The 114,828-nt window shown below is 57.9% G+C and carries 104 protein-coding genes, 2 tRNA genes and 1 pseudogene (2 of these 107 cut by a window edge); 57 read left to right on the top strand and 50 right to left on the bottom strand.

Annotated elements, in window-relative coordinates:
* Positions 1–1,156, top strand: the 3' portion of a protein-coding gene (locus tag GRI43_RS04580; protein WP_160729878.1) for an acyl-CoA dehydrogenase C-terminal domain-containing protein. Its footprint begins 650 nt before the window's first position; the window shows 1,156 of its 1,806 coding nt (coding positions 651–1,806); its start codon lies off the left edge, out of view; its stop codon occupies positions 1,154–1,156.
* A gap of 50 nt (positions 1,157–1,206) precedes the next feature.
* On the opposite strand, the gene GRI43_RS04575 is transcribed toward GRI43_RS04580, so the two are convergent.
* The 5 genes from GRI43_RS04575 to tyrS all read right to left on the bottom strand — a co-directional run bounded on the left by GRI43_RS04575 (position 1,207) and on the right by tyrS (position 5,839).
* Positions 1,207–1,791, bottom strand: coding sequence for a hypothetical protein (locus tag GRI43_RS04575; RefSeq protein ID WP_160729877.1), 585 nt, complete (start codon positions 1,789–1,791; stop codon positions 1,207–1,209).
* A gap of 78 nt (positions 1,792–1,869) precedes the next feature.
* Positions 1,870–2,787 (bottom strand): cysteine synthase A, encoded by a 918-nt coding sequence (gene cysK, locus GRI43_RS04570; RefSeq protein ID WP_160729876.1) that lies wholly within the window; start codon positions 2,785–2,787, stop codon positions 1,870–1,872.
* Positions 2,784–4,010 carry an MFS transporter gene (locus GRI43_RS04565; protein WP_235903673.1) on the bottom strand — a complete coding sequence of 409 codons (1,227 nt, stop codon included), beginning with the start codon at positions 4,008–4,010 and terminating at the stop codon, positions 2,784–2,786. The genes cysK and GRI43_RS04565 overlap by 4 nt, the downstream gene beginning before the upstream one ends.
* 149 nt (positions 4,011–4,159) lie before the next feature.
* Positions 4,160–4,498, bottom strand: coding sequence for a PilZ domain-containing protein (locus tag GRI43_RS04560; RefSeq protein WP_160729874.1), 339 nt, complete (start codon positions 4,496–4,498; stop codon positions 4,160–4,162).
* A 111-nt stretch (positions 4,499–4,609) separates the two neighbouring features.
* Positions 4,610–5,839 (bottom strand): tyrosine--tRNA ligase, encoded by a 1,230-nt coding sequence (tyrS, locus tag GRI43_RS04555; RefSeq protein WP_160729873.1) that lies wholly within the window; start codon positions 5,837–5,839, stop codon positions 4,610–4,612.
* A 60-nt stretch (positions 5,840–5,899) separates the two neighbouring features.
* On the opposite strand from tyrS, the gene GRI43_RS04550 reads away from it, so the two are divergent.
* Both GRI43_RS04550 and GRI43_RS04545 read left to right on the top strand, forming a co-directional pair.
* On the top strand, positions 5,900–6,442 hold the full coding sequence (locus GRI43_RS04550; RefSeq protein ID WP_338090007.1) for a DOMON domain-containing protein: 543 nt from the start codon (positions 5,900–5,902) through the stop codon (positions 6,440–6,442).
* Positions 6,442–7,644: an exo-beta-N-acetylmuramidase NamZ family protein gene (locus GRI43_RS04545; protein WP_160730638.1), complete on the top strand. Its 1,203-nt coding sequence runs from the start codon at positions 6,442–6,444 to the stop codon at positions 7,642–7,644. The genes GRI43_RS04550 and GRI43_RS04545 overlap by 1 nt, the downstream gene beginning before the upstream one ends.
* A gap of 25 nt (positions 7,645–7,669) precedes the next feature.
* On the opposite strand, the gene GRI43_RS04540 is transcribed toward GRI43_RS04545, so the two are convergent.
* Positions 7,670–8,854, bottom strand: coding sequence for a vWA domain-containing protein (locus GRI43_RS04540; RefSeq protein ID WP_160729872.1), 1,185 nt, complete (start codon positions 8,852–8,854; stop codon positions 7,670–7,672).
* Positions 8,855–9,009: 155 nt separating this feature from the next.
* Here GRI43_RS04540 and GRI43_RS04535 point away from each other — a divergent pair, with 155 nt between their 5' ends.
* Positions 9,010–10,407 carry a methyl-accepting chemotaxis protein gene (locus GRI43_RS04535; RefSeq protein ID WP_160729871.1) on the top strand — a complete coding sequence of 466 codons (1,398 nt, stop codon included), beginning with the start codon at positions 9,010–9,012 and terminating at the stop codon, positions 10,405–10,407.
* A gap of 78 nt (positions 10,408–10,485) precedes the next feature.
* On the top strand, positions 10,486–11,892 hold the full coding sequence (locus tag GRI43_RS04530) for a methyl-accepting chemotaxis protein (RefSeq protein WP_160729870.1): 1,407 nt from the start codon (positions 10,486–10,488) through the stop codon (positions 11,890–11,892).
* A 27-nt stretch (positions 11,893–11,919) separates the two neighbouring features.
* On the opposite strand, the gene GRI43_RS04525 is transcribed toward GRI43_RS04530, so the two are convergent.
* Positions 11,920–12,780, bottom strand: a complete 861-nt coding sequence (locus GRI43_RS04525) for an AAA family ATPase (RefSeq protein ID WP_160729869.1) — start codon at positions 12,778–12,780, stop codon at positions 11,920–11,922.
* A 104-nt stretch (positions 12,781–12,884) separates the two neighbouring features.
* Positions 12,885–14,162, bottom strand: coding sequence for a serine hydrolase (locus GRI43_RS04520; RefSeq protein WP_160729868.1), 1,278 nt, complete (start codon positions 14,160–14,162; stop codon positions 12,885–12,887).
* Between the two features lie 167 nt (positions 14,163–14,329).
* Here GRI43_RS04520 and GRI43_RS04515 point away from each other — a divergent pair, with 167 nt between their 5' ends.
* The gene (locus GRI43_RS04515) at positions 14,330–15,550 is read left to right on the top strand and encodes a bifunctional alpha/beta hydrolase/OsmC family protein (protein ID WP_160729867.1); all 1,221 of its coding nucleotides are present in this window, start codon (positions 14,330–14,332) and stop codon (positions 15,548–15,550) included.
* Between the two features lie 3 nt (positions 15,551–15,553).
* Here GRI43_RS04515 and GRI43_RS04510 read toward each other — a convergent pair whose 3' ends face one another.
* From GRI43_RS04510 to GRI43_RS04500, 3 genes are read right to left on the bottom strand one after another with little or no spacing between them, the layout of a single operon-like run.
* Positions 15,554–15,913, bottom strand: a complete 360-nt coding sequence (locus tag GRI43_RS04510) for a hypothetical protein (protein WP_160729866.1) — start codon at positions 15,911–15,913, stop codon at positions 15,554–15,556.
* Positions 15,906–17,897: a DNA topoisomerase IV subunit B gene (parE, locus tag GRI43_RS04505; protein ID WP_160729865.1), complete on the bottom strand. Its 1,992-nt coding sequence runs from the start codon at positions 17,895–17,897 to the stop codon at positions 15,906–15,908. The genes GRI43_RS04510 and parE overlap by 8 nt, the downstream gene beginning before the upstream one ends.
* Positions 17,898–17,953: 56 nt before the next feature.
* Positions 17,954–19,138: a penicillin-binding protein activator gene (locus tag GRI43_RS04500; RefSeq protein WP_202391589.1), complete on the bottom strand. Its 1,185-nt coding sequence runs from the start codon at positions 19,136–19,138 to the stop codon at positions 17,954–17,956.
* 38 nt (positions 19,139–19,176) lie between these two features.
* On the opposite strand from GRI43_RS04500, the gene rsmI reads away from it, so the two are divergent.
* The 3 genes from rsmI to gshB are packed head-to-tail and all read left to right on the top strand — an operon-like array spanning position 19,177 to position 21,370.
* Positions 19,177–20,037, top strand: coding sequence for a 16S rRNA (cytidine(1402)-2'-O)-methyltransferase (gene rsmI, locus GRI43_RS04495; protein WP_160729864.1), 861 nt, complete (start codon positions 19,177–19,179; stop codon positions 20,035–20,037).
* The gene (locus tag GRI43_RS04490; protein ID WP_160729863.1) at positions 20,034–20,384 is read left to right on the top strand and encodes a YraN family protein; all 351 of its coding nucleotides are present in this window, start codon (positions 20,034–20,036) and stop codon (positions 20,382–20,384) included. The genes rsmI and GRI43_RS04490 overlap by 4 nt, the downstream gene beginning before the upstream one ends.
* A 26-nt stretch (positions 20,385–20,410) precedes the next feature.
* The gene (gshB, locus tag GRI43_RS04485) at positions 20,411–21,370 is read left to right on the top strand and encodes a glutathione synthase (RefSeq protein ID WP_160729862.1); all 960 of its coding nucleotides are present in this window, start codon (positions 20,411–20,413) and stop codon (positions 21,368–21,370) included.
* On the opposite strand, the gene GRI43_RS04480 is transcribed toward gshB, so the two are convergent.
* From GRI43_RS04480 to rph, 4 genes are read right to left on the bottom strand one after another with little or no spacing between them, the layout of a single operon-like run.
* The gene (locus GRI43_RS04480; protein ID WP_160729861.1) at positions 21,367–22,266 is read right to left on the bottom strand and encodes a tyrosine recombinase XerC; all 900 of its coding nucleotides are present in this window, start codon (positions 22,264–22,266) and stop codon (positions 21,367–21,369) included. The genes gshB and GRI43_RS04480 overlap by 4 nt on opposite strands.
* Entirely contained in the window at positions 22,263–23,414 is a 1,152-nt protein-coding gene (hemW, locus tag GRI43_RS04475) for a radical SAM family heme chaperone HemW (RefSeq protein ID WP_160729860.1), read from the bottom strand. The genes GRI43_RS04480 and hemW overlap by 4 nt, the downstream gene beginning before the upstream one ends.
* 28 nt (positions 23,415–23,442) lie before the next feature.
* Complete coding sequence (rdgB, locus tag GRI43_RS04470) at positions 23,443–24,069, bottom strand: RdgB/HAM1 family non-canonical purine NTP pyrophosphatase (protein ID WP_160729859.1); 627 nt, start codon at positions 24,067–24,069, stop codon at positions 23,443–23,445.
* Positions 24,066–24,779, bottom strand: a complete 714-nt coding sequence (gene rph, locus GRI43_RS04465; protein WP_160729858.1) for a ribonuclease PH — start codon at positions 24,777–24,779, stop codon at positions 24,066–24,068. Before rph ends, rdgB begins: the two co-directional genes overlap by 4 nt.
* An 84-nt stretch (positions 24,780–24,863) precedes the next feature.
* Between rph and hrcA the strand changes: the two genes are divergently transcribed.
* Positions 24,864–25,907, top strand: coding sequence for a heat-inducible transcriptional repressor HrcA (gene hrcA / locus GRI43_RS04460; protein WP_160729857.1), 1,044 nt, complete (start codon positions 24,864–24,866; stop codon positions 25,905–25,907).
* A 34-nt stretch (positions 25,908–25,941) separates the two neighbouring features.
* Complete coding sequence (grpE, locus tag GRI43_RS04455; RefSeq protein WP_160729856.1) at positions 25,942–26,544, top strand: nucleotide exchange factor GrpE; 603 nt, start codon at positions 25,942–25,944, stop codon at positions 26,542–26,544.
* 67 nt (positions 26,545–26,611) lie between these two features.
* On the opposite strand, the gene GRI43_RS04450 is transcribed toward grpE, so the two are convergent.
* The 3 genes from GRI43_RS04450 to GRI43_RS04440 form a co-directional block, all read right to left on the bottom strand.
* Positions 26,612–27,772 carry a PrnB family protein gene (locus tag GRI43_RS04450; protein ID WP_160729855.1) on the bottom strand — a complete coding sequence of 387 codons (1,161 nt, stop codon included), beginning with the start codon at positions 27,770–27,772 and terminating at the stop codon, positions 26,612–26,614.
* Between the two features lie 118 nt (positions 27,773–27,890).
* Positions 27,891–28,238: a vgr related protein gene (locus tag GRI43_RS04445; protein ID WP_338090006.1), complete on the bottom strand. Its 348-nt coding sequence runs from the start codon at positions 28,236–28,238 to the stop codon at positions 27,891–27,893.
* Between the two features lie 170 nt (positions 28,239–28,408).
* On the bottom strand, positions 28,409–28,885 hold the full coding sequence (locus tag GRI43_RS04440) for a copper chaperone PCu(A)C (RefSeq protein ID WP_160730635.1): 477 nt from the start codon (positions 28,883–28,885) through the stop codon (positions 28,409–28,411).
* A gap of 169 nt (positions 28,886–29,054) precedes the next feature.
* On the opposite strand from GRI43_RS04440, the gene dnaK reads away from it, so the two are divergent.
* The 4 genes from dnaK to GRI43_RS04420 all read left to right on the top strand — a co-directional run bounded on the left by dnaK (position 29,055) and on the right by GRI43_RS04420 (position 33,943).
* On the top strand, positions 29,055–30,986 hold the full coding sequence (gene dnaK, locus GRI43_RS04435; RefSeq protein ID WP_160729854.1) for a molecular chaperone DnaK: 1,932 nt from the start codon (positions 29,055–29,057) through the stop codon (positions 30,984–30,986).
* Between the two features lie 70 nt (positions 30,987–31,056).
* The gene (gene dnaJ / locus GRI43_RS04430; protein ID WP_160730634.1) at positions 31,057–32,178 is read left to right on the top strand and encodes a molecular chaperone DnaJ; all 1,122 of its coding nucleotides are present in this window, start codon (positions 31,057–31,059) and stop codon (positions 32,176–32,178) included.
* A gap of 197 nt (positions 32,179–32,375) precedes the next feature.
* Entirely contained in the window at positions 32,376–32,993 is a 618-nt protein-coding gene (locus GRI43_RS04425; RefSeq protein WP_160729853.1) for a DUF6445 family protein, read from the top strand.
* Between the two features lie 62 nt (positions 32,994–33,055).
* Complete coding sequence (locus GRI43_RS04420) at positions 33,056–33,943, top strand: MBL fold metallo-hydrolase (protein WP_160729852.1); 888 nt, start codon at positions 33,056–33,058, stop codon at positions 33,941–33,943.
* On the opposite strand, the gene GRI43_RS04415 is transcribed toward GRI43_RS04420, so the two are convergent.
* Entirely contained in the window at positions 33,940–36,261 is a 2,322-nt protein-coding gene (locus GRI43_RS04415; protein ID WP_160729851.1) for a patatin-like protein, read from the bottom strand. The two genes, GRI43_RS04420 and GRI43_RS04415, sit on opposite strands and share 4 nt — an antisense overlap.
* 70 nt (positions 36,262–36,331) lie before the next feature.
* On the opposite strand from GRI43_RS04415, the gene radA reads away from it, so the two are divergent.
* The 10 genes from radA (at position 36,332) to rnr (ending at position 47,973) form a co-directional block, all read left to right on the top strand.
* Positions 36,332–37,696, top strand: coding sequence for a DNA repair protein RadA (gene radA, locus GRI43_RS04410; RefSeq protein ID WP_160729850.1), 1,365 nt, complete (start codon positions 36,332–36,334; stop codon positions 37,694–37,696).
* Positions 37,697–37,710: 14 nt separating this feature from the next.
* The gene (locus GRI43_RS04405) at positions 37,711–38,229 is read left to right on the top strand and encodes a CvpA family protein (RefSeq protein WP_160729849.1); all 519 of its coding nucleotides are present in this window, start codon (positions 37,711–37,713) and stop codon (positions 38,227–38,229) included.
* Entirely contained in the window at positions 38,229–38,684 is a 456-nt protein-coding gene (locus GRI43_RS04400; RefSeq protein WP_160729848.1) for an iron-sulfur cluster assembly scaffold protein, read from the top strand. The genes GRI43_RS04405 and GRI43_RS04400 overlap by 1 nt, the downstream gene beginning before the upstream one ends.
* A gap of 38 nt (positions 38,685–38,722) precedes the next feature.
* The gene (locus tag GRI43_RS04395; RefSeq protein WP_160729847.1) at positions 38,723–40,357 is read left to right on the top strand and encodes an MFS transporter; all 1,635 of its coding nucleotides are present in this window, start codon (positions 38,723–38,725) and stop codon (positions 40,355–40,357) included.
* Positions 40,350–41,405, top strand: a complete 1,056-nt coding sequence (alr, locus tag GRI43_RS04390) for an alanine racemase (protein WP_160729846.1) — start codon at positions 40,350–40,352, stop codon at positions 41,403–41,405. The genes GRI43_RS04395 and alr overlap by 8 nt, the downstream gene beginning before the upstream one ends.
* 65 nt (positions 41,406–41,470) lie before the next feature.
* Positions 41,471–42,037: a polyhydroxyalkanoate synthesis repressor PhaR gene (gene phaR, locus GRI43_RS04385; protein ID WP_160729845.1), complete on the top strand. Its 567-nt coding sequence runs from the start codon at positions 41,471–41,473 to the stop codon at positions 42,035–42,037.
* A gap of 44 nt (positions 42,038–42,081) precedes the next feature.
* The gene (gene proS / locus GRI43_RS04380; RefSeq protein WP_160729844.1) at positions 42,082–43,623 is read left to right on the top strand and encodes a proline--tRNA ligase; all 1,542 of its coding nucleotides are present in this window, start codon (positions 42,082–42,084) and stop codon (positions 43,621–43,623) included.
* A gap of 18 nt (positions 43,624–43,641) precedes the next feature.
* Positions 43,642–44,226, top strand: coding sequence for a DUF805 domain-containing protein (locus GRI43_RS04375; RefSeq protein ID WP_160729843.1), 585 nt, complete (start codon positions 43,642–43,644; stop codon positions 44,224–44,226).
* Positions 44,227–44,277: 51 nt separating this feature from the next.
* Entirely contained in the window at positions 44,278–45,651 is a 1,374-nt protein-coding gene (locus tag GRI43_RS04370; RefSeq protein ID WP_160729842.1) for a M20/M25/M40 family metallo-hydrolase, read from the top strand.
* Between the two features lie 21 nt (positions 45,652–45,672).
* Entirely contained in the window at positions 45,673–47,973 is a 2,301-nt protein-coding gene (gene rnr, locus GRI43_RS04365; protein ID WP_160729841.1) for a ribonuclease R, read from the top strand.
* A gap of 42 nt (positions 47,974–48,015) precedes the next feature.
* On the opposite strand, the gene GRI43_RS04360 is transcribed toward rnr, so the two are convergent.
* Entirely contained in the window at positions 48,016–48,471 is a 456-nt protein-coding gene (locus tag GRI43_RS04360; protein ID WP_160730633.1) for a universal stress protein, read from the bottom strand.
* Between the two features lie 133 nt (positions 48,472–48,604).
* On the opposite strand from GRI43_RS04360, the gene GRI43_RS04355 reads away from it, so the two are divergent.
* From GRI43_RS04355 to GRI43_RS04330, 6 genes and pseudogenes are all read left to right on the top strand, one after another.
* On the top strand, positions 48,605–49,906 hold the full coding sequence (locus GRI43_RS04355; RefSeq protein WP_160729840.1) for a pyruvate dehydrogenase complex dihydrolipoamide acetyltransferase: 1,302 nt from the start codon (positions 48,605–48,607) through the stop codon (positions 49,904–49,906).
* A gap of 3 nt (positions 49,907–49,909) precedes the next feature.
* Entirely contained in the window at positions 49,910–50,332 is a 423-nt protein-coding gene (locus GRI43_RS04350) for a hypothetical protein (protein WP_160729839.1), read from the top strand.
* A gap of 27 nt (positions 50,333–50,359) precedes the next feature.
* Positions 50,360–51,769, top strand: coding sequence for a dihydrolipoyl dehydrogenase (lpdA, locus tag GRI43_RS04345; RefSeq protein ID WP_160729838.1), 1,410 nt, complete (start codon positions 50,360–50,362; stop codon positions 51,767–51,769).
* 53 nt (positions 51,770–51,822) lie between these two features.
* A complete protein-coding gene (locus GRI43_RS04340; protein WP_160729837.1) occupies positions 51,823–53,688 on the top strand; it encodes a cation:proton antiporter domain-containing protein in 1,866 nt (621 codons plus the stop codon).
* A gap of 2 nt (positions 53,689–53,690) precedes the next feature.
* Complete coding sequence (locus tag GRI43_RS04335; protein ID WP_160729836.1) at positions 53,691–54,605, top strand: aminotransferase class IV; 915 nt, start codon at positions 53,691–53,693, stop codon at positions 54,603–54,605.
* Positions 54,602–55,342 (top strand): annotated as a pseudogene (locus GRI43_RS04330) (sulfotransferase-like domain-containing protein). Before GRI43_RS04335 ends, GRI43_RS04330 begins: the two are co-directional and overlap by 4 nt.
* Before the next feature lie 12 nt (positions 55,343–55,354).
* Here the strand turns inward: GRI43_RS04330 and GRI43_RS04325 are convergent.
* Positions 55,355–55,444, bottom strand: a tRNA-Ser gene (locus GRI43_RS04325).
* A 159-nt stretch (positions 55,445–55,603) separates the two neighbouring features.
* Between GRI43_RS04325 and GRI43_RS04320 the strand changes: the two genes are divergently transcribed.
* The 10 genes from GRI43_RS04320 to mazG all read left to right on the top strand — a co-directional run bounded on the left by GRI43_RS04320 (position 55,604) and on the right by mazG (position 64,669).
* Positions 55,604–56,623: a lytic murein transglycosylase gene (locus GRI43_RS04320; RefSeq protein WP_160729835.1), complete on the top strand. Its 1,020-nt coding sequence runs from the start codon at positions 55,604–55,606 to the stop codon at positions 56,621–56,623.
* A complete protein-coding gene (locus GRI43_RS04315; protein ID WP_160729834.1) occupies positions 56,607–57,743 on the top strand; it encodes an SPOR domain-containing protein in 1,137 nt (378 codons plus the stop codon). The genes GRI43_RS04320 and GRI43_RS04315 overlap by 17 nt, the downstream gene beginning before the upstream one ends.
* 32 nt (positions 57,744–57,775) lie before the next feature.
* Positions 57,776–58,948, top strand: coding sequence for a D-alanyl-D-alanine carboxypeptidase family protein (locus tag GRI43_RS04310; RefSeq protein WP_235903603.1), 1,173 nt, complete (start codon positions 57,776–57,778; stop codon positions 58,946–58,948).
* Complete coding sequence (gene tmk, locus GRI43_RS04305) at positions 58,948–59,586, top strand: dTMP kinase (RefSeq protein ID WP_160730631.1); 639 nt, start codon at positions 58,948–58,950, stop codon at positions 59,584–59,586. The genes GRI43_RS04310 and tmk overlap by 1 nt, the downstream gene beginning before the upstream one ends.
* Complete coding sequence (locus GRI43_RS04300; protein WP_160729833.1) at positions 59,583–60,545, top strand: DNA polymerase III subunit delta'; 963 nt, start codon at positions 59,583–59,585, stop codon at positions 60,543–60,545. The genes tmk and GRI43_RS04300 overlap by 4 nt, the downstream gene beginning before the upstream one ends.
* Positions 60,538–62,100 carry a methionine--tRNA ligase gene (metG, locus tag GRI43_RS04295; protein WP_160729832.1) on the top strand — a complete coding sequence of 521 codons (1,563 nt, stop codon included), beginning with the start codon at positions 60,538–60,540 and terminating at the stop codon, positions 62,098–62,100. Before GRI43_RS04300 ends, metG begins: the two co-directional genes overlap by 8 nt.
* Complete coding sequence (locus tag GRI43_RS04290; RefSeq protein ID WP_160729831.1) at positions 62,100–62,876, top strand: TatD family hydrolase; 777 nt, start codon at positions 62,100–62,102, stop codon at positions 62,874–62,876. Before metG ends, GRI43_RS04290 begins: the two co-directional genes overlap by 1 nt.
* Positions 62,873–63,640 carry an MBL fold metallo-hydrolase gene (locus GRI43_RS04285; RefSeq protein WP_160729830.1) on the top strand — a complete coding sequence of 256 codons (768 nt, stop codon included), beginning with the start codon at positions 62,873–62,875 and terminating at the stop codon, positions 63,638–63,640. Before GRI43_RS04290 ends, GRI43_RS04285 begins: the two co-directional genes overlap by 4 nt.
* A complete protein-coding gene (locus tag GRI43_RS13845; RefSeq protein ID WP_202391586.1) occupies positions 63,637–63,807 on the top strand; it encodes a hypothetical protein in 171 nt (56 codons plus the stop codon). The genes GRI43_RS04285 and GRI43_RS13845 overlap by 4 nt, the downstream gene beginning before the upstream one ends.
* A gap of 73 nt (positions 63,808–63,880) precedes the next feature.
* Positions 63,881–64,669, top strand: a complete 789-nt coding sequence (mazG, locus tag GRI43_RS04280) for a nucleoside triphosphate pyrophosphohydrolase (RefSeq protein WP_160729829.1) — start codon at positions 63,881–63,883, stop codon at positions 64,667–64,669.
* Here the strand turns inward: mazG and hflX are convergent.
* From hflX to dusB, 7 genes are all read right to left on the bottom strand, one after another.
* Positions 64,658–65,980, bottom strand: a complete 1,323-nt coding sequence (gene hflX / locus GRI43_RS04275) for a GTPase HflX (protein ID WP_160730630.1) — start codon at positions 65,978–65,980, stop codon at positions 64,658–64,660. The genes mazG and hflX overlap by 12 nt on opposite strands.
* Positions 65,977–66,516, bottom strand: coding sequence for an RNA chaperone Hfq (gene hfq / locus GRI43_RS04270; protein WP_160729828.1), 540 nt, complete (start codon positions 66,514–66,516; stop codon positions 65,977–65,979). The genes hflX and hfq overlap by 4 nt, the downstream gene beginning before the upstream one ends.
* A 147-nt stretch (positions 66,517–66,663) precedes the next feature.
* On the bottom strand, positions 66,664–68,046 hold the full coding sequence (gene ntrX / locus GRI43_RS04265; protein ID WP_160729827.1) for a nitrogen assimilation response regulator NtrX: 1,383 nt from the start codon (positions 68,044–68,046) through the stop codon (positions 66,664–66,666).
* A 49-nt stretch (positions 68,047–68,095) separates the two neighbouring features.
* The gene (locus tag GRI43_RS04260; RefSeq protein ID WP_160729826.1) at positions 68,096–70,306 is read right to left on the bottom strand and encodes a sensor histidine kinase; all 2,211 of its coding nucleotides are present in this window, start codon (positions 70,304–70,306) and stop codon (positions 68,096–68,098) included.
* Between the two features lie 77 nt (positions 70,307–70,383).
* The gene (locus GRI43_RS04255; RefSeq protein WP_160729825.1) at positions 70,384–71,793 is read right to left on the bottom strand and encodes a sigma-54-dependent transcriptional regulator; all 1,410 of its coding nucleotides are present in this window, start codon (positions 71,791–71,793) and stop codon (positions 70,384–70,386) included.
* A 6-nt stretch (positions 71,794–71,799) separates the two neighbouring features.
* A complete protein-coding gene (locus GRI43_RS04250) occupies positions 71,800–72,882 on the bottom strand; it encodes a two-component system sensor histidine kinase NtrB (RefSeq protein WP_160729824.1) in 1,083 nt (360 codons plus the stop codon).
* 2 nt (positions 72,883–72,884) lie between these two features.
* Complete coding sequence (gene dusB, locus GRI43_RS04245; protein ID WP_160730629.1) at positions 72,885–73,901, bottom strand: tRNA dihydrouridine synthase DusB; 1,017 nt, start codon at positions 73,899–73,901, stop codon at positions 72,885–72,887.
* Positions 73,902–73,977: 76 nt separating this feature from the next.
* On the opposite strand from dusB, the gene GRI43_RS04240 reads away from it, so the two are divergent.
* The 3 genes from GRI43_RS04240 to GRI43_RS04230 are packed head-to-tail and all read left to right on the top strand — an operon-like array spanning position 73,978 to position 76,169.
* Entirely contained in the window at positions 73,978–75,126 is a 1,149-nt protein-coding gene (locus tag GRI43_RS04240) for a bifunctional 2-C-methyl-D-erythritol 4-phosphate cytidylyltransferase/2-C-methyl-D-erythritol 2,4-cyclodiphosphate synthase (protein WP_160729823.1), read from the top strand.
* A 9-nt stretch (positions 75,127–75,135) separates the two neighbouring features.
* Complete coding sequence (locus GRI43_RS04235) at positions 75,136–75,672, top strand: hypothetical protein (protein ID WP_160729822.1); 537 nt, start codon at positions 75,136–75,138, stop codon at positions 75,670–75,672.
* Positions 75,669–76,169, top strand: a complete 501-nt coding sequence (locus tag GRI43_RS04230) for a CinA family protein (protein WP_160729821.1) — start codon at positions 75,669–75,671, stop codon at positions 76,167–76,169. The genes GRI43_RS04235 and GRI43_RS04230 overlap by 4 nt, the downstream gene beginning before the upstream one ends.
* Here GRI43_RS04230 and GRI43_RS04225 read toward each other — a convergent pair.
* Both GRI43_RS04225 and lipA read right to left on the bottom strand, forming a co-directional pair.
* The gene (locus tag GRI43_RS04225; RefSeq protein ID WP_160729820.1) at positions 76,130–76,591 is read right to left on the bottom strand and encodes a type II toxin-antitoxin system RatA family toxin; all 462 of its coding nucleotides are present in this window, start codon (positions 76,589–76,591) and stop codon (positions 76,130–76,132) included. The genes GRI43_RS04230 and GRI43_RS04225 overlap by 40 nt on opposite strands.
* A complete protein-coding gene (lipA, locus tag GRI43_RS04220) occupies positions 76,591–77,544 on the bottom strand; it encodes a lipoyl synthase (protein WP_160729819.1) in 954 nt (317 codons plus the stop codon). Before lipA ends, GRI43_RS04225 begins: the two co-directional genes overlap by 1 nt.
* A 58-nt stretch (positions 77,545–77,602) precedes the next feature.
* Here lipA and GRI43_RS04215 point away from each other — a divergent pair, with 58 nt between their 5' ends.
* Entirely contained in the window at positions 77,603–78,256 is a 654-nt protein-coding gene (locus GRI43_RS04215; protein ID WP_160729818.1) for a carbonic anhydrase, read from the top strand.
* A 23-nt stretch (positions 78,257–78,279) separates the two neighbouring features.
* Positions 78,280–78,990, top strand: coding sequence for an NYN domain-containing protein (locus GRI43_RS04210; RefSeq protein ID WP_160729817.1), 711 nt, complete (start codon positions 78,280–78,282; stop codon positions 78,988–78,990).
* A gap of 61 nt (positions 78,991–79,051) precedes the next feature.
* On the opposite strand, the gene GRI43_RS04205 is transcribed toward GRI43_RS04210, so the two are convergent.
* Positions 79,052–80,380 (bottom strand): hypothetical protein, encoded by a 1,329-nt coding sequence (locus GRI43_RS04205; protein ID WP_160729816.1) that lies wholly within the window; start codon positions 80,378–80,380, stop codon positions 79,052–79,054.
* Between the two features lie 307 nt (positions 80,381–80,687).
* Here GRI43_RS04205 and gyrA point away from each other — a divergent pair, with 307 nt between their 5' ends.
* Positions 80,688–83,474, top strand: a complete 2,787-nt coding sequence (gyrA, locus tag GRI43_RS04200) for a DNA gyrase subunit A (RefSeq protein ID WP_235903602.1) — start codon at positions 80,688–80,690, stop codon at positions 83,472–83,474.
* Positions 83,471–84,313: a TauD/TfdA dioxygenase family protein gene (locus GRI43_RS04195; protein WP_202391585.1), complete on the top strand. Its 843-nt coding sequence runs from the start codon at positions 83,471–83,473 to the stop codon at positions 84,311–84,313. Before gyrA ends, GRI43_RS04195 begins: the two co-directional genes overlap by 4 nt.
* Here the strand turns inward: GRI43_RS04195 and GRI43_RS04190 are convergent.
* The gene (locus GRI43_RS04190) at positions 84,310–84,963 is read right to left on the bottom strand and encodes a lysoplasmalogenase family protein (protein ID WP_160729814.1); all 654 of its coding nucleotides are present in this window, start codon (positions 84,961–84,963) and stop codon (positions 84,310–84,312) included. The two genes, GRI43_RS04195 and GRI43_RS04190, sit on opposite strands and share 4 nt — an antisense overlap.
* Before the next feature lie 62 nt (positions 84,964–85,025).
* Between GRI43_RS04190 and trmFO the strand changes: the two genes are divergently transcribed.
* The gene (gene trmFO, locus GRI43_RS04185; RefSeq protein ID WP_160729813.1) at positions 85,026–86,378 is read left to right on the top strand and encodes a methylenetetrahydrofolate--tRNA-(uracil(54)-C(5))-methyltransferase (FADH(2)-oxidizing) TrmFO; all 1,353 of its coding nucleotides are present in this window, start codon (positions 85,026–85,028) and stop codon (positions 86,376–86,378) included.
* Between the two features lie 3 nt (positions 86,379–86,381).
* Here the strand turns inward: trmFO and GRI43_RS04180 are convergent, their stop codons facing one another.
* The 5 genes from GRI43_RS04180 to GRI43_RS04160 are packed head-to-tail and all read right to left on the bottom strand — an operon-like array spanning position 86,382 to position 90,791.
* A complete protein-coding gene (locus GRI43_RS04180; protein WP_160729812.1) occupies positions 86,382–86,849 on the bottom strand; it encodes an EF-hand domain-containing protein in 468 nt (155 codons plus the stop codon).
* Positions 86,850–86,878: 29 nt separating this feature from the next.
* Positions 86,879–87,532, bottom strand: a complete 654-nt coding sequence (locus GRI43_RS04175; protein WP_160729811.1) for a hypothetical protein — start codon at positions 87,530–87,532, stop codon at positions 86,879–86,881.
* Positions 87,533–87,580: 48 nt separating this feature from the next.
* Positions 87,581–88,264: a TadE/TadG family type IV pilus assembly protein gene (locus GRI43_RS04170; protein ID WP_160729810.1), complete on the bottom strand. Its 684-nt coding sequence runs from the start codon at positions 88,262–88,264 to the stop codon at positions 87,581–87,583.
* Positions 88,264–88,881, bottom strand: coding sequence for a TadE/TadG family type IV pilus assembly protein (locus GRI43_RS04165; protein WP_160729809.1), 618 nt, complete (start codon positions 88,879–88,881; stop codon positions 88,264–88,266). Before GRI43_RS04165 ends, GRI43_RS04170 begins: the two co-directional genes overlap by 1 nt.
* Positions 88,878–90,791, bottom strand: a complete 1,914-nt coding sequence (locus tag GRI43_RS04160; RefSeq protein ID WP_235903601.1) for a Tad domain-containing protein — start codon at positions 90,789–90,791, stop codon at positions 88,878–88,880. Before GRI43_RS04160 ends, GRI43_RS04165 begins: the two co-directional genes overlap by 4 nt.
* A 224-nt stretch (positions 90,792–91,015) precedes the next feature.
* Here GRI43_RS04160 and GRI43_RS04155 point away from each other — a divergent pair, with 224 nt between their 5' ends.
* The 3 genes from GRI43_RS04155 to GRI43_RS13840 are packed head-to-tail and all read left to right on the top strand — an operon-like array spanning position 91,016 to position 94,550.
* The gene (locus GRI43_RS04155) at positions 91,016–92,932 is read left to right on the top strand and encodes a Tad domain-containing protein (protein WP_160729807.1); all 1,917 of its coding nucleotides are present in this window, start codon (positions 91,016–91,018) and stop codon (positions 92,930–92,932) included.
* A complete protein-coding gene (locus GRI43_RS04150) occupies positions 92,929–93,516 on the top strand; it encodes a TadE/TadG family type IV pilus assembly protein (RefSeq protein ID WP_160729806.1) in 588 nt (195 codons plus the stop codon). Before GRI43_RS04155 ends, GRI43_RS04150 begins: the two co-directional genes overlap by 4 nt.
* A complete protein-coding gene (locus tag GRI43_RS13840; protein WP_202391584.1) occupies positions 93,513–94,550 on the top strand; it encodes a TadE/TadG family type IV pilus assembly protein in 1,038 nt (345 codons plus the stop codon). Before GRI43_RS04150 ends, GRI43_RS13840 begins: the two co-directional genes overlap by 4 nt.
* A gap of 14 nt (positions 94,551–94,564) precedes the next feature.
* Here the strand turns inward: GRI43_RS13840 and GRI43_RS04140 are convergent, their stop codons facing one another.
* From GRI43_RS04140 to GRI43_RS04130, 3 genes are all read right to left on the bottom strand, one after another.
* Positions 94,565–95,956: a pyruvate dehydrogenase complex E1 component subunit beta gene (locus GRI43_RS04140; protein WP_160729805.1), complete on the bottom strand. Its 1,392-nt coding sequence runs from the start codon at positions 95,954–95,956 to the stop codon at positions 94,565–94,567.
* A gap of 3 nt (positions 95,957–95,959) precedes the next feature.
* Complete coding sequence (gene pdhA / locus GRI43_RS04135) at positions 95,960–97,084, bottom strand: pyruvate dehydrogenase (acetyl-transferring) E1 component subunit alpha (RefSeq protein WP_160729804.1); 1,125 nt, start codon at positions 97,082–97,084, stop codon at positions 95,960–95,962.
* A 133-nt stretch (positions 97,085–97,217) separates the two neighbouring features.
* Positions 97,218–97,538 (bottom strand): FtsB family cell division protein, encoded by a 321-nt coding sequence (locus GRI43_RS04130; RefSeq protein WP_160729803.1) that lies wholly within the window; start codon positions 97,536–97,538, stop codon positions 97,218–97,220.
* Positions 97,539–97,700: 162 nt separating this feature from the next.
* Here GRI43_RS04130 and hppD point away from each other — a divergent pair, with 162 nt between their 5' ends.
* From hppD to GRI43_RS04110, 4 genes are all read left to right on the top strand, one after another.
* Positions 97,701–98,807, top strand: coding sequence for a 4-hydroxyphenylpyruvate dioxygenase (gene hppD / locus GRI43_RS04125; RefSeq protein ID WP_160729802.1), 1,107 nt, complete (start codon positions 97,701–97,703; stop codon positions 98,805–98,807).
* The gene (locus tag GRI43_RS04120; RefSeq protein ID WP_160729801.1) at positions 98,804–99,379 is read left to right on the top strand and encodes a VOC family protein; all 576 of its coding nucleotides are present in this window, start codon (positions 98,804–98,806) and stop codon (positions 99,377–99,379) included. The genes hppD and GRI43_RS04120 overlap by 4 nt, the downstream gene beginning before the upstream one ends.
* A gap of 135 nt (positions 99,380–99,514) precedes the next feature.
* A complete protein-coding gene (locus GRI43_RS04115) occupies positions 99,515–100,429 on the top strand; it encodes a mechanosensitive ion channel family protein (RefSeq protein WP_160729800.1) in 915 nt (304 codons plus the stop codon).
* 102 nt (positions 100,430–100,531) lie between these two features.
* The gene (locus tag GRI43_RS04110; RefSeq protein WP_160729799.1) at positions 100,532–101,716 is read left to right on the top strand and encodes an MFS transporter; all 1,185 of its coding nucleotides are present in this window, start codon (positions 100,532–100,534) and stop codon (positions 101,714–101,716) included.
* 34 nt (positions 101,717–101,750) lie between these two features.
* Here the strand turns inward: GRI43_RS04110 and GRI43_RS04105 are convergent, their stop codons facing one another.
* From GRI43_RS04105 to grxC, 9 genes are all read right to left on the bottom strand, one after another.
* Complete coding sequence (locus GRI43_RS04105) at positions 101,751–103,832, bottom strand: proprotein convertase P-domain-containing protein (RefSeq protein ID WP_160729798.1); 2,082 nt, start codon at positions 103,830–103,832, stop codon at positions 101,751–101,753.
* Between the two features lie 47 nt (positions 103,833–103,879).
* Entirely contained in the window at positions 103,880–108,892 is a 5,013-nt protein-coding gene (locus tag GRI43_RS04100) for a hypothetical protein (RefSeq protein ID WP_338090003.1), read from the bottom strand.
* Positions 108,893–108,956: 64 nt separating this feature from the next.
* Positions 108,957–110,018, bottom strand: coding sequence for a hypothetical protein (locus GRI43_RS04095; protein WP_160729796.1), 1,062 nt, complete (start codon positions 110,016–110,018; stop codon positions 108,957–108,959).
* Between the two features lie 71 nt (positions 110,019–110,089).
* On the bottom strand, positions 110,090–110,572 hold the full coding sequence (locus GRI43_RS04090; RefSeq protein WP_160729795.1) for a hypothetical protein: 483 nt from the start codon (positions 110,570–110,572) through the stop codon (positions 110,090–110,092).
* 14 nt (positions 110,573–110,586) lie between these two features.
* Entirely contained in the window at positions 110,587–111,564 is a 978-nt protein-coding gene (locus tag GRI43_RS04085) for a DUF11 domain-containing protein (protein WP_160729794.1), read from the bottom strand.
* Between the two features lie 364 nt (positions 111,565–111,928).
* A tRNA-Arg gene (locus tag GRI43_RS04080) sits at positions 111,929–112,005 on the bottom strand.
* A gap of 40 nt (positions 112,006–112,045) precedes the next feature.
* Positions 112,046–112,531 (bottom strand): DUF1178 family protein, encoded by a 486-nt coding sequence (locus GRI43_RS04075; protein ID WP_160729793.1) that lies wholly within the window; start codon positions 112,529–112,531, stop codon positions 112,046–112,048.
* Positions 112,528–113,352 carry a carbon-nitrogen hydrolase family protein gene (locus GRI43_RS04070; RefSeq protein WP_160729792.1) on the bottom strand — a complete coding sequence of 275 codons (825 nt, stop codon included), beginning with the start codon at positions 113,350–113,352 and terminating at the stop codon, positions 112,528–112,530. Before GRI43_RS04070 ends, GRI43_RS04075 begins: the two co-directional genes overlap by 4 nt.
* A gap of 6 nt (positions 113,353–113,358) precedes the next feature.
* Positions 113,359–113,622: a glutaredoxin 3 gene (grxC, locus tag GRI43_RS04065; protein ID WP_160729791.1), complete on the bottom strand. Its 264-nt coding sequence runs from the start codon at positions 113,620–113,622 to the stop codon at positions 113,359–113,361.
* Between the two features lie 173 nt (positions 113,623–113,795).
* Here grxC and GRI43_RS04060 point away from each other — a divergent pair, with 173 nt between their 5' ends.
* The gene (locus tag GRI43_RS04060) at positions 113,796–114,269 is read left to right on the top strand and encodes an Hsp20 family protein (RefSeq protein WP_160729790.1); all 474 of its coding nucleotides are present in this window, start codon (positions 113,796–113,798) and stop codon (positions 114,267–114,269) included.
* A 400-nt stretch (positions 114,270–114,669) separates the two neighbouring features.
* Here GRI43_RS04060 and GRI43_RS04055 read toward each other — a convergent pair whose 3' ends face one another.
* A protein-coding gene (locus GRI43_RS04055; protein ID WP_160729789.1) for a CTP synthase crosses the window boundary here: on the bottom strand, positions 114,670–114,828 show its final stretch. The gene runs 1,476 nt beyond the window's last position; the window shows 159 of its 1,635 coding nt (coding positions 1,477–1,635); the start codon falls outside the window, past its right edge — the gene reads right to left on this strand; it ends in the stop codon at positions 114,670–114,672.

The following is a 114,828-nucleotide window of genomic DNA, read 5'->3' as shown; positions in this document are numbered from 1 at the left end:
TCCGGGTGCACCCGACAGTTCAAAAGGCATCTCGCTCTTCATCGTGCCCAAGTTCCTAGTGAATGACGATGGTTCGCTGGGTGATCGCAATTCATTGCAGTGCGGCTCGATCGAAGAGAAAATGGGCATCCACGGCAATTCGACCTGCGTCATGAATTACGATGGCGCCACAGGCTGGATGGTCGGCGAAGAGAACAAGGGCCTAGCGGCCATGTTCATCATGATGAACGCTGCCCGCCTCGGAGTGGGCATTCAAGGCTATGCGCAGGCAGAGGTCGCTTACCAGAACGCCGTCGCTTATGCGCTTGACCGCCGTCAGGGCCGGGCATTGACCGGACCTGCTGAACCGGAAGCACAGGCCGATCCGATCTTCGTGCACGCCGATGTCCGCCGCATGCTGATGGATGCGAAAGCCTACACCGAAGGAATGCGGGCTCTGGCTCTGTGGGGCGCGCTTCAGGTCGACCTGACGCACAAGGGCGCGACCGACGAAGACAAGAAGAAAGCTGACCAGATCATCAGTCTGCTGACCCCTGTAATCAAGGGTTACGGCACCGACAAAGGCTTCGACGTTGCAGTGAACATGCAACAGGTCTTCGGCGGACACGGCTATATTCAGGAATGGGGCATGGAACAGTATGTCCGCGATAGCCGCATCGCCATGATCTACGAAGGCACCAACGGTGTTCAGGCCATGGACCTTTGCGGACGCAAGCTCGCACAGAACGGCGGCGCTGCAATCCAGACATTCTTCGCAACCGTCGATGCAGAAATCGCCGAAGCCAAAAAGGTCGAGGCAATCGCACCTTTTGCCGAGAAGTTGGAAAAGGCCCTTGGCGAGCAGAAGGCTGCAACAATGTGGTTCATGCAGAATGCCATGCAGAACCCCGATCATCTTGGCGCGGGTGCGCATCACTACATGCACATCATGGGCATCGTTTCGCTTGGCCTGATGTGGCTGCGCATGGCAACCGTTGCTCAGGCCAAACTGGATGGCGGGGCTGAAGACAAGGCATTCTACGAAGCCAAGCTTGCGACCGCCCGTTATTACGGCGACCGCTTCCTCCCGGATGCCGGCGCACTCCGCCGCAAGCTGGAAGCTGGCGCCGACACAATGATGGCACTTGGCGAAGAAGCTTTCCAGACAGCTGCATAAAGCCAAGTCCAGAGATCAAAGGGGCCTTGGCAGATGCCAGGGCCCCTTTTCTATTTCACAGGACGTTCCGAAATATATGTCAGGTAATTGATCCTGTCCGCTGGCGAGACAAGCATTTGGATTTGGGTAAAACGTCCGGCGTAAAGCTTGCAGCCGACCTGATCGACCTGCGGACCGATCGGCCCGACTGAAACAATCAGGGGCGCTTTGACCTGATACGTGACGATACGGTCAATATCCGGCTTCCATTCGGGCAAGACCGCCAGATACTCACGCACTTCGCCCACGCTATCCAGATAGTCATAGGTCCCAAAACCGCCCGGCTGCGTGTTTTTCTGGCCATTCGACATCGCCATTTGGAAGCGGGCACCCGGCATCAGCACTGAGACTTCCGGATGAAACCAGTCGGGCCACGGTGACTGCCCGGTCAGCAGCGAGCGGTAGCCGATCTCAGCCTGTGCTTCAGTCTGATAGCGCCAGGCATTGTCGGTCATCCATGCCACCGCCGGAGCTGAAGTCAGCTTATCTGCTTCGCAGATTTCAACGTCCGCAGCCAAAGCCGGTGCTCCCAGCAAAGCGACACCTGCCAGCGCGGCAGAAACAATCAGTTTCTGTCCCAGTCGTATATAGTCCATTTGACAATCCCCCCCTTATCGAATGGGGGGAGTTATCGCAGGCGCGATATTCCTGCGATTGGACGAAATGGACTCAACTTATTCAGGAAGAAAGTCGGGTACCGACAGGTATCGCTCACCGGTGTCATAGTTGAAGCCAAGTACTCGCGTGCCCGGTTCCAGATCGGGCAGCTTTTTGGCAATTGCAGCCAAAGTTGCACCGCTGGAAATACCCACGAGAAGCCCTTCGACAGCGGCGCACTTCCGAGCCATTTCCTTGGCATCATCGGCATTTACGGCAATTGCACCGTCGATGGCCTGCGTGTGGAGATTGCCAGGGATAAACCCTGCGCCAATGCCCTGAATGGGGTGCGGGCCGGGTTGGCCGCCGCCAATCACGGGCGAGAGTGCAGGTTCAACGGCATAGGCTTTCATTCCGGACCAGTGGCGCTTCAATTCCTCGGCACATCCGGTCAGGTGACCGCCGGTTCCAACCCCGGTGATCATTACGTCGATTGGTTCATCGGCAAAATCTGACAGGATTTCCTGAGAGGTCGTGCGAACGTGCACCTCGAAATTGGCCGGATTGTCGAACTGGGATGGCATCCACGCGCCATCGGTTTTCTCAACCAGTTCGGTCGCGCGCTCAATCGCGCCCTTCATACCCTTCGTCTTGTCGGTCAGGTCGAACGTAGCGCCATAAGCGAGCATCAAGCGCCGCCTTTCGACACTCATGCTTTCCGGCATCACCAGAACGAGCTTGTAACCCTTTACCGCTGCAACCATTGCTAGGCCGATTCCGGTGTTGCCGCTGGTCGGTTCAATGATCGTTCCGCCCTCTTGCAAATCGCCGCTTGCTTCTGCGGCCTCGACCATTGCCAATGCGATACGATCCTTGATCGAACCACCAGGGTTGGAGCGTTCCGACTTCACCCAGACCTCGTGATCCGGGAACAGCCGAGACAGGCGGATATGCGGTGTTGCACCAATGGTTGCGAGGACGGAATCGGCTTTCATCTGGTCTCTCCCTTTTGTGGGTTGTCTGCTGCTTTATCTAGTAACTCTTCTGGCGGATCAAAGGTCCTTGTGGTGCGCAAAACCGGGAATACCCGGCTCCACAAGGCGACCGTCATGATCGCGCCCGCTCCGCCAGAGACTACGGCTAGAACCGGGCCGATCAAATAGGCGAGGGTGCCTGAGAAAAAGTCGCCAAATTCGTTAGATGCCGAAATGGTCAGGAGCGAGACTGCGGAAACCCGCCCGCGCTTGTCATCCGGCGTATGCAGCTGGATCAGTGACTGGCGGATATAGACCGAGAACATATCGGCCGCACCGACCACGAACAGCATCGCCAGCGATAATGGCATGCTGGTGGAAACGCCAAATATTATCGTCGCCAATCCGAAGATCGCAACCGCCCACAGCATCTTCGGCCCGACATTGGTCTTCAACGGCTTGAAAGAAAAATATAACGCGGTCAGCGCAGCGCCCACTGCGGGCGCGGCCGCGAGTTGGCTTAAACCGGTCGCACCAACTTGCAGAATGTCTCGGGCATACACCGGGAAAAGAGCGGTCGCACCGGCAAGGAACACCGCAAACAGATCCAGCGTGATCGCACCAAGGACCATCTTGTTTTCCAGGACATAGTGCAAGCCGTCGACGATCTGTCCGATCGGACGCTGCGCCCCGGCAATCGGGCTGCGCGGGACATGGCCGATGAAACTGAGTGCGGTCACCGAAACGCCGAACAAGCATAATGCTGCAATGTAAGGCATCGCTGGGTCGATTACATACAGGTATCCGCCAATGGCTGGCCCCACGATCATGCCGACCTGCCAAGCGATTGACGACAGCGCTATCGCGTTTGGCAGGATCGCCTTCGGAACAAGGTTTGGGGCAAGGGCAGACAGCGCTGGCCCTGCAAAGGCCCTGGCGATCCCCAACAAGACCGCGACCGCGAACAGGCTCGATAGGCTGATCGTGTCCTGCCAGGTTAGGTAGGCCAATATCCCTGCGCAGGTCATTTGCAGCAAGACAGTGAGGCGCGCCACATTGCGCCGGTTTAACCGGTCAGCAGCAAGTCCCGCGAAAGGCATGAGGAGAAACAGCGGAACGAACTGAAGCAGACCGATCATGGCAAGCTGGCCGGACGCTGCTGCAACACCAAGCCCGTCGTCTCTGGCGATATTGTAGGTTTGCCACCCGACAATCAGCAGCATCGAATACTGCGCCAAAGTCATCGACAGACGCGATAGCCAGTATGCGCGGAAATTCGCGATGCGGAAGGGGTGTGTCTGGTCGCTCACAAGCAGCGCCATGGCAGGCGGCGCAGAGCTTGTGAAGTCAGTGCTGCCTTATCGTGAGGAAGCGGGCTTTACGATGCCCCGGCTTAGCGCGAACGGCGAAGCCTGGGGTTTGGCTGCAGAGTGTCGATCATCGTCATGAAATCATCCATGCGGATGATACGCTCAAATTGAAAACCGGCTCTCTCGTCCCGGGTCCAGATGACGTATGCCTCGATACGGCCAACCACCGGCAGGCGGATGATCACGCGATCACCGCGCGAAAGCTCTCCGGCATCGTCAATCATGAAGCCATGAGCGGAGATATTGCAGATGTGCAGCTTCACATCGCCGCGCAACTGGTGCTCGGCAATGACCGGGAAGTCGACCGGATGCCGCGCAGCGCGCCGCAAATCTGTTACTGAAAGTTGTGCTCCAACACTCATTTTTCAGGGGCCTTCCTGCCTTGATTGCCGAAGAACCCTAATGAACAAGAAAGCCTGATAATTTGTAAAAATTTTTGTCCCGTTTCGGGACGCTAGCTGCGCATTTACGCGTTAACGCGTAATAATTCCGTGCTTTTTCTTACCCAGGCTCAGTTTCATTTCCTTACCGTCGGCAACTTCCACCAAATGACCCGCGTCGCCGATGACAACATCATCAAGCTTGACCGCGCCTTCGGCAATCTTGCGCTTGGCTTCCTTGTTCGACGCGGTGAACCCGATCTCCGTCAGCAAGGCCCCAATCCGCTTGCCCTCTGCACCGACAGAGATGCTCGGCAGGTCCTGGCCCGAGCCTCCGCCAGCGAAGGTTTCGCTTGCGGTCTTCTCAGCCGAACGCGCAGCATCTTCACCGCGAACCAGTTTCGTTACCTCGTTGGCGAGGACTACCTTGGCCTGATTAATCTCGCTGCCTTCGAGCTGCTCGAGCCGGGCGATCTCATCCAGCGGCAAGTCGGTAAACAGCTTCAAAAACCGCCCCACGTCCCGATCGTCACAATTGCGCCAGTACTGCCAAAAATCATACGCCGGGAGCTGAGCTTCGTTGAGCCACACCGCACCTGCAGCGGTTTTACCCATCTTTGCACCGTCAGCGGTCGTCAGCAGCGGTGTGGTAAGCCCGAACAGTTCGATACCATCCATCCGCCGGCCAAGTTCGACCCCATTGATGATGTTGCCCCATTGGTCGCTGCCACCCATCTGAAGCCGCGCACCAAGTTCCTGGGACAGGTGCCGGAAATCATACCCCTGCAGGATCATGTAGTTGAATTCGAGAAACGTCATCGGCTGTTCGCGTTCGAGGCGCAGACGCACCGAATCAAAGGTCAACATGCGATTGACAGTGAAGTGCGTGCCGACCTTTTGCAGCATTTCGATATAACCGAGCTTGCCCAGCCAATCCTGATTGTTGACCATGATGGCATCGGTCGGTCCGTCGCCGAAGGTCAGCAATTGTTCGAACACTGTCCGGATCGAGGCGATATTTTCATCGATCACTTCATCGGTCAGCATTTTGCGGCTCTCGTCGCGGCCCGTTGGGTCGCCGATACGAGTGGTGCCGCCGCCCATCAGAACGATGGGTTTGTGTCCTGTTTGCTGCAGGCGCCGCAGCATCATGATCTGGACCAGGCTGCCGATATGCAAGCTGGGGGCCGTTGCATCAAAACCAATATATCCCGGTACGACCTGACTGCTGGCAAGCTTGTCCAGCCCCTCAGCATCGGTCATTTGGTGGATATAGCCGCGTTCATCGAGCAGCTTCAGCAATTCGGATTTATGTTCGCTCATAGGGTGCGCGCTGTAGCAACGAAAATTGCGCTTCGTAAGTGGGTTGCCGCAGCTTTTTGAGTGCGCGATAGGACTGCCATGCAACAATTGAGACTACACCCAGAATGCGCCGCAGGACCAATCGCATCGGTCGAGGCAGTGATTGAGGCGACAGAGCGGGGCTGTAAGGCACGTTTCCGCCTGAACGGTGACATCACTCGGATCAAGATCCCGGTGCATGCGGGCAGTGAACGGACAGACTTCCTGTGGAAGACGACCTGTTTCGAAATCTTCTGGCAACCGCATGGCGGCGCCTATTACCGCGAGTTCAATCTTTCGCCGTCGAGCCGCTGGGCCTGTTATGATTTCGACGACTTTCGCCTCAACAGCCGCGACGCACCGGTTGATGCGATCGCGATTTCCTGCAGCCATGATCACACCAGTCTTTGGCTGGAAACCGAAATTGCTTCAAAACTGCCACTGCCCGCCAAGGTCGCACTGAATGCGATCGTCGAAGATCAGGACGGCAATATCCAGTTTTGGGCGCTCGACTTTTCTGGCGGTAAGGCTGAATTTCACAGTGAAGTTTGCCGCGTCATTGAATTGAACGGAGCGAACCAATGATGAAGTTCGGTGTTGAAGTCCTGCTGAAGGACGAGGCGCTTCTTGAGCGGCTTTCGGGCCGCCGCGTCTCGCTTGTGGCCCATCCTGCCAGCGTGACCGACCGGATGGTTCATTCGCTCGATGCACTGGTTGATGCAGGGGTGAATGTGACCTCTGCCTTTGGCCCACAGCATGGGCTCAAGGGCGATAAGCAGGATAACATGGTCGAGACTGATCATGAGATCGATCCCGTCCACAATATCCCCGTTTACAGTCTTTATGGGGAGGTGCGCCGGCCCACGGCGGACATGATGGCCAGTGCCGACGTGTTCCTGTTCGACCTTCAGGATCTCGGCTGCCGCATCTACACGTTTGTCACCACCTTGCTTTACCTGCTCGAGGAAGCGGAACGACACGGAAAGGAAGTATGGGTTCTCGACCGGCCCAATCCGGCAGGCAGACCTGTCGAAGGATCACTGCTGATCCCGGGGCATGAGAGCTTTGTTGGCGCCGCGCCGATGCCAATGCGGCATGGGCTGACCATGGGTGAAATGGGGCACTGGTTTATCGAACACTTCTCGCTCGATGTGGCTTACCATGTAGTCGAAATGCAAGGTTGGTCGCCCGATGGTGCGGGGTTTGGCTGGCCTGACGATCGCGTCTGGGTCAACCCGAGCCCCAACGCTGCCAACGTCAACATGGCACGGGCCTATGCTGGCACCGTGATGCTGGAAGGAGCGACCCTGAGCGAAGGGCGCGGAACGACACGTCCGCTCGAAGTCCTGTTCGGTGCCCCAGATGTCGACGCCGCGAAAGTTCATGCCGAAATGCGCAGGATAGCGCCGGAATGGCTAAGCGGGGCTCTTTTGCGCGAATGCTGGTTCGAGCCAACATTTCACAAGCACGTCGGCGAACTTTGCAGTGCATTGATGATCCATGCAGAAGGTCCGTATTACAGCCATGACCAGTTCAGACCCTGGAGGCTTCAGGCGCTCGCATTCAAAGCTATCAGGAGCCTTTATCCGGACTACGCCATGTGGCGGGGCAAGGACTTCAAATACGAGTATACCGATGATGTGCTGGCAATCGATGTAATCAATGGAGGGCCGCTGCTGCGTGAATGGGTCGACGACCGGGCAGCAACCCCGCATGATCTTGATCAGATTGCGGCAAATGACGAAGCAAGCTGGATCGCCGCAGTTAAGGGCCATCTGCTCTACTGAGCAGGGCGCTAACCGGAATGCTGCCTTAAGAGCCTTGCTTGCGGCTCAGGTCGCGCATTGCATCATCGAGACCATCGAGGCTCAGCGGGTACATCCGGTCATTGACCAATTGCTTCAGCATCTTGGTGCTTTGCGAGTAATTCCACTGCTTTTCCGGAACCGGATTGAGCCACACGGTGGCAGGATAGGTATTGGTTACACGCTGCATCCAGACCGCACCGGCCTCCTCGTTCATATGTTCGACGCTGCCGCCCGGATGGGTGATTTCATACGGGCTCATCGCGGCATCGCCGACGAAGATGACTTTATAATCGTGACCGAATTTGTGGAGGATATCCCAGGTCTTGGTGCGCTCCTGCCAGCGCCGCCGGTTATCCTTCCAGACGCCTTCGTAAAGGCAATTGTGGAAGTAGAAAAATTCGAGGTTCTTGAATTCGCTATTGGCCGCACTGAACAACTCTTCGCACAGCTTGATGAATGGATCCATCGACCCGCCCACGTCCAGAAATAACAGCAATTTCACGGCATTATGGCGCTCTGGCCGCATACGAATATCAAGCCAGCCCTGTTTCGCTGTACCGTCAATCGTAGCATCAAGATCGAGTTCGTCGGCAGCACCTTCGCGGGCGAACCGCCGCAGCCGGCGCAGCGCCATCTTGATATTACGGGTGCCAAGTTCCTTGGTGTTGTCGAGGTTCTTGTACTCTCGCTTTTCCCAGACCTTAATCGCGCGCTTGTGTTTGCTTTCACCGCCGATGCGGACACCCTCTGGATTGTATCCGCCATGGCCGAACGGTGAAGTACCGCCGGTGCCGATCCACTTGTTACCGCCTTCGTGGCGTTTTTCCTGTTCCTCGAGACGTTTCTTCAGCGTGTCCATGATCTCGTCCCAGTCACCGAGGGATTCGATCTTCGCCATTTCTTCCGGAGTGAGGAATTTTTCCGCAACCGCTTTCAGCCAGTCTTCCGGAATATCTACGGGGTTCTGCCCGTAATCCGTCAGCAAGCCTTTAAAGACCTTGTTGAAAACCTGGTCGAACCGGTCAAGCAGCCCTTCATCCTTCACGAAGGTTGCGCGGCTCAGATAATAGAACGCTTCGGGCGTCTGCTCGATCACATCGCGATCAAGTGCCTCCAGCAAGGTGAGGTGTTCCTTGAAGGAAGCGCCGATACCGGCTTCGCGAAGCTCGTCTACGAAATTGAAAAACATGAGTTGGTTCTAGCGAGCTGTTTGCCCGGGCACCAGAGCCCATGTGCTGGTGAGAGGATACCGGTCATGAAGAAAGTCTTCGCGACCTTAAGCCTTCGATAACCATAAGTACGTATGCCGATCACCGCGACGGAAAAGTGGGGACGCATAAGTCAATGAAACATACCGAATTCGACACCGTGGATCGCAAGTCCATCGATCTCATACCCCAGAGCTGCGGGGAGGTGACGGTCGGGTGTTCGGATGTCGCCGGCATCGTTCAGGCTGTTATCGATTCATCAGAAAAGCTTAGAGCGGAACACAACGCGCTACAGGGGACCGTAACGCAGCTTGAATCCGACCAGCAGAAAGTTTCCGAGGCAAGCGACGAGGCTCGCCTGCTTTCCGAACGTGCGATCGAGCGGCTCGGCCAAGGCACCACGCTGATCCAGTCCTCGCTCGGCCAGATTTCCGGGTTGCTTGAACTTGTTGAAACGCTGACCACTCACGTGACCGGATTTGCCGCAGCGATGGAGCAGGTGCGCCGCTGTTCCCAGGATATTGACCAGATTGCCGAAACCACGAACATTCTGGCCCTGAACGCGACCATCGAAGCGATGCGTGCCGGCGATGCCGGTCGCACTTTCGCGGTTGTGGCCAATGAAGTTAAAAACCTTGCCGGCGACACCCGCCGCGCCACCGAAGAAATCAGCCAGACTATCGACACACTGGGCGGCGAGGCCGAACTGGTGATCTCGCAGATCGAAAACGGCGCAGAGGCAAGCCGCAGCGCAAAGACCTCCGTCGCGCAGATCGAAGAAACGATCGGCGGCGTTGCTGAACTGGTTGAAGAAGTCGATCGCCAGAATGATCAAATCGCCCGTTCCACCGGTACGATCAGCGATCACGTGCACCGCGTGCAGGATGTCCTTGCGTCGTTCGACAGTGCTGCCATCGAAAACGAAGGCAAGCTGCAAAAGGCGCACAACCGGATCGAGTCGCTGGAAATTACGGCGAGCGAGATGTTCGACAGCATCGTCAAAGGCGGCCTGTCACCAAGGGACAGCGCGCTTGTCGATCAGGCGCAGACCTTTGCCAAGCAGGTAAGCGAGATCGCTGAGAAGGCGATTGCTGAGGGTACGCTTACGCAAGAGGCGCTGTTCGATACCGATTACAAGGAAATCGCAGGAAGCAATCCGAAACGGTTCCGTACCTCGCTGAGCGACTGGGCTGATGCGCACTGGCGGCCGGTCTTCGACAAGGTCGTCGCCAAGGGCGGTCCGATCAAGATGTGTTCCAGCGCGGATATGAACGGCTTTTTGCCAACACACATTTCCGATCGCTGCCGTCAACCGACAGGCGATCTGGCGCATGACACGAAATACTGCCGCAATGGACGCATCCTGCTGGAAGGCGTTGATATTTCGGCAAAACGAAGCACCGACGCCTACATGATGGCGGTCTATCGCCAGGAAGGCGACGGCTTGCAGTACCTGGTCGTGCGCAACGTTTATGTGCCGCTTTACATCAATGGCCGCCGATGGGGTGATTTCGAATTAGCATACACGCTTTGAACAGGGATATCCGGAAGACCGGAACCCTATTCGCCAAGGCAAAATAGCCCAAGGCGTTGAGGTAGGTTTGGGGGGGTTATGGAACACGCGAAAATAGAGGTGCCGAACAGCGCCATAATTGAATCGATCCCGCAGCGATGCGGTCAGGTCGTCGATTACTGCGCAGATGTCGGCGGCCTCGTTCACGCTGTTAAACGAACTTCAACCCAGCTTCGCCAAGAACATACCGCACTTCGTGACACTGTTGCCACCCTCGAACTGGACCAGGTCAAGGTGCGCGATGCCAGCGATGAAGCGCGTCTGCTGTCTGAAAAGGCGATTGAACGGCTAGGCGAGGGCAACGAACAGATCCGCGGCGCACTGGACCGTATTTCCAGCCTTATCGAACTCGTCAGCGCGCTGAGCCAGCACGTAACCGGATTTGCCGCTGCAATGGATCAGGTTCGAAAAAGCTCGAAAGACATCAACCGGATTGCCGAAACCACCAGCATCCTTGCCCTGAATGCGACGATTGAGGCGATGCGGGCAGGCGAACGGGGCAAAACATTTGCCGTTGTCGCCGACGAGGTGAAAACACTGGCGCAGGATACGCGCCTTGCCACCGACGAGATCGTGCGCACGGTGGATGCGCTGGAGATAGAGGCGACCGCAGTTGTCGGCCAGATCGAAGGCGGAGCAGGGGAAAGTGAAAAAGCGCGGGCCAGCGTATCCCAGATCGAAGAAACCCTGGGAAGCGTCACCGACCTTGTCGAAGAGGTCGACCGGCAAAACGATCAGATCGCCCGTTCCACAGCGACAATCAGCAGCCACGTGGATAGCGTGCAGAATGTTCTCCGCGGGTTTGAAGAAACCAGCGTCAGCAATGATGGCCAGCTTGAACGCGCCCATTCGCGTTTGAAGGATCTCGAAGCCATGGCGAACACCATGTTCGACAATGTCGTTCATGCTGGACTGGCGTCTGCCGATCAGCATATTGCAGAACTTGCGCTGGACGGCGCGAAGCAGGCCGAGGCACTTGTGCTGAAGGCTATCGAGGCAGGCGAACTCGATGAAGCTGCGCTGTTCGACGACAATTACCTGCCTATCGCCGGCAGCAATCCGCCGCGTTTTCGTACGCGGTTCACGGACTGGGCGCATGAACACTGGCGGCCGATACTTGATGCGGTGACAGGCAAGCGACCGGAAATCCTGTTCGCGCTGCCCAATGATCTCAACGGCTATCTTCCCACGCACATCACCGCGCAGTCAAAGGCGCCAACCGGAGATGTCAGGCACGATGAGCTTTATTGCTTCAACGGCCGGATGATCGAAAAGAGCGACGCCTGGGAGACGATGTCCGGTTCCGATTATGCCATGTACAGCTACCGCCAACCGCGCGCTGACGGCAAATTCTGGCTGATGCGCTGCGCCACCGTTCCGATCACGGTCAACGGTCGCAGGTGGGGCAATTTCGTCGTCGGTTACCGAGAGGACCTGCGCAAATAGGCGCTGGCCCTCCCATATATACCCGTATCAGGTCTGGCGGCGTGACATGAACGCCAGACGTTCGAACAACATGATATCCTGCTCATTCTTGAGAAGCGCACCGTGAAGTGGCGGGATCGCCTTTGATGGGTCCTGATCCTGCAGCACATCCAGCGGCATGTCTTCATTCAGCAGCAGTTTGAGCCAATCGAGCAGTTCGGACGTGCTCGGTTTTTTCTTCAGGCCGGGGACTTCGCGAATTTCGTAGAACACGTCCATCGCCTTGCTGACGAGGGTTTTCTGGATGCCCGGGTGGTGCACTTCGATGATCGAACGCATCGTGTCGCGGTCAGGAAACTTGATATAGTGGAAGAAACAGCGGCGCAGGAATGCGTCCGGCAATTCCTTTTCATTGTTCGAGGTGATGACCACGATCGGGCGTTCTTTGGCCACAACGCGCTCCTGCGTTTCATAAACGTCGAAGCTCATCCGGTCGAGTTCCTGGAGAAGGTCGTTCGGAAATTCGATGTCGGCCTTGTCGATTTCGTCGATCAGCAAGACAGGCAGCTGCTCGGAAGTGAATGCTTCCCAAAGCTTGCCCTTCTTGATGTAGTTGCGAATGTCGTGAACTCGCTCTTCACCCAATTGGCCATCGCGCAAGCGGGCCACAGCATCGTATTCGTACAGACCCTGCTGAGCCTTGGTCGTGGATTTTACGTTCCACTCGATCAAGGGCGCACCGACAGCCTTCGCAATTTCGTGGGCAAGCACAGTCTTGCCGGTCCCCGGCTCACCTTTAACCAGAAGCGGGCGGCGCAGTGTCACGGCCGCATCGACGGCGACTTTCAGGTCATCGGTTGCGATGTAGTCTTCGGTTCCGTCGAAACGCTTCGGTGCAGTGTCAGCCATGAGTTTTCCTGTGCAACTTGTCTTTACGTGAGCGTTAATCGGCATAAATCGAAAGGGCAAGGGTGCGGGTATGCCGACCTGCCCGGATCAAGTGAACTTGGCCTTCAACGTGCCAATCTGAGCAAGCGCTGCGCGAGAAGTTCCAACCTTGCGTTTTCGAGAGGCTGGTTCGGATCATTCCAGCCCATCGTCAGCATATGCCATTGTCCGGCCTTATCCCGCAGTAGCCATGTCAGATTCAAAACCCCCGGTTCAGACCCTCCCTTGTAACCCGCGTAAGACCAGCTTTGCGTCAATTCTGCTGGAAGCGATGGGTTTACCGACAAGATCTTCCGGGCAGTCGGATCCTCGATCTGCGCAAGCCTGACCGCCAACTGCTTCAGGTCGGATGCACTGGCGAACCATTCGACGGTGCCGATTGCCGTGGGCTGGACGAAGCGCGGTGGTTCTACTTTTGCCGGATCGCCGCCGACATCGTCCTGAAAATCATCAAGGATGCGGCGCTTGGCCGCCTCGTTCGCGGCGATATACTTCCGCAAATTGCCCTCGCTCCCTTTCAGCGCGAACAGCTCAAGCGTGCTTAGAAACGGCTTGTTTCGGGCAGGATCGGAATGACCGACGATCTCCATTTCCGCCTCGATTTTTCTGCGTCCCAGCTCGTGAAACAGCATGTCTGTCGCGGTGTTGTCGCTGATCGTGATCATCATGGTTGCCAGCGTTTGCAGGGTCATTGGCGTGCCATCTGGCCACGCCTGCAACTGTCCGCTGGGAAAGGATTTACGGTCAACGACGACAACATCATTCCAATTGCGTTCGTCCGTATTGATGGACCGGGCAAGAGCCGACAGGACGTAAAGTTTGAACGTCGAACCAATCGCCATCTGGGCATCAGGATTGAGCGAGAAGATCGGAGCGCCGGTATCGGCGAGCGGTGTGAACAGAACGGCGATCTCTCCCGGCAATGCCTCAAGTTCCGCTTCAATTTTCTCGATGTTGTCATTCAGCGGATGGAAAGAGGTGAATTGCAGCCCTGTGATCCTGTGCGGATCAGCAGGCGAGAGCGCGATGTGTCCAATCCCCATGCCGCGTTCAAATCGCACGGTCAGTCCCCCGGAATAGGCGCTGGTCGGGTTTATGCTTTCGACGACGACCGGCTTGCCGAATTCGGATTCAAGCCGTTCGCCCAACTCGATCAGCTGCTCTGCACTTACATCCTGCAGGAAGGCCGGATCGAATATGTTCTCTGCCAGCGCATCTCCCTGCAATACGGAAAGCGCCTCCGTTGCCCGCTCTTCAACAAGTGGAGCCTCCAAATCTTGTGCGGCCGCAGGAAAGGCGACCGCTGTGAACCACAAACTGAAGAGCGCAAACAGTTGCCGCATTGAAACATTCCTGAATTTTGTCGGCAGACTGTATCGCGGGATGAAGAACGCACAAGGTTGCATCACAACCACCGGACCACCACAACGAACTGATAATGCCGGAGCAGGGGCGTTTGCCGCCAGCAAATGCTCCTGACCGCGCCGCAAAGCGATTAAGGACCAGAGAAATGCCAACCGAAACGATCAGCATCAACACGGCAAAAGGCCACAGCCTATCCGGCTCTCTGGAAATGCCCACGGGTCTGGTCCGAGGTGCCGCGTTGTTCGCGCACTGCTTCACCTGCACCAAGCAGAGCCGCGCCGCAGTCGCCGTAGCGAGATCGCTGGCCAGCAAGGGATTGGCCACTTTGCGATTCGATTTTACCGGTCTCGGCGGAAGCGAGGGGGAATTTGGCCGAGCCGGTTTCGCAACCGATGTCGGCGATCTGGTTGCCGCCGCAGAGGTGCTGTTGGCGCGGTTCGGTGGCAAACTGCTGCTGGTCGGGCACAGCCTGGGCGGTGCTGCGGTGCTCGCAGCGGCAGACGATCTCGGGTTCGACAGAGTGGCGGCGATTGCAACAATCAATGCGCCATCGGACGTGCCGCACGTTCTGGAACGGATCGACGGCAACATTGCGCAAGTGATGGAGGAGGGTGAGGGCGAAGTGAACATTGGTGGACGGCCGTTCACCATCAGCAGCGCTTTCGTCGACAAGACGGTAAATGCCGATCTGCTAGGCGAAGTTTCACGCCTGCGAGCGCCCCTGTTGTTCATGCATTCTCCCATCGATCAGATCGTCAGCGTCGATCACGCAAGTCGGCTCTTTGCAGCGGCAAAACATCCGAAGAGTTTTGTCAGCCTGGACGGGGCGGATCATTTGCTGCTGAACCGGCAGGATGCAGAGTTCGCCGCGTCGGTTATCGCTGGCTGGGCTGATCGCTACCTCCCGCAAGAGGCCGACCTTCCGGCCCCCGAAGACGGTATTGTCGTGCGCAGCGGGCATGGGAAGTTCGGGACAGAGGTTCACACCACAAGTCACCGTTTCATCGCCGATGAACCATTGTCATATGGCGGGGACGACACCGGACCGAGCCCGTACGACCTTTTGCTTGCGGCGCTTGGCACCTGCACATCGATGACCATGAAAATGTACGCCGACCGCAAGAAATGGCCGCTGGAAGGCAGCACAATCGCGTTGAGGCATGAACGAAACCATGCCGAAGATTGCGAGCAGGTTTCAGTTGCAGAGGAGAGCAATATGCCTGCGCAGGCGCTCTACCGATGTATCACGCTGCACGGCGACCTGACCGAGGATCAACGTCGGCGGATTATCGAGATTGCTGACAAGTGCCCGGTCCACCGCACTCTGGAGGGACATCTGCACATCCATACAGCGTCTAGCGAGTAACCCTTAGCTGAGCGCGACGAAGCAATTCAGGGCAAGGAACCCCGCAAGCATAGTGATGGTCGCGATCCGCCATGCCAGCGCTGCGTTACCGATCCCGCGCTGCCAAGTGATCCATCCAATCGTACCTGTCACCAGTGCCGACGCCATGACAATCGCAATGGGGCCGCTCCCGAGAGTGAGCATGAAAACGATGGGCATCGCGATGCATTGAAGTACCAGCGCACCGGCAAACCAGGCAATCGGGATCGGCCGGTAGATAACATCGGGCGTGTACCAGTCGGGCAGCGAACTGTCGGGGCGGGACAAGCGCCGATCGCCTGCCCAAATGTCTTCTTCGGCGGGATCGGGCCGATCGTCAGGCATCGATCAGATCGCGGTCCATATCGCCGGCATTGTTCTGGATGAAATTGAACCGGTGTTCGGGATTCCGTCCCATCAGCTGGTCGACCAGTTCCTTCACCGCCGCCCGCTGTTCGAATTCGGGCGGCAGGGTGATCCGCACCAGTGACCGCGTTTCAGGGTTCATGGTGGTTTCGCGCAGCTGCGCCGGGTTCATTTCGCCAAGGCCCTTGAACCGCCCGACTTCGACCTTTTTACCCTTGAAGACAGTTGCCTCAAGTTCTGCACGGTGTGCATCATCACGGGCATAGAGGCTCTCTTTACCCGCTGTCAGACGGTAGAGAGGGGGCTGAGCCAGAAACAGGTGCCCCTTGCGCACGATTTCCGACATTTCCTGGAAGAAGAATGTCATCAGCAGCGTCGCGATGTGCGCGCCATCGACATCCGCATCGGTCATGATGATGATCCTGTCGTAACGCAGGTTCTCCGGATCACAATCCTTGCGGGTGCCGCAGCCCATGGCGAGCGACAGATCGGCGATTTCCTGATTTGCGCGGATCTTGTCAGCGGTGGCGCTGGCCACGTTGAGGATCTTGCCCCGGATGGGCAGGATTGCCTGAGTCTTGCGGTTACGTGCCTGTTTCGCGCTGCCGCCTGCCGAATCGCCTTCGACGATGAACAATTCAGTCTCGCCTTCGCCGTCGCCGGAACAGTCCGTCAACTTGCCGGGCAGGCGCAACTTCTTCGCATTGGTAGCAGTCTTGCGCTTGATCTCGCGTTCCTGCTTGCGGCGAAGCCGCTCGTCCATTCGCTCCATCACCTGACCAAGCAGCGCCTTGCCGCGTTCCATGTTGTCGGTCAGAAAATGGTCGAAATGATCGCGAACGGCATTTTCCACCAACCGCGCCGCTTCGGGTGAGGTCAGACGGTCCTTGGTCTGCGACTGAAATTGTGGATCCCGGATGAAGACAGACAGCATCACTTCACCGCCGACCATCACGTCATCGGCTGAAATGTCCTTCGCCTTCTTGGTGCCGGTCAGATCACCGAAGGCGCGCAGCCCCTTGGTCAGCGCCGCACGCAGCCCCTGTTCGTGCGTCCCGCCATCGGGGGTCGGCACGGTGTTACAATACCAGCTGGTCGATCCATCGGAATAGAGCGGCCATGCGCAGGCCCATTCGACCCTGCCGAGCGATTGCCCGTCTTCGTCATCAGGAAAATCCTGATTGCCGGCGAAGGGCTGTGCGGTCACACATTCGCGCGACCCGATCTGTTCGGCCAGATGGTCTGCAAGTCCGCCGGGAAACTTGAAGACCGCCTCTGCTGGCACATCATCGCTGACCAGGCTGTCTGCACATTTCCAGCGGATTTCGACGCCTGCAAAAAGGTATGCCTTAGACCGAGCCAGCTTGAACAGGCGGCGCGGCTTGAACTGGCGATCGCCAAAGATTTCCGTGTCGGGCGTGAAGCTGACGGTTGTGCCGCGCCGGTTCGGTGTGGGGCCGAGCTTTTCGATGGGGCCCAGGGTTTCGCCCCTTGCGAACTTTTGCACATAGAGCTGCCTGTCGCGGGCAACTTCGACCCTGGTGTCACTGCTCAGCGCGTTGACCACACTTACGCCGACACCGTGCAAGCCGCCGGATGTTGCGTAAGCTTTGCCGGAGAACTTGCCGCCCGAGTGCAGCGTCGAAAGGATAACTTCCAGCGTCGATTTCCCGGGAAACTTGGGATGTTCGTCCACCGGGATACCGCGGCCATTGTCGGCAATGGTCAGCCGGTTGCCTTCTTCCAGCGAAACCTCGATCCGGGTTGCGTGTCCGGCGACAGCTTCATCCATCGCATTGTCGAGAACTTCGGCCGCAAGATGGTGCAGGGCACGGTCATCGGTGCCGCCAATATACATCCCGGGACGGCGGCGTACCGGCTCAAGCCCTTCCAGCACCTCGATGGATGAGGAATCGTAATCGCCGCTCGATGCGGGGGTACCTTCGAAAAGATCGTCAGACATTGTCCCGCTATAAGCCCGCGTTTCACGCGCTTACAAGCGGGACTCAGTCTTTATCGTCAGTCAGCGAAGTTCGAGGGGGCTTTCTCTACCACGACCACCGATCCGTCGCGCACCTCGCGAACTTCCATCGCCCGGTCGGCAACGCCGCTACGCATGAAGCGGAACGGGCCGTCAACGCCAAGGAAACCGCCAGATTCGTACATTTGCGACTGTGGGAAGGATCGTCCGACTTTCCAGTCTTGCGCAACCTTCAGCGTGAGCAGCACGCTATCGAAGCCGAGCGTCGAAATACGGTGCGGCTGATTGCCGAACCGTTGGCGGTAACTGTCGGAATACCTTTTGAACCGGTCATCCGAGACGGCAGAGAACCATGCCCCGCGCAGCGCGGAGGTGCGCGGCACGCTTGCCTCGCCGCTGAGCAGTTCTGTACCCAGCAACTGATAGGATGTTGTCCCGGCCGATTTCAGTTCGCCCGCCGCAAGAGCCGCGAGGCGTGCGCCGTCCGCGATAAGCACAGTGTCGACACCGCTGCGCTGGGCGATGCGCTGCGCTGCGCTGACAATCGAAGTGTTGCCTCGGCGATAGCTTTCGGTTGCGACAAGCCGGCCGCCAGCGGCACGGATGGCCTTTTCAAGTGCCGCCTGTGCTGCGGTTCCATAGTCACCTTCCGGGATGATCGCAGCAAATTGGCGCGAACCGCGCTTCTGTGCGTATTCGATTGTCCGCTCGATCGACTGGTTCGGAATATGGCCCATCACGTACACATCGGGACCGGCCACGGTCGCGTCGTTGGAATAGGAAATAAGCGGAATGTTGGCGGGGCGTGCCTCTGCCAGAACCAGCGGAACATTATTTGCCAGAAGCGGCCCGAGGATCAATTTGTTGCCATCGGCCACCGCCTTGCGTGCCGCATCGCGGGCACCGCGTGACGTATCATAGGTTGTGATCCGTAGATTAGACGCATTGGTGTCGAGCAGCGCCATGGTTGCCCCATTGGCGATCGAATTGCCGACATCTGCATTGTCGCCGGACAACGGCACCAACAGTGCAATCCGGTGGCGCGTTTCGTCAGTCGGCAGCGCTGTGGCGCTCGGTTCCGGCGTCGGCCCGGTGGCAGGCCCGCTGGTCGAAGTGGTCGGGCCCTTCGGTATCACCTGACAGCCAGCCAGCAACGCTGCCGTGCCGGCAACCATCAAGCTGCGGCGATTGATACCGATATTGCCCAAATTAAAACGCTTCATCCTTGCGATCCCTCTCATGCTTGGTCCATTGGGATGCAGTGACCAGCAATGCCCCCTCAAATGCCAAACCGGCTACTCTGTCTGCCGGTCTCTATATAGTCGCTACGCCGATTGGCAATCTTGGCGATATAACGCTCCGCGCAGTAGACGTATTGAAGCGATGCGATGGCGTCGCCTGCGAAGATACGCGCGTCACCGGCAAGCTGCTCAAGCATCTGGGAATCAGCAAGCCGCTCTGGCGCTATAACGATCATAGCGAGGATAATGACCGCCAGCGCCTGATCGCATCGATGCGCGACCGCGCCGTGGTGCTGGTAAGCGATGCAGGGACACCGCTGATTTCCGATCCCGGTTATCGGCTGGTCCGCGATGCACGCGAGCAGGGGATTGAAATAACAAGCCTGCCCGGTGCCTGCGCGGTTGTTACCGGCCTGACCCTGTCCGGGCTGCCGAATGACCGGTTCCTGTTTGCGGGATTTCTTCCCAACAAGGACAAGGCGCGCGGCGATGTTCTGGCCGAACTTGCTCCGGTTGATACGACGCTGGTTTTTTACGAAACCGGGCCGAGGCTTCTCAAATCGCTGGATGCGATTGCTGCGGTTTTGCCCGGGCGTGAAGTTTCAGTGGCGCGGGAACTGACCAAGCTCCACGAAGAATGCCGCACAGGTTCACCGGATGAACTTTCAGCGCATTATTCGCAGCATCCGCCAAAGGGCGAAATCGTGCTGATGGTCTCACCCCCGGCCAAACAGAAAGCCAATGCTGAGGATGCCGACGCCATGCTGGCCGAAGCATTGAAAGACATGAAAGCATCGCAGGCCGTTGCCAAGGTTGCCAAGGCAACCGGGCTCGACCGCAAACTTCTCTACAACCGTGCCATGGAACTGCGCGGGAAATGAAGCGGCAAATTGCCGAACAAAGCGGCCGTGACGGTGAACGCCGCGCGGCAATGTGGCTGCGCATGAAGGGCTGGTCGATACTGGGCCAGAGGATCAAGACCCCGCTTGGCGAAATCGACCTGATCGCACGGCGGGGCGGTGTGGTCGCATTTATCGAAGTCAAATGGCGGAAGAAGGCGGTCGATCTCGATCACGCGATTGATGAATACCGGCTGCGCAGGGTGGCCTCTGCCTTGGAAGCAGTCGCGCACAAATATGCGGCCGATGGCGAGGATATTCGCGTTGACGTGATCCTCCTTGCGCCGGGCGCGTTCCCTCGCCACATCGTCAATGCATGGCAGCCATGAAGGCAGCCGGAAAACAGGAATAGAACATGAGCCTGCGCGTAGCTGTCCAGATGGACCCGATGGATTCGATCAATATTGCAGGCGATTCCAGTTTCGCACTGATGCTGTCAGCGCAGGACCGGGGGATGGAAGTCTGGCACTACGATGTCGCCTCGCTTGCCTATGAGACAGGCGATGCTCCCGGTGCCAGGATTACCGCCCATGCCGCGCCGGTGAAGGTCCAGAGGGTGGAGGGCGATCATTATACGATCGGCGAACGACGCCGGATCGATCTGGCGCAGGATATCGACGTGGTCCTGATGCGGCAGGATCCGCCGTTCCACCTTGGCTATATCAGCTCCGCCTTGCTGCTGGACCGGCTCAAGGGGCAGACGCTGGTCATCAACGACCCGCGCGAGGTGGTGAACGCACCTGAAAAAATGTTCGTGCTGGATTACGCACGCTTCATGCCGCCCACGCTGATTGCAAGGTCGGTAGAAGATGTGCGCGCGTTCCAGGACAAACACGGCAGCGTTGTCGTGAAACCGCTGCATGGCAATGGCGGGAAAGCCATCTTCAAGATCGGCGATGACCGGATGAACACCTCTGCCCTGTTCGAAGTGTTCAATCAGACATGGCCGGAACCTCACATGGTCCAGCCATTCCTTCCTGAAGTGTCGGAGGGCGACAAGCGTATCGTGCTGGTCGATGGCGAATTTGCCGGGGCGATCAACCGGAAACCGGGCAAGGGCGAATTCCGCTCAAACCTGGCGCAGGGCGGTTATGCAGAGGCTGCCGACCTTACCGCACGTGAGGAAGAAATCTGTGCCGCCATGGGGCCGGAACTCAAGAAACGCGGGCTGGTGTTTGTCGGGATCGATGTGATCGGCGGCAAATGGCTGACCGAAATCAATGTCACTTCGCCCACCGGGATTGTCGCAATCGACAAGTTCAACGGCACCGACACGCCGGGCCGCATCTGGGACGCTATCGAGGCGCGGCTCTAATCGTCCCGCTCGCGCGGGTGCGCCCCGCGATAGGTGTCGAGCAAGGTCGCTGCGTCGACCTTCGTGTAAATCTGCGTGCTGCCGAGGCTGGCGTGGCCAAGCAGTTCCTGCAGGCTTCTGAGGTCCGCGCCGGCACCCAGCAGATGCGTGGCGAAACTGTGTCGCAGCGCGTGCGGGGTCGCGGTAGCCGGCAGGCCCAGCGCAATGCGGGCACGGGCCATCGCCTTCTGAACCATTCCGGGGCTTAGCGGGCCGCCCTTTACCCCGCGAAACAGCGACTTGTCTGGTTCGATCGGCCAGGGCGACAGCGCGGCATACTGCGCGACAGCTTCCCGCACGGCAGGGATGATCGGCACGATCCGCTGTTTGTTGCCTTTGCCGGTAACAGCCAGCGTTTCGCCCAGCGGCACATCATTACCATTCAGCGAGAGAGCCTCTGCGATGCGCAGCCCGGCACCGTAAAGCAGCAGCAACACAGCCCTGTCGCGCGCACCAACCCAGTCATCCTGAGCCATGCCCTCGACGAGGTCGGCAATGTTGGTCGCATCATCCGGCGTGACGGGGCGGGGCAGGCCTTTCTTGATGCGCGGGCCTCTCAGCCGCGGCGCGCCTTCTTCGGCCAATCCTGCCTGTTCGCGGGCAAACTTGACGAAGGATTTGATCGCGGAAAGTTCGCGGGCGGTCGACGCATTGCTCAGCCCATCCTGCCGCCGGCTGGCCAAATGCCCGCGAAGCTGCGCCGTATTCAGCTGGGCGAGGCTGGCCCAGTTAGCGGCACCGGTGCGTTCGATCAGCAGCCTTGCCGCGGCAAGATATGCCCTGACTGTATGCGGTGAACGGCGGCGTCCCTGTGCCAGATGGTTGCCCCAATCTTCGAGAACATCCGCTTTGCTCATGCCTCGACCAGTTCGGCGCTGACAATCTCGCCGAGTAATGCGTCGAGGACAGGCATACCCTTGCATGTAACTCGAAGCCTGTCTTCGCCCGCACTCAGGAAGCCGAGGTCGCGAAATGTTGCGATCTTTCCAGCATCCACCAGATCCGCAACGGCAATGCCGAAACGCGTGGATATTTCTGCAAGTGAAATCCCCTCTGCCAGACGAAGGCCCATCAGCAATGCTTCTGACGCGCTCTCACTGTCGGTGAGTTTTCGCTCTTCTTTCAGCCCGTTTTCGTGAATGCCGACAGATTGGAGATAATTCTCCGGCTTCTTGTGCCGCAGGGTCGCGGTTCCGCCGCGCCGGCCATGCGCCCCGGGGCCGATCCCGCAGTAATCCTGATACCGCCAGTATGTCAGGTTGTGACGACTTTCCTGCCCGGGCCGCGCATGATTGCTGACCTCGTAAGCGGGAATACCGGCGGCAGCCGTCATCTCGCGGGTCAGTTCGAACAGGTCTGCCGACGGGTCATCATCCAGCGGAGCAAATGCCCCGATCCGAACATCGGTCGCGAACCGCGTATTGGGTTCAATCGTCAATTGGTAGAGCGAGAGATGGTCCGTTCCAAACGACAGCGCGCGCGAAAGTTCATCCGCCCAATCCTCTGCTGTCTGTTTTGGACGCGCATAGATCAGGTCGAAACTGGTCCGGGTAAAATGACGCTGCGCGACCTCCAGCGCTCTTATCCCTTCGTCTACCGAATGAAGCCTGCCGAGGAAGGATAACTGATCATCGCGCAGCGATTGCAGACCCAGGCTGACCCGGTTGATTCCGGCATCAGCCAGACCGGCGAATTTCGCCGCTTCGACGGAAGATGGATTTGCCTCCAGCGTGATTTCGATATCAGGTTCGAAGCCCCACAACCGTTCAGCCTCGCCGAGCAGTGATCCGACCAGTTCCGGCGGCATCAAAGAAGGCGTGCCGCCGCCAAAGAATATCGACTTGAGCGTTTCGCCGCCTGCCAGCGCCGCCTCATGCCGCATGTCTGCAATCAGCGCAGCTTCCCACCGGGCATGGTCAACCGTGCTGCGAACATGGGAATTGAAGTCGCAATAAGGGCATTTTTTGAGGCAGAAGGGCCAATGGATATAGAGCGCGCGGGCCATAATCTCAGTTTAGCCGCCAAGTCCGGCATTAGCCAAATTGTTCACTGACCAGCTTGGCGAACGCATCTGCCCGGTGGCTCATCGCGTGCTTCTGCGCCGGATCAAGTTCCGCAAAGGTCTGGTCCATGCCTGCCGGAACAAAAACGGGATCGTATCCAAAGCCCATTGTACCGCGTGGCGGCCACGTGAGGGCACCATCGATGCGGCCTTCGTAAACCGCGCTTTCCCCGTCCGGCCAGGCAATAGCCAGGACGCAGGAGAACCACGCATCGCGCGGCGCATCGGGGCCTTTTTCGGCCAGCATACCTTCGACCTTGCCCATCGCCATATACCAGTCCCGGCCCGCAGGTCCTTCAAACCATTGGCGTTCTGCCCAGTCGGCAGTGTACACGCCCGGCCTGCCATCCAGTGCGGCGACTGACAGACCGCTATCGTCAGCGAGCGAGACAATCCCCGAAGCTTCTGCCGCTGCGCGCGCCTTTATCAGCGCGTTCTGGGCGAAGGTCGTTCCGGTTTCCGGCGGTTCCGGCAGGCCCAGTGAGCCTGCCGAAAGGCATTTCACGCCATACGGCTCCAGCAGCGCAGAAATTTCTCTCAGCTTGCCCGCATTATGCGTCGCAATGACGAGCGAGCCGGAGCCGAGGCGCCTGGTCATTTGGTCGCAGCTCGCTGTGCGGCGAAGATACCGTCGCAGCCGATGTTGGCCAGTCGGAGCAGGCGCAGCAGACCTTCCTCGTCATATGTCGCGCCTTCTGCGGTCGCCTGAACTTCGGCGATTTGTCCCCCTTCGATCAAAACGAAATTGGCATCGGCATCGGCGTTGCTGTCTTCGGCGTAATCCAGATCCAGAACCGGGGTGCCGTTGTAGATGCCGCAGCTGATCGCAGCGACCTGCGCGGTGATCGGATCATCCTTGATCGCACCGGCTTCCATCAGCGAATTGATGGCAAGGCGCAGGGCCACCCATGCTCCGGAAATCGAAGCAGTGCGGGTGCCGCCGTCCGCCTGAAGCACATCGCAATCCAGAGTGATCTGACGCTCGCCAAGTTTCTTCATGTCGACCACTGCGCGCAGGGAGCGTCCGATCAGACGCTGAATTTCCTGTGTCCGCCCGCTTTGCTTGCCCTTGGCAGCTTCGCGTCCGCCGCGTGTGTGCGTGGCGCGGGGCAGCATGGAATATTCACCGGTGACCCAGCCTTCACCTTTGCCGCGCAGCCATGGCGGGATCCGTTCTTCGACACTTGCAGTGCAAAGCACGCGCGTATCACCGCAGCTGATCAGGCAAGAGCCTTCCGCGTGCTTGGTAAAGCCTGTTTCGAAAGAGATGGCGCGCATTTCATCAGGCGCGCGGCCGGAAGGTCGCATAAATTGAAGTCCTTTGATCGTTTGTTGCGGCTGCGTTAGGCGCAAGGGGCTTGAGGCCGCAAGGCCAGTGATTAGATTGTACCTATGTCGAATGTTCCACTCAATGAGCTAACCGAGCGCGCAAGGGCGATTTTCCAGCTCGTGGTGGAGGGGTATCTCGCTGATGGGCAGCCCGTTGGATCCAAAATGCTGGCCACCGATGGCAGGGTGAACCTGTCCCCGGCGTCAATCAGATCGGTACTGGCAGATCTGGAAGGACTGGGCTTGCTTGCGGCGCCGCACACCAGCGCTGGCCGGATGCCCACGGATACCGGGCTCCGGCTGTTCGTCGACGGGATGATGCAAGTGGCGGAACCTTCGAAAGAAGAGCGTACCGCTATCGAACAAAGGCTGGGCGAACCCGGTCCGATCGAACAGGCGCTGGAAGCAACAAGTTCGCTGCTCTCGGATATCTCGGGTGCGGCCGGCATGGTCATGGTGCCGCAGCGTGAAGTACGCCTGCGCCAATTCAGCATAGTGCCGCTATCGGCGCAGCAAGTGCTTGCCGTGCTGGTGGGCCTCGACGGGCAGGTTGAAAACCGGGTGGTCGATCTATCCACTCCCGCCGACCCGTCAGTGCTTGAACAGGCTTCAAACTTCATCAATTCGCGCCTTTCGGGCAAGACGCTGGCCGAGGCGGCAGGCGAACTGCGCCGTGAAATCGCCTCAGGACATTCAGCATTGGACAATGCGAGCAGCGATCTTGTCCAGCGCGGACTCGCGGTTTGGACGAAGGATCCGGCACAGCGCCCGGTCCTGATCGTCAGGGGTCAGGCCAATCTGCTCGACGACGGGGCAATCCAGGACCTGGAGCGGGTCCGTTCGTTGCTGGATGATCTGGAAAGCAAACAATCGGTCGCCGAACTGCTGGAAGACGCGCGCGAAGCCGAATCGACCCGCATATTCATAGGTTCTGAAAACCGCCTGTTCTCGCTTTCAGGTTCATCGGTCATTGCATCGCCATACCGTGACAGCGAAGGAAAAGTGGTGGGAGTACTGGGTGTGATAGGCCCAACTCGGTTGAATTACGCGCGTGTCGTCCCCATGGTTGATTTTACAGCTCGATCCCTCGGGAAACTAATCGGGTAATCAGACAGAACATCGTTCAGGTGGAACATTTCAAATGACGGATACGAACAAGCCGGAACCCAGTGGGTCCGACGCACAGGATAAGGCTGTCGAAGAGGAACTGAAGGGCGTGCCCGAGGAATTCCTTGATGATGGTGACGAAGATCAAAGCGGGGAAGGCGGGCTTGAAGAAGCGCTAGCCGGGCTGCGCAGTGATCTGGAAGCGGCCAAGCAGGAAACGCTTTACGCCAAAGCCGAAACGCAGAACGTCCGCCGCCGGATGGAAAAAGACGTGACCGATGCACGCGCCTATGCAGCAACCGGATTTGCCCGCGACATTCTGTCGGTGTCCGACAATCTGGCGCGCGCGCTCGATTCCGTGCCGCAGGAATTGCGCGATGACGAAAAGTTCAAGGGGCTGGTCGCCGGTATCGAGGCAACCCAGCGTGAACTGGACAAGGTTTTCGGCCAGCACGGCATCACCCGCATCGCATCCATGGGTTTGCCGCTCGATCCGAACCAGCATCAGGCAATGATGGAAGTCCCTTCGGACAAGCACGAACCGGGCACCATCGTTCAGGAAATGCAGGCCGGCTTCATGATCAAGGATCGCTTGCTGCGCCCGGCAATGGTCGGCGTGGCCAAGAAGCCCGACTGACACCCGGTAACCGAATACGGTGATGACAGGCGCCTCCCCGGGAGATGTTCCGGGGAGGCGCGCTGCCTTAAACCAGCTGCGCGCGGTTTTCGTCGCGGTGCTTCTTCAGATATTTCATGAACGGTGTCCCGCCCGTGCCGACATCGGGGTCATTGCCCGATATCGAGCCAGCCTGCTTGTTGATGTAGCTGGCCGCGTATTCGAGATGCCGGGTGCGGAAACGCGCCACCTGCTCTACGCAGGCATTGAACGCTTCTTTCAGCGGCGCCGACCCAGACTTGGTCACGAATTCCCGCAAATTCGAACCGGCTGCCAGATCCTCGATAAACCGCCGGTGATTGACCGGGCGGTACTGGTGCAATTCATCGAGGAAGCTCTTCAGCGGATCATCGCTGTGCCGCACGCCAAAAAGCGCGTCCATTGCAGGGACGATCGAGCTTTGCGAACCGGTTTGACCGCGTAGCGCCTGCGGCTTGCCGTCATACTTGGCGATGCCTTCATAAATCAGGCCGCCATCAAGTGCTGGATTGTTTGCCCAACCGTGGATGTATGGGCGGACCCGGTGAAAATACACGTAGGGATCGCAGCGTTCGGTCATCCGCTTGAATACGTCATAAATACGTTCCCAAGCGCCATCCATTTCAACCAGCAGCCGCTCTGCCTCGGCTTCGTCTTCATGGTTGACGGCATCGATCAGCCTGGTTGCATTGTCCAGCAACACCCCTGCTTCAGCCTCGATCGCGACATGGATCATCACGAACCAGTTTTCGTCATCTCCGCCGGCAAAGTTCTGATACATATAAACATTGTCGAGCGTGATCGGACCGGATTTGTCGAGCCTCGCCCAATTGTCGAGGACGTATCCCGAATATGGCAGCAACGGCGCCTGACCCAGGTGATCGGCGATCGCGACTATCGGCCTCGAGAGATTTGCCGGAAGGAATTGCGGCGGGGCTTCCTCACCCCAGACATAGGATTGAACGAGGAAGGAATAATGCACCATCGCAGTGCGGACCTGTTCCTCTGGTGCCTCGCGCACCCAGTCCTCCAGTTCGGGATCGGGCAATTGATCTAGCCAGTGGCGAACCCGGCCGGTTGACAGCAGACCTGACAGATTGCCGGCTGCTTCGCAGATGGGCGCGAATTGCGAGGGGAGGGTGATCTCGTCAATCTCGTAATGCGAAAGGTAGCCGCGCTCGCGCGACATTGCGTAGTCTTTAAGCTCCATTGTTGTGACTCGTTCGCCAAGCGCGGGTTTGGCCGCTTGGACCCGTATTTGGTAACGAGTGAAACCGGTTTGCTCAAGACTGCGGAATCTGTCGCTTTTCCACAGCGATTCCGTAGCGTCAGGCCGTAGATTCCGTCCCGGGAAAATTTACTAAAAGATCATATGCTTGGGCATCGGAAGCACCCGCAACGCGCACGCCATTGCGAAGCCAGAATGCGTGCTTCACAATCTCTGCCTGCTGCTCGATCCCGTACTTTTGAAGCGGCCAGCCTGGTTTCAGGCTGTAATCATACCGTGCCCACGGCATCCGGTTGAACACCAGCCACCATGTACCCTTGGCCTGCGCCTGCCATACATGGACCATTTCATGGATAAACAATCCCTGGCGCATAACGCTCTGCTGAGAGAAATCGTCGCAATAGGCATTGCCTGAAGGGTGAAAATGAATGTGTCCGCGCGGCGCCATGGTGACGCGGCGGGGCTGAAACGGAAACCATTTCTTCCGCCGGATCTTCACCTTCGAATAATCGATTTCGGTTCCGAAAATCGATTTTGCCAGCGCAACCTCGCCCCCGGTCAGCGGCCTTTCACCGCCAACCGGGCAAAACGAAACTGTGCTGTAATCTTCCCCTGAGCTCAGCGCTCATCCCCGGCTGCGCGGATTTCAACTGGGAAGCTGTATTTGTCGCCGCCAGATACAATCAGGGTAACTTCGGTCGTGCCGCCCGGTTTCAATTCGGGGGAGACATTCATCGCCATGATATGTTTGCCGCCCGGTTCAAACGTCAGTTCGGTTCCCTTGGTCAGCGGCACTGGAAGCATTTCCATCATTTGCACTTTGAAGTCGTATTCACCGTATTCATGCATCACCGCACTTTCCGCTCCTTCAACCGCAGCACGGCTTAGCGAGAGTGCGCGGTCGCCATCATATTTCAGGTCGAAATATACAGCTGCCGGATTGCCTTCGACCGGTGCCAAGAGCATCCGGCCATTGGTTGCCGACATGCCCGGAACGCCATCAGGTGCCTCGACCACTTCATCTGTCGCGTTGTCGCAGGCAGCAAGGCCGATTGTTGCAATTGCCAGCGCGGCACCCGCCATAAACCTTTTCATCACGCGTATTTCTCCCTCGTTGGTAGGAAGCGGAAACTAGCCGCCTCCATCCCTTGTGCCAACCAAAACCGCACCTATATCTCGTTCATAATCGAGCTGCCGGGTGGTTCCGCCGATAATGGGGGGCCGACAGCGCAGCGTCCAACATTAAGCATCAAGTGGGGAAACCATGGCTAAAGTAATCGGTATCGACCTCGGCACCACCAATTCCTGTGTCGCTGTTATGGACGGCGGCAAACCTAAAGTCGTAGAAAATTCTGAAGGCGCCCGCACCACGCCGTCGATCGTTGCCTTCACCAAGGACAACGAACGCCTGATCGGTCAGCCGGCCAAGCGTCAGGCAGTGACCAACCCTGACAACACACTGTTTGCGATCAAGCGCCTGATCGGCCGCCGTTTCGATGATCCGATGACCAAGAAGGACATTGATCTCGTCCCGTACAACATCGTCAAAGGCAAGAATGGCGATGCGTGGGTCAAGGCAGGCGGCGAAGATTACAGCCCCTCGCAAGTTTCCGCTTTCATCCTGCAAAAGATGAAAGAAACCGCTGAAAGCTATCTTGGCGAAACCGTCACGCAGGCGGTTATCACTGTTCCTGCATACTTTAACGACGCCCAGCGTCAGGCAACCAAGGATGCCGGCCAGATCGCAGGCCTTGAAGTTCTGCGTATCATTAACGAGCCGACTGCTGCGGCGCTTGCCTACGGCATGGACAAGGACGAAGGTAAGACCATCGCTGTTTATGACCTTGGCGGCGGTACGTTTGACGTTTCGGTCCTCGAAATCGGCGACGGCGTGTTCGAAGTGAAGTCCACCAATGGTGACACGTTCCTTGGCGGTGAAGACTTCGATAACGCGATTGTCGAATGGCTCGCAGCCCAGTTCAAAAAGAAAGAGGGCATGGACCTCAAGACGGACAAGCTTGCGCTTCAACGTCTCAAGGAAGCCGCTGAGAAAGCCAAGATCGAGCTTTCCAGCGCGCAAACCACCGAAGTGAACCTGCCGTTCATCACCGCCCGTATGGAAGGCGGCGCGACAACGCCGCTCCATCTGGTTGAAAACATCAGCCGTTCCGACCTCGAAAAAATGGTTGGCGATCTGATCAAGCGCACGCTGGAACCTTGCAAGAAAGCTCTGGCAGACGCCGGCGTGGACAAGGGCGGCATCGACGAAGTCATTCTCGTTGGCGGGATGACCCGTATGCCCAAGGTGCGCGAAGTGGTGAAGGACTTCTTCGGCAAGGAACCGCATACTGGCGTGAATCCTGACGAAGTGGTTGCCATGGGCGCCGCCATTCAGGCGGGCGTGCTCCAGGGCGACGTGAAGGATGTTCTGCTGCTCGACGTGACCCCGCTGTCGCTGGGTATCGAAACGCTGGGCGGTGTATTCACCCGCATGATCGACCGCAACACCACGATCCCGACCAAGAAATCGCAGACCTATTCGACCGCTGAAGACAATCAGCAGGCCGTGACGATCCGCGTGTTCCAGGGTGAGCGTGAAATGGCCGCAGACAACAAGATGCTTGGCCAGTTCGATCTGGTTGGCATCCCGCCTGCGCCGCGCGGCGTTCCGCAAGTCGAAGTTACCTTCGATATCGACGCGAACGGCATCGTGAACGTGTCTGCCAAAGACAAGGGCACGGGCAAGGAGCAGCAGATCCGTATTCAGGCCTCGGGCGGTCTTTCGGATGCCGATATCGACCAGATGGTCCAGGATGCCGAAAAGTTCGCAGATGAAGACAAGAAGCGCCGCGAACAGGCCGAGACCCGCAATCAGGCAGACAGCCTTGTGCACTCGACAGAGAAGCAGCTTGAAGAGCATGGAGACAAGATCAGCGCTGATCTGAAGTCCGACGTCGAAGCCGCTTTGGCCGAAACGAAGACGGCACTGGAAGGTGACGATCTCGATGCGATCAATGCCAAGGTTCAGACCTTGACTGAAGTTGCCATGAAGATGGGCCAGGAAATCTACCAGCAGGAACAGGCCAACGCCGCACCTGAAGGTGATGCCGGCGCCAGCGAAAGCGCTGCGGAAAGCGACGAAGAAGTCGTCGATGCAGAGTTTTCTGAAGTGAACGAAGACGAAAACAAGGGCTAATGCCCTGATGGAAAATCTGGCCGCCACCGATGCAGACCGCGTCGGTGGCGGTTAGGTTTGGGATGGAATGATGTCTTCAACCGAAATCGACTTTTACGAACTGCTCGAGGTCTCTCGCGACGCCGATGATGGGACCATCAAGTCGGCTTACCGCAAGCTGGCAATGAAATGGCACCCTGATCGCAATCCGGGTGATCCCGATGCCGAGGCAAGGTTCAAGGCCGTTGGCGCGGCCTATGACTGTTTGAAGGATCCGCAAAAGCGGGCGGCGTATGACCGGTTCGGCCATGCGGCTTTTGAACAGGGTATGGGCGGCGGCCAAAGTCAGCAGGGTGATTTTGGCGACATCGGCGATATTTTCGAAACGATTTTCGGCAGCGCATTCGGCGGTGGCGGCGGAAGGCCTCAACCGCGCCGCGGGGCTGATTTGCGCTATGATATGCAGATCGGCCTTGAAGAGGCATTTCATGGTCAGCAGACCCAGATTGAGATCGAAGTCTCGACAGGCTGCGAACCCTGTGGCGGATCCGGCGCTGAACCGGGCACCGGCACCCGCGGTTGCAACATGTGCAACGGGTACGGGAAGGTCCGAGCGAAGCAGGGCTTCTTCGTGGTCGAAAGGCCGTGCCCGACCTGTAACGGCCGCGGCGAAGTAATAGAGAAACCGTGTTCCGCCTGCCGGGGAGAAGGACGTGTGGATCAGGCCCAGACGCTGGATGTCGAGATTCCACCAGGCGTCGATACCGGAACTCGCATCCGCCTATCGGGCAAGGGCGAGGCCGGTCCGAATGGTGCACCTTCGGGTGACCTCTACATATTCATCCACATCAAGGAACACCCGGTGTTCGAGCGTGAAGGCACGACCTTGCTCACCCGCGTTCCAATCAGCTTCTCGAAAGCTGCGCTTGGCGGATCGGTGGAAATTCCGGATCTTGGCGGTGACAGCAATGTGATCGATATTCCCGCTGGCATCCAGTCTGGCAAACAGCTGCGCGTTCGCGGCGGCGGTATGCCGGTGCTGCAAGGCCGGGGCAGGGGCGATCTGGTCGTGGAGATCGCGGTCGAAACACCAACCAAACTGTCCAAGGCTCAGCGTGAAATCCTCGAGCAGTTTCGTGAGACCGAGACCGGCGATGAATGCCCGGAAAGTCGCGGCTTTTTCGAAAAGCTTAAAGACGTTTTCTCAGTCTAAGCGACGGACGACGGCGCTCTGCCGGATTCGGCAAGCCCACTTGTCCGGCGATCCGTTTGCAGAGTTCGCTACTGCCTGATCGAACAAGCCAGCGAATATCGCTAGCCTTCGAGGCAGTCTGACGCTGCGCACTTGGCAAGGCCGGGCAACTCGTCCAACGATTGCAACCGAAGGCCATCACTGCGGAAATTCAAGCCATGCTCCCATCGCTCATGATTATCGACGACTTCCTGGTCGATCCATGGGCTGCGCGGCGTGAGGCGTTGGGTCTCGGCTATGACCCCGCCGAACAGAAGGGCAATTTCCCGGGCATGAATTCAAGCCGGTCGGTCGATACCGCCGGTATTGATGCCAGCGTTTCGCGTCAGCTAGGTATCAAGCTGAAAGGTGCGGCGGGCACCGATCACGGACACTGCCGCCTGACCAGCAAGGCGGACAAGGGACGCAGTGGCGTCCACATCGATCCGGCGGCCTATTCGGGCATCCTGTTCCTCTCCCGCCCGGAAGACTGCTCTGCACCCAGTGCCGGGGGAACCGATTTCTTCCGCCACAAGCGCACCGGGCTGGAGAAAGTACCGCACGATCCTGCGCAAATTGCTGCGGCGGGATACGGTGATATCAACGCTTTTGTCGAAGACGTAGTGAACAAGGACACTACCTCTCCCGCAAAATGGGAAAGGACGATGCGGATACCCATCCGGTTCAATCGCCTGATCCTCTTTTCGCCGTGGCAATTTCACACAGCCGCTCCGGGATTTGGGAAATCGCCTGAAGATTCCCGCTTGGTGATGCTGCTTTTCTTCGACCGGGCCTGAAGGGGCTGCGGAACCGAACAGAAGCGGCCCGCGTTCCCCAAGATGAAACCAGAGGACTGACCATGAAAAAACTGACTTTGACCGCCAGCTGCATTCTCGCGGCTATCGCAGCACCGGTGAGCGCACAACGAGATTGGTCGCAGGTCGAGATCAAGGCGCAGGAAGTCGCCCCGGGTATCGCGGTGCTGTTTGGGGCCGGCGGAAATATCGGTGTCAGCCACGGCGATGATGGCACAATCCTGATCGACGATCAGTACGCCCCGCTAACCGGCAAGATAGAACAAGCGGTAGCCGAGTTGGGGGCGGGACCGGTGGATTTCCTGATAAACACCCACTGGCACGGTGACCACACAGGCGGGAATGAAAACCTCGGCAATGCTGGCGCGACAATATTCGCCCACGATAACGTGCGAGTGCGCCTGGCAGAAGGCCGGCCCGGTGGTGAACGCCCCGTTGAACCTGCGGCTAAGGGGGCTCTGCCCGTCGTCACTTACGGCCAGGGTATTACCATGCATCTGAACGGCGATACGGTGGACGTCATATTTCTTGGCGGCGGCCACACCGACGGGGACAGTGTCGTTCATTGGCGCGAAGACAACGTGATCCATATGGGTGATCTCTATTTCAAGATCCCCGGCTATCCGTACATCGACATCGATTCTGGCGGTAATGTCATCAACGCGATGAATTCGCTCGATCAGGTGATCCGAATGGTCGACGATGAAACGAAGATCATTCCGGGCCACGGTCCGATGTCGAACAAGGCAGAACTGGTCGCCTACCGCGCCATGATCGGACAAGCGGTGAATTTGGTAACAACTCTGAAGGATGCTGGGAATTCGATGGATGAAACGGTTGCTGCCGATCCACTCGCCGATTTCAACCGGGGGGAAGGGTTCATCGACAAGGATAGCTTCGTCAAAGCAATCTACCGCAGTCTCGGCCGCTAAACCTTACCAAGCTTGGCAAGCACCTCACTCCTGATTGTTTTCAAGAGGTTCGGATCGGTCGTGAGCCGGTCCTGCTCCTCATCGAGGATAGTCAGGAACGCCTTGCGTTTGAAACGCAGGCAATCGGGGTCCGGAACCGGTGCCTCGGCGGTTGAACAGATCAGGTCGATCATCCTCTCGGCCCCGTGCAGCCTGCCCCAAAGGTAGTCGTTTTCCCTGTAAGCGCGGCTGAAAAATGCGCCGAAGTTGTAAAACTCCGTGCCGCGAAGCGTAGCCTTCGTGCCCCCTTCACGGATCGATCGCGCGTCATCGGGTGATATCCTGTCGACCTTGACCGGATCAAACTCGGTCAGCCCTTCGTGCCGCATGAGAGGCAAGGTAGCGATGTCGTAATATGGAAAGCCCAGATAAGTCAGCAGCATCCGGCGGCGGAGTTCCTTCGGCATTTCCTCAAGCGATTCTGCCAGCATTACCTCTGCTTGCCGGTCGATCTCCGGCAACAACCGGCGCTGTTCCAAATGATCCAGCACTGCCGCAGGATCCTGCATCACATTCGCTGCTAGCGCTTTGAACTCGCTGCCAAGCGTCTCGTTTGTTTCCTGTTCGAAATACAGCGCCAGAATCTTGTAGATCGTGTCTCGCGCACTCTCAAGCGAAGGGTCGGGAATGGTCGGATCAGCCTCCCAATCACGTGCGAGGCGCCGGGCAAGCAGCCTCAGCCGCCGCACTCTGAAGCCCAGATCGTGAGCGCGGAAAAACGCAATTGCCTCTGCACTCGCACCGCCCGATGGTGAGGTGAGCTTTTCCAGGCCTCTGCGCTGCAATTCGGCATGAAACACCAGCGCGATCGGATCGGCGTCCGGAAATCCCAGCTCGGGGGCGGCATGGTGTGTCAGATGGGCGAGCTTTTCCACGATGCCTGCGAATTTGGCCTGCCCGTATGAAATGAAGGCAAAACCGGCCTTTTCAGCCGCCACCTGCTGCGCCTTGTTGCGCCAGGCTGAAAGGCGCTTTGGTGTTGGCCGGTCGAAAAACAGCGTCCGGCCAAACAGCTTCTCCACCGCGCCTTCGATCTCCGGGCGAAGAGACATGATCATGCGGCGCAGATGCTCTGCCTCGCGAGATTGCTGTTCAATCACCTCGAGATTGTCCCGGATCGGTTGTTCGCGCGGAATCGTGGAGATTGAACCGAAGATCGCGGTAAAGAACCCGACCGGTTTATCGGCATCCAGCTGCAGGGAACTGAACCGATCAGGCCGCGGGTCGATATACACAAAGCGCCGGTCGACTTCGCGCTGGGCAGGGCGGCCCTGCAACGCATCGACTGCCGCGCCAAACGGCTTGTTGACGAGCACCGATCCATCGATCAGCGAAACACCTTCGACATCACCTTGCTGGATATGAACCGGCATAATGCGGGCGCAAAATTCATCGCGGCCAGGCCACGCCAACGCATTATGCGCGGCAAGTGCGTCTATCTCCGATAGTTGCAACGGAGGGAACGCACCGGGGAAGCTGGCGGTGGCGCGGGCGGCAAAGGTCAGTTCGTGCAAATCGGCAATGCTTTTTCCGGGAACGCGCGGCGTATCGACCGAAAAGCTGATTGGCATTCTGTGCTCACTTTCCTCCACAACAGGAGGGCTGTTGAGCCTTAGCAATTCCAGATGCCCGCGAAAATCGGTCGCAGTGACAAACAGGTCGATCGGGTGGCCCGGAGGCAGCAGCGGTTCGCCAACTTCCGATTGTTTCATGGAGTTAAGCGCCGAGTAGAGCAGCTTGGAAAACCCGAGACCTGAAAAAGGCGGTTCGAACCACCTTCCGCGGACGAAGGCAGAAACCTTGCGCCGCACTTCGCGGCGAGTTTCAGGCGCAACGCTTTCGGAAACGGCGTTACCTGGCCGCTTCAGGAGCCATGACGCCACCGGTTGAGCCCAGAATTTGGCAAATCTCCACATCGGGCGTGCGTCAGGATCAACCAGACGATCGACATCGGCCCTATCCAGCCAAAGGTCTGTGAGCGGTTCCAGCGATTGGCCGGAATGAATTGCCTGCGCCAGAAAAACGGCGTTGATCCCGCCTGCGCTGGCCCCGGTCAGAATGTCGGGAAGGACACGGATTTTGAGGCCTTGATTGGCTTCGATCTGTTCCAGCAAATCACGGTAAACACCCTGAACGCCTTCGGATCGCGGGGCGCGTGCGTGATATGCCTGACTGGCCTTCGCCAGCTTCCAGACCTCTTTCGTCACGCCGTGCATGTAAACCGCAAGGCTCACTCCGCCATAACAGACCAAAGCGATTCTGAGTTCCTTGTGCCGCATCACGCGACTGTTAACTGCATTCGCGGCAAAGGCAATTGCGTTCCGTTTATGTTCCAGCTATCGGCGAGATATGGCGAAACCGAAAAAACGATACATCTGTCAGGCTTGTGGATCAGTTTCTCACCGCTGGCAGGGGCAGTGCCCCGATTGCGCCGAATGGAACACTCTGAGAGAGGATGTGCCGGCCACCGTTTTCTCGCAAAAGCATGATCTTTCCAGCGGCGGCAGGGCGGTTGAATTTGTCCAGCTGGACGCTCCGGGCGAAAAACTGGAAAGGCGCAAGACTGGGCTGGCGGAATTTGATCGGGCGCTGGGCGGCGGTCTTGTGCCCGGGTCCGCAATTCTCATGGGCGGCGATCCCGGAATCGGTAAATCGACCTTGCTGCTTCAGGCTGCCGCCAGAATCGCGAAAGACAATTGCTCGACCGTTTATGTCAGCGGGGAGGAAGCTGCCGGGCAGGTCAGGATGCGGGCATCGCGGCTTGGCCTTGCCGATGCGCCGATCAAGCTGGCCGCTGCGACATCAGTACGCGATATCCTGACCACTCTGAATTCTATGGAACCGCCGACATTGCTGGTGATCGACTCGATCCAGACAATGCACTCAGACACCATCGAAGGGGCGCCTGGCACCGTCAGTCAGGTGCGCGGCTGTGCGTTCGAGCTGATCCGCTATGCCAAGGAAAATGGTGTCGCTCTGGTCCTGGTCGGTCACGTTACCAAGGACGGCACGATCGCCGGTCCGCGCGTGCTTGAGCATATGGTCGATGTGGTGATGAGCTTCGAAGGCGAACGTAGCCACCAATACCGTATCCTGCGTGCATTGAAGAACCGCTTCGGTGCGGTCGACGAGATCGGCGTGTTCGCAATGGAGGGGAAGGGCCTTCAGGAAGTGTCGAACCCCTCGATGTTGTTCTTGTCTGGCCGCGAAACGCCGCTGGCGGGCAGTGCTGTGTTTCCCGCACTGGAGGGGACACGGCCCGTTCTGATCGAAGTGCAGGCCCTGATTGTCCGCCTGCAAAGCGGGGCGACACCGCGCCGTGCCGTGGTCGGTTGGGACAATGGGCGGCTGGCAATGCTGCTGGCGGTGCTGGAATCTCGCTGCGGCCTGAATTTCAGTTCGGCAGAGGTGTATCTGAACGTTGCGGGCGGATACCGCCTGTCCGATCCTGCCGCCGATCTCGCGGTGGCCGCCGCGCTTGTTTCCGCGCTCGCTGACAAGCCGCTGCCTACGCATAGCATCTGGTTCGGCGAGGTTTCGCTCGCCGGGGAAATACGCCCGGTTGCCCATGCGGGGCTGCGATTGAAAGAGGCGGCAAAGCTTGGATTTACGTCGGGATGTGGGCCACAGGATGTGGCGAATTCATCGCAGCTTAAGTACCGCGGCATAAGACAACTCGCCAATCTCGTTGACCAAGTGATGGCTTCTGCATAATCCTCTGACCCGTAATGAACAGCTTTGATCTCATCGTGCTCATCATCGTGGGCGTCGCCGCTATTGGCGGTTTTCTGCGCGGACTGGTGCAGGAGGTGCTCTCTCTTGCGGCCTGGATGCTCGCGATTTTCGCAATCCATTACCTGCATACGCCTCTGTATGACGCGCTGAAGGAGTATATCGCGCCCGGGACACCGACTGCGGTTCTCGCCTTCGCCCTGCTGTTGCTGATCCCTTATGCCGCGATGAAGCTGATTGCTGGCCGGGTTGGGGAGGCATCGCGCTCATCCATCCTTGGACCGATCGACCGTGTGCTCGGCTTCGGATTCGGGGCGATAAAGGGCGCTCTGATCGTCGTTATTGCGTTCTCGCTGCTGGTTCTTGGATATGACACCGCCTGGGGCGTGGCCGGACGGCCGGCATGGATTGTCAGCGCCAGAACCTATCCGGTGGTCAACGCCAGCGCTGATACCCTCGTTCAGATGATCGAGAGCCGCCGCGCACGGCTGCGCAGCGAGCAATCCGAAAGTTGATGGATTCAGCCACGGGTTCTGCGCCCGCAGCCGGAAAGCTGTACTCCCGCGAAATCCTTTCTCTCGCGACCGAGCTGGCAAATTATCCGTACATTGATGACGCCGCCGCAAAAGCCAGCGCGCGGTCACGCAGCTGCGGCAGCACGCTCGATATCGCACTTAGAACAAACGCATCTGGTGAGATTGCCGCTGTCGGAATGGCCGTAACTGCGTGCGCGGTGGGTCAAGCGGCGGCGGCAATATTCGCTCTCGGAGCCGAGGGAAAAGCCGCTGGAGATTTAGATGCTGCAGACGCCGCATTGCGAGCATGGCTGACTCGATCAGGCGAGATGCCTGACTGGCCGGGAATTGCGTTTCTTACGGCTGCACAGGAGTTTCCCGGCAGGCACGATGCAATCCGTTTGCCGTGGAGAGCCGCCCGTCTGGCGCTTTCCAACCCAACCCACGCGGGCTAGAGCCGCCTCATAAGAATTTCGGGGAGGATCAGGACGCCATGACCGGTACGTCTGCAACAGTAGAGCGCGAACCATCGCAGAAGGAAATCAAGCTCGTCATCGGGGCTTCGTCCGCAGGGACGATCTTCGAATGGTATGATTTCTTCATCTACGGCACGCTGTTCTACATCATCGGCCCGACCTTTTTCCCGAGTGGTAACGAAACGCTCGAAATTCTTTTGGTCTGGGCGACATTCGCAATCGGCTTCGGTTTCAGGCCGGTTGGCGCAATTTTGTTCGGTTACCTTGGCGACAAACTGGGCCGCAAATATACCTTTCTTGTCACGGTGACGCTGATGGGTATCGCGACCGCGGGCGTCGGCTTGATCCCTAGCGCTGCGAGCATCGGGATAGCGGCACCCATAATCGTTATCTTGCTGCGCGTGCTGCAGGGCCTCGCTCTGGGCGGCGAATATGGCGGCGCCGCAATCTACGTCGCCGAACACGCCGACGCAGACAAGCGCGGGTACTTCACCAGCTTCATCCAGGCGAGTGTTGCGGGCGGATTCGTTCTCAGTATCGCAGTTGTAATCGCGTGCCGGGTGCTAATCCCCGAACAGGCATTCCTCGATTGGGGCTGGCGCGTACCGTTCCTGCTGTCGATTGTGCTTCTCGGTATTTCACTGTGGATGCGGCTCAAACTGAATGAGAGCCCTGTCTTCAAAGCGATGAAAGAAGCTGGAGAAACTGCAGGCAATCCGTTTGTCGAAAGCTTTACCTATCCGGGAAACAAGAAGCGCATTTTCGTGGCACTGTTCGGCGTTACCGGGGTTCTGACCACGATCTGGTACACAGCTTTCTTCTCGGGCCTTTCATTCCTACGCGGACCGATGCGGGTTGAGGACAGCCTTGTCGAAATCATCCTGCTGATTGCCGGCATAGTGTCGATGGCGTTTTACGTTGTGGTGGGCAAATGGTCCGACAGGGTGGGGCGGAAGAAGCCTATCATCATTGGGGCCTTGCTGACCCTCGTCACACTGTTTCCCATTTTCTGGGCGATGGGCAATTTGGCAAATCCTGGCCTCGCAGAATCGGCAAAGGCCCGTCCAGTCGTAGTTAGCGGCACCCAGTGCGTGACCGACCCGTTTGCCGATCTGTTCGACCGGACGCAGACCTCATGCGGTCAGGTTCTGGAAACTCTGACTGCAAGCGGCGTATCCTACACAATCGAGGAATCCGATACTCTTGGGGTGACGGTTGGCGGCACACCTGTCGTTTTTGGCGACGATTGGCTTACTGACGGCGCGAGCCGACGCGATGGGCTTCAGGACGCGCTTTCGAATGAAGGTTTCGACTTTTCCAAGCAGACCCCGCCGTTCACCAGCATACTGGGCATTATCGGGCTTCTTCTGGTGCTCGGCCTGCTTTCGGCGTTGACCTACGGCTCTGTTGCGGCGCTTCTGTCGGAAATGTTTCCTCCGAAGATCCGGTACAGTTCAATGTCGATACCCTATCATATTGGCGCTGGATATCTGGGCGGGTTCCTGCCCTTGATTGCCGGATTTATCGTGGCGCGTACAGGCGATGTATACGCGGGACTTTGGTATACGTGGGCCGTTGTCGCCTTCGGTGTTGTGGTAGCATGGTGGGGCCTGCCGAGCGGCCCGCCGCGCGACTTCGACGACAATGGCTGACCTGCCGCCATCATCTCTACGGCTGCTGCTTGACGAGGGGGCGATTGCAGCGAACTGGCGCACGCTGTCCGGGTTGTCGGGCGGCGCCGTTGCCGGTGCTGCTGTTAAGGCAAACGCCTACGGTCTGGGTGTGGAATTCGCCGTGCCAGCACTGCGAGAAGCTGGCTGTGCCGATTTTTATGTCGCGCACTGGGGTGAAGCAGCAAAGGTAGCTCCACTCGTCAAGCCAACTGAATTGTCGGTTCTTCACGGCCCGCTGACGGATGAACACGTAGCGTTCGCGATCGCCACCGGGGTGCGCCCGGTGATCAACAGCCTGCCGCAGGCGAAGCGCTGGCTGGACGGCGGGGGCGGTATCTGTGACTTGATGATCGATACCGGCATCAACAGGCTGGGCGTGGCAATGGCCGATATCGCTGAGCCGGTTCTGCAAGAACTCCAGATCGAAACGCTGATGTCGCACCTCTCATCGGCGGATGAGGACAGCGCGGCCAATGCAGCCCAGCTGGGCCTGTTCCGGCAAGCCTCAGCCAAATTTTCGCCGCGCAGACGCAGTCTGGCGAACAGTGCAGGGATCGCGTTGGGGGCAGATTATGCTTTCGATATTACTCGCCCCGGTCTTTCGTTGTATGGCGGGGTGCCGAGGCCCGAACTGGCCGAAGCGATCCAGCAAGTTGCCTTCCCGCAGGCAGCAATTATGCAATTGCGCAAACTGGCTGCCGGGGACCGGGTCGGATATAACGGCGAATACACAGCCAGGCGCGATATGCTGGCGGGCATAGTATCGCTGGGTTACGCCGACGGTTTCCTGCGAAGCTGGGGCGCACGGGGAGCGCTGTCTTCCAATGGCCGAATGCTCCCGCTGCTGGGCAAAGTCTCGATGGATATGGTGGTCGTCGATCTTGGCGCGGCGCCGGATCTGAAAGAGGGCGATTGGCTGGATGTGCCATATCACCTACCAGATGCGGCACGCACGAGCGGGCTTTCACAATATGAATTACTCACGACGCTTGGGAAACGTTACGACCGCCAATCAAAACCGGCATAGCAATGTTGCACTGCACATGCTGCGGCTGCTAATGCAGCATGCATTGCAACATACGGGAATTGTCCATGGCCAAGCGCGAAGCGCAAAATGGTGACAAGGTTACCATCAAGAAATACGCCAACCGCCGTCTCTACAACACCGCATCGTCCAGCTACATCACGCTTGATGATCTTGCGAAGATGACACGGGAGAACATCGAATTCGAAGTTGTCGACGCCAAGAGCGGCGATGATATCACGCACTCGATCCTGACACAGATCATCATGGACGAGGAATCGAGCGGGAAGCAGATGCTTCCAGTAAGCTTTCTGCGCGATCTCATCGCAATGTATGGCAATTCGATGCAGTCGATGATGCCGCAGTATCTCGAAGCCAGCATGAAGAATTTTCGCGATAATCAGGCAAAGATTCAAGAAGCTTTTCGGGGAGGTCTGGGCAGCAACCCGCTCGCTAAAATTCATGAAACCAACATGGCTGTGATGCGCGCAGTGGGCGAAGCAATTCTGCCCGGCGCAAAAGGCGAAACCAAACCGGGCGCTGATGCAGGTGCAGCCGGCGAAAATGCAGAGATCGACGATCTGCGCCAGCAGATGGCGGCCATGCAAAAGAAACTGGATGAGCTGAGCAAGTAAGCTCACCATTCGCAGCATTTTTACAAGTCAGGAATATTCGAACTGTGTCCAACATCCGCCACGCTTTGACCGTGAAGCGCTCCGACGACTTCGCGCAATGGTATCAGGAAGTCATTTCCGCTGCAGATATGGCCGAGGAATCGGGCGTTCGCGGCTGCATGGTAATAAAGCCGTGGGGTTACGGTATCTGGGAGCGAATCCAGCGCCTGCTCGACCAGCGGATCAAGGATACCGGTCACGACAACTGCTATTTCCCGATTTTCATTCCGCTCTCCAATTTCGAGCGTGAGGCAGAGCACGTTGATGGTTTCGCCAAGGAAATGGCCGTTGTCACGCATCACCGTCTGATCGCCGATGGTTCAGGCAAACTTATTCCCGACCCAGAGGCTAAGCTGGAAGAGCCTCTGGTCGTGCGCCCGACTTCCGAAACGATCATCGGCGACGCAATGGCGCGCTGGATCCAGAGCTGGCGCGATCTGCCACTGCTTACCAACCAGTGGGCCAATGTCGTTCGCTGGGAAATGCGGACCCGTATGTTCCTGCGGACAAGCGAGTTCCTGTGGCAGGAAGGTCATACCGCCCATGCCGACGAAGCTGAAGCGAAAGAACACACGCTGCGGATGCTCGAAGTTTACCGCGCATGCGCTGAAGAAGACCTCGCCTTGCCGGTTATCGCTGGCGAAAAGCCGGAGAACGAACGTTTCCCCGGTGCCGTCGAGACCTGGTCGATCGAAGCCATGATGCAGGATGGCAAGGCGTTGCAGGCAGGCACTTCGCACTATCTGGGTACGAACTTCTCCGAAGCGGCCGGCATCCGGTATCAGGACAAAGAAGGCGGCCAGCAGCTTTGCCACACCACGAGTTGGGGTGTTTCAACCCGTATGATTGGCGGGGTAATCATGACCCATGGCGATGATGACGGACTGCGCGTCCCGCCAACTATCGCGCCATGGCAGGTGGTGATTCTGCCGATGCTGCGTGACAAGCCCGAGGACGAGGCGCTTCTCGCTTATTGCGAAGAGCTCCGCGCGGCATTGGCTCAAAAGACGGCATTTGGCGAACGCTTGCGCGTGCTGCTTGACAAAAAGCCGGGCAAGGCTGCGGCAAAGCGCTGGGACTGGGTGCGCAAAGGTGCCCCTGTGATCATCGAGGTTGGCGGCCGCGACATGGAGGGCGGTGTCGTCAGTATGCTGCGCCGTGATGCGCTATGGGCGGACAGCGGAAAGCCTGATTTCCACTCGCCTGAAAAGATGGCGGCCGCCGAACAGATTCCCTCGCTGCTCGAAGAAATCCAGGCGTCACTGTTTAACGAGGCGCAGGAACGGCGTGACCGCAATATCGAGCGCGGTATCACGACCATGGAACAGCTCTCCGAATTCTATGCGGAAGACAAAGCTCAGCCTGGCTGGGCCGAAGTTCAATGGTCCAAACCGACCGGGGATGACTTGGAAGCCGTGGTCGAGCAACTGAAGGCGCTGAAGCTCACAATTCGCAATGTTCCGATGAATGGCGAGCCAGTTGACGGCACATGCATATTCACTGGACAGCCCGCTATCGAGCGGATTTATGTTGCAAAAGCGTATTAAGCCGAAAGGATCGATCTGATGGCGGGTGCAATTGGTTATAGCCTCAAGAATCTGACGAACTTTAACGGGCGAGACGGACGGAAGCGGTTTCTGAGCTATTTCCTTTTCGTGGTGATCCTGAACCTGGTTCTTTATCTCGCCGCGAGTATCCCTACGATCATGGCGGCGATGGATGCCGGGATCGAAGCGGCCAAGACAGGTGACAACAGCACGGCTGAAACCGCGATCATGAACCACATGATAGATTTTGCGGGCACGCTGGTATGGATCAGTCTCGGGATCGCGCTGCTCAATACCGTCCTGCTGTCAGCAGCTTTCGTGAGGCGGGCGCATGACACCGGGCTACCCGGCCTCTTGCTTGCAATACCGCTTGGTCTGCAATTGGTGTGGATGTTCTTTGCATACCGACAGCTGGACGGTTTGGAGGCGACCATGCGTGCGGCCGTCGATGCCCAGATGGCCGGCCAATCACCTGAGGTCCAGACGGGTATGATCGCACAAGACCTGATCGGTTGGCTGGTGGTCATCATCGTGCTGGTGATCGGCTTCCTGAAAACCCAGCGCAGCGAAAACCAGTACGGCGAACCAAACCTGGAGGGCTGAGGCAGCAGCGACAGGGTTGCCATTCGGTGTGCTTGTGTGGATGTAGGCAGGATGCGTTACATTCCATTGCTCGCCGCCGCTGCGGCCTTCGCCACTCCCGCCGCCGCTGATCATCACCTCGCTGATGAAATTGCAGATGATGCCGGTGAGGGTGTTTCCCAGGAACGTCTGAAATCGGACGTATATTCGTTGGTCGGTTTCGGGACGCGGCATACCCTTTCTGAACAAGATAACCCGGAACGCGGTATCGGCGCCGCGCGTAAGTGGGGCGAAGGCGAATTTCGCAAGGCAAGCGAGGCGTGCGGCGGCTGCCTTGAGATCGTATTACCTGAGCGAATGGTCCAAGGCCGCCGGATTCCCGAACCAACGAGGCTGGTCAATGTGGTCGCGATCCAGCGCGGGACCGAACGCCCGAACGAAGTCGTGATCGTACAAGGTCATATTGACAGCCGGGCAACGGACGCTTTCGATTTCACCAGCGATGCACCGGGTGCAAATGACGACGCATCGGGCACCGCCGTCGCGATCGAGGCGGCCCGTGTCCTGTCGCAGCGCCAGTATCCCACGACGATCGTCTATGCCTTGCTCTCGGGCGAAGAACAGGGGCTCTATGGCGGCCAGTTGATGGCAGATTACGCAGAAGAACAGGGCTGGACTGTAAAGGCCGTGCTGAACAACGACATCGTTGGCGGAAGCTGCGGTTCGGACGGATACTGCGATGCCGATCACATCCGTGTGTTCTCGGAGGGTCCGCGCGCCGATCTGACCGATACAATCCGTGCCGCGCAGCGCCGCAATGGCGGTGAAAACGACAGCCCCAGCAGGAACCTCTCCCGCTGGCTCGATGGCCTGGCAGAAGACAACGCAAACGGCCTTGATGTGCGGCAAATCTGGCGGACCGACCGCATGGGCCGCGGCGGCGATCAGATTCCATTTCTGGAAAAAGGGTATCCGGCCATCCGTTTTTCAGTCGCTGTGGAAGATTACGAACATCAGCATCAGGACCTTCGTGTGGAAGACGGCATAACCTACGGCGATACGCCCGATGAGATGGATTTCGCCTATCTTGCAAAGGCGGCGCAGTTGAATGTGCGCGCCTTGGACAAATTGGCCATGGCCCCGATGCCGCCGGCTCCGGTCGCTCAGGCCGCAGTGCGCACATTTACGGAAATCGAGTGGGAACCCGTGGAAGGGGCCTTCAGCTATACCATCTGGCAGCGCCGCCCCGATGAACCGTATTGGCGTGAGGAACCCGTGATCGAAAACGCGGTAGCGACGAGCGCCAGACTGGAAGGCGTGCGCGGCGATGACTGGATATTCGGCGTCAGCTCGTCAACCGCAGGCGGTCATAGCAGCCCTATCGCAAGCGCAGTGCCAGCGGGTTCCTATGCTCCAATTCCTCAGGAAGAGGGTGACACCGAGTAAGCGCAGGTCCATAGGCCGCCTATGGCCAAACCCGCTCACAAGACACAGCACGGACTCCCCACCAGAGAGCAGATTCTCGAATTCATCCAGACTTCCGACAGGGTGGTTGGAAAGCGTGAAATCGGCAAAGCCTTCGGGTTGAAGGGGCAGGAAAAGATCGCCCTCAAGAAGCTCCTGAAGGATATGGCGGAAGAAGGGCTGATTGACGGCAAGCGTACCGCATATCACCGTATGGGCGGCGTTCCGAAAGTCACCGTTCTGCGTGTGATGGAAGTCGAAGATGGGGAGGCCTTTGCGATACCCGACAATTGGGAGGCCGAAGAAGGGGCCACCCCGCCGCGTGTTCGCATTGTCGAAGACAAGAAGGGCAAAAATCGCCACGCCGCACTGCGGATTGGCGACCGGATCCTGGCGCGCACCGAAGAGGCAGGAAACGGGTGGCGTGCCCATATGATGAAGAAACTCCCCGCCAAGACCGATGGGTTGATGGGCGTCGTCGAATTAGACGGTTCAGGCAAGGGGTGGCTCTCCCCTGTCGATAAACGGGTGCGGAATTCATCCCCGATTGCCGATCTCGGCGGTGCAGAGGAAGGCCAGCTGGTACTAGCCGAGCCGGCTGGAAAATCCCCGCGCGCCGGGGTGAAGGTTGTCGAGATTCTGGGCGATCCGCTCGCACCCAAAAGCTTCAGCCTGATTGCCATATCGAAGCACGGCATTCCGAATGTCTTTCCTGAAGAAACCCTGACAGAAGCAGAGCTGGCAGCGAAGCTCCCGCTCGACCGGGACAAGCGCGAGGATTTGCGCGATCTGCCGATCGTCGCCATCGACCCCTCCGACGCACGCGATCATGACGATGCCATCTGGGCGGAACCCGATGGCAAAGGCGGCTACAACGCCCTGATCGCCATCGCGGATGTGAGCTATTACGTCAGGCCGGGCGGCGCTCTGGACAGGGAAGCGCGCAAACGCGGCAATTCCGTCTATTTCCCCGACCGCGTTGTGCCGATGCTGCCCGAGATTCTCAGCGCCGATGTCTGCTCGTTGCGGCAAGGCGAAGACCGTGCCGCAATGGCGTGCCACATCCATGTTTCTGAAACGGGCAAGGTCAGCTCATTCCGCTTCACCCGCGCTATCGTTCGAATAGCCGAAGTCGTTGCCTATGAAGAAGCCCAGCGCAGGATCGACGAAGACGAGGCTTCCGAGAACCTCCGGAACCTGTGGGGATGCTGGAAGCTGCTGGCCGATGCCCGCTCGGCGCGCGATCCACTGGAACTGGAACTCCCCGAACGGCGTGTGGTCCTCAACGATCAGGGTAAGATTGAAGAAATCGCCGTTCGTGAACGTCTGGACGCGCACCGCGTAGTCGAAGATTTCATGATCGCTGCCAACGTCGCGGCGGCCAAGTCGCTTGAAAGCAAGACCGCACCGGTCGTTTACCGCGTTCATGAACCCCCAAGCCGGGAGAAGCTGGTCGCACTGCGCGAATATCTTGAAACCTTTGGCAAGAAGCTGGCGCTTGGGCAGGTTATCACACCCGGCTTGTTCAATCGCATGCTCAAGGATGTGACGGACGAATCCGAAAAAGCGCAGGTGATGGAAGCCGTGCTGCGAACCCAGACTCAGGCCTATTACGGCCCGGCAAATGCCGGCCATTTCGGATTGTCGCTTGGATCGTATGCGCATTTCACATCGCCGATCCGGCGGTATGCCGATCTTCTGGTGCACCGCGCACTGGTCGATGCATTCAAGCTTGAGCAGCCCAAACCCCAAGGAAAACTGCCGCCAACATCGGGACTGGCCGACAAAGACCGCGAGGATCTGGGCAAGATCAGCGATGCGATCAGCCAGACAGAACGCAGGGCGATGGAGGCTGAACGCGATACCATTGATCGTTACGTGGCCGCATGGCTTTCAGGCCGCGTCGGCGAAACATTCGACACGCGCATCACCGGGGTGCAATCGTTCGGGTTCTTCGCAACGATCGAAGGGCTTGGCGGCGATGGTCTTGTGCCTGTGTCGACGCTCGGTTCGGATTACTTCCGGTATGACGAAACGTCCCAATCTCTGACGGGCGAACGGTCGGGCACAAGCTATTCAACCGGAGACAGGCTGAAACTGAAACTTGGGGAGGCGAACCCCCTGACCGGAGCGCTGAAATTCGTTCCGCTCGACTCTGACGGCAACCCGATCGAGGCACGAGGAACGCGCCCTGATTATCGGTCGAAAGGAAAACCCGGCGGTAAGGGGAAACAGAACTTCAAACAGGGACAACGCGGGCGTCCCAAAAACATCCGCCATCAGGGCAAGGGCCGCAAGAAATAGCCAGCCTCGGCTTGCTCTATTGCTGGCTCAGCAGCGCGAAAATCAGGCGGCCAGCTTGTCGATCTGTTCGTTGGTAAAGGTGCCGGGCACGATATAGAGCGGGCAGGGCAGGCTACCCGAATGGTTCGCAAAGTGGGAAATCAGGGGGCCGGGAGAACCCTCTGCCGCTGCGCCAAGGACCAGTGCGGCCACTTCGGGATGTTCTTCCAGATATTCGCGGATTACCGCCTGACCATCGCCAATCTTGACTGAAATGGTCGGCATTTTGCCGCTTTCGGAAAACAGGTTGCCCGCCGCGCTGCTGGCGATGACCTCGGTTCGGTCGCGCGCCTCCTGTTCGATGGTGGCCTGAACGGAACCGAATGCATTGAAGTTCTGCTTTGGCACCAGTGCCAGAATATGCACAGAATCTCCGCTGGCCATGGCTCGCCTTGACGCGAAACGCAGTGCTTTGCGTGCCTCGTCCGTATCGTCCATAATCACCAGATAAACCCGCATCATCGCTCCCTTGTCGGTTCGTCCCTGTCCGATGCGGTATCCGATGAAAACGTATTCGGCGCAAGAACCTTGCCCGAAAGCGCCAAATTGGCCAGAGAAGACAGGCAGGCCAAAACAGGAAAATCCGGACTTTATGCCCACAGAAATCAAGATGCCCGCCCTCTCACCCACCATGGAGGAGGGAACGCTCGCAAAATGGCTCGTCAAGGAAGGCGATACCGTAGGCGCAGGCGATATCATGGCGGAGATCGAAACCGACAAGGCAACGATGGAATTCGAGGCCGTCGATGAAGGTACGATCGTCAGCATCAAGGTCCAGGAAGGGACCGAAAACGTTCAGGTTGGCACGGTGATCGCGATTCTCGCCGAAGAAGGCGAGAGCGCCGAAGACGCCAAGGCTGCGGCCGATGCCGCGCCGAAGAAAGACTCCGAGAAACCGGCGGAAAAAGCCGAGGAAATAACGGCTCCAGAACCTTCTCCTTCCGCTGACAGCAAGCCCGCGCAATCCGCGCCTCCTGCCGAAAAGAAGCAGGGTGGTGATAGGGTCATCGCATCACCGCTAGCCAAGAGGATCGCCGAACAACGCGGGCTGGACCTCAACTCTATTCCGGGCAGCGGACCCAATGGCCGGATTGTCAAAGCCGATGTCGAGAATGCTCAGCCTTCCCAGGCTGCTGCTGGTTCCGTCGCAGCAGCGCCATCGCCGGCTGCGAAGGCCGATGCAGCCGAGCTGCCAGACTTCGGCATTCCGTTCGAGGACGAGAAGCTGAACAATGTGCGCAAGGTCATTGCGCGCCGCCTGACAGAGGCGAAGCAGAGCATCCCTCACATCTATCTCACGGTCGACATTCAACTCGACGCGCTACTCAAATTGCGCAGCGAACTGAATGCCGCGCTTGAGGCTGAAGGGATCAAATTGTCGGTGAACGACTTGCTGATCAAAGCGCAGGCAAAGGCGCTGATGCGGGTCCCCAAATGCAATGTGAGCTTTGGCGGCGATGTGCTGCGCACATATTCCCGCGCCGATATTTCCGTTGCCGTTGCCGCCCCTTCGGGGCTGATCACACCGATCATCACTGATGCCGGAAGCAAGTCCATTTCATCAATCTCGGTCGAGATGAAGGAACTCGCGGAAAAGGCACGAGAGGGCAAATTGCAGCCTCACGAATATCAGGGCGGCACGGCGAGCCTGTCCAATCTCGGCATGTTCGGGATCAAGCAGTTCGACGCAGTGATCAATCCCCCGCAGGCTATGATTCTGGCGGTTGGTGCAGGCGAGAAGCGTCCTCATGTTGTGGACGGCGCGCTGGCCGTCGCGACAGTGATGAGCGCAACCGGCAGTTTTGACCACCGCGCAATTGACGGGGCCGATGGCGCCAGGTTCATGCAGGCGTTCAAGAATCTGGTTGAAAAACCGCTCGGGCTGGTGGCCTGATCAATGAGTGGGACCGCGTTGCTTGCCATTGCTGCATCGCTTTCAGTTATGGTTCCCGGCGGGGCCCAGGCTGATCGGAACGCTGACGAGGGCCGCGCACCATTTATCGGGCTGGAGGGGCCGGCAACCGACGCGTGTCCCGGTATCGGCAGAATTGCCCTGTTCGAAGCGAAGAAGGGTGATTTCATGCGCGTCTATACCGACGCCAACGAAGTAGCCCCGGTGAAGGACAAGCTGCCGCTTTCTACGTTGGTCTGGCTGTGCGAGGCCGATGAAGGCTGGCAGGGCATCGTGTACCCAATGCCCGATAATCAGGATCTGGGTGATTGCCGCGTCAGTGCCGCTTTGCCGACACCTGAACCGTATAACGGACCGTGCCAGTATGGCTGGGTCGAAGCGAAATATATCGAACTCGTCGCCGGATAATTCTGCGCAGTTCACAACGGAGTATCTATGGCTTCCTCTTACGACGTAATCGTTCTTGGCTCCGGCCCCGGTGGGTATGTTGCCGCGATCCGCTGCGCACAGCTCGGCCTCAAGACCGCGATTGTGGAACGCGAAAATCTCGGGGGCATCTGCCTGAACTGGGGCTGCATCCCGACCAAGGCGCTGCTGCGATCGGCAGAGATTTTCCACTATATGCAGAACGCCAAGGATTACGGCCTGAAAGCGCAAGGGATCGAGGCTGATCTGGAAGCTGTCGTGAAACGCAGCCGGGGTGTCGCAAAACAGCTCAATCAGGGCGTTACGCACCTGATGAAGAAGAACAAGATCACCGTCCACATGGGCGAGGGCACTTTGACCGGCGCGAAATCGTTGACGGTCAAAGGCGACAAGGGCGAGGAAAAGCTCACCGCGAAACACATCATCGTGGCGACCGGTGCACGTGCCCGCGACCTGCCGTTTGCGCCCGCCGATGGCGAACGGGTGTGGACCTACCGCACAGCGATGACCCCACCTGAGATGCCGAAGAAACTGCTGGTCATTGGCAGCGGCGCGATCGGAATTGAGTTCGCCAGTTTTTACAATGACATGGGCAGCGACGTTACCGTCGTGGAAATGCTCGACCGGGTTGTTCCGGTGGAAGACGCCGAAGTTTCCGCCTTCCTCGAAAAATCGCTGACCAAGCAGGGCATGACGATCATGACCGGTGCCGGGGTGGAAGACATCAAGGTCGGCAAGACTGGTGTGAAAGCCAAGATCAAGGCCAAGGACGGCAAGGTTACCGAAACCGAGTTTACTCACGCGATTGTCGCCATCGGGATTGTCCCGAACACCGAAAATATCGGGATCGACAAGCTGGCCGATATGGATCGGGGTTTCATCCAGATCGACCCGTATGGCCGCACGAAATCGAAAGGGCTTTGGGCAATCGGCGATTGCACCCCCGGCCCATGGCTGGCGCACAAGGCAAGTCACGAAGGCGTTACCGCGGCGGAGGCAATTGCGCAGGAACTCGGCAACAAGGATGTCCACCCGCACGCTCTCGACCGGAACAACATTCCGGGATGCACCTATTGCCACCCGCAAATTGCGAGCGTTGGCATGACAGAGGCCAAGGCCAAGGAAGCTGGCTATTCCGTCAAGGTCGGAAACTTCCCGTTCATCGGGAATGGCAAGGCCATCGCGCTTGGCGAAGCTGAAGGCTTTATCAAAACGGTGTTTGACGCAAAAACCGGCGAATTGCTGGGCGCCCACATGATCGGCGCGGAAGTGACCGAACTAATCCAGGGCTATACCGTGGGCAAACAGCTCGAAACGACGGAAGCAGAGTTGATGCAGACCGTATTCCCACACCCGACATTGAGCGAAATGATGCACGAAAGCGTTTTGGCCGCCTACGGTAAAGCGCTCCACATTTGACCAGCACCCTATCGGTGCTGGCCAATTCAAACGCGCGGGACTAGTCAGCAGCGATGACTGATTTCCTCGTCATTGCGTTCACAATTCTGGTTGCCGGTGTGATCGCAGTGCCGATTGCGTCACGCCTCGGTCTGGGCAGCGTACTGGGGTATCTGCTGGCAGGCATGGCCATCAGCCCGCTTCTGATCGCCATGAACGTCAATATCGAGCAGCTACAGGTGTTCGCCGAATTCGGCGTGGTCATGATGCTGTTCCTTGTGGGGCTGGAACTGGAACCCAAGAAGCTTTGGGCAATGCGCGGGCGCTTGCTCGGCTTGGGTGGAGGGCAGGTGCTCCTTACTCTGCTCGCCCTGGCCGCCATTGCAATGTTCGATGGTCAACCGTGGCAAACCGCACTTGGGATCGGCATGGTTTTGTCGCTTTCCTCAACCGCGATCATCATCCAGACCTTGTCGGAAAAAGGCCTTTTAAAAAGCGAAGGTGGGGAAGCCAGCTTCTCCGTTCTCCTGTTTCAGGACGTTGCGGTAATTCCGTTCCTTGCGATCATTCCGTTACTCGCAGTACCGGAACTCGCAGCGGCGACATCGCAGATTGCTGGCCACGGTGACGGCGCACACGGCGCCGGCTGGACGGTGACGCAGAACATGCCCGCATGGCTCGCCGGGATCGTGACCTTGGCCGCCGTTGCAGCAGTGGCGGTTATCGGAAACTACCTGACCCGTCCGATCTTCCGTTTCATCGCCAGCGCCCAGCTGCGCGAATTGTTCACTGCGGCAGGACTGGTCTTCGTGATCGGTATAGCCTTGATGATGACGTTTGTCGGCCTGTCCCCGGCGCTCGGAACATTCCTTGCCGGGGTGGTGCTGGCAAACAGCGAATACCGGCATGAACTGGAATCAGATGTCGCACCGTTCAAAGGTCTCTTGCTCGGGCTTTTCTTCGTCACCGTGGGTGCAGGAATAGATTTCGGCCTGGCTGCTGAAAAGTATGACGAGGTCCTGTTCTGGGCAGCAATCGTGATCGCGGTAAAGGTGCTGGTGCTTCTAGGTATTGCCAGCATTGCCGGCCTGCGGCGCCAATCAAGATGGCTTTTCTCGCTCAGCCTTGCGCAGGCCGGTGAATTCGCATTTGTCCTGATCGCTTTCGCGGTCGCGAATTTCGTGTTTGATAGCGAGCTGGCCGATCTGCTGCTGCTGGTCGTTGCGCTCACCATGCTAGTCACACCGCTGCTGTTTATCATTTATGACAAATTCATCGCACCCGCTTTTTCAAAAGGCGGAGAGCGAGAGGCAGACTTCATCGATGAAGACAACTCAGTCATCATAGCCGGGCGTGGGCGCGTGGGCGGCATCGTTGACCGAATGCTGCAATCCGCAGGGTTTGCAACCACCGTGATCGATTACGATTCGAGCCATCTCGAAGCCGTTCGGAAGCTGGGATACCGGACCTATTTCGGCGATGCGACCCGGCCTGATCTATTGCACGCAGCGGGTATCGAGAACGCAAAGCTGCTGGTGGTCGCGCTGGACGAGCGCGAACAGATCGACAAACTGGTGAAATATGCGGTCAAGAATTTCCCCCATCTGCATATCACGGCGCGGGCGGTGGACCGCGGCCATGTTTACGAACTCTGGTCCTATGGGTGCCGGGACATCATCCGTGAAACCTACGATGCCTCGCTCCGCATGGGACGTTCGGCTTTCGAGGCGCTTGGAATGGACCGGCAGCAAGCGGTCGCCATGACCGAGGCATTCGAAGAAATGGATCGTAGCTCGATGCAGGAAGTTGCTGAGCTATACGATGCAGATATTCCTTGGTCAGAAAACGAGCCGATGCTTGAAATGATGAAGGGCTTCAAAGCCAAGTGGGACCCTATCCTGCGCGAACAGATGGACGAAATTATCAAGAGAGGCCGCTGATTATGGGTAAGGGAACGCACAGCTATGTGGCCGATCCGCGCAACGATACGGTCATCATCGATGTAAATGGCGAACACTTCGCCAGGCACGAGGCGAAGGTGTCGGTGTTCGACAGCGGCTTCATGCTCGGCGATGGCGTCTGGGAAGGGCTGCGGCTTCACAAGGGCCGGATCGCGTTTCTGGACCAGCATCTGGAGCGGCTTTATCGCGGCGCGAAGGCCATCGCGATGGATATCGGGCTGACCAAAGCGGAACTGACGCAGCGGCTGGAAAACGTGCTGCACGCGAACGGCATGACCGGCGACGGGGTGCACATCCGGCTGATGGTGACCCGGGGCATCCGCTCGACGCCCTATCAGGACCCGCGCGTGGTTATTTCGCCCGCAACGATCGTGATAATTCCTGAGTGGAAGGATCCCGTTCCCGAAACCGCGACCAATATGTTGAACCTGTTTACGGTGCACGTCCGGCGGGGTTATCCCGATGTGCAGGATCCGAAACTGAACAGCCACAGCAAGCTCAACTGCATCACAGCGTGCATACAAGCGACTCAGGCCGGCGCGGACGAGGCGTTGATGCTCGATCCGCATGGTTTCGTGGCGACGTGTAATTCAACGCACTTCTTCATCGTCAAGAATGATGAGGTTTGGACTTCAAGCGGTGATTACTGCCTCGACGGGATTACCCGCGGCATGGTCATCGAAATCGCGCGCGAGGCAGGTATTCCTGTGTTTGAACGCAACTTCTCCCTGATCGACGTTTACGGCGCCGATGAAGCGTTCACCACCGGCACCTTCGCCGGGCTCGCGCCAGTCGGCATGGTTGATGGCCGCGTGTTGGGGACGGAGCGCGGGCCAATGGTTGAAAGGCTGCAGGGCCTGTATCTTGAACGGCTGAGCAAAGAGGCCCGCTCATGACAGCGCGTCCCATTCGCATTGCGATGTGGTCGGGGCCGCGCAACATCTCGACCGCCATGATGCGCAGCTTCGGTGCGCGGTCCAATTGTTCGGTATCCGATGAGCCATTTTATGGCGCATATCTGAAAGACTCTGGCGAACCGCAGCCTATGGCGGACGAAATTATCGCCGATATGAATTGCGACTGGGATGAAGTCGCGGCCACCATGCGCGGCCCGGCACCGGGAGGCGCGGCGATCTGGTATCAGAAGCATATGCCGCATCACATGGTCGGCCCGGTCGATATTCGGGATTTTCCAGATCATGTGCACGCCTTTCTGATCCGCGAGCCCGAGCGGGTTATCGCGAGCTATGCTGTGAAACGGGTCGCGGTAAAATTTGATGATCTGAGGTATGATCGTCAGCTTGAATATTTCGAACGGGCACGGAGCCAGACCGGCAGCGTTCCTGCGGTAATCGATTAAACCGCCTTCCTTGCAAACCCGGCCGGACACCTTGAGGCACTATGCGAAAGGATTGGCATTCCATGGAGCGCTGAGATGCTGCGCTGGCAGCCAGGAATACAGGAAACCGACGGGATATGGGCCTCGCACTGGTACGATAAGGTTGCTGCCTCTAGAGGGTTCGGGCCACCTCCAGGCAAACGGCCAGAACTCAGCGGCGCAACTGCGGAACTCGCAGATCGTTGCCGACCGTATTACGAGGCCATGCGCGAACACGCGATTTTGCCGGAATAGCTAAGGGAAAAATGGCGGACAGGGTGGGATTCGAACCCACGGTACGCTTGCACGCACGCCGGTTTTCAAGACCGGTGCATTCAACCACTCTGCCACCTGTCCGCAGAGAATCGCTCGCTAGCCATCCGCGCCGCATTTGTCACCAGCAATTGACGTCCAGCACCGCCATGGTTCGCATGATCCGGCACAAATTATCGGATTTACGTTCATACTCAGCGATTTCCACTTGCGGTTCATAATTGGTGTGACACGGTTGTTTGCATGAAACTAAAAACAATTTTCGCCGCGTGTGCCGCGCTTATGACCATGTCGCCAATTTCGCCCGCCACCGCGCAGGACATGTCCTTCGATGCGTATATGCAATTGTTGATCGCACGGGCGAGGGCCGAAGGTGTCAGCGAAGCGACGATCACTCGGATGACCACCGGTCTTACTCCGAATCAGCGTGTGATCCAGCTTGATCAGGCTCAGCCAGGCACGCCCACGAGAAGCGGTTATCCGGCATTGCAGCCTTACTTGAACACCCACGTCAATCCGACGCGCATCCAGCGAGGCAAAAGCATGTTTGCTGCCACGCGGGGCATTCATCAGCGGATCGAACAGCAATACGGCGTCCCTGCGGAAATTTTGATGGCGATCTGGGGACATGAAACCAATTACGGCGGCTACAAGGGCAATTTCGATCTTTCCCGCTCATTGGCGACACTTGCCTGGGAAGGGCGCCGACGGGATCTGTTTTCATCCGAATGGGTGGATTTGCTGAAGGTCGCCGACAAGGGGTATTCGCGTTCCGAACTGGTCGGAAGCTGGGCTGGGGCGTTTGGAAACCCGCAGTTCTTGCCAAGCGTCTATCTGCGCCTTGCCACCGATGGCGATGGGGATGGCCGCGCTGACATCTTCAATAACCGCGCTGATACGCTCGCTTCGATTGCCCGTTATTTCAAGGATTCCGGCTGGCGTACTGGTCAACCATGGGGTGTCCGCGTGTCGGTACCTGCGAACCTCGACCGTACGGCGATTGAGAACAAGATCATCGCCCCTGTCTGCCCCCGCGTTCACGAGCGGCACAGCCAGTGGAAAACGGTGGGAGAGTGGCGGCAATTGGGTGTTCAGCCGCAAAAATATCTGGCCGATGATGTCATGGCATCCTTCTTCCAACCGGATGGAGACGGAAATCCTGCATGGCTCTTAACCGCAAATTATAGGGTTATCCTCGAATATAACTGCTCGAATTACTACGCGATGAGTGTGGGATTGCTTGCAGATGAGATTGCCAACTGATGTCCGTTACCGTTTCCTGGCGCTTGGCCTAACCGCCACGCTGGCGGCCTGTGGCCGCGGGGGAAATGATTTTGCCGCCATGACGTCCACCGGCGATACGCCGGCCGTATTGGCGCAGTCTGGTCCGGCTGCGGATTACCCAGTCGTGCTGGGCGAACCTTATTCCATCGACGGCACACTCTACACTCCCGTCGATACGCTTAACCATGACGAGGTTGGCTACGCCTCGCTCGATAGCGATGCGGGGAATGCCGTTTCCATCGCACACAAAACCCTGCCGCTGCCGAGCTATGTCGAGGTAACGTCGCTGGATACCGGCAAGACAATACTTGCGCGGGCTGAACGGCGCGGTCCGATGAGCAACGACTATCTGGTCGCATTGTCTGCAGGCGCCGCCACTCAGCTTGGTGTCGCACAGGGGGCCCCGGTCCGTGTACGCCGCGTCAATCCGCCTGAAGCGGAACGTGCGAAGCTACGCTCCGGCGAAACCGCACCTGACCGAATGGACACACCGAAATCGCTTCTGACGGCTTTGGTTCGCAACCTGCCGGCCAAGGGCTTCACCAGCCTGTCAGCGCCTAAAACAGGTCCGGCCCTTGCTTCGAATAACCTCGGCAAGTCCGCGATACCGCCAAGTGCAGACCTGCCTGCAATGCGAGAAGCAGCGCCTGCCGCGGCTGACGCGCCGACAGTTGATGCGGCTGCACCTGCTGCAAAAGAGACCTTTGCCGATGCATTCCGCGGCGACCGCAAAGCCGTTGGCGCCTACCCGCTTCCTCCCATTGCAAGCTCAGCAGCATCAGGAGCAGCGGAACTTTCTCCTCCAGTGCAGCAAGGTGCCACAAAGGCTGAGGCCCCTGCGACGGTTCAGGTGGCAACGCCCCAGCAGCCTAGCGCCAGCCAATCTGCAACCGATGGTTTTGTGATCCAGGCAGCGGCGTTTTCAAGCAAAGCGAACGCCGACCGCGCAGCAAGTTCAATCGACGGTTTCGTGCAGAAGTCAGGCAAGTACTTCCGTGTTCGCAAAGGGCCGTTCGCCAATCGTGGACAGGCTGAAGCGGCGCTCGCAAAGGTGCGGGACGCAGGTTATAGAGACGCACGCGTTTACACCACGGGATAGATGCCGGATCCGTCCGGCGGACGGGACAGGCTTTGACACCTCATTTCAAAATTGCGATTGCTGCAACGGCCGGGCTCGTTGGCGGTAGTGCAGCAGTGGCGTCGCAGGCGGACCAGAAGCCGGCCAATGCCGCTGCGGTGGTCGCAGAGGAAGCCCCGGTAGCTCTGCTGGTCGATATGACGTCAGGTCAGACGCTGTTTGCCAAGAACGAAGACCGGCGGTTTATCCCTGCGTCAATCACCAAGGTGATGAGCGCATATGTTGCGTTCGAGATGATTAAGTCCGGCGAACTCGATCTGCGTCAACAATTCACGATGAGCCCGGCTGTCGCGACCGACTGGTACCGTACCGGGTCCACCATGTTTCTCGAAGAAGGAGAAGCTGTCGAAGTCGATTTGTTGATCAAGGGAATCACTTCGGTATCAGCCAATGACGCCAGCGCGGTTCTCGCGGAAGGCGCAGCCGGCTCGGTTGATCAATGGGTCAACCGAATGAATGAAACTGCTGCCAGCCTTGGCATGCGCAACAGCCACTTTGGCACGCCCAACGGCTGGCCGGATGGGGGCAAGACCTTCACGACGGCGCGCGATCTCGAATTATTGGCAAAGGCGATGATATCGCGGCATCCCGACCTCTATGCCCGCTATTTCGGGAAAGAGGGCCTTCGGCACAACGGCTTCGCGCAGGCAAATCACGATCCGATTTCGGGCCGGGTAGACGGTGCAGACGGGATCAAGACCGGGTACACCAATCAGGCGGGCAATGGATTTCTCGGCAGCGCTGCACGGGAAGGCGCACGCCTTATCCTCGTGCTCGCGGCGGTGGATGATGAGCCCACCAGAGGAAACGCAGCCCGGCAGATGATCGAATGGGGGTTTGCAGGCTATGACAGGCAGTCTGTTTTCACCGCCGGCCAAACGATCGCACGGGCGCAGGTCCAGAATGGCGAAGCGAGCCTGGTCGGGCTGAAAACTGCGGCCGATGTCAGCATCGCCGTGCCGATTGGTGACACTGCGCCCCGGGTTGTCTCAGTCCTATACGATGGACCGCTGGAGGCTCCGATCAGGTCTGGTGAACGGGTCGCTCGGCTGACAATTTCAGGTGGGAATATGCCGCCCGCAAACATTGAGTTATACGCGGCAGAAGATGTCGCTGAAGCCGGGCATTTCACGAGAATTTCAAATGCGTTCGAAAGCTGGTTCTGATCATGACGGGTAAGTTCATTGCTTTTGAGGGCGGAGAGGGGACTGGAAAATCCACCCAGGCGAAGCTTCTCGCCGAATATCTGCACGGTCGGGGGATAGCGTGCAGATTGACCCGTGAGCCGGGCGGCACGGAAGGGGCGGAGGCCATTCGCGAGCTGCTCCTTCATCCTCCGGGCGAGGGGTGGGGGCCCCGCGCTGAAGCGCTGCTTTTTGCTGCGGCCCGTTCCGACCATGTTGAGAAGCTTATTCGGCCTGCTGTCCAATCCGGCGAATGGGTTATTTCTGACCGGTATCTCGATTCAAGTCGCGCCTATCAGGGCGGGGCTGGCGGCATCGGCGATGATAATGTTCTGGCCCTGCACGACATCGGCAGTGACGGGCTCAAGCCGGACCTGACCATCCTGATCGATGTTCCGCCGCAGCAGGTCACATCGCGACTGGCACTGCGCGATGGTGACAATTCAGATGCGATTGGCGGGCGGAGCGCAGATTATCACGCAGATGTGACCGCCGCCTTCCGAGAGATTGCGGCTAAGGAGCCTGCGCGGTTCAGCATCGTCAATGGCGAGGGCTCGGTAGACGATGTGCAATCCCGGGTTAAAGCAGCGATTGCACCCTTGTTTGGCGAGTTGGCATGAGCCTGATCGGCCACGATAAGGCCTGGCGCGAATGGCGCGATGCAATGGGCGGCGAGCGGATGCATCACGCGTGGATGCTGGCTGGCAAGAGCGGTCTGGGCAAAATGCAATTCGCGCTGGCTGCGGCGCGCGAACTTGTCGCTGAACCCGGCATTCCGCAGCCAGAAGGGCATCATCCCGATATCACCATCCTGATGCGGGGTCCGAAGGACGACAAGGAAGATCGCAAGCGGGAGAAGGGCGAACCTTTCGAAACCAAGCGCAACATTACTGTCGGGCAGATCCGAGCGATGCAGCAAAGGCTCACCACGCGCCCTACGCTAGGTTCGCGCCGTGTGGTGATCGTCGATCCGGCCGATGACATGGAGAAGGGCGCATCGAACGCCTTGTTGAAGAGCCTCGAGGAACCGCCGGCTGGAACATTCTTCGTACTGGTCACGCACCGTCCCGCGCGCCTGCTTCCGACCATACGCTCACGCTGCCGGATTGTCCGCTTTCCGACCGTGTCCGATGCCGATCTCGAGCAATTGCTGCGGAGAGAAGCGCCAGAGGCTGACGAGGCAACGCAGAAAGCAGCGGTGATCGCCGCGGGCGGATCGCCGGGGGCAGCGCTCGATTTCGTTGAACGCGACTTGGGTAAGCTATTCGCGCTCATGCAGCAGATTATCGCCGAAGGTGACCCCGCCTTTGCTCTGCGCGGCCGGATGTCAGAACTGATCGGCGCCCGGCCCAAACGGGAACGTATTCTGGCGACGATCGATCTGGCCCGGTCGGTGATCGCCGGTTCCATCAGTGATATATCTCCACGCGATTATCCCGCCGTGGTGGAGGCTCATGCGGAACTTGTCAGGCTTTCGGGGCAGGCGCCGACATACAATTTCGATGCCGCGTTGCTGGTGGCTGAAATCGGGACCTTGCTTGCCTCTGCCGCGCCGCTTAGGGAGCGGGCCAATGTCTGAACCATTTTATATCACCACCGCGATCAGCTATCCCAATGGCCGTCCGCATATCGGCCACGCTTACGAAGCGATCGCAGCCGATGTCATTGCGCGTTTCCAGCGCTCGCAAGGCCGTGAAGTCCGCTTCCAGACCGGAACCGACGAACACGGCCTGAAGATGGCCCGCAAAGCTGAAGAGCAAGGCCGGACCGCACGCGAACTGGCCGACGAAATGTCAGGATATTTCCGCGACATGTGTGACGGCCTGAACATCAGTTATGACCGGTTTATCCGTACCGTAGAGGACGATCATCACCGCGCCAGCCAGGCGATCTGGCAGGCGATGGAAAAGAAGGGTGACCTTTACCTCGATCGCTACGAAGGATGGTATTCCGTCCGTGACGAGGCATATTACGACGAGAAGGAGCTGGTCGAAGGCGAGGGGGGCGAGAAGCTCTCCCCGCAAGGCACGCCTGTTGAATGGACAGTCGAGGAAAGCTGGTTCTTCCGCCTTTCAAATTATCAGGATGCACTGCTCAAGCTGTTCAATGACAGCCCGGAATTCCTGATGCCGGACAGCCGCCGGAACGAAATGATTTCATTCGTGTCGGGCGGGCTAAAGGATCTGTCGGTTTCGCGCACCAGTTTCGATTGGGGCGTGAAAGTCCCCGGCAGTAACGGCCACGTCATGTATGTGTGGGTCGATGCACTGACCAATTACCTGACAGGGCTGGGATATCCCGACATGGACGGTGATATGGCCAAATTCTGGCCGGCAGACCTGCACCTGATTGGCAAGGACATCGTCCGCTTTCACACGATTTACTGGCCCGCTTTTTTGATGAGCGCGGATTTGCCGCTGCCAAAGAAGGTGTTCGGCCACGGATTCCTGCTCAATCGCGGCGTCAAGGAATCGAAGACGCTCGGCAATGTCACCGACCCGATGGCGCTGGCGGACCAATTCGGCGTCGATACGCTGCGCTATTTCCTCATGCGCGAAGTCGCCTTTGGTCAGGATGGCAGCTATTCAGCCGAGGCAATCGTCACACGCTGCAATGCAGAGCTTGCAAACAGCTTTGGAAACCTCGCGCAGCGCACATTATCCATGATTTTCAAGAATATAGATGGGCATATTGAAGCCGATTTCGCGGAAACTGATGCAGACAACGCGCTGACCAGTGAAGTCAAAGCCGCTTGCGAAACACTGCAGGAAAAATTCGAGAATCTGGCGTTCAGTGACGGTCTGGACCACTGGATGAAGGCCGTTTTTGCGTGCAATCAATATGTCGATGAACAAGCGCCGTGGACTTTGAAGAAAACCGATCCTGACCGGATGAAAGCGGTATTGCTCACGCTCTTCAAACAGGTGCGCGATCTGGCCATTACGGTCCGGCCTGTTGTACCTGCTGCCAGCGACCGATTGCTCGACCAGATGGGCATCGCTGCAGACCAGCGCGACTACGCGGCACTGACGAATGATGAATGGTACGCGTCGCTGGCGCAATCTGGCTTCATTCTGGAGAAGCCGGAGGGCGTATTCCCTCGTCTCGATATGCCGGAGCAGGAGGCCGAATAATGCTCATCGATAGCCATTGTCACCTGGAGTATGAGGGGTTGATCGAGGATCAGAACGCCGTGCTCGAACGTGCGCGCGGCGCCGGGGTGGGCGGTTTCCTCAACATTTCGACCAAACAGGCCGAATGGGAGCAAGTGGTTGCAACCGCCGCGCGTGAGAAAGATGTCTGGGCAAGCGTTGGGATTCATCCGCACAATGCAGATCAGCACGCGGATATGGACGCTGACGAATTGCGCCGCGCAGTTCAGCATCCCAAAGTGATTGCGATCGGTGAAACCGGACTCGACTATTATTACGACAAGTCCGACCGGCAAGTTCAACAGGACCTGTTCCGCAAGCACATCACTGTGGCGCGTGAAACCGGCCTTCCGGTAATCATTCATACGCGTGATGCGGAAGACGATACGCTGGCCATTCTTGAAGATGAACTGGGGAAGGGGGCATTCCCTGCCCTGATCCATTGCTTCACCGCATCTGCAGACTTCGGCCGCAAAGTCCTGAATCTCGGCCTGACAATTTCGCTTTCCGGCATTGTCACCTTCAAGAACGCCAAGGAACTGCGGGAAATCGCAGCAGAATTACCTGGCGACCGCATTCTTGTAGAAACAGACAGCCCGTTCCTGGCACCGGTTCCGCACCGCGGAAAAACTTGCGAGCCAGCATTTGTAAGCAATACCGCAGACTTCGTGGCTGAACTGCGCGGCGTCAGCACGGATGAACTCGCCAAAACGACAACCGAGAATTTTTTCCGCCTGTTCAGCAAGGCTGCTGCATGAAATTGCTGATGCTTGGCTCCGGCACGTCAACGGGGGTGCCAAGGATCGGTAACGATTGGGGCGCATGCGACCCTGACGAACCGCGCAACCGCCGGACCCGGGTTTCCATCTTGGTTGAAAGCGATGACGGCCGCAGGCTTGTGGTCGATACTTCGACAGATATGCGCCAGCAATTTCTGAGCAACCGGATCGACCGTATCGACGGGGTATTCTGGACTCACGATCACGCAGATCACTGCCACGGGATCGATGATCTGCGCGTGCTGCGTTATGGCCGCAAGGCGCCAATTCCCGGCTTTGGTTCGACAGAAACGGTCCGACGCCTCCGTCAGCGTTTCGACTACGTCTTCGCTGGACAGCATGGCTATCCAACCATCTGCGAACTGGACACGCTTGACCGAATGCGGATGTGCGCCGGGTTTGGCGTCGAATGGTGCCAGATGCCGCATGGTCCAACCCAATCGACCGCGTTCCGTTTCGAAGCCGACGGAAAATCAATCTGTTACGCCACAGATTTCAGCGCGATCACAGACGAAATGCTGGATCTGATGGATGGCACCGATATCCTCGTGTCGGATTGCCTGCGCCGGGATCCGCATCCGACACATGCCAATCTCGAGATGGCAATTTCACTTGGCAAGCAAACAAACGCTGGCGTCACGGTTCTCAGTCATCTCGATAAATCGATGGATTACAGAAGCTTGCAGAACGAAGTTCCTGATAATGTGATTGTCGGGTTCGATGGTCTGGAATTGAAGGCATGAACGAATTCGATGCAATCAACATCGTCTGGGTGCTTGGCGCGCTGGTTTTGGCTGGTAGCGCGCTCGCCGGCTACCGTTTGAGTTGGAAGCGCGGAGTGGTGTACGCATTGATGTGGGCATCGATCTTCGTTGCTGTGACGTTGCTGATCAACCTGGTGAATGTCTGAGAGGGCTCATCTCTTGCTCAACCACAATTATATTTAACATAATATATATTATCAATCTATCCTGTAGGTGCTTATGACCGACCAGACGGCCCGCCTTCTCAAGATCATGGCCAAGCTTCGCGATCCTGACGGTGGATGCGAATGGGATTTGGCGCAAACCTTCAGCAGCATCGCACCTTATACCATCGAAGAAGCTTACGAAGTCGCCGATGCGATTGAGCGCGCCGACATGGACGAACTGCGCGGAGAGCTTGGCGATCTGTTGTTCCAGGTCGTGTTCCATTCCAGAATGGCCGAAGAGGAAGGCCACTTCGCATTTGAGGATGTAGCGCGCGCGATTTCCGACAAGATGGAAGCCCGCCATCCGCACATCTTCGGAAACGAAGACGGGACAATGGGTGAAGCCCGCTGGGAAGATCTGAAAGAGCAAGAACGGTCGGACAAGGGTGCCACAAGCGCACTCGACGGGGTTGCAACGGCCCTTCCCGCACTCCTGCGCGCTGAGAAGCTCCAAAAACGCGCAGCAAGGGTCGGTTTCGACTGGCCCGATACATCAGGCCCAGAGGACAAGGTGCGTGAAGAACTCGCTGAACTGAAAGAGGCGGGCGCGGCGGACCGAGCGGAGGAGGCTGGCGATCTGTTATTTGCTGCGGTCAATCTGGTCCGCGCCTATGGAATTGCGCCAGAAGATGCGCTGCGCAGCGCGAATGCCAAATTCGAGCGCAGGTTTCGTGAGATGGAGCATCTAGCCAAAGGCAGTTTCGCCGATCGGAACCTTCAGGAACAAGAGGCGCTGTGGCAGGCAGTCAAAGCAGCCGAAAAGAACTCTGACGGGAAGACCTCCAAAAAATCAGAGGCTTGAAAAGCGGCCATATTCCTTCGGCGTCAACCGAACGTCGATGGCGAGCATAGGTCCCTCATCGCTTTCGCCGCCATCGCTTTCACCAAGCACCTGACCATGAGAATGCAGCCACGCAATTTTCTGCCCCTCGGACGCGGAAAGCATAATTCGGTATGATTTGGCCCCTTCGGTCAGGATAGCGTCGATGGTGGAAACAAGCTCGTCCACGCCCTCGCCCGTTACGGCTGAAATCGGCACAATTGCCTTATCCGATTGAGCGATCTCGATCAGCTCTTTGCGCCGGTCATCATCCACAAGGTCCAGCTTGTTCCAGGCCTCAACGATTGGAATGCTGGGGTCATCATCCTCGCTATCATAAACGCCGAGGTCGCTGAGCACGCTCAATACCTGCGATTTCTGTGCGCCGGATTCCGGATTATGAATATCGCGCACATGGACGATCACGTCGGCAGCCGTCACCTCCTCCAAAGTAGCGCGGAATGCAGCCACGAGCTGTGTCGGAAGGTCCGAGATAAACCCGACCGTGTCGGAAAGAATTGCCTTCTCGACTCCCGGCAGCCTGACGGCGCGCATCGTCGGATCGAGCGTCGCAAACAGGAGATCTTCGGCCATCACCTCCGCCCCGGTCATCCGGTTGAACAAGGTGGATTTGCCTGCGTTCGTATAGCCAACCAAAGCAATGATGGGCCACGGTGCCCGCCCCCGCCGTTCCCGGTGCAATGTGCGCGTCTTGCGCACCTGCTCAAGCTCTTTGCGAAGCCGGGCCATGCGCTGGCGGATCATTCGGCGGTCGGCCTCGATCTGGGTTTCGCCTGGCCCACCGAGGAAGCCGAAGCCGCCTCGCTGACGTTCCAGGTGGGTCCAGCTACGAACCAAACGGCTCTGCTGATAGTCGAGATGGGCGAGTTCGACTTGCAAACGCCCCTCTGCCGTCGCTGCTCTTTCGCCAAAGATTTCGAGGATCAGTCCCGTACGGTCGATCACCTTGCGCTTGAGCTTTTCCTCAAGGTTGCGCTGCTGGATCGGGGACAGCGAACCGTCAACAATGACCAGTTCGGCCTCCTCGAGATTGCAGTCGGTCTCGATATTCTGAACTTGTCCCGCCCCGAACAGAGTGTTTGGTTTTACATCCCTGATTGGAATGATAACGGATTTGGCGATTACGATACCAATGGCCATCGCAAGCCCGCACGCTTCCTCAAGCCGCGAACTCGCATCGAGATCGTAGGACTGACCGCGGATATCCGGACAGATGACGACGGCCCGCGCACCGCGGGAAACCTCGCCTAACAGATTGTCATCGAAGCTCAGTCTTCTTCACCTTCCCAATCGCCCGACAGGTCTACATGCGTGTCGGGCTGGATTGTGGATACGGCATGCTTGTAAGCGAGTTGGACAAAGCCATCGCGCTCAAGAAGCATGCAGAAAAGATCATAAGCGGCAATCGCACCCTGTAGCATCACACCGTTCACAAGGAACATTGTGACCTGCGCCTCGGCATCTTTCACACTGCTCAGGAAAACATCCTGCAACAAACGCTGTTTGCGGTTGCTGTCCTGGCTTGCGAATTGGCCAGCATCCATCGGCTGACCTGGCATGATCGTGCTGATTGCATGCTTGTAAACGAGCTGAGACTGACCGTCGCGCCTTAGCAGTATCGAGAAATTGTCGAACCACGTCACGATGCCTTGCAACTTTACGCCCTTAACCAGAAACATGGTCACAGGTGTCTTGTTCTTGCGAAGCAAGTTAAGGAAGGCGTCTTGCAAATTGGTCTGCTTGCCGGGTTTTTGCGGTTCGACCTCTTTCTTGGTCACGCGCGCCGACAGGGTGCGTCCTTCGGACATTTCATTATCTCCATTATTGGCAGCCAGCTGAACTGGTCTGCAATCTGGCAACGCCGAAAAATCCAGCGAAACCGAAAACCATTTATAAAATACGTGTTTGAGCCGCCGATTTCAATCAGAATTCAAAGACGGCTTTATGACAACAACTTAATCCGCGTCATTTGCCTTGCGATCACCCATGCCGAGAAGCTTGAGTTTTCGGTGAAGTGCGGACCGTTCCATCCCGATAAAGTTCGCCGTTTTCGAAATGTTTCCGGAGAACCTGCGTATCTGGATCGTCAGGTATTCGCGCTCGAACGTCTCTCGTGCTTCGCGAAGCGGCACCCCGGTGAGAGCGGTGATGCCCCCACCATTGCCCAGCTTTCCGCCGGTTACTTCGCTTGGCAGCATTGTCGGCTCGATAGTGTCGATTTCATCGCGCGGAGTAAGGATGATTGTCCGCTCCACGACATTGCGAAGCTGCCTTACATTGCCCGGCCAATCATAGGCCTGCAAGGCGGCCAGAGCCTCATCCGAAAGGCGCGGTGCGGGGATGCCCTGCTCTGCTGCGTGCCTAGTGAAAAAGTGATCTGCCAATGCGGGAATGTCATCCCGTCGCTCCGACAGCGATGGCACAGTCACGGGGACCACGTTCAACCGGTAATACAGGTCTTCGCGAAAGCGCTTCTCTTCCATCTCGGTTTCAAGATCGCGCGCAGTCGAAGAAACCACCCGGACATCGACGCCAATCTGGCGCGTGCCCCCTACCCTCACAAAGCTCTGTTCTGTCAGCACGCGCAGGATACGCGCCTGTGTCGAGAGCGGCATGTCCGCGATTTCGTCCAGATACAGCGTACCCCCATCGGCGACCTCCAGCAGGCCCTGACGCACCAGCTTGCCGTTCGACTCCTCGCCAAACAGCTCCTGTTCGAACCTTTCGGGTGTGATGCGCGCCGAGTTTACGATGACGAATGCGTTGTCGGCCCTCGCGCTCCAACTGTGCAGCAGCCGTGCCGCGACCTCCTTGCCAGCGCCAGCCGGACCACTAATCAACACTCGGCTGCCGGTACTGGCTACCCGTTTCAGCGTCGCCCTCACCTGATTGATCGCAGCAGAGTTACCGTTGAACTCCTCACCGCGGGTAAAGCCCTGCCGCAGGCGGTCGTTTTCCCGCCGCAACCGTTCTGTTTCAGTCGCACGCTCTACAAGAAGCAACAGCCTCTCTGCCTCAAACGGCTTTTCGATAAAGTCCATCGCACCGCGACTGACTGCGGAAACGGCGGTATCGATGTTTCCATGGCCGGAGAAAATGATCACCGGCAATTCCGGCTCGCGCTGCTTGATTGCGTCCAGCACCTCCAGCCCGTCCATCTGGCTGCCATGTAGCCACACATCCAGCAGCACCAGGCTTGGCCGTTTTTCGTCGACTGCAGCCAAGGCGGATGTGCTGTCTCCGGCGGTGCGGCATTCATAGCCTTCGTCGCTCAGGACACCCGAGACGAGTTCCCTGATATCGTGTTCGTCATCAACTACGAGGATGTCTAACGCCATGGCGCAGTTTCCTTTCCGGTAATCATGTCTGTCCGCCCGTTGATTGTCATCATGCAGCTTCGCCCATTGCGGTCAGCGGGTCGCGAGCAAACCGCAAGGTCACCCGAGTTCCGCCATTTTCGGCAGAGGAAAACGCCATGTCGCCCCCGTGCTCTTCGACAATCTTTTTCACGATTGCGAGCCCAAGCCCGGTCCCCTTGTCACGGGTCGTGACATAGGGTTCGACGATCCGTTCCCGATCCTTGGGCAGGCCGATGCCGTTGTCCTCCACCGCAATCGTTACCTCATCCTCGTCAGCCTGAAGTTCGACAGCGATGCGCCCGCGGAAGTCCGGTTCTGCGTCAACCGCCCTCGCCTCCACCGCCTCGACGGCGTTCTTGAGAACGTTGGTAAGTGCCTGGCCGACCTGATGCCGGTCACAAGCCATGAGAGCCGGACCGTCCAGATCGGTCGTGAAACCGAAATCGACTTGTGGATGCGCCACTTCCTGCAGGAACAGCGCCTGCCGAGCGAGATCGATGGCGTTTTCTGATCGGAACACCGGCTTGGGCAGCCGTGCAAATGAAGAAAATTCATCGACCATCTTGCGCAGATCACCGACCTGCCGGACGATCGTATTGGTCAGGTCATCGAAGAGTTCACCATCGATCTCGATCTGCCGGCGATAGCGCCGCTTCAGGCGTTCTGTCGCGAGCTGAATTGGTGTTAGCGGATTCTTGATCTCGTGCGCAATCCGGCGGGCGACATCGGACCAGGCAGCTTGCCGTTGGTCCAGCAACTGGCGGGTTATATCTTCAAATGTAATTACCTGACCTTCAGGCGCCTCTGCGATTTTGATCGCGAGCGTGAGCAGATCCTTGCCCTTGGTATGATTGACGATGCCATTCTTCAGCTTCGCATCCAGCAGGCCAGCGATTTGCGGTGCAATATCGGCAAGCTGAGCCCCCGCTATATCGGTCTCCGGTCCTTCAAGCAGAAGGTTTTGCGCGGTGCTGTTCATGAGCAGGATCGAACCATCATGATCCACTGAAATGATCCCTGCCGAAGCAGACTCCAGCAAAGCTTCGACGAAGGCGCGCCTTTGATCGAGTTGCTCATTCGCCCCAACCAACGCATCGGTTTGCTTTTCAATCTGCGCGGTCATGCGGTTGAACGCCCGGTTGAGGAGTCCGATTTCATCCGCACCGGTGCGGCCATCAACTCTGAGTGAGAAATTGCCTGCACCGACTTTACGGGCTGCAGCAACCAAATCAGTCAGGGGCTCGACCTGACGATCTGCAAAACGCAGCGCAAACCACACCGCCAGACCGACCAATGCAAGCGAAACGAAAAACAGCGCCAGATTGAACCGCAGCTGCAACGCTCTCGCCCGCGTGGTAAGAACCTGATATGCCTGAGAAATTGCCGTGGCGCTTTCCCATGACTTGAACGACAACGCTTCTGGATTCCGGGCGTTGTAGAGATATATCCCGCTTTCCCGGTCAATTGCAGCAACTGCTTCGATCCTTTGGGAATCGCCTGTCACAATAACCGGCTCACCTTCTTCGATCCGGTTGATCGTGTTCATCGGCAATGCCTGCGGGTCGTTACCGGCACCAAGATTGAGGACCGCCGCTGTGCGCAGTTCGCCGCTGGGCAATTTTTGCAGGATCGCGGATTCGTTCAACTCCCTGCCCTGCGTTTGCAAGCTGTAGAACTCTGCAAATTCAGGATCTGCCAGTGTTCCCCGTTCGAAATAGGCGCGCAAATCGGCGGCCATCGTGATCGTGTTGTTTGCCACCTGCAGCTGGTTCTGCTCGTAATATCCTTGCGCCAGTTCGTTCGCATTGCGCATGAGGCCGCGCGAATTGTCCGAAAACCAGAAGTCGACACCCGATTGAAAAAGGAAGGCGGCGAATGCCGCGACGAGCAACGTCGGTATCGCAGCAACCAGAGAAAAGAAAAACACCAACCGCACGTGCAACCGCGCCGTGCTACCTGCAGCGCGGCGGATGGCTGTCCGCCGTCCAAACAGCACGAGAAGGCACATGGCCGGGATCAGGGTTCCGATCAGCAAGATCGCAACCTGCCCCGATGGCAGCAATCGTCCGTCAGGAGGCGCGCTCGAAAATGCGAAGTAGGTCGCGCCAATCATCGCCAGCATTGTGACGCCAGCAAGTATTTCCAGGATCAGAAAGATATTGGCGCGGCGGGACGCGACGATAAATCTACGCCACCATCGCGGGCTCTTTCGAGCTATCGTCTGATCGAAACCGGCCATCGTTGCATTCTTACAACGTCACTGTTGCAATTGTGCAAGAAGTTTTTCGCCGAACCGGTTCTCTCCCGCGCCGGGAATCAGGAATTCTGCGCGAATGTTTCAGGATCAATGGAAAGATCGACCAGTCTCTTGCGCAGCGTATTCCGGTTGATCCCGAGAATGCGCGACGCCTTTAGCTGATTTCCGCCGGTTTCCCGCAGCGCCCACTCGAACAGAGGACGTTCAAATGCAGCCTGCGCGGAATGATAGATCGTTCCGGATGGCGGGTTCTCGCGCGTCAGCCATTTGTGCAAGGCTGGCGCGATGCTTTCATCATCAGTTTCGTTGGCTGGGGCGGTATTCGCGCCAACCACTTCGACCACTCCATCGCGGTCGATCACATCGTCGCGGGCCAGCAAAATGAGGCGGTACATCATGTTGCGTAGTTCCCGCACGTTCCCGGGCCACGGCTGCTGCTCAAGCATTTCGAGCGCGCCAGAAGAAATCTGCCGCTGAGGCAGCCCCTCCAGAGTGGCCAGCTTGAGGAAGTGTTTCGCCAACGCTTCGATATCGTCGCGGCGTTCGCGGAGCGGGGGCAATTCCACGGGCACAACGGCCAACCGATAAAACAGGTCTTCTCGAAAGCGTCCCGACGCGATCATCGGTTTCAGATCACGGTTGGTTGCCGCAACGATACGCACATCGATGTCGATTTCCTGACGCCCGCCGACCCGGCGAATGCGGCCCGATTGCAGTGCGCGCAGCAGGCGCGTCTGCGCCTCGATCGGCATGTCGCCGATTTCATCAAGGAACAACGTGCCGCCATTGGCCTGTTCAAATTTACCGATTGATTGCGCGATTGCGCCGGTAAACGCGCCCTTCTCGTGCCCGAACAGCTCGCTTTCGATCAGATCAGCCGGAATTGCGGCTGCGTTTACTGCGACAAACGGCCCGCTCTTGCGGTGCCCAAGTTGGTGAATAGCCTCGGCGACCAATTCCTTGCCGGTGCCGGATTCGCCAAGGATCAGGACTGTCAGATCGTTGCGCAGAACGCGCGTTATCATCCGGTAAACGCCCTGCATGGCTTGGCTTCGGCCGACCAGCGGCAGCCCATCCCCGGCCTCGCTGATGTCAGGCACCTGATCACTGCGCGATCCGGCTGCCTGGACGACGGCGCGAACCAGTTCGTCCAGATCGAACGGCTTCGGAAAATACTCGAACGCCCCGGTGTCGGTTGCGCGAACCGCAGTGTCCAAGGTGTTCTGCGCCGACAGGATGATGACCGGCATTTCAGGGTATCGTTCGCGAACAGGTGCCAGCGTTTCGATCCCGTCGCCATCCTCCAGCATGACATCGGTCAGCATGACGGCGAATGACTGGCTGGCTAGCTTTGCGTCCCTGCATTCGATGCTGGTGCAATGGGTAACCGCGAAGCCTTCCTCGTCCAGCGCGGCAGTGACCACGGTTGCGATTGAAGTATCGTCTTCAATGAGCAAAATTTCTTTCATGATTTCCTAGTCCGCCCGGGCCAAGTGGATACGAAACAGTGTCAGCCCGCGCGCTTCATCCCGCCGGTAACTGATCCTGCCGCCCATATCGGCGACCAGTTTCTTGACCAGCGCCAACCCCAACCCCTGACCATTCTTTTTGGATGTCACGAAAGGTTCGAAAATATGATCGCCCAAATCAGGGTCTAGACCCGGACCGTTGTCGTAAATCGTCACCTCGATCGGGAGACGCACCGAACGGCCAAGGCGCATGACGTTGGCAGCAAGGCCACTTACGAAGCGCGTTCGAACCATGACTTCCGGGCTTTCGGCGCCTTCACAGGCATCAACCGCGTTTGACAGCAGGTTGATCAGCACCTGTTCCAATGCGTCCTTGTTGGCGGAAACATCGGGCAATGACGGATCGAATTCCTCGACCAGTTCGGCCCGGTCCTTTGCTGCTGCTCGCACTGTCGCCATCGCGCTACGGATCGACTGATGCAGGTTTACTGGCGCCAGCGGCTCCTGCTTGCTGCTTCCGAGTTCCTGCATTCGGTCGATCAACCGCGCGATGCGGTCGACCTCGTCGGCAATCATATTTGTGAGGCGCTTGTCCCCCTCATCAAGCTTGCGCGCGATCAACTGCCCTGCCCCGCGAATAGCAGCGAGAGGGTTTTTGATTTCGTGCGCGAGAATGGCGGGCGCTGCGAGCGATGCGCTGGCTTCGTCACTGCGGCTCATGTCGTCTTGCCCGGCATCAGACAGGGTGCAAACCCGCCATCCGGGATGACTGGGCAGCGGTGAAACTGTGAGGTTGATCAACCGCGTCTTTTCGCCAATGCTGACCGGCAGACCGCGTGCAACCAGCTGCGCATCTTCATGGCTCATTCTTTGCGCAATCCTGTCATCGGCAAATTGCAGAATGTCACGAACCTGCTGGCCGATCAGCCGTTTTGCGCTGCGGCCAAGCAGATCTTCGGCGGCATGGTTAGCCTCAACGATGACAAGGTCGGGATCGATCAGCAGGAGAGCAAAAACAAAGCCGGAGATCTGGGTCCTGGCATCCGGGATGCCCCCGGCATCACCGCTGGACTGCAAGCTGCCCGCCATTTTCAGGCGGCACGGCGATGCATGAACGGCGTGTAGAAACGCTCCAGTTCGCCGAGCACCTGCTCCGGATCGTCAATGAAATTGACGTGATTGCGGAACTCGGCAGAGCCGTGCATTCCCTTGGTGTACCAACCGAGATGCTTGCGCGCGACCTTGGTGCCAACCTCACGCCCGTAATGCTCCAGCATACCGTTGTAGTGTTCGACCAGAACTTCGTATTGTTCGTCAAAACTGGGGCTGGCGATCGTTTCGCCGGTCTGCCACCAATGCATGACCTGACCGAGCAGCCACGGTTTGCCGTATGCACCGCGTCCGATCATCAATCCGTCAGCACCCGATTGCTCAAGCGCTTTGGCACTGTCTTCAACGCCGCAGATATCGCCGTTGACGATCACCGGGATGGACACTGCGTCCTTTACCTTGCGGATGAAGCTCCAATCGGCAGAGCCTTTGTACATCTGGTTTCGGGTCCGTCCGTGGACGGTAATCATCTTTACTCCCAGATCTTCGGCAATCTTTGCCAGTTCGGGCGCGTTCAGGCTGTCATGATCCCAGCCCATCCGCATCTTGACCGTCACCGGCACGTCGACCGCTTTGACTGTGGCTTCCATCAATTTTGTGGCGAGCGGCACTTCACGCATCAAGGCAGACCCCGCCAAGCCGTTGGTGACCTTGCGCACCGGACACCCGAAATTGATGTCGATTATTTCTGCGCCGCGATCGGCATTCAGCTTGGCAGCTTCACCCATGCTGACAGGATCACAGCCCACCAGCTGCATGGAAACCGGTTCTTCCGTCGGGTCCCACGCCGCCTTCTGGATCGACTGGCGGGTTTCACGGATGGCCGCCTGGCTCGCGATCATTTCGGTCACGTTGAGGCCAGAACCATAGCGCCGCACCAGGGTACGAAACGGCAGATCGGTAACACCCGTCATCGGGGCAAGCACGACCGGACAATCGATTGTCACGCTGCCAATCTGAATGGGCTTCATTGCCGGCGGGGTCGGGATATCTGTCATTGTCGTCATGTGCCTAAAATTTGGGCAGCGCATAGTGCATTGCAGCATTGCACGCAAGCAGCTAGCGCCCGGTGCCATGGCGAAGGCAAATTCATTTCCTCCCTTTGCGGCCATTGTCGTTGCCGCCGGCAAGGGTATCCGCGCCGGGCAGCCGGTCCCCAAGCAATTTGCAAACTGGCGCGGGAAACCCGTGGTGCGCCACTCGGTCGAAGCTCTTGCCGCAGCTGGCGCCGATCCCATCATTCTGGTCATTCCGGAAAACGGAGAGGAATTGGCGCAGCAGGCTATTGGTGAGGTGGCGGCCGCCCGGTTCGTTGTCGGCGGCAAAACAAGACAGGAATCGGTCCGACGCGGGTTGGAGGCACTGGCCCAGCAGCCGCCGGAACGGGTCATCGTTCACGATGCTGCCCGGCCCGAAATTCGCCCGGCTGTGCTGCACAGGCTGTTCACGGCTCTTGAAAAGCACAAGGGCGCTGCCCCCGTTTTGCCTGTGGTGGACAGTCTTTCCATCGATGAAGACGGCTTGATGGCGGGATCGGCCGACCGTGATACCCTTCGCCGCGTGCAAACACCGCAGGCATTCCGCTTTGCCGACATTCTGTCCGCCCACCGCAGCTGGCCCGGCGCGCCCACTGCCGGCGACGACGCGCAGGTGCTCAAGGCGGCCGGGCACGATGTCGCCCATGTTGAAGGTGACGAGGCCCTCAAAAAGCTTACTTTTGCAGAGGATTTCATGTCTGAAACACCGATTTATCGAACCGGGATGGGTTATGATGTCCACCGTCTGGTCGCTGGCGAAGAGCTCTGGCTCGGCGGCATCAGGATAGAGCACAGTCATGGCCTGTCCGGACACAGCGATGCAGACGTCGCGCTGCATGCAATCGTCGATGCGATGCTTGGCGCGGTTGCCGCAGGCGACATCGGCCAGCACTTCCCGCCCTCCGATGATCGCTGGAAAGGTGCTTCGTCCGATCAGTTCCTTCAGCACGCGGCCGATCTCGTGGCAGAGGCGGGTTATCAGGTGGGCAACATTGATCTGACCATCATTTGCGAGGCACCGAAAATAGGGCCGCACCGCGACGCAATGAGATCGCGCATTGCCGGGCTGCTCGGCATTGACTCGCAATTCGTTAGCGTGAAAGCCACTACCACAGAACGACTTGGATACACCGGCCGACAGGAAGGCATCGCTGCCCAGGCCGTCGCAACCGTGATCAGGATTTAGGAAAGTACAATGACTTATCGCAAGTTGAAAGCATCAGGGGCGCTGTGCGCCGTGCTCTGCCTTGCTCAGCCGCAGATTGCCATGGCGCAAGACTGTGTCGAGCAAGCGGATGTTGTCGATGCGACGATCTATTCGATGCCGATCCTGTACGATGCCTATACCTCCAAATGCGCGGGCGAATTCGCCGATACAGGTTTCATCGCGAACCGAGGCCAGTCATTCATCGCGCCGTATTCAGCGCAGCAGGATGAGCGCTGGGCGGGTGCCGCCAGATTGTTGGGACAATTCGCTTCTTCCGGCAGCGGGAGCAGTTCCAATGCAGATATCTTCACGGCGTTGCCGGAGGAGGCCATGCGCCCCTTCGTGGACGGCATAATCTCGCTGAAAATTGCTGAAGAAATCAAATTGAAAGATTGCGGCAAGATCGAGCGTACGGTCGAATTGCTCTCGCCTCTCCCGCCAGAGAATGTTGGCGGTTTCCTTGCCCTGCTGGTCGATTTTGCAGGCGTAAAGGACCCTGAAATTTGTCCTTACGAAGCCAAATGACCGCAGGTCTTCTGCCATCTGATATTGACGCACTTGCAAAGCGAGTGGTCGAAGAAAATGCTGCCATAGGCCGCACGATCGCCTTGGCCGAAAGCTGTACCGGCGGATTGGTCGCGGCGGCCCTCACCGAAATACCGGGTTCTTCGGCAGTCCTGGACCGCGGTTTTGTAACCTATTCCAACGATGCAAAGATGCAGAGCCTGGACGTGGCAAGCGACATCATCGAAACCTTCGGTGCAGTCTCGATTGCCTGCGTTTGGGCGATGGCCCAAGGCGCGCTCAAGAACAGCAATGCCGATGTTGCAATTGCGATTAGCGGCGTGGCCGGACCTGGCGGCGGCACTGATCTTAAGCCGGTGGGAACGGTCGTTTTCGCACGCGCGCAGCGTGACGAAAATGGCGAGCCGGAAGGTGAACTGAAAAGCTTCGGCGATGTTGGCCGCGCTGAGGTTCGCCGTCAGGCGACGCTTTGTGCGCTGGAGTTGCTGCTGCCGTAAAGCTGGGCGGCCCTCGCTTCGAACGCTGCCATCATCTTGCGAAATGCACGGTCGAAATACTGACCTGCCATTGCTTCGAAAACGCGGTTCTTGAAGGTGAACTCAACGCAAAAATCGACTTCGCAACCTCCGTCATCCCGCGGCATGAACTGCCAGGAATTATCCAGATCCCTCAGCGGGCCGTCGACATAATGGACCGTGATCGAGAGCGGCCGATGTTTCATGACCTTTGATGTGAACTTCTCGCGGATCGATTTGAAACCGACGACCATGTCTGCGATCATCTCGCTTTCGGAATCCGACCTCACCCGGGTTGCCACGACCCACGGCAGAAATTCAGGATATCGGGCGACATCGGCCACCAGATCGAACATCTGTTCTGCGCTATAGGGCAGTATCCGTTTTTCTCGGATACCGGGCATCAGTTGCCCTGCTTGGCAGCTTGTTTCGCGAGCTTCGCTTCCCGCGCAGCTTTCATTTCCGCGAAATCATCGCCTGCGTGATAGCTGGAACGCGTTAGCGGTGACGAAGCAACCTGCAAAAATCCCTTGGCCCGCGCGATTGCGCCGAATGCGTCGAACGCTTTGGGGGTGACAAAATCCTCCACCTTCGCGTGTTTCGGTGTCGGTTGGAGATACTGGCCCATCGTCATGAAATCGATATCGGCGCTACGCATGTCGTCCATGACCTGGTGCACCTCCAACCGCTGCTCACCCAAGCCCAGCATGATACCGGACTTGGTAAAGATCATCGGGTCATGGCTTTTGACTTCTTCGAGGAGGCGAAGCGACGCATAGTACCGTGCACCTGGCCTGATGGTCGGGTAAAGACGCGGCACGGTTTCCAGATTGTGATTATACACGTCTGGCCCTGCTTCGCAGATTGCCTCGACCGCCGCGCGCATCTTGCCGCGGAAATCAGGGGTCAGGATTTCGATTGTGGTATCTGGCGTCTCGCGGCGCAGTGCCTTGATCACTTTTACGAATTGCCCTGCCCCGCCATCGGGAAGATCGTCGCGGTCAACCGAAGTGATAACGATATGCTCGAGGCCCATTTTCCCCGCTGCAATCGCCGTATTCTCCGGTTCCATCGGGTCGACAATGCGCGGCATACCGGTTTTGACATTGCAGAATGCGCAGGCCCGCGTGCAGACATCGCCCAGAATCATCACGGTTGCGTGTTTTTTCGTCCAGCATTCGCCAATGTTGGGACAGGCGGCCTCTTCACAAACCGTATTGAGGTTCAATTCGCGCATCAGCTTGCGTGTCTCGTGATAGCCCTTGCTGACGGGCGCTTTCACGCGAATCCAGTCGGGCTTGCGCTGGCGAGGTGCGCGTTCTTCGGGTGATGCGGGTGCTGCCGATAGATCGTTCATGTGGGCCATTTAGTGTCGGGACTTGCCAGAGGCAATGGCGCAGGCCATTTGCTATGCCATGACACATACACATGAGACAGCTTTGGACGGCCTTCTAGAGGGCTATCGCCGATTTCGTGACAATGACTGGGTTTCCGAGCGTGAACGCTGGAGCGCTCTGAAAGACGGGCAAGCACCAAAGACCATGGTCATCGCCTGCTCTGATTCCCGCGTCGACCCAGCGCAGATTTTCGATGTGGACCCGGGCCAGATATTCGTGGTGCGAAATGTTGCCGCGATGGTGCCTCCCTTCGAAACAACACCCGGTTTGCATGGCGTATCTGCTGCGCTCGAATTTGCGGTACAATTCCTGAAAGTTTCAGAAGTAATGGTGATGGGCCACGGGATGTGCGGCGGCTGCCAGGCTGCCCTCACCCAGGACCTGCATGGCAATGAGCCGGGACAGGGCGGATTTGTCGCTGACTGGATCGGCCTGCTGGACGAGGTACGTGACCCGATCGCTGAGAGCATGGGTACCACTGGCCGCGATGCTGAAAAGGCCATGGAACTTGCGGCCGTAAAAGCCAGCCTCAAAAATCTCCGCACCTTCCCATGCGTGCAGCAGAAGGAAGAACGCGGCGCGCTAACGCTGCGGGGGGCATATTTCGCGATTTCCGATGGGGTGCTGCACCTGCTTGATGAAGCCACTGGCGATTTTGTACCTGCTTCCTGAGTTTCGCCGGACGGAGCACACAAATGTCTGAAGCACACAATCTGAATATCGCGCTCCTGATTGACGCCGACAATGCGAGCCCTGCTGGTATTGATCCCGTCCTGACCGTCCTTGCCGAACTGGGGCAAGTCAACATCCGGCGGGCTTACGGCAATTGGCGAAAGACCTCGCTCAAGGGCTGGATCGACCGGATGCACCGATATGGCATCGAACCTTCGCAGCAATTCGACCTGACGAAGGGCAAGAACGCGACAGACATGAAGATGACCATCGATGCGATGGACATGCTCTATCGTGGTCGCGTGCAAGGTTTCGGGATTATGAGCTCGGACAGCGATTTCATGCCTCTGGCCATGCGTATCCGGCAGGACGGGTATCCGGTTTATGGGTTTGGCGGTGCAAAAACACCGGAAGCCTTCCGCGAGGCATGCACACGTTTTATCGACGTGAACGCGCTGATAAAGGCAGAGAAGGAAGAGAAAGCAGAGCCTGCAAAATCAGGTCCTCTTGATGACGACCTGCTTCACCTGCTTTTCGATGCTTACAACGCCAGCAAGCGGGATGAGCAAGGCTATGCAAAGCTGTCGGAAGTCGGCCAGCGCGCCGGCAACAGGTCCAGTTTCGACACCCGCAATTATGGCTATTCGCGGCTGATAGACCTGATTGAATCGATTGCCAATTTTGCGGTCGAACGCCGCGAAAACGGTCAGATTTACGTCAAGCGGCTGCGGTAAAAGGCTCAAAAAAGGGCGCGGAAGTTAATCCGCGCCCTTCTTCAATTGGTTTTAGCTGTGATTAGCTGCTGGCTTCTGGAGCCGCATCCAGTGCTGGCTCTGCTTCCATCTGCGTATCCGCATAGGTCGACCACAGGCGTGCAACGTAAGCGCGCGCTCCGGTCACCTTGGCGAAGGTTTCCTTAGCTTCAGCAAACTTGCCCTGAGCTACCTGCGCCATGCCCATACGGGTCATCACGCGGTTGCTGTCGAGACCCGGCAGCGTTGCTGCGATCGCGTAAATCTCTTCAGCCTTGGCTGGTTCGCCGTACGAATAAAGCAAATCCGCAGCCACGTTCACGGCAACCGGCTTTGCACCCGGCTTCTTTGCGTCGCGCTCGTAGGCAGGCAATTCGGCCCGATCGGCGGAGAGGCGCGATTCCGAAGCGCTCTTCGCTTCAGCTACGAACGGGTCCGAGGTCTTCAGCACGCCTTTCGATACCGCTTCGTTCAGGATGCGCGAAACTTCGCCCGGAAGGCGGATCGCGTCGGCAGCCTGAATATAGTCAGAATAGTCACGGTCGCTGGAAAGGGCTCCTTTGGCCGCAGCCAGTCGGAGCAGATCCAGAGTGATGTCATCGGACATATCGAGGGTATTGCGCTGGACAGCGAAAGCGTTGGCCCAGTTCTTGTCACTCGGGTAATATTCGATGGCCTGCATCGACAGCGCGATGGCGTCTTCGACCAGATCATTATTATAGGCGACCGAGAAGCCGACGTCGATCCAGATTTCCGTAGGCACCTTTCCAGCGGCCGCCGCCTTGTCGATATTCTGACGAAGATATTTCACGCCTTCAGCATACTGGTCATTGTCAAAGTACGTGCTGGCAACAACCGAAACGAGATCCCCGGTGTAACCGGCATCAATTGCCTGAGCGAAGCGCGCCCGCGCCGCGTCGTAGTCACCAGCCTGGCGGGCAAACTCACCTGAATTTACCAGGTACTGCGGCAGTTCCGTAGCCGCAACCTTGCCACTTTCAATCATCATGTCGAAACCACGACGCTGCATAGCGACATCATCATTTTCGCGCCCAACATTGAACAGGACGCTGCCTGCGAGACGCTTGTCATCGTCGGTTTCAATCTGTTCAAGCATGCCCGGCACAGCAGCCTTGGCTGCCACGGGGTCGGCATTTTCACCGGTCAGCAACTCGTTGACAGTCTGATAAACCTTCACGAAATTCTTGCTGTAGTTCGCCTTTGGTGCGGATTCTTTCTTTTTCTTCTTCGCGGCATGGGCCGGCGCTTCGAATGCGACGAGACCAAGTGCGGTGCCACTGGCGAGCGCAATGGCCAGCGCCAGGCTGGAACCGGTGCGGCGCGAGGGTTTTGTGCGTGCGATTGCAAACATTAGGGGTGTCTCCCATTGATAAATTCGAAAAAGCCATCTTGGGGAAAATCCAATCTGGCGGAAACTACGTCTCACATACGGCGCAATGCCGTTTCATGCCGCGTATTGCAACAATTGGTAGCTGAAGCGTGCTGAATGGACATTGAACGCCCCTGAAAGCAGCCATTACCCTGATGATCCTAGGCAAGTGTGGAAAACCCTCGAATACGGGGCTTCGCAGGGCATAGTTTAGTGGCGGATGGGCGCGCATTCCCCTAGGCTCTCGAGGTTAGTTCTTCTGGCTTCATTGACCTGGAAAAGAGATACCTTGAGCGACGATACAGACACCATCACCCCGCCCGCTTCACCGCAAGAATATTCGCGGATCGACATCGTCGATGAGATGAAGACGAGCTACCTCGATTACGCGATGAGCGTAATTGTCAGCCGCGCACTCCCTGACGTTCGCGATGGACTGAAGCCTGTGCACCGGCGCATCCTGTTCGCCAGTAACGAAGGCGGCTTTGTTGCTGGCCGCCCCTATCGTAAATCGGCAAAAATCGTCGGCGACGTGATGGGTAACTATCACCCGCATGGCGACAGCGCGATTTACGACGCACTGGCCCGCATGACGCAGGATTGGTCGCTGCGTGTCCCCCTCATCGACGGTCAGGGCAATTTCGGTTCAATGGACCCCGATCCGCCTGCATCGATGCGTTATACCGAGGCCCGCCTGGCGAAGGTGGCCAATTCGCTCCTCGATGATCTCGACAAGGATACTGTCGATTTCGCGGAAAACTACGATGGTTCCCGCGAAGAGCCGACAGTTCTTCCTGCCCGTTTCCCGAACCTGCTGGTCAACGGTGCCGGCGGTATCGCGGTTGGTATGGCGACCAATGTCCCGCCGCATAATCTTGGCGAAGTAATCGATGGATGCCTCGCCTTCATCGAAAACCCTGGGATCACCTCGGAAGAACTTTTCGAAATCATTCCCGGCCCGGATTTCCCCACGGCCCCGCTGATCCTGGGCCAGTCGGGCGCGCGTTCCGCATACACGACCGGACGCGGTTCGATCCTCATGCGCTGCCGTCACGAGATCGAGACTAGGCGCGGCGACCGCGAAAGCATCATTCTTACGTCGATTCCGTATCAGGTGGGCAAGTCCAATCTGGTCGAGAAACTGGCCGAGGCAGCGAAAGAGAAGCGCATTGAGGGCGTTTCCGACATTCGTGACGAATCAAGCCGGATGGGTGTTCGCGTGGTCATCGACCTGAAACGCGACGCGACTGCCGAAGTGGTTCTCAACCAGATCTGGCGGCACACCCCTGCCCAGTCTTCATTCCCGGCAAACATGCTCGCCATCCGCGGCGGGCGTCCGGAAGTGATGAAGCTACGCGACATCATTCAGGCGTTCATTCAGTTCCGCGAAGAGGTCATCACTCGCCGCACCAAGTTCGAACTGAACAAAGCGCGTGATCGCGCTCACATCTTGCTTGGCCTGGTGGTCGCGGTGTCCAACCTGGACGAAGTCGTTGCCATGATCCGCAGCGCACCAAATCCGGCAGAAGCACGTGCAAAGTTGCGGGCCAAGGAATGGCCGATCGGTGACATTGCCCAGTACATCAAATTGGTCGAGGCAATCGAACCGGATTCCGATCAGGCAGGCGGAACTTATCGCCTTTCCGAACGGCAGGTTAAGGCGATCCTTGAACTACGCCTTCACCGCCTGACCGCGCTTGGCCGAGACGAGATCGGTGACGAGCTGAAAGAACTCGCGATCTCGATCGAGGCATACCTCTCCATTCTTGGCGACCGGGTTAAGCTATACGGCGTCTTGCGCGCCGAACTTGTCGAAATCCGCGAAAGCTACGCCACGCCGCGCATCACCGAAATTGCGCCCGCGTGGGACGGCCTCGAAGATGAAGACCTGATCGAACGCGACGAAATGGTCGTGACAGTCACACTCGACGGCTACATCAAGCGCACGCCGCTCTCGACGTTCCGCGCCCAGAACCGGGGCGGCAAAGGCCGCGCCGGGATGGCAACGAAAGACGAGGATGCGGTCAGCGAAATGTTCGTGACCAGCACCCACAATCCGGTGCTGTTCTTCTCCACGGCGGGCAAGGTTTACCGCTTGAAAGTCTGGAAACTGCCAGAAGGCGGACCAACCACTCGCGGCCGCCCGATCGTCAACCTCCTCCCTTCGCTCGGGGATGGCGAAACAATCCAGACAGTCCTGCCGCTGCCCGAGGATGAAGACAGTTGGGGCGCGCTCAACGTTGTGTTCGCGACATCGAAAGGCAACGTGCGCCGCAATTCAATGGACGCATTTGCCAACATCCCGTCGAACGGAAAGTTCGCGATGCGATTTGACGACGAAAGCGAAGACCACCTGATCGGTGTTGCTTTGCTCGAGGCTGGCGATGATGTCCTGCTCGCCTCCAGACAAGGCAAGGCAATCCGCTTTGGCGGCGAAGATATTCGCGAATTCCAGAGCCGGACCTCTACCGGTGTCCGCGGTATGCGCCTTAAAGACGATGACAGCGTGGTCTCGCTGTCTATCCTCCACGGCGGTTCGGCAACACCTGACGAGCGCGATGCCTATCTCAAGGTAGCACCATGGAAAGCCGACGATGACGCTCCTGAACTGTCCGCCGAACATGCCGAAATGGCAGAGGCTGAGCAGTTCGTGCTGACGGTCTGCGCCAATGGCTACGGCAAGATTTCCTCTGCCTACGAATACCGGAAGGCCGGGCGCGGTGGCCAAGGGATCACCAATATCGACAATATCAAGCGGAACGGCCCTGTGGTCGCCAGCTTCACGGCGACCAAGTCCGACCAGCTCATGCTGGTCACCGATCAGGCGAAACTAATCCGCATCGGCCTCGACACTCTGCGTGTTATTGGCCGGGCCAGTGCCGGCGTCAGGCTATTCAATGTTGACGATAAAGAAAAAATCGTCAGTGTTGCAAAACTGGATGAAGAAGAAGCACCCGAGAATGAAGCGGAGGATGCAGTGGTAGAAGAAATGGTCGGCCGCGATAGCGAACAAACCGTGCCGCATACTACCGCGCATAGCGACGACAACATTCCTGGGGAGCCTGACGCAAGTTGATTAAAGTCGACCCCTCGGGCGCCACATGCGGCGCATCGGTAACAGGGGTCGACCTTTCACATCCAGTTGAGCCGTCGGTGTTGGCGGAAATTCGCGCTGCATGGCTCGCACACAAGGTCTTGGCCTTTCCCGAGCAGAACCTCGATGATGATGCGCTTGAGCGCTTCACGCTGGAGATGGGAGGGTTTGGCGATGACCCGTTCTTCGAACCGATTCCTGGCCGCACCAACATCGCGGCAATTCTTCGGGAGAAGGACGAGACGTCACCGCTATTTGCAGAAAATTGGCACAGCGACTGGAGTTTCCTTGCTGTTCCACCGTCCGGAACCTGCCTTTCGGCAATCGACATCCCGCCAGTCGGTGGCGACACGCTGTTCGTGAACCAGACGGCTGCATTTGCCGCCCTTCCTGATGATCGCAAGAACTACCTACGTACTCTGACGGCGATCCACAGTGCCCGCGGCGCATATTCGCCTGATGGCTTTTACGGGAAGAACGACAAAGGCCGAAGCATGGCGATCCGGCCAGATGAAAGCGCGATGGCCACACAGACCCATCCATTGATCATCAATCATCCCGAGACCGGCGAGGAAGGTTTCTTTAGCTGCGCAGGATACATTGTCGGCATTGAGGGTATGTCCGATGCAGATGCGTTTGCCCTGCTGACGGAATTGCTCGAGTGGCAATCACGCGATGAATTTGTCTATCGCCATAAATGGCAGAGCGGCATGCTGATCATGTGGGACAACCGCTGCGTTCTGCACAAGGCGACAGACGGCTATGAAGGCCACCGCAGAGAGTTACACCGCACGACCATCGCTGCCCCGCCCGCCGCTTAATTCTCCGCGTCGAGTTCTTTCCTGAGCGTTTGCACCACGCCGGTCGCAATTAGAAACTGGCCAGCGTAATAAAGCGGCCAGATCAATAGCGCGTAGATCGCGGCACCGGACGGGTAACCGATCCTCGCAAATATCAGCCAGTCCGACACGACGAACAAGAGCGCGCCCAAGCCGACGCGGTAACGGGAAAAACGGCTCATCCACGCAGTTGCAGCCATTCCGCCAAGCGAAAGCCCGTAAAAGGTGATGCCCAGGTCGCGTGACAGCAACCAGCAGACCAGCGGCGTCAGGAGCAAAAGGGCGGCAGCTGCGGTTTTTTGTGATGATGTCGGATGTTCACGCCGATTGCCGAGATAGAGCGTCATCGCGGCGAGATGGGAGAGGAAAAACGCACCCCCGCCATATTCCAGACTGTATTCGATCAACACATCGCCCAGCGCCGACAGCGCCATGACAAGCGACAGGATCTTGGCATCACGTACCCCGCATCTTTGCCACGCATAAACAGCGAGCAATGCGGCGCCGGCCCCCTTCAGGCTGACCAGCAAGCCATCGCTCAGCGGCTCCGATCGAAGGAAGTAATATGCGACCGCCGCGAGCACGCTCGCAGCTAGCCAGGGTCTGTGTTCAACAAGTGCCCGTTTCGGCATAAAATCCTCCGGCGGCATTTGTGGACTTGATGAAGTGGCCAAGCAAGCACTAGGTGCGCGCAATGACCCATGATGTACACATAATTGGCGGCGGCCTCGCCGGGAGCGAAGCTGCCTGGCAGCTGGCGCAGCGCGGCGCGAAAGTTCGCATCTCAGAAATGCGCGGCGGCGGGGATATGACACCGGCCCACCAGACTGACGGGCTGGCCGAGCTTGTCTGCTCGAACAGCTTTCGCTCTGACGATGATGAGCGCAATGCGGTGGGCCTGCTGCATCATGAATTGCGCCGCCTCGACTCCATAATCATGGCCGCCGGTGAAGATGCCCGCGTGCCTGCAGGATCGGCGATGGCAGTCGACCGCGACGCATTCTCAGCCAATGTCGAACGTATCTTGATGGAGCACCCGAACGTCACCGTAGTTCGGGAACGTGTCGACGCATTGCCTGAAAGCGGGCTGACCATCGTCGCCACCGGGCCGCTTACCGCTGCCTCGCTCGCCGAGAGCATCGTAGCTGCCACCGGTCAGGACCGGCTGGCTTTCTTCGATGCGATCGCGCCAATCGTGCACCGTGAAAGCATCGACATGGATATTTGCTGGTTCCAGTCGCGCTGGGACAAAGGCGATGGCAAGGATTACATCAACTGTCCGATGACCAAGGACCAATATCTCGCATTCCATCAGGGTTTGCTCGACGGGGACAAGACCGAATTCAAGGAGTGGGAATCCAACACGCCATACTTTGAAGGCTGTATGCCAATCGAAGTGATGGCATCACGCGGCGTAGACACGCTCCGGTTTGGCCCAATGAAACCCGTCGGGCTGGATAATCCCAGAGACACCACACCGGAATTCCCCCAAGGGCGCTGGCCCCATGCGGTGGTTCAGTTGCGGCAGGACAACAAGCTGGGCACCTTGTGGAATATGGTCGGTTTCCAGACCAAGCTCAAACACGGCGCCCAGGTGGAGCTTTTCCGGACCATCCCGGGGCTGGAGAACGCTGAATTTGCGCGATTGGGGGGATTGCACCGCAACACCTTCCTCAATTCGCCGCTGGTGCTTGATCGCCAGATGCGCCTCAAATCCGCGCCGCACATCCGCTTTGCTGGCCAGATCACCGGCTGCGAAGGGTATGTGGAAAGCGCAACCGTCGGATTGCTCACCGGCCTGATGGCCGCGGCAGACCTTGCGGATCGTCCGTGGGAAGCGCCACCGGCAACTAGCGCGATGGGCGCCCTTCTATCGCACATCACGGGCGATGCCGAAGCGGAAACGTATCAACCGATGAACGTCAATTTCGGTCTTTTTCCGCCGCTGCACGACGTGAAAAAGAAGCAGCGCAAGGAAGCCTATACCAACCGGGCAAAGGACGATTTCGGCAAGTGGCTCAGCCGGATGGAATTGGCACCAGCGTAGCTGTCAACAACGGCAAGCTGGCTTCTTGCGTTTCGGTTTCGGCCGGGTCGTAGCGAACTCTTCAGCAGTCAGTTCCCGGTCGCCATTCGCGTCGGCACCATCGAACCGGGTGGCTGTTGCCACCGCCCATTCCTCGAAGGTTAGCAGGTTATTGCCGTCTTTATCGAGTTTACGGAAAGCATCCGAGCGGGTGGAAAGCATCTCGTTGCGCGAAATCTTGAGATCGCGGTTGCGGTCGTAACGGAAGAACCGGCGCTGCTCGCGAGAAAGCTCGGTCGCTTCCGGCGGGGTTGGGCCCTGCATGTCGCCAACATCGGCAGTCGGCAATGTGTCGGTATCGCCAGCATCGACCTGTTCGACAGGCTCAGGCGGCGGCGCTGCTTCTTCTACCTGCGCCCTGCCCTGCCACCAGAAAAGCCCAAGACTGACCAGTAGTAACGCGCCGAGCCCGCCAAGTAACATCCTGTTCATCGCCACCCCTTTCAGGCGGCAACTCTATACTAGCGACCGAACAATCCAAGTCTTGTAATCAAAAGGATTTCACTACGTCCGCGAATAAGCTCGGAACCGCCCTGTGCCAGTGAACGGATAGCCAACCGGTCGAGGATCGCAATCGAACGCAAGGCAAAGGGCATTCGGGAGGGCGCGCGCCCTGCCCCCTCTGCCTGTTCAAGTACGAAGGCGCGTTCATCCCCGTCGCTCACCCGTGCGGCAAGGTCGGCGAGAGCCCACCGCTGGCCGGCGCTGTATGCTTTCGATGCGTGATCTTGATTGCCGGAGAGACGGGCGACGGCCGCAAAGCATGCCGCACGGCCGGTCGCAAAGTCATTGGCGGCGCTGCTGGGCAATGGCGGTTCTGCCAGTAGAGCTTCCCATCCGTCTGCGAGACACTGCAAGGCGACTTCCTCGCCCGCCCAGTGCGCGGTAAGCTGCGCCAGAACCGGATCGCCGGCTGGCCGATCTTCCGCTTTCTTGCCCAGTTGGTCCCGCCACCATGCGATCCGCATCTGAGCCAGCATCGGTTCCTTGGCCTGGCTGACAAATTGCGAAAGGCGGCGATCCAATTCGAAGAAAGGAGCCAACACTTGCCTTACCCGAGTACCAGCATGTGCCAGCGCGAGCGATTGAGACAGGGGAAGTTGATCCGAATTCATGGCGCGCTCTGTTCACCAAAGCGCGGCATTACTCAATGCCGAAGTGGCTTAGTCGCAAGCGGAATCGCTGTTTCCACCGGTCAGGCCAGGGGTCAAATTGCGGTCGTCGCGGATCAGATACGCGGCTTCCTTGCGCAAGGTCTTGTCGCCCGAACCGAACGGGTTTTCAAACAGGGCCGAATATTCGTATTCGATCTCGACAAACATCACCGCTTGCCCGGAGCGGGCGCGTATTTCACTTGAAGTGTCACCCATGCCGGTAATCGGAGTGCCTGACAGACCGTTCTTGTCGGTGTCGTTTCCGTAATCGGAATCGACGTCGAGATCGCCTTGGCAGCGCTGCCAGGCAATGAACTGGCGGCCAGTGAAGTCATCATATTCGAGGCTGGACAAAATCACCCGGCCACTTGCCTCAAGGCCGATGGATTGTCCGTCGCGCAGTGCCCCGGCCAGAACTGCATCGACATTATCTTCCGTAATTGTCGGCGTCACACCGCTGTTGTCGGTTTGCCCGAGACGCGAAGCGTTATCGGCAAGCGAAAGCGCGATCTGGCTGACTGTCATATTGATGGTCGCCATACGGGCGATTTCGGTACCGAACAGGCCGAGTGTGAGCAGCACCGGCAATACCAGTGCAAACTCGACAATCGAAACGCCGCTTTTTTCCGCGCCGAGCCGTTTGAAAAGCCTCGCGGCACGCTGCGGTGCCTTAATGAGTGACAAGCCGAACATCAGTCACAGATCCCCGCTTCAGCGCCGTAGCTTGCCTGATCGGCAAATGGCTGGTTCTTCTTCACTGCTGACGAAGAGATTTTACGCTCGCTGGCACCGCCGGGCATGAACGGATTGGGAAAGAGCGGATCGTAGGTGACTGTGACCGTATAGATCACGACGTCGCCTGCTCCGCCATTGCCCGAGATACCGATATCCGAATCCCACTGCTCATTGCCGTTTTCATCGGTGTACGCTTCGGAATTGTCGCAAATTGCGTTGTCATTCTCGTCGTTCCAAGACTCCGGCCGTTCAACGTCTTCGAAGTCATAATAGCTGACCCGGCTCGACGTGACGGTGGCACCCGGCGCAACCGCCTGCACGGCTTCCTTGACCTTGGTGTCGGCGACTGTGGTGTTGCCCGTTTCCAGTGCAGACGAGCGCGCGGCGTCCTGTGTCGCGCCTTTCAGGATCGCGTTGGCATAAGCCATCTGGCCAAGATCAAACAGGCCCAGAAGCAGTGTCATGAACACAGTCACCATCAGGCCGAATTCCATGACCGTAGTGCCGCTCTCGTCAGAGCGCAGGCGCAGCCAAAAGGCCTTGCCCAACTTCAGGGTGCAGCTTGCGGCGATCATTGGACCACCCGCAATTCGCCAACATTCTTGGCAATTTCCTGGAATGCAGCGTTGAGCTGCGAAGCACTGGCCGCCGGGAATGCGCTATCTGTTGATGCGCAGGTTTCCAGATCGGTGGTCAAAGCCGATGCGAAGGCGATGACCCACACGCGGATACCCTTCGCCTTGGCCTGCTCGCACACGGTCAGAAAACGCTTCGCGTGGCGGCGGTTCTGGTCGGCATAGCCATTCGCGGTCACCCGGCGATCATGCCATTCGATACCGTATGCCGTGTAGGCACCGCTGCTGGTGGACATCTGACCATCGGTCATAAAGATGATGTGGCGTGATACTGCACTGCCATTGGCAGGTGCCGCAGTCACGTTGGCGGAGAAAACTCCCTCAGGCGAGGAAAGCCGTCCGCCCCAGATCATGCCGATGTCGTGATAGGTCGAACCTTCCGGCTGGAGCGAGTCTGCATACGCATCGAATTCGCTTTCGCTCATTTCGGTCAGAAGCTGTGCCTCTACCGGACAAGCGGCATAGGTTTTCGTGCCATAATCACTACGCGGGCTGGCGGAATAATAGCGCCCCGAAGAGTCAGTTGTCCGGTAATACGAGACTTCCGGCCACAGCGGACGCCAACGCGTGTCGTCGTCACTTGAATCCGGTATCAGATCGATATCGAGGTCGTAAGCATCCGACGGATCAAGGCCGCTGTTCTTCGAATAATGGAAGTTGTCCTGCTCCTTGGTGGAAGCTTCCTCAACGCAGCCCTTCCAGGTCGTCGCCACGTTTGAGCCATCGGTCCCCATTGGCACGTTAACCGCAGTTCCCGCGCGGTAAGCGGCGACGTTGTAGGATACTTCCTTGTATTCCCATTTGTCGAACACGGAGACAGACGTGGTGGTATAGATCGGATCTTCGATCGCGTAATCCGTATCGTTGAAATCGCGTTCCTGGTTCTGGCGGATAATGTAATACTTGCCACGGCTCTGCCGGTAGCAATCATAGATCGTCCGCTTCTGTGGCTGCGAAACCGTGGTTGAGGTTACGCGCTGGCCAGAGCTGTTGATTTCCGTGAGCGTGCTACTCGTGGTACCGCCATTATTGGTCCAGGCAGTGTTGGACGGCAACGCATCCTGGCAATCCTTGCTCTTGGCGTAGCGAGTGCTCGAATTGAAGAACCAGTTGCCGTAGTCGATATCGCTGTAGCTGGTTTCGCTGGAATAAACGGGCGCCTCATATCCAACGAGGGTTTGGTTTTCTTCCGTGGTAAATTGCGGTTCGCGTGACTGGTAGGTCCAGTTCTCGACCAAATATGCCGGGCTGACGTCAGTGATCAACTTACCGACGTTTGCAGAAGTGCTATATGGCACAAAGCCATAACGCACACGGGCATTGGTCCCGCTACGTGATGCCTCTACTGTATCGTAGAAATTCTTCATCGCAGTTTTCAGATGCGTAATGCGCTTCTGCGAATCATCCGATGTCGTCGCACCTGACAATGTCCAGTCCATAGACCCGGTGTTGTCCAGTACCATCACAACATCGCTGTTGCCGATCGACATCGAGGCCGAACAATTGACCGACAGGTCAAGCTTGGAAAAGCCGAACAGGTTCATGACAACCGTATCGACCGTTGTTTTCGCGACCCCGTTTACACGGTTGTCATTCTGAGCGGAGGTGGTGACGAAACTCGTATTTCGAGTGCCCTCATTCGCTTGGTTGAAATTGGTGTCGAAGTAATCTTCCGCCTGATTCTTGGCCGCAGTATTGAAACCGTCGTCACTGATCGCGCGGCGCCCCGCGAGCACGCCGGAATCGCAAGCATTCTGGAGACGGTTCTGGACCATGTAAGCGCGCGAGATATCGACGCCGCCGCCGACCATGCCAGCCATCGCAATCATACCGATTGCAGCGATGGGCATGATGTTACCACGCTTATCGTTGAGTAGCCGCAATACACCTTGCGGCATTGGATCTGCTCTGTGCTTCATGGATGTTCGGCCTTTTGTCATGACCCTGCCGAAATAGGGGCAAGGGTTTAACAATCTCTAAATCCGCTCTGCCCCCGCAAACATCGGATTAGTTGACCGCAAATTAACCATACCAATTCACCGCATCGCTACTCAGGCCGCGTAATGGCAGTGCAATGATCTCTAGAGATGTTCCTTTTGCGAGAGCTTCCGGCGTGCTTCGCCGGCTGGCCAAAGATCGCTCAGGCAACACGCTTGCCTTGCTCGCTGCGGCAATCCTGCCCCTGCTTGGGCTGGTTGGTAGCGGCGTCGATATGGGCCGCGCGTATCTGGTTTCGGCGCGGCTGCAGCAGGCCTGTGACGCCGGTGTTCTGGCGGCCCGTAAAAAGTTCGGCACCGAACCGACGGTGACGGGAATGATCCCGGCGGGCACAGCCGATATGGGCCAGCGTTTCTTCAATACGAACTTCCGCGATGGAATGTATGGCAGCGCCAACCGCGATTTCACCATGACGCTGGAAGGCGATTTCGCGATCTCCGGCACCGCATCGGCAGACGTTCCGACCAGTGTGATGAACGTATTCGGGTTCGACAACGTGCCGGTTGATGTGGAATGCGAGGCCGTGCTGAATGTCACCGCGCTAGACATTATGATGGTGCTCGATGTCACCGGGTCGATGCGGCACACCAATTTCGGCGACTCCTCTTCGCGGATCGACTCTCTCAAACAGACTATCCGCGGATTTCACGGGCAGCTCGAAGGTGCCAAGGCGCCTGGCGCTCTGATCCGATACGGCTTCGTGCCTTATGCGACCAACGTGAATGTCGGCAGCCTGTTAGAAGATTCGTGGGTGGCCGATCAATGGCTTTACCAAACACGCGAGGACACCGGTTTGCGTACGTCGGTCGCTGCAAAAACCATCTGGCGCAATTGGGAATATGTAAGCGGCGACCGCACACCATGGACACTTGTGTCCACCTATAATGCCACGTGGGTTCCGCCGGTTGGTTCCGATGAAGAGGGATATTACCGGTGTGAAGGCGCGCAACCTGCGAACACATGGACGTTCACGGATACCGTAGAGTCGACTGCAACCGATGTCGCAATCGACCCGCCTGGCGTCGAAACGATCGAATACACGCGTCGTGTCCAGAACGGCACGCGCTACGGCACATCGCTGAATGGGTCATCCTGTGAAATCAAGAAGGCGACGGATACGAATTTCGTCGAAACTTATGAGAAGGTCACATTCGTTCCTGCATTCGAAAAGATCATCTATGAGTACGACCAGTTTTCCAAGGATGTGTCCAACTGGCGTTCGGAAACCACAGGCTGCATCGAAGAACGCGCAACGACGCAGATTTCCGATTACAGCAACGTCGATTTCAGCAAGAATCTCGACCTCGACATAGACCTGGTCCCCACAGCAGGTGATCCCGACACACAGTGGAAACCGCGTTATCCGGAAATCATCTACGCACGATCAATCTCTAGCGACGGGTCCGGCGACTTCACGACCCCCAAGGTACGCACTGACGAAGAGTACGCGCAATCGGGAACCTGGTGGTTTTCAGACTGCCCGGCACAAGCACAAAAGCTGCAGGAAATGACCGCCGAAGAGGTGGACGCCTATCTCGCGACATTGCAGCCCTTCGGCGCCACCTATCACGATATCGGCATGATCTGGGGTGCCCGTCTGATCTCCCCTACCGGCATCTTTGCCTCGGAGAACGGTGATCAACCCGGTGAACCGAAAAGCCGGCACCTGATCTTCCTGACCGACGGACAGACCGAACCCTACGATCTCGCCTACGGCGCTTATGGCGTTGATGGCCTCGACCAGCGGCGGTGGGACAGCAGCGCCTCGCTGACGCTGGCGGAAACTATCGAAGCTCGTTTCGGTGTGGCCTGTTCGGAAGTGCGCAAGCGCAACGTGACGGTCTGGGTGATCGCATTCGGCACATACGCCAATCAGGCGATGATCGACTGTGCCGGTGCTGGCCGATATTTCGAAGCATCGAACGCGGCCGAACTGAATGATGCCTTCACCGCTATCGCAAAGTCGGTTGGCGATTTGAGATTGTCGCAATGATACGGCGCAGCCTCCAAGACCTGCGCCAGAATGAAAGCGGCGTATCGATTGTCGAGTTCGGAATGATCGCGCCAGTGCTGTCGTTGATGCTGATCGGGCTCTTCGATCTGTCCTACAACATGTATTCGAACACGATGTTGCATGGTGCCATCCAGCAGGCAGCTCGGGGCTCAACCATCGAAGGGGCTGTTGCCAGCGGTATTGATGCAAGGGTGACTGCCGCCGTCCGCGATGTGGTGCCCAATGCCAATCTCAGCTTCTCTCGCACGGCCTACGCGAATTTCACCGACGTTCAGCAGCCGGAAGACTATTCAGACCTTAACGGCGATTCCACCTGCAATGATGGCGAACCTTACGAAGACGCCAACAACAACGGCAGATGGGACGCGGATCGTGGAACCGCCGGCATGGGCGGCGCGCGCGATGCGGTCTTGTATGAAGTCACGGTCACCTATCCCAGAATGTTCCCCTTGGCACCGTTCATCGGCGTGTCGGAAACCGTGTCGACCAAAGCCTCGAGCGTGCTGCGCAACCAGCCATATTCGCTTGATACCGACACCACGGAAACCTTGAACTGCGTATGAGTAAGATGACCAGAATGCTCCGCCGCCTCAAGGGCGATACCGCAGCAGTCGCGATGACCGAATTTGCGCTTGCTGCGCCTATGATGCTGACGGCTGGTCTGTGGGGGTTGGAGACCGCGAACCTGGCTGTCACGCATATGCAGATCAGCCAGACCGCAATGCATATTGCCGACAACGCTTCGCGGATCGGCGACACATCCACACTGACCGACCGCAAGATTTACGAAACCGATCTGAACGATCTGCTTCTCGGCTCCAACATTCAGGCGGGTGAAGCGATCGACCTGTATGAATTCGGCCGGGTTATCATCAGCAGTCTCGAAGTCGATCCGGATGACCCCACAGGCACCCAGCAGTATATCCACTGGCAGCGCTGCAAGGGTCGGATGAACGTGAACTCCGGCTATGGTGACGAAGGCACCGGCAAAGGCGACCCTAGCTTCACCGGCATGGGCCCGGCCGGTCAGGAAGTGATCGCAATGGAAGGCGAAGCTGTCGTGTTCGTCGAAGTTTTCTACGAATATCAGCCGCTGGTGACCGATGCATTTATCAGCGACCGCCTGATCAAGGTGCATTCTGCCTTCAACGTTCGCGACAGCCGCGATCTGACGCAGATATACCAGTATGATCTGGCAAACCCCGACGCCGCGTCAGGTTGTGACACCTACGACGGATACAAATCCGTGCCCGAAGCCCGCTCGGAAGGTGGCGGCTGGGAATGGGATTTTGGCGGGGGCGTCACCTCCAGTTCGTCCGGCGGCAGTACCAGCACCAGCAGCGGTAGTTCTACAACTTCCGGAGGTTCGACCACCACAACGGGAGGTTCGACCACCACATCGGGAGGGTCCACTACAACAACCGGTGGCAGCACGACCACAAGCGGCGGCAGCACAACTACATCCGGCGGATCGACGACGACTTCTGGCGGCGGTGCATCGAGTGGCGGAGGCTCCAGCGGCGGCTCCTCCGGCGGCAGTGGTGGATCCAATCCGCCTTCTTGCCCGCTCTGGGAAAAGCTCCTGTTCCTGTGCTGACGTAACGCTGACAGTCAGACCTTGTAGCAGACCTTTTTCACCGCTTCGATGATCCGCGGCGTGTCGATCAGGGCCATCTTTTCAAGATTAGCTGCATAGGGCAGCGGCACATCCTCATTGCATACGCGGGTAACCGGCGCGTCGAGGTGATCGAAGCCTTCCTCCATGCAAATCGCAACGATTTCCGAAGAGATTGAGCATGTTGGCCAGCCCTCTTCCGCGATCACAAGACGGTTCGTTTTCGCCAGACTGTCAAGAACAGCCTGTTTATCCAGCGGCCTCAGCGTTCGCAGATCGATCACTTCCGCATCGATCCCTTCGCCCGCCAATTCCTCGGCCGCTTCCAGGGCCAGCCCGACCCCGATGGAATAGCTGACGATCGTGACATCGCTGCCTTCGCGCATGATCCGCGCCTTGCCGATGGGCAGGACGTGATCGTCCAGTTCAGGCAGTTCAAAGCTGCGTCCGTAAACCAGCTCGTTTTCGAGGAACACGACCGGATCCTCACAGCGAATGGCGGCTTTCATTAGCCCCTTCGCATCGGACGAATCATACGGTGCGATGACCACCAGGCCTGGAACGCTCGCATACCATGGGCCGTAGTTCTGGCTGTGCTGCGCGCCAACACGGCTTGCTGCGCCGTTGGGGCCGCGGAACACGATCGGACAGCGCATCTGGCCGCCGGACATGTAGTTCGTTTTCGCGGCAGAGTTGATGATGTGATCGATCGCCTGCATCGCGAAATTGAAGGTCATGAATTCGACAATCGGACGCAAACCGCCCATTGCCGCGCCTGCACCGATACCGGCAAAACCGTATTCGGTAATCGGCGTGTCGATCACTCGCTTCGGCCCGAATTCGTCGAGCAAGCCCTGAGTGACTTTGTAAGCCCCCTGATACTGGGCAACTTCTTCACCCATGACGAACACTCGCTCGTCCCGGCGCATTTCCTCGGCCATTGCATCGCGCAAGGCTTCGCGCACCGTCACGGTCGCCATATTCGTGCCATGCGGAATTTCAGGATCTCTCTTCGGCTCAGCCTTCACCGGCTTGGTGATTTCGGCTTCACTGGGTTCGCGGCCAATTTCCTTGCCCTCACCATCCGCTGCGTCCGCTGCCTTTGGGGCCTCGGCTGAGGCAGCTGATACGTCGCTCGCATCCTCGCCCTCGCCGGCAAGCATAGCGATCACGGTGCCGACAGCGACGTTTTCAGTGCCTTCTTCAACGAGGATCTTGCCAACAGTGCCTTCATCGATGGCTTCGAATTCCATCGTTGCCTTGTCGGTTTCGATTTCGGCCAGAATGTCACCAGGCGCAATTTCGTCGCCTTCTTTCACCAGCCATTTTGCCAGGGTGCCTTCTTCCATTGTCGGAGAAAGCGCGGGCATTTTCAGTTCAATAGCCATGGCTCAATACTCCTCCACCAGCACATCGGTGTAGAGTTCGGCCGCTTCCGGCTCTGGCGAGTTTTCGGCAAAATCAGCGGAATCGGCGACCCGCGAACGGATCGCCTTATCGATTGATTTAAGCTCGTCTTCGGTTTTGCCGTTTTCCATCAGGGCTTTCTTGATCGCCTCGATCGGATCATGGTGATCACGCTGTTCCTGGACTTCTTCTCGGGTGCGATATTTCGCAGGGTCTGACATCGAATGGCCGCGGTAACGGTAGGTATTCAGTTCCATCAATACCGGCCCCTTGCCGCACCGAACGTGGTCGAACGCCACTTCCGCTGCGGCGCGAACAGCCAGAACGTCCATACCGTTGACGTCCATGCCCGGGATGCGGAACGCTGTGCCGCGCCGATAGAATTCCGTTTCGGCGGAACTGCGGGTGACCGCTGTGCCCATCGCGTAACCGTTATTCTCGATCACGAACACGATCGGCAGGTTCCAGAGAGCCGCCATGTTGAAGGTTTCGTATACCTGCCCCTGGTTTGCCGCACCGTCGCCAAAATAGGCGAGGCAGAAGCCGCCGTCTTCGCTGTATTGATGGGCCAGCGCCAATCCGCCGCCAAGCGCAACCTGAGCACCAACAATGCCGTGACCGCCATAAAACTTATGCTCGGTCGAGAACATGTGCATCGACCCGCCCTTACCCTTCGAAATGCCAGCCTGCCGGCCCGTCAGTTCAGCCATGATCACATTCGGATCGATACCATAGGCGAGCATATGCCCGTGGTCGCGGTAACCGGTGATGACGCTGTCCTTGTCCTTGTCCAGCGCGCTTTGAAGGCCGATCGCGACGGCTTCCTGTCCGATATAGAGGTGGCAGAAACCGCCGATCAGGCCGAGGCCGTAAAGTTGGCCTGCCTTTTCCTCGAACCGCCGGATGAGCAGCATCTGCTCATAGAACTCCATCATCTCTTCGACGCTGGCGTCGTAGCGAGGGTTCTTTTCGTGCGCATCCTGCAAACTATGGAGGACAAAATCCCCATCTGTTGCCACCGCCTCTGCGGCCTTTGGCTTTTTCGTGGCCGGCTTCTTGGCTGGCGCTTTCTTTGCAGTTGCTTTGCTGGTCCGGGGCGATTTTGCCAAAGCGAAAATCCTCGACTGTTATTACCTGGGGAGGCGGTTCTAGGGCTTTATGCCTTTCACCAGCCTATAGGCGCATGACAGACGCAAGCGCAACGGCCCAAGACCGCGCTGCATACGAAATCGTAAAGGAAATTCAGTCCTGCGCTGGCAGAGTCAGCACGACTTCGTCAGGATGCACGACATTCAGGTTCTTGCGCAGCTCTTCGCCGACCAGGTCGGGATCGGCATTGGCCGGGTCGAGAAGATCGACACGGTTGCGAAGTGCGTCACGCTCTTCCGTCAGAGTGGCTATCTGTTGATGGCGCTGGTCGAGGATCTGCGAATTCTCGCTCCATGCAAGCAGTCCGCTCGGGCCTGCAATGGCAAGACCGGTAAGCAACAGGAGCACGGCTAAAGCCAGCCCCTGCGTCACCTGCTCCTTGGGGAGCGAGATCTTGTGTCCTTCAACCGTCATAATTCTCTTAGAATCATAGTTGATTCAGTGTTTCAAGCGTTAACTTGCTTGCACGTAAATTTTTCGATGGACCGAAGGGCACCGATTGCGTGCCGGAACTTTGACAAACCATGCCCGTATCCGCTATATAGTTTCTATTGAAACCAAATTCAGGATGACCAGATGCCCGATCTCTTTGAAAACCCCGCTGGCCTAGACGGCTTTGAATTCGTAGAATTCTGCGCACCGGAGAAGGGCCAGCTGGAACCGGTCTTTAAAGCCATGGGCTTCACGCATGTCGCGACCCATCGCAGCAAGGACGTCGATCTGTGGCGCCAGGGCGGTATCAACCTGATTGCAAATTACGAACCCCGCTCTGCCGCATGGTTCTTCGCCCGCGAACACGGACCCAGCGCGTGCGGCATGGCTTTCCGCGTCAAAGATGCCCGCAAGGCCTATGACCACCTGATCGCTCAGGGGGCAGAACCGGTTGCCAACGAACCCGGCCCAATGGAACTGAGCATTCCGGCCATTCGCGGTATTGGCGGGGCGATCCTGTATCTGATCGACCGCTATGCTGATGAAAACGGTGAAGGTCTGTCGATCTATGACATTGATTTCGAATATCTACCGGGCGTCGACAAGCATCCTGAAGGCGCCGGGTTCAAGATTATCGATCACCTGACGCACAACGTGTACAACGGGCGCATGGCGTATTGGGCAGATTATTACGAGCGCCTGTTCAACTTCAAGGAAATCCGTTTCTTCGACATCAAGGGTGAATATACCGGCCTGACCTCGAAAGCCCTGACGGCTCCTGACGGCAAGATCCGCATCCCGCTAAATGAAGAAGGCGAAGGCGGCAAAGGTCAGATCGAAGAATTCCTGCGCGAATTTAACGGCGAAGGCATTCAGCACATTGCGTTGATCTGTGACGACCTTGTGGCTTGCTGGGACCGACTGAAAGAATTCGGCGTTCCGTTCATGACCGCCCCGCCCACCGCCTATTACGAAATGCTCGAAGAACGCCTGCCCGGCCACGGCGAAGACCCGGAGGCACTGCAGGCTCGCGGGATTCTGCTCGACGGCACGACGGAAGGCGGCCAGCCCCGTTTGCTGCTGCAGATCTTTGCAGAAGCACAGGTCGGACCTGTTTTCTTCGAATTCATTCAGCGCAAGGGCGATGATGGCTTTGGCGAAGGCAACTTCAAGGCTCTGTTTGAAAGCATGGAACGCGATCAGATCAACCGCGGTGCCTTGAAGGTCGACAATATGGAGCCTGCCGAATGAATGATCATTCGCCCCACCCCATCAAGCTGGGCGGCGTTCACCATGCCGCCTATCGCTGCAAAGACGCCAAAGAAACTGTCGAATGGTACGGCAAGGTTCTGGGCATGGAATACACCTCCGCATTTTCGGAGGATCATGTCCCGTCGACCGGTGAGTACGACCCCTACATGCATGTCTTCCTAGATGCAGGTAACGGCAACATCCTGGCGTTTTTCGAGCTGCCCAATCAGAAAGAAATGGGCCGTGATGAAAATACGCCGGCATGGGTTCAGCACCTCGCGTTCCGCGTAGGCTCGGAAGAGGAATTGCTGGCAGCCAAAGCGCATGTCGAAAGCCTTGGCATTGATGTATTGGGGCCAACGCATCACGGCATCTTCAAATCGATCTACTTCTTCGATCCGAACGGTCACCGGGTCGAACTCGCGGCAGATATCGGCACCGACGATCAATATGCTGAGCTGAAAAAAGTCGCGATGCCGATGCTGGACGAATGGAGCGAGACGAAGAAGGCCCCTCGCCATGCGGACTGGCTTCATGAAATCGCCCGATCAGAACATGGAAACAAGGCTTGATAGCCGCGCTGGAGGGCTTTTGCCCACCATCCAGCAGGCCGACAAGCTAGGATCGGCGGCCAAATTTCGCCGCCGGAAAACCTTGTCGGAACCATGTGTATTGCACTTGCGTTAGGGGTCTAAACAGGGGACTCCATGCAAACCGTACCAGTCGCTCCGGGCGAAAACTTCGATACAACCGTAAACACTTTCGCGACCCTTCAGGACCAGTTGGTCGAGATGGGCGAAGGTATCGTGCGCGCTCTGCCGAACATGGCGATTGCGCTCGTCATTCTGGTGATCACGTGGATCTTCGCAAAATTTGCGGTCAGGATTGCTGATCGACTGATCGGCAAAACGGAGATGCGGCCGAGCCTCAAAAACCTGGTCGATACGCTGGTGAAACTGGCGATCTGGATTCTGGGTCTGATGATCGCCCTGACGGTCATGATGCCAGGCCTGACCCCGGCAAGCTTGATCGCGGGTCTCGGCATCGGCGCAGTTGCGATCGGTTTCGCATTTCAGGATATCTTCGAGAATTTCCTTGCGGGTGTTCTTATCATGTTGCGCGAGAAAATGCGTATCGGTGACGTGATCGAATGCGACGGGATCACCGGCAAGGTTGAACACATTACGCTGCGCGAAACCTATGTCCGCAAGCTTTCGGGCGAAGTCACGCTCGTCCCAAATTCAATGCTGTTCAAGAACCCGGTCGAGATACTGACCGACGTTTCGCAGCGACGCCATGAAGTGCTCGCCGGAGTATCATACGACACTGACCTGGATCAGGCAGCGGATGTGATCCGCAAAGCTGTAGAAAGCGTGGATGCCGTCGATAACGAAAAAGGCATCGATGTGTTTGCTTGCGAGTTCAATTCGAGTTCGGTCGATTTCAAGGTTCGCTGGTGGGCTGGATCGTCACCACGCAATGGTCATGAAAGCCGCGATGCGGTTATTCGTGCCATCAAGCGCGGTCTCGATGATGCAGGAATTGAAATCCCCTTCCCTTACATCACGCACACTTTCAAGGAGCGCGTGCCGATGGGTACGAGCCCCGGCGAAGCTGCCTGAGGCAAGTCCCCCGCGATCAGCAGGCGGCTGTGAAATGGGGCTGGTGAAGGCCCCGATTTTGCCTTAGCGAAATCATCTCATGCGATTTGAAAGCGACGCGTCATGACTGCCGAAACGCGCTACCTCACCAGTAGTCAGCAATATGCGCTGACTTTTGTCGCAGCAGTTGTGACCGCCAATGCGTATTACATCCACCCGATCATCGGGGAGGTGGCGGCCGATTTCGGAGTCAGCAACGCGCGTATCGGGCTGGTTCCTGCTCTTAACCAGATTGCGCTCGCGATTGGCATCTTGTTGCTGCTTCCTCTCGGTGACTGGTTCTCGAACCGACAATTGATGATCCTGTTTGTCAGCGGCCAAACTGGCTCGCTGATGCTCATGACGTTCGGCACAAGCTTCACTCTGTTCGTTGCCGGATCGACATTGCTCGGGTTTTTCACGATCGCGCCATATCTGTTGCCGGCCTACGCATCGAAACGTGTTCCGCCGGAAAAACTCGGCCAGGTTACTGCTCTGCTCACCGCCGGCGTGATTTTCGGAATCTTGCTGGCCCGCGTTGGCGCAGGCATAATCACGGAACTGTACGGGTGGCGGACCGTCTACTGGATCGCGACCAGTTTCATGGTGATTGTGACCGCGCTGCTGCCGTTCCTGCTAGAGAAACGGTCCGATGCTGCCCGGCCAAGTTCCACCTACGTCCAGCTACTCTCCTCACTCGGCTCGCTCGCCAAGTCGCACCGCGAAGTGATCCTTTCAGGCGCGATCCAAGGGCTCAACTTCGGCGCATTCATCGCCTTGTGGCTGGGTCTGGCATTGCATCTGACAAGCCCCGAAATGGGATATGGGGTCGATACCGTCGGCTATCTTGCAGGCATCGCCGCAGTCAGCATCCTTTCCACACCTCGCCTTGGGCGATGGGCGGATATGGTCGGCCCGCGAAAGGCCCGGCTGACTTTCGGTTTGATCCAGGTTGCAGGCCTCGCCCTGCTCTATCCGCTTGGATTTTCTCTGATTGGCATTTGCATTCCGCTGGTGATTGGCAACCTTGTCGGGCCCGGCGTAGATGTGACTGGTCGAATGACGTTTTTGTCGCTGGCACCCGAACTGCGCACCCGACTAACCACGATTTACGTGGTGATGATGTTCATCGGAGGGGGCGTCGGCAGCTTCCTCGGAACCGCAGTGTATGACCGGTTCGATTGGGCCGGCACAACAGCATTGCTCGTTCTCATGTCAGGAGCGGGCGCTGCCCTGTCCTATGTCGGATGGAAGAAGTTTGGTGACTGATCACGTCTGCCGACGCGACGTTTGAGTCGGGCCTCTACAGGATTTTGAAACGCGCGCGGAACGAGGCAGTACCGCCAGCATTCAAGCTTCCCGATGGCCGGATGCGCAAGGCGTCGATATTCTCATCACACCCTTCGCCATCGTCCATGGGCAAATAGCCCCAGGTCAATCCGTCGTCCTCTGAGAACTCCAACGAATCTGTGTCGCTTGTCAGTGACGTAAAGCTGTAACTGAGGCCAGATGCTGGCGATCCATCGGTAAATACAACCGGGCCGCTGCCGCCGATACTGGCAATACACATCTTGACGTCGGCCGGGAAAATGTCACTCAGAACGATATTCTGGACCGGGTATGTGTTCGGGTTGCCGACGGTGAAATTATATTCGAACAAGGCGCCCGGAATGGATTTGGGGTTCGTCGAATTGTTGACCGGATCAGAAATGACCGAGCTAACTTTCGTCACGTTCAAGTTCGACACCGGATAGCAGAACGAGATGTCATGCAGCGCGATACCTTGCAGACCGGGATCGTTCGGCGCTGCTGCATAGTCGCCGTACCTGATGACAATCGTGTCGACCGCGCTCTGGAACGTGACGACGACATTTCCGTTCGCCTCTGCATCCGCAGAGGCCCCATCGCCGAATGCCTGATTACCAATGACATAGTTTGCAGTGCCGTTGGTGAGCACCGGAATGACGGTCGCCCCGTCGAGATAACCCACCACTTCGACGCGATCGGCAAATTGGTTGGCGTTGAAATCAACGTCAAATATGCGGAACTGTGCGCGGCTCATATCAGCGGGCAAATTGATCGTTGTGACAACTTCTGACGCTCTGGTTGGCAGATCGACAATTTGCGACAGTGCAAACTCGCCCGTCCCGAAACCGCCGTTGATCACGTTCTGACGTGCAGGTGATTGGCCGCCATAGGTCGCGCTGTTGTACCAAGTGCCCGGGTTGGTGATCCCAAAGGTGATATTTCCAAATGGCCCAAGCGGATAGCTGCCCGACGTATTGCCCGCGTTCCATGCGACCGTATTCCAGTCGAAGATCACCGAACCGTTGGGGCACACTACAGTTGGCGGGGTGCCGGCAACGCGTGTTCCGCTGACTGTAAAGCTGCGGGTTGCGTAATCATCCTCCGAGGTCACCCCATTGTTGACCGTGGAATCCGGGTCTGGAAGCGAGCTTGCGATAATCTGGGCCGTATTGGTTACGGTTGCCCCGGACGATGCATTTACGTTGCCGCTAATCGTGATTGACCGACTGCTCGACGGAGGGACGCTTCCAACTATCCAAACCCCTGTATCGTCGTCGTAATCGCCGGTCCCGCTCGCGCCTGTGAAGGTGAAACCGGACGGCAGAATGTCCCGCACCTGCACGCCCGCTGCGGTGCCTGAAGACGAGGCGGCGCTTGAAACGGTAAGAGTGTAGCTGATCGCAGAACCGGAAGTCGGGGTCGCATTGCTCACGGACTTGGAAAGCGACAGGTCAGCGCTCGGGCCCATCAGGTATAGAGTTGCGTTCCGGAACGTGCCGTTGTCAGCACCCGGGAAAAGGTCGCAAATTTCAAGCCGCCACGTGCCGGCAGAATTCTGCCCGTTAAAGGCGCTGAGCAAATTCCGCGGACGGAAAGTGTTCTGATATGGCGGGGCAGTGGTTGAGTGATTGACGGAATTTCCGTCTGTATTGACAAGCGTTGCCGCCGCATCGTCCAGCAGGACGTTGAAATTGTCGCCGTTGACATTCGTGGTATCACCATTGGTAAGCTGCACACGCGTTCCCGCCGGGGATTGCAAGGTCAGCTGAATGTCGCCTCTCCACGAATGTGTGGCAAGGACGCCGATATTCACATCGCTGAGTACAAAGCTGCTGCCGACTGTGAATGTGCGAACAAGCGGCGCAGCTGGTGAACAAGTGGTGGTGCCGTCTATCGTACCGGTTGTCGTGTTGCTGACAGTTACAGACTGCGCTGCAGCCGGGCTGGAAACGATCACAAGGAAGGCAAACAGCAGCCAAAAGGCGCAATGAGCGGCGACCGCACGCATACGCGCCGATACAATCTCGCATCCAACAAAAACCTGCCGCCAGAACATGCGGAAATGATAGAACGGCATGGTTAATGCGGCCCTAACTTCTGATGAACTTGTTATAGCCGCGCCGCTCATCGGCCCAGCCCCAGGAACCCGAATGTATCGGCGTCGAACTTGATCCGGGCGCTTGCATAGATGCCCTTGTCAGTGTTGCGAGCGGCCGAGAAATCATCGTCGCGGAAACCACTGATATTGTAGCCGACCGTGATCAGAGTGTCCTTGGCAGGCGAGAAGCCTACATTCGGACCGAACGAGAAACTTGTGACATTGTCGGTCAGGTTGGCGCGGACCGTTGCAGTGGCGCCGATTTCGAACTTCTCGCCGATGCCAAAGCGGGCATCGAGGCCGGCCAGCGCGGTAAAGCCAGCCAGATCGAAACCCTCGAACTGGTCAAAGTTATACCGCGCGCCAACAAACAGACCGAATTCATCACGGCGGTTCTGATATTCGATGCCTTCGATATTGCCGAGATCGTCATATCCGCGCGGCGACCAATTGGTCGAAAGGCTGCCGATAATGCGGCGCGATTTTGCATCGCCCGTTACGGTCAGCGCAGTGCGGCCAGCAGGGCCAGTTTCACCGGCCACGGCATTGGTAACCTGATCGCTGCGGAATTCGAGTTTGCCGAGAAACGCGATTTCGGAATTATCCGGACGGTGCGCAACAGCCACCGCGCCATCGAAGATTTCAGTCGATGCGAAATTGTCGCCATCGGCCTTGGTCCAGGTGAAGCCGGAGCCGACAACGCTGCCCTCGCCCAGCTGACGGATCGCGCCGAAGGTAAAACCCTTGCGATCGGCGAATTCACCGTCGCGGTACTCAGCCCGTGCCGTCGCGCTCCAGCGGTCCTTGCGATAGGCAGCGCCGAAGGTCATTGCAGTGAAGTCTTCTACAATCGATCCGTCCTGACCAAGCTGTCCGCCGTTAGCGATCGGCTGCGCCGGGTTGATGATGTCGGAAACGGCGACACCGCCGCCCAAAGTGCGGCTGCCATCGACGGTGGCATCAAGCATAAGCGTTGGCGAAACCTGCAAAGACTGCGCAAGACCAAAGGCCGCAAAACTGCGATTGCCATATTCACCGATAGCTTGCTGGCCCAGCGAGGTGACGATCCGTCCGCCCTGCCACGGTGCAACTTCGATACCTGCACGAACCGTGCGGGCGTCGATGCTCTCGCCATCGGCGATCTCGTAGAGGCCGACCAGCTTAACGTCGTTCGTAACAGCATAGCGAGCGGTCAAGCGGTGGCGCGCTGGCAGGTCCACCGACTCAGCCTTGTCGAGTGCCACGCTGGTGCTGGCGCTGAGTTCGAGCTTGTTGTTCAGGAACCGGTGAGTCGCGCCGCCTTCGAGCAAGGTCGACTTGTTCCGCGAACCATCATCAAGACGGTCGTTGAAGTGCGAGATGCCGAGTTGAAGGTCGGTGTCACCCGAACGATAGTTGCCCTGGACCTGGACCGCGTGACGCTTGCGGTCGTCGGTCAGGCTTTCATCGCGCCATGCACTTGCGACAACCGACAGGTGTTCGCTGAATTCATAGCGGGCATCGACGCCAACCTTCGCGCGGCCGCGTTCTGCGCCGCTTTCCTGGCCGACACCGAAGTCTGCATCCAGCCAGCGGACATAGGCGAGAAGATCAACCGGGCCGGCGCGGTGTTCTGCTTCGACCATCCATCCGGTCGATGTCTTGCCATCGCTGCGGCTCATGGCCAGTTCAGCGCGAACTTCAGTAGTGTCACCAAGACGGGCACGAACATCGACAGCACCGATATTGGTGCGGGCTTCGTCGCCCTTGTCGCTGATTGCAGTGGCGCCGATGCGGATCTTGCCCGACGGGTCGGTCCATGTCGCGCGGGCGCCCGCGTTCAGCTCACCGCCCGACAGTTCGTCGATTTCGTAATCCGCGACGATGAATTGCGGGTTGAGGTCGAAGTCGCGGCTCAGCAGCGGTTCGCTGAATGTGATCGTGCCCGAAAGCAGATCGATGTCATAATCGATGAAACGGGTCAGCTCGCGGCGATCAACGATAACTTCAGAACGGAAACGGTCGCGGGTCTCGATTGCGATGCGTTCGCTGTTCGCGATGATCCGGCGGCTGCTCAGACGGTAAGGTCCGCTGATGCCTGCACCCTGGATTTCATCGCGGCGATAACGAGTGGCAATTTCGGCGGCAAAAGCCTGTGCCTGGATTGCGCCCACCCGCGCCTCACCCTTGAAGCCGGTTGCGGTGCGGTTGTAGCGGGCCAGCTGGGTCTGGTCGAAACCAGTCTGGAAATCACCGTACAGCGCGTAGAAAGTCGAAGTTTCGATCCGGACATACAGTTTCTCACGCGATGCAGCGTCGAAACGGCGGCTCGAAGTGTCAGCAAACACAGTGTAATATGCATTCGGATCAAGCTGGCCCAGCACACGCTGATCGTCGCGCTGCCTGGCGCTGTCATACGCCAGTGTCAGCAGGAATTTGCCCAGGACACGGCCTTTCGCATAAAGCGCGACGCGTGCCTTGTCGCCAAGATCGCTGTCGAAGCGGCCGCTGCGTTCCATGTTGTCCGCAACCGTGCGCGCCCCGATCGAGCCTTCGGCGAGACCGACGACCGTCCATTCGATATCGCCTGGTTCCAGCCATGCTTCGAGTTCCTGCTGACGCGTAACTTCGCCGTCAGCAAAACGGAAGTCGAGACGGACCGAACCGCTGACCATGGTTGGGGCAAGCTCGATCCGGGCGATGCCGTCCGAACCCTCAACCATCCAGCGTGCACCGGTCTTGCCGCCGCCTGAAAGCTGGAGCAGCTGCTGCTGCGCGATCTGCGACGCACTCTGATAAGGCGCGTTGATGATGAATTCGCCTGAGATGCCCGCGCGAACAGGGCGGCCATTGCGGTCGGTGATGCGAACCGCAACGACAGGTTTGGCTGTACCGTCGGCGACCAGCACCGACTCGCCACGAACCAATTCGGCACGGGCAGCGGTCGACGTGAAATACACATCGCGCTCAAGCTCTTTGGAGACACCGCCAAGCGAGTTGATTATGTTGGCGGTGAGCTTGGTCTGTTCGTTTTCCAACGGCACACCGCGCCACAGGCTGACAGCGTAAGGGCCGTCGCTGGCGCTCTTGATGCCGTCGAATGCAGTCGCACTAACCGGCTTGCCGTCTACGAACAGCTCGGCCTTCTGGCCTTTGCGGTGGCGAATGGCGACGCGGATTGCCGGGGTACGCGGATTGTAATCAATTTCAGGGAAGAGCCAGCCATCAGGGCCATCGCCCTGTGCAAGCCAATCCACATTGCCGAGCTCTTCTGCCGCTTGCTCTTCAGCGAGCTGCGCCACGGCGAGCGGGTCTTCTGCTTTCCAGCTTACCGGAAGGTCGGCATGGAAATCTGCAACCAGCAGCGATCCGCCCTGCCCGATCGCGAACCGCGAATTCGTGCTGCCGGTGCTGCGGGTAGAACGATAGCAGTCAACGAACTTGCCGCCTTCGGGAAGCGTGTTTTCGGCAGCCTGAACCACGTGGGTTCCCGGCACCAGGCCTTCGAAGTGATAGCGCCCGTCGATGTCAGTAATTGCAAAGCTGCCATCCTCGAGCGTTACGCGGACACCCGGAATGCCGACACGGTCATCACGAAGGTCGCACGTTCCGGCGGTGACACGCCCGATCAGGGTCATGCGTCCGGCAATGGTTTCGCGCTGGATATCGACATACGCGCTTGCGGCAACAGTGTTGCCGCGGCTGTCGGTTGCGGTTGCGCGGTTTTCTGCCTGTCCCGGAGGGGCATCAGGCCGCACGACCATGGCATAGGTAACGCGTTTCTGTGCGCCGCCTGCAATATCACCCAGCGAGATCGTGAGTTGGCGCCCGTCAGCAGCGGTGGTGACAACATCGCCAGCTTCTGCACCATCAACGCGGATTGAATCCTTGCGGAGGCGGAGCCAGGGCGACGGCGTATCGACCAGAGTGACATCGCGTTTGATGCGGCCGGAATCCTGATTGCGGGCAATGATCGAATAGAAAACGACGTCGCCCGGCTGGGCCGTGTTGCGCGAAGCGGTCTTTTGCAGGCTGACGGCGATGCCAGGGCGGTCGAGCGGAATGTCGATCCGAACCGGGGTTGGATCATTCAATTCGAATGTCCCGCCATAAGACGCGTCAAGAATACGGAATATGCCGCCATCTGGACGGGTGAGCTGGGCAATTTGCGCCGGTGTCGCAACCGAAGGCGCGGTGTATGGCGAAGGCGGCTCTACGACGATGCGGTAGTTGCCCAAAAAGGTCAGCGGGAACCAGTATTCACCCGGAGGCATCGGATAAACGTTACCGGCAGCGTCGGTGATCGGCAGGCCGGAGATAACTGTTGATGGCCACGGCGTGACACCGTCTTCAGCGAACACGGTCGCTGGCTGGCCGGTCACTGCGTCGACCAGCGTGACACGCGCGCCATTCACGGCTTCGCCTGTTTCGCTGTCGAAAACCACGCCGAAGGGATCTGCCAGAACGTCAACAATGGTTGAAATCAGGATGTCGCTGTCGCCGATACGGCGGATGGCGATATTGATCGCATCGCCAGCGCGGACGCTAAGCACGCAATTCCGGACGATTGCCGAAGGCGGAACGCTGATGGTCGGGATCTGCCCGATGAAAATGCCGGTGTTCTCGCCGGTTTCGTAAATGGTGATCTCTTCTTCGTCACCATCGCTGCCGTAGATGACGGCGACAAGGCTATCGACAGCGCCAGCGTCTGTATTTGCTTGCGGAGCACTAACACGGAACAGCAGGTCCTGGCCCGGGCGAACGGTGCTCGACGGGTTTACCGGAAGCGAAACGCCGCCTGATTGGGTGCTGGACAGCCCGCGAACGGTCTGACCGTTACAAAACGGCGGGTTGTAATTGATGATGTCCCCGTCAATCGGTGCGGGAACATAGGTGATGATCGTAACCGGCGGCGGCAGAACTGCCAGTTCGACCGGATTTGAAACCGTTGTGCGCGGCCCGGCTGGATCGCTCCAGTCGGCCCGCGCCACATTGGTAATTGTCTGCGCGTGCGCATTCCCTCCAAGCACGACGAAATGCAGCAGTGCTACCAAGAGCACTGCTGCACAATCGCGCAAGGAAGGGATGAAACGCACCATGCTAGGTGATCAAATAATCAGCAGATCAATTGATCGTGGCGCGGAAGTACAAGGTGCGGGTTACGTCTGCAGCGATATCGCTGAGAGTGCCCGTTACCTGGTCTTGCGTGCCCGGAGCATTGTCGACAAAGTTGCTGTTGGCATTATCAACACCGTCAGCCTGGCAAGCGCCAGTTCCGTCCACCGTACCATCGATGAAGACACCAAATACGTCGTCGATCTCGAGGTCGACCGGCAGGTTATCGGTTACGGTAACGCCTGTGGCAGTTGCCGCGCCGGTGCCGTTCGAAACTGCGATACAGTATTCGACCACTGCACCCGGAATTGCTTTCGGGTTGGTGGTGCCGTTTACCGGATCGCTGATGATGACGCTGGTTTTGGAAACCGTGACGGCTGCTGCAGTGACGACGAAGCCGTCAGTGTCAGAGAAGTCGCCGGCGTTCGCCGCGTCGGTATCACCTGCGCCGTCAGCCAGAACTGTATCGACACCTGCGGTATTTGCACCGGCAGTATCGGTCAGTTCAGCGCCCAGCGAAGCAGCTGTGCCGCCTGCGTGTGCATCGGCTGTGAGCGTGATATCAGCCACGTCGCCGGTGTTCGCACCAACAGGAATGTCAGCGGTCACGAAGACAGTACGGATTTCGTCCTCAGCCATCTCGTCGAGATATGTGACAAGAGTATCGGTGGCGGAATCGAACACGCCGTCGCCGTTATCCTGCCAGATCTGGATGTTAGTCGGCGTGAAATCGTTGCCCGCTGCGAGAGCGGTCGAGAGATCAAGGTCGACAACGTCGTTCGACAGGTTCTGGATATCGAACTGAAGCACAGCCTCAGTCTGGTTAGGCGATACAGCGGTACGTCCGATATCGCCCGATTCAGTCACAGTCACGTCAACCTTGCGGTCAACCGTGAAGGTATCTGTATCCTGAACTGCGGTCTGATTGAACCCGCCGACCTGGTAATCGACGGTGACGGTGTTGGCGATTGGGTCGCCTGCCGTCGTCCCGGCCGCGTAGGCCGGGCTTACGCTTAAGGCAATGAGTGCTGTCGCGCTCACCGCCCCAAGCATTTGCTTGGTACGTTTCATGTTATTGGTCCTTCTTATGCGACCCGTGATTCCCCGACCGCCCACGGGACTAGGCGGCTTCCCTCCGCTTCTCAGCGAACGAATGCGTTAAAGGTGACTTGTCCGGTTTCGCCCGGCTGGATCATCTTGAGTGTCCAGCGCAGGTGGGTAACATCGCCAGCCTGTGCGGCGCGCGTTGTTCCGTCCTCATTGGTTACCGTCAGTTCTGCGAGCGCAGCCCAGGTGGAGCCACCATCAACCGAAACTTCGAGCGCCGGATCGTTGTCTTCCGCAAACACGACCGCGCTCGAAAGCGGATTGGTCAGTTTGAAGTTTTCAACCGGCTCGGTGCTCTGGTTGCGGTAGTTGTTGCGAAACAGAAGCTTGTCACCGGGAACCACCACGCTGGTGTCCGCCAGTTCCGTCTGCTCTGTTCCATCATCAGCGGTGACAGTCTTCACGACCTTTACATCGCCACTGATAACCATCGCCTGCTGTTCTGCCTGAGCAGAAACCGGCGAGGATACGAGTGCGGCCGCGACCGCAAAAATTCCGAAAATACGACCTGTTTTCATTGTTCTATTCCTTCTCAGTCGACGCTTACGTCGAAAGTAACGGAGTAATCTGTGCCGCCAGCAGCGGTCCCGATGTCTACGGAGATGCCCGCCGCGTCCGATGCCTCACCGGCGTCAGCGTCGGCAGCATCTGTCAGTGCAGAGCCGTCGAGTGCGAGGGAGGACGCGACGTAAGTCGTGTCAGCCGGGATCGGGTCGGTGATCAGCAGTCCGTTAACCGAACCGCTGCCGGTAACCGTGGCTGCTATTGTATATGTAATGACCGACCCGGGCACGACGGTGGTTCCGCCGAACGGGTCGAGGACAGAAGCTGATTTGACCAAGTCGACCGTAGTGATGCCAACGATGATCGTGCCGATGGCATTATCATCTGCACCGTTGGGGCCAACCACGGCATCGCCGCCGTTTTCGCCCTGCCCGGCAAACGTCGTGCCTGGGGTGCCGGTGCCTGTCACCGCTTCAGCGAGCAGATCCACATCAGCCTGATCAAGGTCGACCGCAGCCGCCGGAACGCTCAGCAACACAAACACTGTAAGAATCTGGTCGGGATCAAGGATCGCGGTTGTTTCCGGACCGACGAGGATTTCGTCGACACCCGGATCGTAGACGCCGTTACCGTTGGTATCGACAGCTATGCCATCAACCGTCGGATCGAAATCGTTGCCTGCCTGCGCCGGATTGGCGGTCAGGAAGTAGGCTTCTGGACCGTTGCCCGTGTTGGTGACCGAAAATGTCAGCACAGCGTCACCGGTCGTCGCAGGGATCGGCCCTGGATCAAGCGATGCGACCGCGACGTCAAGAAGCTCATCGACCCTAAGCACCACAGTGTTTGAATCGATTGTCTCTTCGCCGCCGCCTGCGTCGTAAGTCGCGCTCGCGGTGTTTTCGATGAGGGTCCCAGCAGGCACACCTTCAGCCAGCGCCGGTGCGGCGATTGCGAGGAGGATCGAGCCTGAAATAACCCTTGCGGACGTAATAAGTACTTTTGCCATAGGGGGCATTTGCCACACGAAGGTTAGCAACTGGTTAGCATTCGCTAAGATTGTCAGACCCTCAACCTAGGTATTCTGCGGTTAATCTAGCGTTCAGGCCCCCTGCGAGGCCTAACAGACAAGGCAAATATTGTGTTAACCATGCTTGGGTCGAACACTGCTGCAGGACGCCGGATAAATTGTCCGAAAATCAGCGCTTTGCACTTTCTCTGAAACCGGAACCCACTTAGGAGCCCAGGCTAGATTGAGCACATGGACCGCCGACCGCAGCGAGCGCGAACGGCAGAACGGCCATAAAAAGCACGCGCAGATCGCTCAGGCCGCCGGATTGGCCAGGTGCTCTAAAGAGATGATTTGCAGGGTATGGTGCGCCCGACAGGATTCGAACCTGTGGCCCCCAGATTAGGAATCTGGTGCTCTATCCGACTGAGCTACGGGCGCGACCGAAATTGCCTCTAAGGCTCTCAGACGCACGATGCAATCAGTTCAAATCTTCCGGCGGAGTGACGGGAAACGGCAATGGTGCAACCGCAACCCCTTCATCGATCAAGTCCTGCGCCTGTTCCGCCGTCGCTTCCCCGTGGATCAGTTGCTGCTTCTGTTCGCCGTAGTGCATGGCACGCGATCTGTCCGCAAAGTCCTTGCCCACCCATTTGCTGTCCTTGAGAGCCTGCGCCTGAGCCGTCGCCAACTTTTCAAAAAATTTGACAACTTTCCGGTCTAACTTATTGTTTGAAAGCGCAACATTGTCACTTCCAGTTGACTGACTGGTGGCTGGTTGATCAGGCGCTCGTGCATTACCCTTCACTGGCACGGCCGGCGCCATCGGTGCCTTTGCAATCTGGGTGCTCCCGCATTCCGGGCACATCAGATAGCCATTTTTGCCCTGCTCAACAAAGTCACCGGTCGATTTGAACCAACCTTCAAACCGGTGCCCTTCGCCGCAGTGGAGATCGAATACAATCATGGTGCGTCAGACCTAGGGATATCGCGGCGGTTGGCAAGACTGGGAAGCTGCCGGCGGACTTCTTCGATCCTGGAGAGGTCCAGTTCTGCAAACTCCAACCCTTCTCGCTGCTCCATGTCGAGGATCACTTTGCCCCAAGGATCGACCACCAGGCTGTGCCCGTATGTATCCCTGCCATCCTCATGCTGGCCAACCTGCGCTGCAGCGACCACGAAAGCGCTTGCTTCAATCGCTCGGGCGCGCTGCAGGATATGCCAATGGTCCCGCCCCGTCGGGACCGTGAACGCTGCTGGAATTGCGATCAGATCGCATCTTTGTCCGCCAAGTTCTTGAAACAATGCAGGAAACCTTATGTCATAACAGATTGTCAGACCCAGTTTCCCAAGCGGTGTGTCTATCGTCGAAACCGCATTTCCTGGCTGATACGCATTGGATTCCCGCCAGCTTTCTCCGGTCTCAAGGTCCACGTCGAACATATGGATCTTGTCGTATCTGCCACGGATTTCGCCGTCGGCATCAATTACAAATGCACGATTGGCGAACCTTCCGGCCTCGGCCAGAACCGGCAGTGAACCGAGCGACGCCCAGACACCGTGCTCCGCACACGCCTGACAGACTGACGTCAAGACGCCGTTCTGCCCCTCACTAACGATATGTTTTGCGGCCCTTTTCCGATTCCGATCCAGCAACCCGCACATTTCCGGCGTGAACAGCATCTTGCCGCCACCTTCTGCGGTCGCCTTGACAGCTGCCACAATTGCAGAGCCATTTTCTTCCGGGTCGATGCCCGAAGTCATCTGAAGGATCGAAATGCGGTGCATAGGTTTCTATCCCGCCAGAAGGGCATCCAGCTCCCCTGCACGCTCCAGCGCGGCCAGCTCGTCCGAACCACCTACGTGCCGGTCACCGATGAATATCTGCGGCACAGTTCGCGCACCCGGGGCACGCTTCAGCATGGCTGCCTTGTCCGGGCCGCCCATCGAGATGTCGAATTCAGTGAAATCCACGCCTTTGCTGGCAAGCAGCTGCTTGGCGCGGTGGCAATAGCCGCAAGTAAACTTCGTATATATATCGACTTTTGGTGCGGTCATCGTGAAACTCTTTCCTGGCCGTCAGGCCGATTGCGCAGCCTCTTGAACGCGCTGCGTTTGACCCTAGATAATACATGTTTCCGGCGCCGCAACGGGCCGGAACTTCAACCTTCGGGGTCGCCGTTTCAAACGGGTCCCCGGCTGGCAAATTGCTCAACAGAGGATTTGATACAATGTCACGATTTGATTTCACACCCTACCGCCGCAGCACCGTCGGTTTCGACCACCTTTTCGACTTGCTTGAAAATCAGGCGCGTACGACCGGTGGCGACAATTACCCCCCTTTCAACATCGAGCGTCGCGGCGAAGACAATTACCGCATCACACTTGCAGTGGCGGGCTTCAAGCCAGCTGACCTCGATATTACCGCTCAGCAGAACCTGCTCACCATTCAGGGCAAGAAGCGAGACGAACAGGCAGATGGCGGTGACATGCTGCATGTCGGGATCGCAAACCGCGGTTTCGAACGCCGTTTCGAACTGGCCGATTATGTCCGCGTTGATGACGCGAAGCTGGAAGACGGCTTGCTCGTCATTGATCTGCTGCGCGAGGTACCTGAGGCGATGAAACCGAAAAAGATTTCGGTGAACGGCCAGGCTTCGCTGGAAGTGGTCAAGAATGATGGCGACGAGGCAGACGCCGCTTAAGTCAGCCGCATTCCGAATTGATATAGGCCCGTCCTGCGTCAAGCATGGCGGGCCTTTTCATTGTGCAGAATCAATTGGGGGCAGACCCGAAAGTCCACCCCCGCGACGACAAGCGTCGCCTCGTCCGGATTTGACCGTCCGGGTCGCAGAAGACGATCAAATCCGGGACAAGCCCAAATTTCGGATAACCCACCGTGCAGCGCTTTCGACCCCATATTGAAGCGCGCGCTGTCACCCTTGCTTGATTTCACTAGGAAAATAAAGGGTCTTGACCCGGATTTGTGGTGCACGTCACAATTTTGGACGCTTTGGACTTGCCTGAAATTACCCAAATGAAGGTCAATCCGAAATCTTGAGAAAAGGAAGCCTTTGTTTTTTGGGTTTTAATCGGCAACCAGATTTACACGAGACGGGATTGACGAACCGCAGCAGCAATGAACCCATCAAACAGTGGATGAGGTTCAAAGGGCCGGGATTTTAGTTCCGGGTGGAACTGCACACCGACAAACCAAGGGTGCTCAGGCCGTTCGACGATCTCTGGAAGAAGTCCATCGGGCGA

It is taken from the genome of Pontixanthobacter luteolus (assembly GCF_009828095.1).
Taxonomy (GTDB): domain Bacteria; phylum Pseudomonadota; class Alphaproteobacteria; order Sphingomonadales; family Sphingomonadaceae; genus Pontixanthobacter; species Pontixanthobacter luteolus.
This window is presented reverse-complemented; position numbering and strand designations above follow the sequence as displayed.

What these genes read in the sequence shown, in the direction of transcription:
- GRI43_RS04165 (WP_160729809.1), bottom strand. Translation starts at nt 88,881, where the DNA reads ATGATCGCCGCAAGCTGCACCCTGAAGTTGGGCAAGGCCTTTTGGCTG.
- GRI43_RS04095 (WP_160729796.1), bottom strand. Translation starts at nt 110,018, where the DNA reads ATGAAACGTACCAAGCAAATGCTTGGGGCGGTGAGCGCGACAGCACTC.
- GRI43_RS04105 (WP_160729798.1), bottom strand. Translation starts at nt 103,832, where the DNA reads ATGCCGTTCTATCATTTCCGCATGTTCTGGCGGCAGGTTTTTGTTGGA.
- hppD (WP_160729802.1), top strand. Translation starts at nt 97,701, where the DNA reads ATGCCCGATCTCTTTGAAAACCCCGCTGGCCTAGACGGCTTTGAATTC.
- GRI43_RS04575 (WP_160729877.1), bottom strand. Translation starts at nt 1,791, where the DNA reads ATGGACTATATACGACTGGGACAGAAACTGATTGTTTCTGCCGCGCTG.
- radA (WP_160729850.1), top strand. Translation starts at nt 36,332, where the DNA reads ATGGCGAAACCGAAAAAACGATACATCTGTCAGGCTTGTGGATCAGTT.
- GRI43_RS04370 (WP_160729842.1), top strand. Translation starts at nt 44,278, where the DNA reads ATGCGTTACATTCCATTGCTCGCCGCCGCTGCGGCCTTCGCCACTCCC.
- GRI43_RS04440 (WP_160730635.1), bottom strand. Translation starts at nt 28,885, where the DNA reads ATGAAAAGGTTTATGGCGGGTGCCGCGCTGGCAATTGCAACAATCGGC.
- GRI43_RS04190 (WP_160729814.1), bottom strand. Translation starts at nt 84,963, where the DNA reads ATGCCGAAACGGGCACTTGTTGAACACAGACCCTGGCTAGCTGCGAGC.
- GRI43_RS04355 (WP_160729840.1), top strand. Translation starts at nt 48,605, where the DNA reads ATGCCCACAGAAATCAAGATGCCCGCCCTCTCACCCACCATGGAGGAG.
- GRI43_RS04150 (WP_160729806.1), top strand. Translation starts at nt 92,929, where the DNA reads ATGATACGGCGCAGCCTCCAAGACCTGCGCCAGAATGAAAGCGGCGTA.
- alr (WP_160729846.1), top strand. Translation starts at nt 40,350, where the DNA reads ATGGCTGACCTGCCGCCATCATCTCTACGGCTGCTGCTTGACGAGGGG.
- GRI43_RS04490 (WP_160729863.1), top strand. Translation starts at nt 20,034, where the DNA reads ATGAAGCGGCAAATTGCCGAACAAAGCGGCCGTGACGGTGAACGCCGC.
- GRI43_RS04560 (WP_160729874.1), bottom strand. Translation starts at nt 4,498, where the DNA reads ATGAGTGTTGGAGCACAACTTTCAGTAACAGATTTGCGGCGCGCTGCG.
- gshB (WP_160729862.1), top strand. Translation starts at nt 20,411, where the DNA reads ATGAGCCTGCGCGTAGCTGTCCAGATGGACCCGATGGATTCGATCAAT.
- ntrX (WP_160729827.1), bottom strand. Translation starts at nt 68,046, where the DNA reads ATGGCGTTAGACATCCTCGTAGTTGATGACGAACACGATATCAGGGAA.
- parE (WP_160729865.1), bottom strand. Translation starts at nt 17,897, where the DNA reads ATGTCTGACGATCTTTTCGAAGGTACCCCCGCATCGAGCGGCGATTAC.
- GRI43_RS04425 (WP_160729853.1), top strand. Translation starts at nt 32,376, where the DNA reads ATGCTCCCATCGCTCATGATTATCGACGACTTCCTGGTCGATCCATGG.
- GRI43_RS04120 (WP_160729801.1), top strand. Translation starts at nt 98,804, where the DNA reads ATGAATGATCATTCGCCCCACCCCATCAAGCTGGGCGGCGTTCACCAT.
- GRI43_RS04525 (WP_160729869.1), bottom strand. Translation starts at nt 12,780, where the DNA reads ATGGCTGACACTGCACCGAAGCGTTTCGACGGAACCGAAGACTACATC.
- rdgB (WP_160729859.1), bottom strand. Translation starts at nt 24,069, where the DNA reads ATGACCAGGCGCCTCGGCTCCGGCTCGCTCGTCATTGCGACGCATAAT.
- GRI43_RS04070 (WP_160729792.1), bottom strand. Translation starts at nt 113,352, where the DNA reads ATGCACCGCATTTCGATCCTTCAGATGACTTCGGGCATCGACCCGGAA.
- GRI43_RS04520 (WP_160729868.1), bottom strand. Translation starts at nt 14,162, where the DNA reads ATGCGGCAACTGTTTGCGCTCTTCAGTTTGTGGTTCACAGCGGTCGCC.
- grpE (WP_160729856.1), top strand. Translation starts at nt 25,942, where the DNA reads ATGACGGATACGAACAAGCCGGAACCCAGTGGGTCCGACGCACAGGAT.
- GRI43_RS04215 (WP_160729818.1), top strand. Translation starts at nt 77,603, where the DNA reads ATGACACATACACATGAGACAGCTTTGGACGGCCTTCTAGAGGGCTAT.
- GRI43_RS04535 (WP_160729871.1), top strand. Translation starts at nt 9,010, where the DNA reads ATGAAACATACCGAATTCGACACCGTGGATCGCAAGTCCATCGATCTC.
- GRI43_RS04285 (WP_160729830.1), top strand. Translation starts at nt 62,873, where the DNA reads ATGAAATTGCTGATGCTTGGCTCCGGCACGTCAACGGGGGTGCCAAGG.
- GRI43_RS04170 (WP_160729810.1), bottom strand. Translation starts at nt 88,264, where the DNA reads ATGTTCGGCTTGTCACTCATTAAGGCACCGCAGCGTGCCGCGAGGCTT.
- GRI43_RS04090 (WP_160729795.1), bottom strand. Translation starts at nt 110,572, where the DNA reads ATGAAAACAGGTCGTATTTTCGGAATTTTTGCGGTCGCGGCCGCACTC.
- GRI43_RS04110 (WP_160729799.1), top strand. Translation starts at nt 100,532, where the DNA reads ATGACTGCCGAAACGCGCTACCTCACCAGTAGTCAGCAATATGCGCTG.
- rnr (WP_160729841.1), top strand. Translation starts at nt 45,673, where the DNA reads ATGGCCAAACCCGCTCACAAGACACAGCACGGACTCCCCACCAGAGAG.
- GRI43_RS04510 (WP_160729866.1), bottom strand. Translation starts at nt 15,913, where the DNA reads ATGCCTGACGATCGGCCCGATCCCGCCGAAGAAGACATTTGGGCAGGC.
- hemW (WP_160729860.1), bottom strand. Translation starts at nt 23,414, where the DNA reads ATGGCCCGCGCGCTCTATATCCATTGGCCCTTCTGCCTCAAAAAATGC.
- GRI43_RS04340 (WP_160729837.1), top strand. Translation starts at nt 51,823, where the DNA reads ATGACTGATTTCCTCGTCATTGCGTTCACAATTCTGGTTGCCGGTGTG.
- GRI43_RS04450 (WP_160729855.1), bottom strand. Translation starts at nt 27,772, where the DNA reads ATGGAGCTTAAAGACTACGCAATGTCGCGCGAGCGCGGCTACCTTTCG.
- GRI43_RS04335 (WP_160729836.1), top strand. Translation starts at nt 53,691, where the DNA reads ATGGGTAAGGGAACGCACAGCTATGTGGCCGATCCGCGCAACGATACG.
- GRI43_RS04155 (WP_160729807.1), top strand. Translation starts at nt 91,016, where the DNA reads ATGATCTCTAGAGATGTTCCTTTTGCGAGAGCTTCCGGCGTGCTTCGC.
- GRI43_RS04530 (WP_160729870.1), top strand. Translation starts at nt 10,486, where the DNA reads ATGGAACACGCGAAAATAGAGGTGCCGAACAGCGCCATAATTGAATCG.
- GRI43_RS04480 (WP_160729861.1), bottom strand. Translation starts at nt 22,266, where the DNA reads ATGAGCAAAGCGGATGTTCTCGAAGATTGGGGCAACCATCTGGCACAG.
- GRI43_RS04405 (WP_160729849.1), top strand. Translation starts at nt 37,711, where the DNA reads ATGAACAGCTTTGATCTCATCGTGCTCATCATCGTGGGCGTCGCCGCT.
- GRI43_RS04375 (WP_160729843.1), top strand. Translation starts at nt 43,642, where the DNA reads ATGGCGGGTGCAATTGGTTATAGCCTCAAGAATCTGACGAACTTTAAC.
- GRI43_RS04360 (WP_160730633.1), bottom strand. Translation starts at nt 48,471, where the DNA reads ATGCGGGTTTATCTGGTGATTATGGACGATACGGACGAGGCACGCAAA.
- GRI43_RS04175 (WP_160729811.1), bottom strand. Translation starts at nt 87,532, where the DNA reads ATGAATTCGGATCAACTTCCCCTGTCTCAATCGCTCGCGCTGGCACAT.
- lipA (WP_160729819.1), bottom strand. Translation starts at nt 77,544, where the DNA reads ATGAACGATCTATCGGCAGCACCCGCATCACCCGAAGAACGCGCACCT.
- GRI43_RS04230 (WP_160729821.1), top strand. Translation starts at nt 75,669, where the DNA reads ATGACCGCAGGTCTTCTGCCATCTGATATTGACGCACTTGCAAAGCGA.
- GRI43_RS04205 (WP_160729816.1), bottom strand. Translation starts at nt 80,380, where the DNA reads ATGTTTGCAATCGCACGCACAAAACCCTCGCGCCGCACCGGTTCCAGC.
- GRI43_RS04260 (WP_160729826.1), bottom strand. Translation starts at nt 70,306, where the DNA reads ATGGCCGGTTTCGATCAGACGATAGCTCGAAAGAGCCCGCGATGGTGG.
- GRI43_RS04350 (WP_160729839.1), top strand. Translation starts at nt 49,910, where the DNA reads ATGAGTGGGACCGCGTTGCTTGCCATTGCTGCATCGCTTTCAGTTATG.
- dnaJ (WP_160730634.1), top strand. Translation starts at nt 31,057, where the DNA reads ATGTCTTCAACCGAAATCGACTTTTACGAACTGCTCGAGGTCTCTCGC.
- GRI43_RS04130 (WP_160729803.1), bottom strand. Translation starts at nt 97,538, where the DNA reads ATGACGGTTGAAGGACACAAGATCTCGCTCCCCAAGGAGCAGGTGACG.
- cysK (WP_160729876.1), bottom strand. Translation starts at nt 2,787, where the DNA reads ATGAAAGCCGATTCCGTCCTCGCAACCATTGGTGCAACACCGCATATC.
- tyrS (WP_160729873.1), bottom strand. Translation starts at nt 5,839, where the DNA reads ATGAGCGAACATAAATCCGAATTGCTGAAGCTGCTCGATGAACGCGGC.
- GRI43_RS04210 (WP_160729817.1), top strand. Translation starts at nt 78,280, where the DNA reads ATGTCTGAAGCACACAATCTGAATATCGCGCTCCTGATTGACGCCGAC.
- GRI43_RS04060 (WP_160729790.1), top strand. Translation starts at nt 113,796, where the DNA reads ATGTCACGATTTGATTTCACACCCTACCGCCGCAGCACCGTCGGTTTC.
- GRI43_RS13840 (WP_202391584.1), top strand. Translation starts at nt 93,513, where the DNA reads ATGAGTAAGATGACCAGAATGCTCCGCCGCCTCAAGGGCGATACCGCA.
- GRI43_RS04235 (WP_160729822.1), top strand. Translation starts at nt 75,136, where the DNA reads ATGACTTATCGCAAGTTGAAAGCATCAGGGGCGCTGTGCGCCGTGCTC.
- GRI43_RS04540 (WP_160729872.1), bottom strand. Translation starts at nt 8,854, where the DNA reads ATGTTTTTCAATTTCGTAGACGAGCTTCGCGAAGCCGGTATCGGCGCT.
- GRI43_RS04085 (WP_160729794.1), bottom strand. Translation starts at nt 111,564, where the DNA reads ATGGCAAAAGTACTTATTACGTCCGCAAGGGTTATTTCAGGCTCGATC.
- GRI43_RS04115 (WP_160729800.1), top strand. Translation starts at nt 99,515, where the DNA reads ATGCAAACCGTACCAGTCGCTCCGGGCGAAAACTTCGATACAACCGTA.
- GRI43_RS04290 (WP_160729831.1), top strand. Translation starts at nt 62,100, where the DNA reads ATGCTCATCGATAGCCATTGTCACCTGGAGTATGAGGGGTTGATCGAG.
- hrcA (WP_160729857.1), top strand. Translation starts at nt 24,864, where the DNA reads ATGTCGAATGTTCCACTCAATGAGCTAACCGAGCGCGCAAGGGCGATT.
- GRI43_RS04240 (WP_160729823.1), top strand. Translation starts at nt 73,978, where the DNA reads ATGGCGAAGGCAAATTCATTTCCTCCCTTTGCGGCCATTGTCGTTGCC.
- mazG (WP_160729829.1), top strand. Translation starts at nt 63,881, where the DNA reads ATGACCGACCAGACGGCCCGCCTTCTCAAGATCATGGCCAAGCTTCGC.
- GRI43_RS04415 (WP_160729851.1), bottom strand. Translation starts at nt 36,261, where the DNA reads ATGCGGCACAAGGAACTCAGAATCGCTTTGGTCTGTTATGGCGGAGTG.
- GRI43_RS04515 (WP_160729867.1), top strand. Translation starts at nt 14,330, where the DNA reads ATGCCAACCGAAACGATCAGCATCAACACGGCAAAAGGCCACAGCCTA.
- GRI43_RS04320 (WP_160729835.1), top strand. Translation starts at nt 55,604, where the DNA reads ATGAAACTAAAAACAATTTTCGCCGCGTGTGCCGCGCTTATGACCATG.
- GRI43_RS04160 (WP_235903601.1), bottom strand. Translation starts at nt 90,791, where the DNA reads ATGCCCATCGCTGCAATCGGTATGATTGCGATGGCTGGCATGGTCGGC.
- GRI43_RS04445 (WP_338090006.1), bottom strand. Translation starts at nt 28,238, where the DNA reads ATGGCGCCGCGCGGACACATTCATTTTCACCCTTCAGGCAATGCCTAT.
- GRI43_RS04500 (WP_202391589.1), bottom strand. Translation starts at nt 19,138, where the DNA reads ATGAAGCGTTTTAATTTGGGCAATATCGGTATCAATCGCCGCAGCTTG.
- lpdA (WP_160729838.1), top strand. Translation starts at nt 50,360, where the DNA reads ATGGCTTCCTCTTACGACGTAATCGTTCTTGGCTCCGGCCCCGGTGGG.
- phaR (WP_160729845.1), top strand. Translation starts at nt 41,471, where the DNA reads ATGGCCAAGCGCGAAGCGCAAAATGGTGACAAGGTTACCATCAAGAAA.
- dnaK (WP_160729854.1), top strand. Translation starts at nt 29,055, where the DNA reads ATGGCTAAAGTAATCGGTATCGACCTCGGCACCACCAATTCCTGTGTC.
- trmFO (WP_160729813.1), top strand. Translation starts at nt 85,026, where the DNA reads ATGACCCATGATGTACACATAATTGGCGGCGGCCTCGCCGGGAGCGAA.
- metG (WP_160729832.1), top strand. Translation starts at nt 60,538, where the DNA reads ATGTCTGAACCATTTTATATCACCACCGCGATCAGCTATCCCAATGGC.
- GRI43_RS04075 (WP_160729793.1), bottom strand. Translation starts at nt 112,531, where the DNA reads ATGATTGTATTCGATCTCCACTGCGGCGAAGGGCACCGGTTTGAAGGT.
- GRI43_RS04250 (WP_160729824.1), bottom strand. Translation starts at nt 72,882, where the DNA reads ATGGCGGGCAGCTTGCAGTCCAGCGGTGATGCCGGGGGCATCCCGGAT.
- GRI43_RS04545 (WP_160730638.1), top strand. Translation starts at nt 6,442, where the DNA reads ATGAAGTTCGGTGTTGAAGTCCTGCTGAAGGACGAGGCGCTTCTTGAG.
- GRI43_RS04300 (WP_160729833.1), top strand. Translation starts at nt 59,583, where the DNA reads ATGAGCCTGATCGGCCACGATAAGGCCTGGCGCGAATGGCGCGATGCA.
- GRI43_RS04140 (WP_160729805.1), bottom strand. Translation starts at nt 95,956, where the DNA reads ATGGCTATTGAACTGAAAATGCCCGCGCTTTCTCCGACAATGGAAGAA.
- GRI43_RS04395 (WP_160729847.1), top strand. Translation starts at nt 38,723, where the DNA reads ATGACCGGTACGTCTGCAACAGTAGAGCGCGAACCATCGCAGAAGGAA.
- GRI43_RS04400 (WP_160729848.1), top strand. Translation starts at nt 38,229, where the DNA reads ATGGATTCAGCCACGGGTTCTGCGCCCGCAGCCGGAAAGCTGTACTCC.
- GRI43_RS04180 (WP_160729812.1), bottom strand. Translation starts at nt 86,849, where the DNA reads ATGAACAGGATGTTACTTGGCGGGCTCGGCGCGTTACTACTGGTCAGT.
- GRI43_RS13845 (WP_202391586.1), top strand. Translation starts at nt 63,637, where the DNA reads ATGAACGAATTCGATGCAATCAACATCGTCTGGGTGCTTGGCGCGCTG.
- GRI43_RS04420 (WP_160729852.1), top strand. Translation starts at nt 33,056, where the DNA reads ATGAAAAAACTGACTTTGACCGCCAGCTGCATTCTCGCGGCTATCGCA.
- GRI43_RS04225 (WP_160729820.1), bottom strand. Translation starts at nt 76,591, where the DNA reads ATGCCCGGTATCCGAGAAAAACGGATACTGCCCTATAGCGCAGAACAG.
- dusB (WP_160730629.1), bottom strand. Translation starts at nt 73,901, where the DNA reads ATGACAGATATCCCGACCCCGCCGGCAATGAAGCCCATTCAGATTGGC.
- GRI43_RS04565 (WP_235903673.1), bottom strand. Translation starts at nt 4,010, where the DNA reads ATGACTTTGGCGCAGTATTCGATGCTGCTGATTGTCGGGTGGCAAACC.
- grxC (WP_160729791.1), bottom strand. Translation starts at nt 113,622, where the DNA reads ATGACCGCACCAAAAGTCGATATATATACGAAGTTTACTTGCGGCTAT.
- rph (WP_160729858.1), bottom strand. Translation starts at nt 24,779, where the DNA reads ATGCGACCTTCCGGCCGCGCGCCTGATGAAATGCGCGCCATCTCTTTC.
- hfq (WP_160729828.1), bottom strand. Translation starts at nt 66,516, where the DNA reads ATGTCCGAAGGACGCACCCTGTCGGCGCGCGTGACCAAGAAAGAGGTC.
- GRI43_RS04255 (WP_160729825.1), bottom strand. Translation starts at nt 71,793, where the DNA reads ATGAAAGAAATTTTGCTCATTGAAGACGATACTTCAATCGCAACCGTG.
- GRI43_RS04315 (WP_160729834.1), top strand. Translation starts at nt 56,607, where the DNA reads ATGAGATTGCCAACTGATGTCCGTTACCGTTTCCTGGCGCTTGGCCTA.